This window comes from Mesorhizobium marinum (assembly GCF_040813675.1).
GTDB classification, from domain to species: Bacteria; Pseudomonadota; Alphaproteobacteria; order Rhizobiales; family Rhizobiaceae; genus Mesorhizobium_K; species Mesorhizobium_K marinum.
The window spans coordinates 1-112292 of sequence record NZ_JBFOCI010000006.1; the positions used below are offsets into that span (position 1 = coordinate 1).

Annotated in this window: 110 protein-coding genes, 1 tRNA gene and 2 pseudogenes (1 of these 113 running past the window's edge); 71 read left to right on the top strand and 42 right to left on the bottom strand. The window is 65.0% G+C overall.

Annotated features, from left to right (window positions below):
* From ABUE31_RS17800 to ABUE31_RS17830, 7 genes are all read right to left on the bottom strand, one after another.
* The coding region (locus ABUE31_RS17800) for a DUF2092 domain-containing protein (protein ID WP_367725047.1) at nucleotides 1-429 on the bottom strand (429 nt) is incomplete at its 3' end.
* Between the two features lie 140 nt (nucleotides 430-569).
* Nucleotides 570-2165, bottom strand: coding sequence for an arylsulfatase (locus ABUE31_RS17805; protein ID WP_367725050.1), 1596 nt, complete (start codon nucleotides 2163-2165; stop codon nucleotides 570-572).
* 277 nt (nucleotides 2166-2442) lie between these two features.
* Nucleotides 2443-2799: a hypothetical protein gene (locus ABUE31_RS17810; RefSeq protein WP_367725051.1), complete on the bottom strand. Its 357-nt coding sequence runs from the start codon at nucleotides 2797-2799 to the stop codon at nucleotides 2443-2445.
* Nucleotides 2800-2854: 55 nt separating this feature from the next.
* The gene (locus ABUE31_RS17815) at nucleotides 2855-3199 is read right to left on the bottom strand and encodes a hypothetical protein (protein WP_367725052.1); all 345 of its coding nucleotides are present in this window, start codon (nucleotides 3197-3199) and stop codon (nucleotides 2855-2857) included.
* Between the two features lie 51 nt (nucleotides 3200-3250).
* On the bottom strand, nucleotides 3251-3676 hold the full coding sequence (locus tag ABUE31_RS17820; protein WP_367725053.1) for a hypothetical protein: 426 nt from the start codon (nucleotides 3674-3676) through the stop codon (nucleotides 3251-3253).
* A gap of 10 nt (nucleotides 3677-3686) precedes the next feature.
* Nucleotides 3687-3983: a hypothetical protein gene (locus tag ABUE31_RS17825; RefSeq protein WP_367725054.1), complete on the bottom strand. Its 297-nt coding sequence runs from the start codon at nucleotides 3981-3983 to the stop codon at nucleotides 3687-3689.
* A gap of 337 nt (nucleotides 3984-4320) precedes the next feature.
* Complete coding sequence (locus ABUE31_RS17830; protein WP_367725055.1) at nucleotides 4321-5901, bottom strand: arylsulfatase; 1581 nt, start codon at nucleotides 5899-5901, stop codon at nucleotides 4321-4323.
* A 387-nt stretch (nucleotides 5902-6288) separates the two neighbouring features.
* Between ABUE31_RS17830 and ABUE31_RS17835 the strand changes: the two genes are divergently transcribed.
* Complete coding sequence (locus tag ABUE31_RS17835; protein ID WP_367725056.1) at nucleotides 6289-6414, top strand: hypothetical protein; 126 nt, start codon at nucleotides 6289-6291, stop codon at nucleotides 6412-6414.
* A gap of 58 nt (nucleotides 6415-6472) precedes the next feature.
* On the opposite strand, the gene ABUE31_RS17840 is transcribed toward ABUE31_RS17835, so the two are convergent.
* The 3 genes from ABUE31_RS17840 to ABUE31_RS17850 all read right to left on the bottom strand — a co-directional run bounded on the left by ABUE31_RS17840 (nucleotide 6473) and on the right by ABUE31_RS17850 (nucleotide 9277).
* The gene (locus ABUE31_RS17840) at nucleotides 6473-7336 is read right to left on the bottom strand and encodes a hypothetical protein (protein ID WP_367725057.1); all 864 of its coding nucleotides are present in this window, start codon (nucleotides 7334-7336) and stop codon (nucleotides 6473-6475) included.
* Complete coding sequence (locus ABUE31_RS17845) at nucleotides 7336-8091, bottom strand: sulfotransferase family 2 domain-containing protein (RefSeq protein WP_367725058.1); 756 nt, start codon at nucleotides 8089-8091, stop codon at nucleotides 7336-7338. The genes ABUE31_RS17840 and ABUE31_RS17845 overlap by 1 nt, the downstream gene beginning before the upstream one ends.
* Nucleotides 8092-8299: 208 nt before the next feature.
* On the bottom strand, nucleotides 8300-9277 hold the full coding sequence (locus ABUE31_RS17850; RefSeq protein WP_367725059.1) for a LysR family transcriptional regulator: 978 nt from the start codon (nucleotides 9275-9277) through the stop codon (nucleotides 8300-8302).
* 281 nt (nucleotides 9278-9558) lie between these two features.
* Here ABUE31_RS17850 and chvE point away from each other — a divergent pair, with 281 nt between their 5' ends.
* From chvE to ABUE31_RS17890, 8 genes and pseudogenes are all read left to right on the top strand, one after another.
* Nucleotides 9559-10629 carry a multiple monosaccharide ABC transporter substrate-binding protein gene (gene chvE, locus ABUE31_RS17855; RefSeq protein ID WP_367725060.1) on the top strand — a complete coding sequence of 357 codons (1071 nt, stop codon included), beginning with the start codon at nucleotides 9559-9561 and terminating at the stop codon, nucleotides 10627-10629.
* 131 nt (nucleotides 10630-10760) lie between these two features.
* Nucleotides 10761-12320: a multiple monosaccharide ABC transporter ATP-binding protein gene (mmsA, locus tag ABUE31_RS17860; RefSeq protein WP_367725061.1), complete on the top strand. Its 1560-nt coding sequence runs from the start codon at nucleotides 10761-10763 to the stop codon at nucleotides 12318-12320.
* A complete protein-coding gene (mmsB, locus tag ABUE31_RS17865; RefSeq protein ID WP_367725062.1) occupies nucleotides 12317-13531 on the top strand; it encodes a multiple monosaccharide ABC transporter permease in 1215 nt (404 codons plus the stop codon). The genes mmsA and mmsB overlap by 4 nt, the downstream gene beginning before the upstream one ends.
* A 127-nt stretch (nucleotides 13532-13658) precedes the next feature.
* Complete coding sequence (gene araD1, locus ABUE31_RS17870; RefSeq protein ID WP_367725063.1) at nucleotides 13659-14651, top strand: AraD1 family protein; 993 nt, start codon at nucleotides 13659-13661, stop codon at nucleotides 14649-14651.
* 102 nt (nucleotides 14652-14753) lie between these two features.
* The gene (locus ABUE31_RS17875) at nucleotides 14754-15500 is read left to right on the top strand and encodes a cytochrome c biogenesis CcdA family protein (protein ID WP_367725064.1); all 747 of its coding nucleotides are present in this window, start codon (nucleotides 14754-14756) and stop codon (nucleotides 15498-15500) included.
* 111 nt (nucleotides 15501-15611) lie between these two features.
* A complete protein-coding gene (glmU, locus tag ABUE31_RS17880; protein ID WP_367725065.1) occupies nucleotides 15612-16976 on the top strand; it encodes a bifunctional UDP-N-acetylglucosamine diphosphorylase/glucosamine-1-phosphate N-acetyltransferase GlmU in 1365 nt (454 codons plus the stop codon).
* Between the two features lie 173 nt (nucleotides 16977-17149).
* The gene (gene glmS / locus ABUE31_RS17885; protein WP_367725066.1) at nucleotides 17150-18973 is read left to right on the top strand and encodes a glutamine--fructose-6-phosphate transaminase (isomerizing); all 1824 of its coding nucleotides are present in this window, start codon (nucleotides 17150-17152) and stop codon (nucleotides 18971-18973) included.
* A 68-nt stretch (nucleotides 18974-19041) separates the two neighbouring features.
* Nucleotides 19042-19832 (top strand): annotated as a pseudogene (locus tag ABUE31_RS17890) (DUF502 domain-containing protein).
* Here ABUE31_RS17890 and recG read toward each other — a convergent pair.
* Nucleotides 19784-21892 carry an ATP-dependent DNA helicase RecG gene (gene recG, locus ABUE31_RS17895; RefSeq protein ID WP_367725067.1) on the bottom strand — a complete coding sequence of 703 codons (2109 nt, stop codon included), beginning with the start codon at nucleotides 21890-21892 and terminating at the stop codon, nucleotides 19784-19786. The pseudogene ABUE31_RS17890 and the gene recG overlap by 49 nt on opposite strands.
* 92 nt (nucleotides 21893-21984) lie before the next feature.
* Between recG and ABUE31_RS17900 the strand changes: the two genes are divergently transcribed.
* From ABUE31_RS17900 to blaOXA, 8 genes are all read left to right on the top strand, one after another.
* On the top strand, nucleotides 21985-22263 hold the full coding sequence (locus ABUE31_RS17900) for an FAD assembly factor SdhE (RefSeq protein WP_367725068.1): 279 nt from the start codon (nucleotides 21985-21987) through the stop codon (nucleotides 22261-22263).
* Nucleotides 22264-22274: 11 nt separating this feature from the next.
* On the top strand, nucleotides 22275-25772 hold the full coding sequence (gene mfd, locus ABUE31_RS17905) for a transcription-repair coupling factor (protein WP_367725069.1): 3498 nt from the start codon (nucleotides 22275-22277) through the stop codon (nucleotides 25770-25772).
* A 4-nt stretch (nucleotides 25773-25776) separates the two neighbouring features.
* Nucleotides 25777-26184: an ACT domain-containing protein gene (locus tag ABUE31_RS17910; protein WP_367725070.1), complete on the top strand. Its 408-nt coding sequence runs from the start codon at nucleotides 25777-25779 to the stop codon at nucleotides 26182-26184.
* An 88-nt stretch (nucleotides 26185-26272) separates the two neighbouring features.
* Entirely contained in the window at nucleotides 26273-27772 is a 1500-nt protein-coding gene (gatB, locus tag ABUE31_RS17915; protein WP_367725071.1) for an Asp-tRNA(Asn)/Glu-tRNA(Gln) amidotransferase subunit GatB, read from the top strand.
* Nucleotides 27773-27775: 3 nt separating this feature from the next.
* Entirely contained in the window at nucleotides 27776-28267 is a 492-nt protein-coding gene (locus ABUE31_RS17920) for a GNAT family N-acetyltransferase (protein ID WP_367725072.1), read from the top strand.
* A gap of 131 nt (nucleotides 28268-28398) precedes the next feature.
* Entirely contained in the window at nucleotides 28399-28797 is a 399-nt protein-coding gene (locus ABUE31_RS17925; protein WP_367725073.1) for an NADH:ubiquinone oxidoreductase subunit NDUFA12, read from the top strand.
* Between the two features lie 121 nt (nucleotides 28798-28918).
* Nucleotides 28919-29344, top strand: coding sequence for a DUF2155 domain-containing protein (locus ABUE31_RS17930; protein ID WP_367725074.1), 426 nt, complete (start codon nucleotides 28919-28921; stop codon nucleotides 29342-29344).
* Between the two features lie 5 nt (nucleotides 29345-29349).
* Complete coding sequence (gene blaOXA, locus ABUE31_RS17935) at nucleotides 29350-30192, top strand: class D beta-lactamase (RefSeq protein WP_367725075.1); 843 nt, start codon at nucleotides 29350-29352, stop codon at nucleotides 30190-30192.
* Here blaOXA and aat read toward each other — a convergent pair.
* From aat to ABUE31_RS17960, 5 genes are all read right to left on the bottom strand, one after another.
* Nucleotides 30189-30818, bottom strand: a complete 630-nt coding sequence (aat, locus tag ABUE31_RS17940) for a leucyl/phenylalanyl-tRNA--protein transferase (RefSeq protein WP_367725076.1) — start codon at nucleotides 30816-30818, stop codon at nucleotides 30189-30191. The two genes, blaOXA and aat, sit on opposite strands and share 4 nt — an antisense overlap.
* A gap of 15 nt (nucleotides 30819-30833) precedes the next feature.
* The gene (gene accC / locus ABUE31_RS17945; RefSeq protein ID WP_367725077.1) at nucleotides 30834-32180 is read right to left on the bottom strand and encodes an acetyl-CoA carboxylase biotin carboxylase subunit; all 1347 of its coding nucleotides are present in this window, start codon (nucleotides 32178-32180) and stop codon (nucleotides 30834-30836) included.
* Between the two features lie 20 nt (nucleotides 32181-32200).
* Complete coding sequence (gene accB / locus ABUE31_RS17950) at nucleotides 32201-32677, bottom strand: acetyl-CoA carboxylase biotin carboxyl carrier protein (protein WP_367725078.1); 477 nt, start codon at nucleotides 32675-32677, stop codon at nucleotides 32201-32203.
* A gap of 27 nt (nucleotides 32678-32704) precedes the next feature.
* Complete coding sequence (gene aroQ, locus ABUE31_RS17955; protein WP_367725079.1) at nucleotides 32705-33139, bottom strand: type II 3-dehydroquinate dehydratase; 435 nt, start codon at nucleotides 33137-33139, stop codon at nucleotides 32705-32707.
* A 125-nt stretch (nucleotides 33140-33264) separates the two neighbouring features.
* On the bottom strand, nucleotides 33265-34239 hold the full coding sequence (locus tag ABUE31_RS17960; RefSeq protein ID WP_367725080.1) for a phosphotriesterase family protein: 975 nt from the start codon (nucleotides 34237-34239) through the stop codon (nucleotides 33265-33267).
* Between the two features lie 160 nt (nucleotides 34240-34399).
* On the opposite strand from ABUE31_RS17960, the gene ABUE31_RS17965 reads away from it, so the two are divergent.
* The 9 genes from ABUE31_RS17965 to ABUE31_RS18005 all read left to right on the top strand — a co-directional run bounded on the left by ABUE31_RS17965 (nucleotide 34400) and on the right by ABUE31_RS18005 (nucleotide 44712).
* Nucleotides 34400-35314: a phosphotriesterase family protein gene (locus ABUE31_RS17965; protein WP_367725081.1), complete on the top strand. Its 915-nt coding sequence runs from the start codon at nucleotides 34400-34402 to the stop codon at nucleotides 35312-35314.
* Nucleotides 35315-35347: 33 nt separating this feature from the next.
* Nucleotides 35348-36076 (top strand): creatininase family protein, encoded by a 729-nt coding sequence (locus ABUE31_RS17970; protein ID WP_367725082.1) that lies wholly within the window; start codon nucleotides 35348-35350, stop codon nucleotides 36074-36076.
* Nucleotides 36077-36123: 47 nt separating this feature from the next.
* Complete coding sequence (locus ABUE31_RS17975; RefSeq protein ID WP_367725083.1) at nucleotides 36124-36990, top strand: MurR/RpiR family transcriptional regulator; 867 nt, start codon at nucleotides 36124-36126, stop codon at nucleotides 36988-36990.
* A 177-nt stretch (nucleotides 36991-37167) separates the two neighbouring features.
* Complete coding sequence (locus ABUE31_RS17980) at nucleotides 37168-38244, top strand: ABC transporter substrate-binding protein (RefSeq protein WP_367725084.1); 1077 nt, start codon at nucleotides 37168-37170, stop codon at nucleotides 38242-38244.
* Between the two features lie 137 nt (nucleotides 38245-38381).
* Nucleotides 38382-39842, top strand: coding sequence for a sugar ABC transporter ATP-binding protein (locus ABUE31_RS17985; RefSeq protein WP_367725085.1), 1461 nt, complete (start codon nucleotides 38382-38384; stop codon nucleotides 39840-39842).
* Nucleotides 39843-39844: 2 nt separating this feature from the next.
* Nucleotides 39845-40816: an ABC transporter permease gene (locus ABUE31_RS17990; RefSeq protein ID WP_367725086.1), complete on the top strand. Its 972-nt coding sequence runs from the start codon at nucleotides 39845-39847 to the stop codon at nucleotides 40814-40816.
* Complete coding sequence (locus ABUE31_RS17995) at nucleotides 40813-41739, top strand: ABC transporter permease (RefSeq protein ID WP_367725087.1); 927 nt, start codon at nucleotides 40813-40815, stop codon at nucleotides 41737-41739. The genes ABUE31_RS17990 and ABUE31_RS17995 overlap by 4 nt, the downstream gene beginning before the upstream one ends.
* Entirely contained in the window at nucleotides 41732-43198 is a 1467-nt protein-coding gene (locus ABUE31_RS18000; RefSeq protein ID WP_367725088.1) for a xylulokinase, read from the top strand. The genes ABUE31_RS17995 and ABUE31_RS18000 overlap by 8 nt, the downstream gene beginning before the upstream one ends.
* Entirely contained in the window at nucleotides 43198-44712 is a 1515-nt protein-coding gene (locus tag ABUE31_RS18005; RefSeq protein ID WP_367725089.1) for an FGGY-family carbohydrate kinase, read from the top strand. Before ABUE31_RS18000 ends, ABUE31_RS18005 begins: the two co-directional genes overlap by 1 nt.
* Before the next feature lie 97 nt (nucleotides 44713-44809).
* Here the strand turns inward: ABUE31_RS18005 and ABUE31_RS18010 are convergent, their stop codons facing one another.
* The 6 genes from ABUE31_RS18010 to ABUE31_RS18035 form a co-directional block, all read right to left on the bottom strand.
* A complete protein-coding gene (locus ABUE31_RS18010; RefSeq protein WP_367725090.1) occupies nucleotides 44810-45205 on the bottom strand; it encodes a (R)-mandelonitrile lyase in 396 nt (131 codons plus the stop codon).
* Between the two features lie 12 nt (nucleotides 45206-45217).
* Complete coding sequence (locus ABUE31_RS18015) at nucleotides 45218-45649, bottom strand: cyclophilin-like fold protein (protein WP_367725091.1); 432 nt, start codon at nucleotides 45647-45649, stop codon at nucleotides 45218-45220.
* Nucleotides 45650-45756: 107 nt separating this feature from the next.
* The gene (locus ABUE31_RS18020; RefSeq protein WP_367725092.1) at nucleotides 45757-46620 is read right to left on the bottom strand and encodes an aldo/keto reductase; all 864 of its coding nucleotides are present in this window, start codon (nucleotides 46618-46620) and stop codon (nucleotides 45757-45759) included.
* A gap of 210 nt (nucleotides 46621-46830) precedes the next feature.
* Complete coding sequence (locus tag ABUE31_RS18025) at nucleotides 46831-47739, bottom strand: LysR family transcriptional regulator (protein ID WP_367725093.1); 909 nt, start codon at nucleotides 47737-47739, stop codon at nucleotides 46831-46833.
* Nucleotides 47740-47842: 103 nt separating this feature from the next.
* Nucleotides 47843-48241, bottom strand: a complete 399-nt coding sequence (locus ABUE31_RS18030) for an MAPEG family protein (protein WP_367725094.1) — start codon at nucleotides 48239-48241, stop codon at nucleotides 47843-47845.
* A gap of 1 nt (nucleotide 48242) precedes the next feature.
* Nucleotides 48243-48587, bottom strand: a complete 345-nt coding sequence (locus tag ABUE31_RS18035) for a VOC family protein (RefSeq protein WP_367725095.1) — start codon at nucleotides 48585-48587, stop codon at nucleotides 48243-48245.
* Between the two features lie 81 nt (nucleotides 48588-48668).
* Here ABUE31_RS18035 and ABUE31_RS18040 point away from each other — a divergent pair, with 81 nt between their 5' ends.
* Entirely contained in the window at nucleotides 48669-49049 is a 381-nt protein-coding gene (locus ABUE31_RS18040; protein ID WP_367725096.1) for a winged helix-turn-helix transcriptional regulator, read from the top strand.
* Nucleotides 49050-49359: 310 nt separating this feature from the next.
* Here ABUE31_RS18040 and ABUE31_RS18045 read toward each other — a convergent pair whose 3' ends face one another.
* The 6 genes from ABUE31_RS18045 to ABUE31_RS18070 all read right to left on the bottom strand — a co-directional run bounded on the left by ABUE31_RS18045 (nucleotide 49360) and on the right by ABUE31_RS18070 (nucleotide 56671).
* On the bottom strand, nucleotides 49360-49770 hold the full coding sequence (locus tag ABUE31_RS18045; RefSeq protein WP_367725097.1) for a carboxymuconolactone decarboxylase family protein: 411 nt from the start codon (nucleotides 49768-49770) through the stop codon (nucleotides 49360-49362).
* Between the two features lie 22 nt (nucleotides 49771-49792).
* The gene (locus ABUE31_RS18050; RefSeq protein WP_367725098.1) at nucleotides 49793-51307 is read right to left on the bottom strand and encodes a sugar ABC transporter ATP-binding protein; all 1515 of its coding nucleotides are present in this window, start codon (nucleotides 51305-51307) and stop codon (nucleotides 49793-49795) included.
* A gap of 2 nt (nucleotides 51308-51309) precedes the next feature.
* A complete protein-coding gene (locus ABUE31_RS18055; protein WP_367725099.1) occupies nucleotides 51310-52356 on the bottom strand; it encodes an NHL repeat-containing protein in 1047 nt (348 codons plus the stop codon).
* On the bottom strand, nucleotides 52353-54476 hold the full coding sequence (locus ABUE31_RS18060) for an ABC transporter permease (protein WP_367725100.1): 2124 nt from the start codon (nucleotides 54474-54476) through the stop codon (nucleotides 52353-52355). Before ABUE31_RS18060 ends, ABUE31_RS18055 begins: the two co-directional genes overlap by 4 nt.
* A gap of 141 nt (nucleotides 54477-54617) precedes the next feature.
* The gene (locus tag ABUE31_RS18065; protein WP_367725315.1) at nucleotides 54618-55589 is read right to left on the bottom strand and encodes a sugar ABC transporter substrate-binding protein; all 972 of its coding nucleotides are present in this window, start codon (nucleotides 55587-55589) and stop codon (nucleotides 54618-54620) included.
* 98 nt (nucleotides 55590-55687) lie between these two features.
* Complete coding sequence (locus ABUE31_RS18070) at nucleotides 55688-56671, bottom strand: ABC transporter permease (protein WP_367725101.1); 984 nt, start codon at nucleotides 56669-56671, stop codon at nucleotides 55688-55690.
* Nucleotides 56672-56925: 254 nt separating this feature from the next.
* Here ABUE31_RS18070 and ABUE31_RS18075 point away from each other — a divergent pair, with 254 nt between their 5' ends.
* The 4 genes and pseudogenes from ABUE31_RS18075 to ABUE31_RS18090 all read left to right on the top strand — a co-directional run bounded on the left by ABUE31_RS18075 (nucleotide 56926) and on the right by ABUE31_RS18090 (nucleotide 60609).
* Nucleotides 56926-57885: a MurR/RpiR family transcriptional regulator gene (locus tag ABUE31_RS18075; RefSeq protein ID WP_367725102.1), complete on the top strand. Its 960-nt coding sequence runs from the start codon at nucleotides 56926-56928 to the stop codon at nucleotides 57883-57885.
* Nucleotides 57882-58529, top strand: coding sequence for a cysteine hydrolase family protein (locus ABUE31_RS18080; RefSeq protein WP_367725103.1), 648 nt, complete (start codon nucleotides 57882-57884; stop codon nucleotides 58527-58529). Before ABUE31_RS18075 ends, ABUE31_RS18080 begins: the two co-directional genes overlap by 4 nt.
* A pseudogene (locus ABUE31_RS18085) lies at nucleotides 58526-59848 on the top strand (type I glutamate--ammonia ligase). The gene ABUE31_RS18080 and the pseudogene ABUE31_RS18085 overlap by 4 nt, the downstream one beginning before the upstream one ends.
* The gene (locus ABUE31_RS18090; protein WP_367725104.1) at nucleotides 59845-60609 is read left to right on the top strand and encodes an N-formylglutamate amidohydrolase; all 765 of its coding nucleotides are present in this window, start codon (nucleotides 59845-59847) and stop codon (nucleotides 60607-60609) included. The pseudogene ABUE31_RS18085 and the gene ABUE31_RS18090 overlap by 4 nt, the downstream one beginning before the upstream one ends.
* A gap of 280 nt (nucleotides 60610-60889) precedes the next feature.
* Here the strand turns inward: ABUE31_RS18090 and ABUE31_RS18095 are convergent, their stop codons facing one another.
* The gene (locus tag ABUE31_RS18095) at nucleotides 60890-61741 is read right to left on the bottom strand and encodes a beta-keto acid cleavage family enzyme (protein WP_367725105.1); all 852 of its coding nucleotides are present in this window, start codon (nucleotides 61739-61741) and stop codon (nucleotides 60890-60892) included.
* A gap of 74 nt (nucleotides 61742-61815) precedes the next feature.
* Here ABUE31_RS18095 and ABUE31_RS18100 point away from each other — a divergent pair, with 74 nt between their 5' ends.
* The 7 genes from ABUE31_RS18100 to ABUE31_RS18130 all read left to right on the top strand — a co-directional run bounded on the left by ABUE31_RS18100 (nucleotide 61816) and on the right by ABUE31_RS18130 (nucleotide 67992).
* Nucleotides 61816-62700 carry a MurR/RpiR family transcriptional regulator gene (locus ABUE31_RS18100; protein ID WP_367725106.1) on the top strand — a complete coding sequence of 295 codons (885 nt, stop codon included), beginning with the start codon at nucleotides 61816-61818 and terminating at the stop codon, nucleotides 62698-62700.
* Nucleotides 62697-64031: an aspartate aminotransferase family protein gene (locus tag ABUE31_RS18105; protein ID WP_367725107.1), complete on the top strand. Its 1335-nt coding sequence runs from the start codon at nucleotides 62697-62699 to the stop codon at nucleotides 64029-64031. Before ABUE31_RS18100 ends, ABUE31_RS18105 begins: the two co-directional genes overlap by 4 nt.
* Nucleotides 64032-64082: 51 nt before the next feature.
* Nucleotides 64083-64823, top strand: coding sequence for a glutamine ABC transporter substrate-binding protein GlnH (glnH, locus tag ABUE31_RS18110; RefSeq protein ID WP_367725109.1), 741 nt, complete (start codon nucleotides 64083-64085; stop codon nucleotides 64821-64823).
* Between the two features lie 57 nt (nucleotides 64824-64880).
* Nucleotides 64881-65537: a glutamine ABC transporter permease GlnP gene (gene glnP / locus ABUE31_RS18115; protein WP_367725110.1), complete on the top strand. Its 657-nt coding sequence runs from the start codon at nucleotides 64881-64883 to the stop codon at nucleotides 65535-65537.
* A complete protein-coding gene (glnQ, locus tag ABUE31_RS18120) occupies nucleotides 65534-66262 on the top strand; it encodes a glutamine ABC transporter ATP-binding protein GlnQ (protein WP_367725111.1) in 729 nt (242 codons plus the stop codon). Before glnP ends, glnQ begins: the two co-directional genes overlap by 4 nt.
* Nucleotides 66252-67325, top strand: a complete 1074-nt coding sequence (locus ABUE31_RS18125; RefSeq protein ID WP_367725112.1) for a C45 family autoproteolytic acyltransferase/hydrolase — start codon at nucleotides 66252-66254, stop codon at nucleotides 67323-67325. The genes glnQ and ABUE31_RS18125 overlap by 11 nt, the downstream gene beginning before the upstream one ends.
* 433 nt (nucleotides 67326-67758) lie before the next feature.
* On the top strand, nucleotides 67759-67992 hold the full coding sequence (locus tag ABUE31_RS18130) for an SGNH/GDSL hydrolase family protein (RefSeq protein WP_367725113.1): 234 nt from the start codon (nucleotides 67759-67761) through the stop codon (nucleotides 67990-67992).
* Between the two features lie 13 nt (nucleotides 67993-68005).
* Here the strand turns inward: ABUE31_RS18130 and ABUE31_RS18135 are convergent, their stop codons facing one another.
* Nucleotides 68006-68830 (bottom strand): helix-turn-helix domain-containing protein, encoded by an 825-nt coding sequence (locus tag ABUE31_RS18135; protein WP_367725114.1) that lies wholly within the window; start codon nucleotides 68828-68830, stop codon nucleotides 68006-68008.
* Between the two features lie 222 nt (nucleotides 68831-69052).
* Between ABUE31_RS18135 and ABUE31_RS18140 the strand changes: the two genes are divergently transcribed.
* Genes ABUE31_RS18140 through ABUE31_RS18160 form a run of 5 tightly spaced genes read left to right on the top strand, consistent with a single transcriptional unit; the run spans nucleotide 69053 to nucleotide 74273 of the window.
* Nucleotides 69053-70096 carry a TRAP transporter substrate-binding protein gene (locus ABUE31_RS18140; RefSeq protein ID WP_367725115.1) on the top strand — a complete coding sequence of 348 codons (1044 nt, stop codon included), beginning with the start codon at nucleotides 69053-69055 and terminating at the stop codon, nucleotides 70094-70096.
* Entirely contained in the window at nucleotides 70093-70659 is a 567-nt protein-coding gene (locus tag ABUE31_RS18145; protein WP_367725116.1) for a TRAP transporter small permease, read from the top strand. The genes ABUE31_RS18140 and ABUE31_RS18145 overlap by 4 nt, the downstream gene beginning before the upstream one ends.
* The gene (locus ABUE31_RS18150; RefSeq protein ID WP_367725117.1) at nucleotides 70656-71978 is read left to right on the top strand and encodes a TRAP transporter large permease; all 1323 of its coding nucleotides are present in this window, start codon (nucleotides 70656-70658) and stop codon (nucleotides 71976-71978) included. The genes ABUE31_RS18145 and ABUE31_RS18150 overlap by 4 nt, the downstream gene beginning before the upstream one ends.
* Nucleotides 71979-72012: 34 nt before the next feature.
* Nucleotides 72013-73710 carry a thiamine pyrophosphate-requiring protein gene (locus tag ABUE31_RS18155; protein ID WP_367725118.1) on the top strand — a complete coding sequence of 566 codons (1698 nt, stop codon included), beginning with the start codon at nucleotides 72013-72015 and terminating at the stop codon, nucleotides 73708-73710.
* A gap of 29 nt (nucleotides 73711-73739) precedes the next feature.
* Entirely contained in the window at nucleotides 73740-74273 is a 534-nt protein-coding gene (locus ABUE31_RS18160; RefSeq protein WP_367725119.1) for a 2,4'-dihydroxyacetophenone dioxygenase family protein, read from the top strand.
* Between the two features lie 22 nt (nucleotides 74274-74295).
* Here ABUE31_RS18160 and ABUE31_RS18165 read toward each other — a convergent pair whose 3' ends face one another.
* The 8 genes from ABUE31_RS18165 to pcaQ form a co-directional block, all read right to left on the bottom strand.
* A complete protein-coding gene (locus ABUE31_RS18165) occupies nucleotides 74296-75054 on the bottom strand; it encodes an SDR family NAD(P)-dependent oxidoreductase (protein WP_367725120.1) in 759 nt (252 codons plus the stop codon).
* 10 nt (nucleotides 75055-75064) lie between these two features.
* Nucleotides 75065-76522, bottom strand: coding sequence for an aldehyde dehydrogenase (locus ABUE31_RS18170; protein ID WP_437344147.1), 1458 nt, complete (start codon nucleotides 76520-76522; stop codon nucleotides 75065-75067).
* Between the two features lie 9 nt (nucleotides 76523-76531).
* Nucleotides 76532-77251, bottom strand: coding sequence for an ABC transporter ATP-binding protein (locus ABUE31_RS18175; protein ID WP_367725121.1), 720 nt, complete (start codon nucleotides 77249-77251; stop codon nucleotides 76532-76534).
* A complete protein-coding gene (locus tag ABUE31_RS18180; RefSeq protein WP_367725122.1) occupies nucleotides 77244-77972 on the bottom strand; it encodes an ABC transporter ATP-binding protein in 729 nt (242 codons plus the stop codon). Before ABUE31_RS18180 ends, ABUE31_RS18175 begins: the two co-directional genes overlap by 8 nt.
* Nucleotides 77969-78949: a branched-chain amino acid ABC transporter permease gene (locus tag ABUE31_RS18185; RefSeq protein ID WP_367725123.1), complete on the bottom strand. Its 981-nt coding sequence runs from the start codon at nucleotides 78947-78949 to the stop codon at nucleotides 77969-77971. Before ABUE31_RS18185 ends, ABUE31_RS18180 begins: the two co-directional genes overlap by 4 nt.
* Nucleotides 78946-79815, bottom strand: a complete 870-nt coding sequence (locus tag ABUE31_RS18190; protein WP_367725124.1) for a branched-chain amino acid ABC transporter permease — start codon at nucleotides 79813-79815, stop codon at nucleotides 78946-78948. Before ABUE31_RS18190 ends, ABUE31_RS18185 begins: the two co-directional genes overlap by 4 nt.
* Before the next feature lie 31 nt (nucleotides 79816-79846).
* A complete protein-coding gene (locus ABUE31_RS18195; RefSeq protein WP_367725125.1) occupies nucleotides 79847-81070 on the bottom strand; it encodes an amino acid ABC transporter substrate-binding protein in 1224 nt (407 codons plus the stop codon).
* Between the two features lie 173 nt (nucleotides 81071-81243).
* Nucleotides 81244-82161 carry a pca operon transcription factor PcaQ gene (gene pcaQ / locus ABUE31_RS18200; RefSeq protein WP_367725126.1) on the bottom strand — a complete coding sequence of 306 codons (918 nt, stop codon included), beginning with the start codon at nucleotides 82159-82161 and terminating at the stop codon, nucleotides 81244-81246.
* A gap of 88 nt (nucleotides 82162-82249) precedes the next feature.
* On the opposite strand from pcaQ, the gene pcaD reads away from it, so the two are divergent.
* The 8 genes from pcaD to ABUE31_RS18240 are packed head-to-tail and all read left to right on the top strand — an operon-like array spanning nucleotide 82250 to nucleotide 88730.
* Entirely contained in the window at nucleotides 82250-83047 is a 798-nt protein-coding gene (gene pcaD / locus ABUE31_RS18205) for a 3-oxoadipate enol-lactonase (protein ID WP_367725128.1), read from the top strand.
* A complete protein-coding gene (gene pcaC / locus ABUE31_RS18210) occupies nucleotides 83044-83451 on the top strand; it encodes a 4-carboxymuconolactone decarboxylase (protein ID WP_367725129.1) in 408 nt (135 codons plus the stop codon). Before pcaD ends, pcaC begins: the two co-directional genes overlap by 4 nt.
* The gene (gene pcaH / locus ABUE31_RS18215; protein WP_367725130.1) at nucleotides 83441-84196 is read left to right on the top strand and encodes a protocatechuate 3,4-dioxygenase subunit beta; all 756 of its coding nucleotides are present in this window, start codon (nucleotides 83441-83443) and stop codon (nucleotides 84194-84196) included. Before pcaC ends, pcaH begins: the two co-directional genes overlap by 11 nt.
* Nucleotides 84196-84810, top strand: a complete 615-nt coding sequence (pcaG, locus tag ABUE31_RS18220) for a protocatechuate 3,4-dioxygenase subunit alpha (protein ID WP_367725131.1) — start codon at nucleotides 84196-84198, stop codon at nucleotides 84808-84810. The genes pcaH and pcaG overlap by 1 nt, the downstream gene beginning before the upstream one ends.
* A 9-nt stretch (nucleotides 84811-84819) precedes the next feature.
* Nucleotides 84820-85869, top strand: coding sequence for a 3-carboxy-cis,cis-muconate cycloisomerase (locus ABUE31_RS18225; protein WP_367725132.1), 1050 nt, complete (start codon nucleotides 84820-84822; stop codon nucleotides 85867-85869).
* Nucleotides 85869-87038: a 4-hydroxybenzoate 3-monooxygenase gene (gene pobA, locus ABUE31_RS18230; RefSeq protein ID WP_367725133.1), complete on the top strand. Its 1170-nt coding sequence runs from the start codon at nucleotides 85869-85871 to the stop codon at nucleotides 87036-87038. The genes ABUE31_RS18225 and pobA overlap by 1 nt, the downstream gene beginning before the upstream one ends.
* 55 nt (nucleotides 87039-87093) lie before the next feature.
* Nucleotides 87094-87951, top strand: a complete 858-nt coding sequence (locus ABUE31_RS18235; protein ID WP_367725134.1) for a CoA transferase subunit A — start codon at nucleotides 87094-87096, stop codon at nucleotides 87949-87951.
* On the top strand, nucleotides 87948-88730 hold the full coding sequence (locus ABUE31_RS18240; protein ID WP_367725135.1) for a CoA-transferase subunit beta: 783 nt from the start codon (nucleotides 87948-87950) through the stop codon (nucleotides 88728-88730). The genes ABUE31_RS18235 and ABUE31_RS18240 overlap by 4 nt, the downstream gene beginning before the upstream one ends.
* A 92-nt stretch (nucleotides 88731-88822) precedes the next feature.
* Here the strand turns inward: ABUE31_RS18240 and ABUE31_RS18245 are convergent, their stop codons facing one another.
* Nucleotides 88823-89773 carry a LysR family transcriptional regulator gene (locus ABUE31_RS18245; protein ID WP_367725136.1) on the bottom strand — a complete coding sequence of 317 codons (951 nt, stop codon included), beginning with the start codon at nucleotides 89771-89773 and terminating at the stop codon, nucleotides 88823-88825.
* 78 nt (nucleotides 89774-89851) lie between these two features.
* Here ABUE31_RS18245 and ABUE31_RS18250 point away from each other — a divergent pair, with 78 nt between their 5' ends.
* The 4 genes from ABUE31_RS18250 to ABUE31_RS18265 are packed head-to-tail and all read left to right on the top strand — an operon-like array spanning nucleotide 89852 to nucleotide 94441.
* Nucleotides 89852-90709, top strand: coding sequence for a dioxygenase family protein (locus ABUE31_RS18250; protein WP_367725137.1), 858 nt, complete (start codon nucleotides 89852-89854; stop codon nucleotides 90707-90709).
* Complete coding sequence (locus ABUE31_RS18255) at nucleotides 90706-91767, top strand: maleylacetate reductase (protein WP_367725139.1); 1062 nt, start codon at nucleotides 90706-90708, stop codon at nucleotides 91765-91767. Before ABUE31_RS18250 ends, ABUE31_RS18255 begins: the two co-directional genes overlap by 4 nt.
* A 33-nt stretch (nucleotides 91768-91800) precedes the next feature.
* On the top strand, nucleotides 91801-93555 hold the full coding sequence (locus ABUE31_RS18260; protein ID WP_367725140.1) for an FAD-dependent monooxygenase: 1755 nt from the start codon (nucleotides 91801-91803) through the stop codon (nucleotides 93553-93555).
* A gap of 7 nt (nucleotides 93556-93562) precedes the next feature.
* Nucleotides 93563-94441: an intradiol ring-cleavage dioxygenase gene (locus ABUE31_RS18265; RefSeq protein ID WP_367725141.1), complete on the top strand. Its 879-nt coding sequence runs from the start codon at nucleotides 93563-93565 to the stop codon at nucleotides 94439-94441.
* Nucleotides 94442-94454: 13 nt separating this feature from the next.
* Here the strand turns inward: ABUE31_RS18265 and ABUE31_RS18270 are convergent, their stop codons facing one another.
* Nucleotides 94455-95213: an IclR family transcriptional regulator gene (locus tag ABUE31_RS18270; RefSeq protein WP_367725142.1), complete on the bottom strand. Its 759-nt coding sequence runs from the start codon at nucleotides 95211-95213 to the stop codon at nucleotides 94455-94457.
* Between the two features lie 187 nt (nucleotides 95214-95400).
* On the opposite strand from ABUE31_RS18270, the gene ABUE31_RS18275 reads away from it, so the two are divergent.
* The 10 genes from ABUE31_RS18275 to kce all read left to right on the top strand — a co-directional run bounded on the left by ABUE31_RS18275 (nucleotide 95401) and on the right by kce (nucleotide 103991).
* Nucleotides 95401-96240 carry a cyclase family protein gene (locus ABUE31_RS18275; RefSeq protein ID WP_367725143.1) on the top strand — a complete coding sequence of 280 codons (840 nt, stop codon included), beginning with the start codon at nucleotides 95401-95403 and terminating at the stop codon, nucleotides 96238-96240.
* Entirely contained in the window at nucleotides 96240-96590 is a 351-nt protein-coding gene (locus tag ABUE31_RS18280) for a cupin domain-containing protein (RefSeq protein ID WP_367725144.1), read from the top strand. The genes ABUE31_RS18275 and ABUE31_RS18280 overlap by 1 nt, the downstream gene beginning before the upstream one ends.
* On the top strand, nucleotides 96587-97378 hold the full coding sequence (locus ABUE31_RS18285) for an SDR family NAD(P)-dependent oxidoreductase (RefSeq protein WP_367725145.1): 792 nt from the start codon (nucleotides 96587-96589) through the stop codon (nucleotides 97376-97378). The genes ABUE31_RS18280 and ABUE31_RS18285 overlap by 4 nt, the downstream gene beginning before the upstream one ends.
* On the top strand, nucleotides 97379-98305 hold the full coding sequence (locus ABUE31_RS18290) for a 3-hydroxyacyl-CoA dehydrogenase family protein (protein WP_367725146.1): 927 nt from the start codon (nucleotides 97379-97381) through the stop codon (nucleotides 98303-98305).
* Between the two features lie 37 nt (nucleotides 98306-98342).
* A complete protein-coding gene (locus ABUE31_RS18295) occupies nucleotides 98343-99638 on the top strand; it encodes an ABC transporter substrate-binding protein (RefSeq protein WP_367725147.1) in 1296 nt (431 codons plus the stop codon).
* Between the two features lie 69 nt (nucleotides 99639-99707).
* Nucleotides 99708-100436, top strand: coding sequence for an ABC transporter ATP-binding protein (locus ABUE31_RS18300; RefSeq protein WP_367725148.1), 729 nt, complete (start codon nucleotides 99708-99710; stop codon nucleotides 100434-100436).
* Nucleotides 100429-101154: an ABC transporter ATP-binding protein gene (locus tag ABUE31_RS18305; RefSeq protein WP_367725149.1), complete on the top strand. Its 726-nt coding sequence runs from the start codon at nucleotides 100429-100431 to the stop codon at nucleotides 101152-101154. The genes ABUE31_RS18300 and ABUE31_RS18305 overlap by 8 nt, the downstream gene beginning before the upstream one ends.
* Nucleotides 101154-102017: a branched-chain amino acid ABC transporter permease gene (locus tag ABUE31_RS18310; protein ID WP_367725150.1), complete on the top strand. Its 864-nt coding sequence runs from the start codon at nucleotides 101154-101156 to the stop codon at nucleotides 102015-102017. Before ABUE31_RS18305 ends, ABUE31_RS18310 begins: the two co-directional genes overlap by 1 nt.
* Nucleotides 102018-102019: 2 nt before the next feature.
* Nucleotides 102020-103033 (top strand): branched-chain amino acid ABC transporter permease, encoded by a 1014-nt coding sequence (locus ABUE31_RS18315; RefSeq protein ID WP_367725151.1) that lies wholly within the window; start codon nucleotides 102020-102022, stop codon nucleotides 103031-103033.
* 19 nt (nucleotides 103034-103052) lie between these two features.
* Nucleotides 103053-103991: a 3,5-dioxohexanoate:acetyl-CoA acetone transferase gene (gene kce, locus ABUE31_RS18320; protein WP_367725152.1), complete on the top strand. Its 939-nt coding sequence runs from the start codon at nucleotides 103053-103055 to the stop codon at nucleotides 103989-103991.
* Between the two features lie 414 nt (nucleotides 103992-104405).
* On the opposite strand, the gene ABUE31_RS18325 is transcribed toward kce, so the two are convergent.
* A tRNA-Ser gene (locus tag ABUE31_RS18325) sits at nucleotides 104406-104495 on the bottom strand.
* 411 nt (nucleotides 104496-104906) lie between these two features.
* Nucleotides 104907-105569, bottom strand: coding sequence for an alpha/beta hydrolase family protein (locus ABUE31_RS18330; RefSeq protein ID WP_367725153.1), 663 nt, complete (start codon nucleotides 105567-105569; stop codon nucleotides 104907-104909).
* Nucleotides 105570-105800: 231 nt separating this feature from the next.
* Between ABUE31_RS18330 and ABUE31_RS18335 the strand changes: the two genes are divergently transcribed.
* The 6 genes from ABUE31_RS18335 to ABUE31_RS18360 all read left to right on the top strand — a co-directional run.
* Complete coding sequence (locus tag ABUE31_RS18335) at nucleotides 105801-107006, top strand: septal ring lytic transglycosylase RlpA family protein (RefSeq protein WP_367725154.1); 1206 nt, start codon at nucleotides 105801-105803, stop codon at nucleotides 107004-107006.
* Nucleotides 107007-107128: 122 nt separating this feature from the next.
* A complete protein-coding gene (locus ABUE31_RS18340; protein ID WP_437344148.1) occupies nucleotides 107129-108304 on the top strand; it encodes a D-alanyl-D-alanine carboxypeptidase family protein in 1176 nt (391 codons plus the stop codon).
* Between the two features lie 117 nt (nucleotides 108305-108421).
* The gene (gene tmk, locus ABUE31_RS18345) at nucleotides 108422-109084 is read left to right on the top strand and encodes a dTMP kinase (protein ID WP_367725318.1); all 663 of its coding nucleotides are present in this window, start codon (nucleotides 108422-108424) and stop codon (nucleotides 109082-109084) included.
* 4 nt (nucleotides 109085-109088) lie between these two features.
* Entirely contained in the window at nucleotides 109089-110141 is a 1053-nt protein-coding gene (locus ABUE31_RS18350; protein WP_367725155.1) for a DNA polymerase III subunit delta', read from the top strand.
* 90 nt (nucleotides 110142-110231) lie between these two features.
* Nucleotides 110232-111782, top strand: a complete 1551-nt coding sequence (gene metG, locus ABUE31_RS18355) for a methionine--tRNA ligase (RefSeq protein ID WP_367725156.1) — start codon at nucleotides 110232-110234, stop codon at nucleotides 111780-111782.
* 7 nt (nucleotides 111783-111789) lie between these two features.
* Nucleotides 111790-112292, top strand: the 5' portion of a protein-coding gene (locus ABUE31_RS18360) for a TatD family hydrolase (RefSeq protein WP_367725157.1). 292 nt of this gene lie beyond the right edge of the window; only the first 503 of its 795 coding nucleotides appear in the window; its start codon is at nucleotides 111790-111792; its stop codon lies beyond the right edge, outside the window.

A 112292-nucleotide genomic window follows, 5' to 3' on the forward strand; every position in this document is an offset into this window, starting at 1 on the left:
TTTCTCGTCGGCTTCGTCGAGCATGTCGGCGATCGTCGCGGGCGCCTCGAACACGGAATAGAGGTCGAGGCCGGGCGCGTATTGCGTCACCGTCTTGCCGTCATAGACATAGGTCCGCGTCTGCCGGTCGGAGCGCAATTCGAGCCTCAGCCGGTCCGGTGGGCGCACATAATAGGTGCTGACGCCGGCGGTCTGGATCTTCTGGCCGTCCTCGGTGACCTCGTCGACCGTGAAGTCGGCGGTCAGTTGGAACTGCGACAAGGTTCGGAGATAGGCCGCCATGCGATCGAGCGCTTCGATCGCCTCGGGCTGAACCGCAACGTCGGCGTCGTCTTCCGAGGGCATCGTGTCGTCCTGCGCCCAGGCCGCGCCCGACATGACGATCGGCGCCAACAGCATGCCGACCAGCAATCTGTTCGTTCGTGTCATGATCTTCGCCTTCCAGTTGTCCGGTTGCGATGGCGGCTTCGGCGCATCTGCCTAGGGAACCGGTGCTTTTCCGGGTCGGCGCGCCCGTATCACGACGGGCGCGCCAATCTGCTCAGCGTATGAAGCGAAAGGTCTCGTCTTCAGTTCGCAGGACCGGACGATAGCTTGTTGAATGCCTCCGATAGCTTGAACTCGTCACTCGGCTGCGATGGAGGATAGTCCTTCAGCGACTCGATGAATTCTCCAATCACCTTGGCAGCGGCACTCGTCATGAATCCCCGCTGTTCCTGCCATTCACCATAGCCTCTTGTCTTTTGCATCCGCTCGAATGGATCCAGTTTCAGATTGGTAATGATCGGCGTCGACAGGGCGAGCTGTGGCGCCTGGAACCAGTCTTCCTGGTCGACAAACATGAATTTCCAGTCGCCATATCGCACTGCATGGAAAGTTGTTTCGGTGAAGTAGAAGAACTCCTTGCGCACTGACTTTCCATTCTTCAGGACAATTTCGCTCTGGTCGTAACCGTCCAGATGATTCTTGAAAGTCTTGTCGCCGACGCTCTTGCCTTTCAAGAGATCCGATTTCAGGTTCTTGTCGCCGACGGCCATCGACAAGAGCGTTGGCATCCAGTCCTCCATCGCCATGAATTCGCCGGTGCTCACGTTTTCTGGAATGTGATTCTTCCATTTGATGATCACCGGAACCCTGAATGCCCCCTCCCAGCCGCCGGCTCCTTTCTCTCCGTGGAATGGCTGGTTTCCACCGTCCGGCCATGAGTTGGTCGCCGCACCGTTGTCCGTCGCGAACATGATGAAGGTGTTGTCGGCAACGCCCAGTTCTTCCAAGTACTTGGTGAGTTCCCCGACGTTGTGGTCCATTTCGGCCATCCCATCGGCATATACTCCGTATCCGGTCTTGTCCTTCCATTCCGCGGACTGATGCGTCGGGTAATGCATCCGGATGAAGTTGTGCCAGACGAAGAATGGCTTGCCGGCGTCGACCGCCTCCTTCATGAATCGCTTGGATTCCTTGACGACGTCTTCATCCAGGTGCCTTTGAACTTCCGTTCCCCAAGGGCCCAGATCCTCTACTGTTTGCCCTCCCTTGCCATCCGACTTTGAGTGGATGATTCCGCGAACGGTGAATCCCCATTTCTCCGCCTCTTCCTTGGAAGGGTAGTCGTATTGCTCGACGTACTGGGCGGCGTTCAAGTGGTACAGAATTCCGTAGAATTCGTCGAACCCGTGCATGGTCGGCAGGTATTCGTCACGGTCACCAAAATGGTTCTTGCCGAATTGGCCCGTGGCGTAGCCATAAGGCTTCAGTAACTCCGCAATGGTCGGGTCTGAAGCCTGGATTCCCTGCTTGGCGCCCGGGATCCCGACCGTCAGCAGGCCCGTCCTCATCGGCTGCTGTCCAAGCAGGAATGAAGCCCTTCCGGCCGTGCAGGACGCCTGAGCGTAATGGTCCATGAACATCATCCCTTCCTTGGCGAGGGAGTCGATGTTCGGCGTCGTTCCTCCCATCATTCCTCGATGATAGGCACTGATGTTCCACATGCCGACGTCGTCGCCCCAGATCACGAGGATGTTAGGACGGTTCTGTTCCTGCGCCTGGGCCTGTGTCACGAGCGCAGGCAGGGCGCCGACCTGTCCGAGCGCCTGGGCAGCGCCGACCAGCGCTGCCAGCGCGACGGCGCGGGTAACTTTGCCGGATAAACCGCATAACAAGTCCATTGTGAATCTCCTCTACCTGGTTTTTCCCCCAGAACGGGAATGTAGCGAATCAATACGACCAGGCAAAGATGATCAGGGACGACCCATATGACAGAAAGTCGGGGCCGGCCGGTCAAACGGTCGCCCGCCTGTCGCGCAGCGCCGGCGGTTTCGTCGAACGCTGCGCACGCACGCGCGCACCGGCAAATCACGACGGGTGGACGGGCAAGATCGGACAAAAAAAGCCCCGGCGGCCAAGAGCCGGCGGGGCGCGTTGAAGCAGTGTCGGCTGGCGCGGTCAGGCGATGTGCAGCTTGCGCCTGATGGCTTTCATCATCATCGAGCGGACGACCGCGCGAACTCGGTCGCGGCCCTTGATCCGCTCGGCGACGAATGGCCCGTGCCTGAGATAGGCGGAGCGGAACCAGGCCGGCGCATCCTCGAGCAGCCATGCGCGGAAGATCAACCAGCGAAAATCCTGCTCGCCGAAGGCCGCGCGGGCGACCCAGCAGGTGCCCGGCGCGGTGGGATCGGTATAGTCAACGCTGCTTGGCAAGGGCGCAGCAGTGACAGCCGCTAGTTTCGGGCCCTTCACGAAGGTCGGCTTGGTGTAGCCGTGCCGCCCTGTGGCGAGGGCCGGTGATTTGGTCTGCATGCACTACTCCTATGTTGATGGTCAGGGGATCAAAGCAGGTTCGCTCACGAGGAGTCTAGCAATCCGGATACATGTAGCGGTCGGCCTCGCTGACATCCGGCGGGCAGCCTTTTGGAGCCGAATGCGTCCAGTGGACGACCTTGGTGCCGGCCTTGTTGAAGCTGCACTGGAAGGTCCGCCCGTCCGTCGTCGAACCGTTCACAGGATGCGTCCCGTCCGTGCGGGTACCCTCATATTTCAGGTCGGCGATGTCGCTGGTCGACAGGTGCAGGTGATGGGCGGCATAGGTGTTGCACATCGACATCATCTGGGCTTCGTCGGCCGCGTATGCGGGCGCTGTCGTGCCTGCGGACGCGACGCAGGCGGCCACGACCGCGACGGCAATTCTTGACTTGAACATCTTGCTCTCCTCGATTTGCCGCCGACGCTTGCCGTGCGGCCTGTTCTGCGCCTAGCGAATTGATATGTCGACCGTGTATGCCACGCTCCTGCCGGCGTCGCGGTCGTTGCCCATGAGGTACACGCGAAGCTTGTAGTCGCCGGCTTCGGGCAGCTTGACCTTGGCAGTCAGGTCGACAGCCATCGATCCGACGAAGATGGCAACGTCATTGCTCCCGGGGGGAAGGACGTTGAAATAGACCGAGCCGTCGCCGTTGGTCTCCGTTATCTGGAGCGAAGCCGACATCGTCTGGCCGGCATTGGCGCCGAGCACGTAGTCGAAATAGGCGTGCCCGGTGATGGACCCGCTGACGGTGGTTCCGTCGCTGCCCGCGGGGAAGTGGACCGTGGCGCTCTCCTGCGCCAGAGCCGGATGTGCGACGGCTGCCGCCAGAACAGCCGTCAGGCCGATCTGTCTGCAAGAACTGAGAAGCGCCATGGCTCGGTCGTCAGCAGTCGCCCGAGGGAAGCATGGTGACCGACGAATAGCGTCCGTTCGACGTCACGATCTGGGCGCAGGCGCCTGTCGAACGGTTGAACCACCATGTGGTCAGGCCCTGGGTCCGGACCGCCTCATAGCCGAGGTTCTGGATGCCCATCTCGGCCTGGCCGGCGCGGGCGCCCTGGAACTGCGAAAGGTCGCTGGCGCTTCCGACCGCCGGCGCCGAAGTGCTCCCACCGCCGTCATCCGAAACGCAGCCTGCCAGCATGGCAAGCAACAGCAAAGCGCCCGTCGACTTCTTCATACCCGTCTCCTTCGATTGCGGCCATGCACCCCGTCCAGGCGAGCCGTCGCGCCGACGATAACAAGCGACCCGGCGCATGTCATATGAAAGCTCCTCAAGGACATGGTCGCGGATTCATGAATTGAGGCGGCCATTCGCGTCGATCGCGGCCGACATTTCGAGATGATTTCGTTCGACTGCCTGCCTGACTATTGCCGGTGCGGCGGCCAGGACTTCGCAGGATTGCGCAGCGGAACAATGGAGGCGCCGGCGGTACAGTTCGCAAACAAAAAGGACCGGGCGTCATCTGACGCCCGGTCCGAAAGGAAGTCGGTCCCGCGCACCGTCGGCAAGGCGCCTATTGCTGCGCCTTGTCCATGAACTCCTGGACGACGTTGGACATGTCGAACGACGCGCCGCCCTGCACCGGCGGATATTCGGCCAGCGTCTGCAGATGCTGCTGCATGAGCACGCCCATCGGCTGCATCAGCCAGGAGACCTTCTGCATCAGGTGGCCGTAGGCGTCGGGGCTGCTGTAGCTCTCGAAGGGGTCCATCCTGATGTTGAAGACGAGCGGAGCCGTCCGGGGCACAAGGTTGTCGTAGTAGTCCTCCTTGGTCGAGAAATGGAACTTCCACGGTCCCATCCTCGCGGCGGTCAGCTTGCTCTCGTAGTAGTGGAAGATGTGCGTTCGCCCGGATTCCTCCGACTCGCCCTTCCAGTAGGCGAGGTTGTTAATCCCGTCGATATATTGCTTCTTCTCTTCCATGACCTTGGCGTTGACGTCGTCCACGCCGGCAGCCGCGGCCAGAGTCGTGAACATGTCCTGGTGCGCCTGGATGCCGGTCAGCGTCTTGCCCTTCGGAAGCATCGCCGGCCAACGCACCATGGAGAGCACGCGCACGCCGCCTTCATAGGTCGTCATCTTCTCGCCGCGGAACGGCGTGGTGCCGCCATGCGGCCAACTCAGATGCTCGGGTCCGTTGTCGGTCGAGTACCAGATGACGGTATTGTCGGCGAGGCCCTGGGCATCCAGCCAATCGAGCACCAGGCCGACATCATGGTCGTGCTGCAGCATGCCGGACCCATAGAAGTCCGCCTCCGAGGTGTACTCCTCGGCGGCATAGCGCCACTTCTCGTTGAGCCGGGTGTACAGGTGCATGCGGCTGGTGTTCAGCCAGACGAAGAACGGCTCGTTGGCCTCCTTGGCTGCCCCCATGAAGTCGATCGCCTTCGGAATGACTTCGCCCTCGTCGAAGTTCTTCATCCGCTCCTGCGTCAGCGGACCGGTGTCCTCGATGGTCTGCTTGCCGACGCGGCCGAAGCGGGGATCCTCGGTCGGGTCGTCGGTCTCGGTCGCCTTGCAATGCAGCACGCCACGGGTGCCGAAACGCTTCTCGTAGTCCTCGAGGCTGCCCGAGAACTCTTCGCCGAAGCGCTGGTAGTCGCGCTGCTCGGCCTCTTCCTGCGTGTTCAGGTGATAGAGGTTGCCGTAGAACTCATCGAAGCCATGCACGGTCGGCAGGTGTTCGTTGCGGTCGCCGAGATGGTTCTTGCCGAACTGGCCGGTGCGGTAGCCCGCAGCTTTCATCACCTCCGCAAGGCATGGCGAGGCCGCCTGGAGCCCTAGCGCCGCGCCCGGCTGGCCGACCGTGGTCATGCCGGAACGGATCGGATACTGGCCCGTGATGAAGGCTGCGCGACCGGCGGTGCAGCTCGGCTGCGCATAGTGGTCGGTGAAGCGGAGCCCCTCGTTGCCCACCCGGTCGATGTTCGGCGTGGTGTAGCCCATCGTCCCCATGCCGTATGCGGAAACGTTCTGCCACCCGATGTCGTCGCCCCAGATCACCAGGATGTTGGGACGCTTCCCGTCGCCCGATGCCTGCGCCTTGGCCTGATGCGTGGCCGAAAGCGTCGGCAGCGCCGTGGCCGCGGCCAAGAGGCTCGAGGTCAGAAGCAGGTTCCGACGCGTCAGGCCGGTCGATGATGCAGTCTCAACGCCACACTTTGAATCTACGTCGCTACTATTGGACATGCTGGCATCCTCCGATCATTACTCGGCCATGTTAGGCCGACTGCAGAGTTTGGCAAGGCTGCAAAGTGCATTTCTGGTAATAGTACTTAGCCGGTTTGGAATGACGACTGTCGAGGCCGCTGCGTGATCGCACCGCTTACATGCCACTGCGGCGGTGTGTGGGCGGGCAGGGCTGTCGCCGCCGGAAGCGCGCCCGATAACCTCTTTGTGCTTTGCGTGGAGCGCCTTGTCCGTGCTGACTGGCCTGGCTGGGCAGCCGAGAGGATTGAGATGTTGCGAATTCCACGGACGATGATTGCGATGATTTTCGCCGCCGGCGCCGCAAGCGTGCTGGCTGGCTGCCAGACCACATCCGACGCCGGCTCCTACAAGCCCGCCAACTGCGCCATGGTCGGCTCGAGGTGCTCGCACGGCTAAGGGCTTGGTGAGGAACACCAGTCGCAACTCAACCAGCAACCGATGTCTCTGTCGGCCGTCAGCCCGACCGCGGCCGTAGCGATTTCAAAGCATGCGCCCAGGCGGTTCCGTCCGCCATTTCCTCAAGCGACCATTGGCGCCACGCCATGTCGTGGCACCATTTCGTGCGGTCCGGCCTGGCGAGCGGTTCGGCAACGTCGTGCGAAGCCATCGGGTAGGCCGGCGATCCAATGTCGTGGATGACAGTCGGTATTCCTGCGAGGATGGCCTCGACGGCCGTCGTCGAATTGAAGGTGACGACCCGGTCGGCATTCGCGAAATCCTCTTCCAGCGTGCCGAATGAGAGTTCGGCTCCCCTGGGGCATGGCGTCGTAGAGAGAGGGTGAGGACGATAGCGGACGCGGTGGCCGAGGGCGACGAGCTTGTCGGTCGTCTGCTGGGCCCACGCGACGATGTTGGTTCCCCGCAGCGAAGCGTCCTGAGGAACCTGCCCGATCAGGAGGGCGTAGTCTCCACCGTCGCCCCGCCAAGGCCTGAGATGGTGGGCGAACAGGCGATCCCAGCGCTCACCCCCATCGCTCGCCGGCGCGCACAGGCCGCGTCCGTTGAAGCCGTCGACAGTCAGACTGCACCATTCGAAGCGCGGTTGGATGAAGCCGCGCTCCATGACCAGGACGTGGCGGTCCGAGGCAAGGATGTCCTGCAGGATGAGGGGGTGCTTCCAGGACCAGACGACCACGATGTCGGCCGTGCTCCGCTTCAGTTTTCGGCCGACGCGAGTCTTCGCGCCATGCTTGCGCATACCCGCCCGCAGGCTGTTGCTCCAATCGAAGCGGTAGGTGAATTTCGGCCTGACGCGATTGATCCAGGACAGGGGCGAGTACGGCCAGTGCCTTGGGTAGGTGTGAAAGGAAATATACACTATGAATTCTTACTCTTACTTGCAGTGCTTACATCAAGTGGATAGGAGAACTGTCGGAAATCGCCCGCGTAGATTCGCCGGATCAGGGACGCCGATCTGTCGTTGATGAGGCTTTGCCACGGGGTTTCGGCGGCGGTTCGGTTCCTTCGTTCGAGCGGTTGCAGCCTGACGCCGCTTGCCTTCTCGATGCCCTCGACGATCTTCGGCCAGTCGGCTTGGAGCGCTTCCACCCGGAAGACCCTGAGGTTCGGTAGTTGTAGGGGGTGCGAGAGCAGTCGCGCCTGCGGCATGACATGGTCGTTGAGCGCGGCTGTCGGCCAAAGTCGGATCATCCGAAGGAAGCGCTCGAAACTGTCCGACTTTCGAATCCCCATCGACTTCAGCGCGTTGAACGGCAGCTCGCGCGAGACGACCTTGTCCAGATAGGCTGACGCGGCCCGGGAGTAGGGGTTGCGGACAACTGTGAAGACGAACCAGTCCGGCGTGAGAAGGTGCCGGCAGTTCAGGAACTGCTGCTTGTCGAAGCCGTCGAACTGCTGGACGTGCCCGATCATCTCTGGTTTCTCGCCTATCAGCCTCAGGAGTTCTGCGCGAATCGAGGAATTCGCGGCCTTCGGGATGGGGACGTAGGCGATCCGGTGCTGCGGAAAAAGCAGAGTCCAAGTATCGAATTTCGGTTGGCCAAATGCCGCAATCTGGCGCCTGTAGGCCCGGCCGATACGCTTTGCATCGCTGAAGCGGAAGTCTTGCAACATTCAGACTCGACCCGGTTCCATCCCTTCACATCCTGCCACTGAGGCATGCCCGTCACTAACCAATGACCGCGACTCGTTCCACCCCGATCGAGCTGTTTCGGAGCCTTTTCCGATGCGGCGTTTCACCGCCGCTTCGGCTTGCGCGATCGGCTATCGCCTGCCCGGGAACGGGAAAGAACGGCCGTGTGCCGATGGAAGGCAGGCAGTGCTACCTGATCTCCTCCAGAATGTGGTCGTAGAGCATACGCGCGGCGGGCGACAATCCGCGGTTGCGCGCCGTGATGATGCTGTAGGGCTGGACGTCTATGTCGAAGGACGTCGGCAGGATCTCGATGCCTCCGCCGAGCCCGTCGCTGGCGTTGATGAACTTCGCCATGTCGAGCGCGACCGGCGCGATGGCATCCGACTGCGCGACCATCACCAGGGTAAGCAGCAGGGACGTGGTGTTGAGGATGCGTTCGGGCAGCGGCACGTTGCGGCTCATGAAGATCGTCTCGATGGTGCGCCGGAGCAGCGAGCCGCCGGGCTGGAACACCCAGTCGTAGTCGGTCAGGCTTTCGAGTTCGACGGTTCGCCCGTCGGCCAGGGGGTGGCCGCGCCTGACGATCAGGCATGCCTTCTCGATGCCGATCACGCGAGCGTCGAACAGCCTCGGATTGAGGTCGTCGGGGATGCGCGCGATGATGAAGTCGTGCCGCGAGGCGAGCAGTTCCCTGGCCAGGACGCCGCTGGTGTCGATCTGCATGCTGATCTCGATGCGCGGAAAGCTGGCGCGGATGCGCCGGATTGCGGGAACGGCAAGGCCGATCGCCGGCGCCGTCACGGCGCCCATGAACACCGCGCCGCCCTTGCCGGACTTCAAGTCGGCGATCTCGCGGTCGGTCTCGCGCAGTTCGAGCAGCAGCGTCCTGGCGCGGCGCGCGAGCGTCGCGCCATAGGGCGTCAGTTCCACGCCGCGCGGCAGCCGCCGGCAGAGCGGCACGCCGAGCATGTCCTCCATCTCGGCGATCATGCGCGAGGCGCCCGGCTGCGAAATGTTGAGCATCTGCGCGGCCGCGCTGACCTGCCCGCTGTCATCGAGCGCGACGATCATGCGCATGTGGCTGACTTTCAGCGCGCTGCGGACAAGACCGTCCGCGTCGTCGACGATCGGTTCGGGATTTGAGCTGTAGCCGCGTTTGTCCATTGGGTTCCCCTTCTGCGTCCGCCTTTGGCCGCACCCGAATTGATATACCAAAATCTTATGCCGCGCGTTTGAATTCGCATTTGACAGTTATATCGGTTGTCGCCAGTTTCCGCCTTACCGACGTGTTCGGGGGCCTTCGACCAGACTTCGGACCGGTTGCAGGTCGTCGTTCAGGCGGCGTGGGAGGACCACCCAGAGAATGAATTGGCTCGCTGGAGCCGGCACCGTTGCGGGCGGCGCACTGCGCTCCCGCGCGCAGTCATCACCAAGGGAGAGACATCGTGAAAATCATCAAGGCATTGGTCGGCGCGCTCGCGCTTGGCCTGGCGACGGTCAGCTACAGCGCATACGCGCAGGACAAGGGCACTGTCGGCATCGCAATGCCCACCAAGTCTTCGCTGCGCTGGATCAGCGACGGCAACGAACTGAAGGCGGCGCTCGAGGCCAAGGGCTATGCCGTCGACCTCCAGTATGCCGAGGACGACATCCCCAACCAACTCGCGCAGATCGAGAACATGGTCACCAAGGGTTCCAAGGCCCTGGTCATCGCCTCGATCGACGGCACCACGCTGTCGGCCGTGCTGCAGCAGGCCGCCGACCAGGGCATCAAGGTCGTTGCCTATGACCGACTGATCCGCGACAGCGCCAACGTCGACTATTACACCACCTTCGACAACTTCAAGGTCGGCGTGCTGCAGGCGGAATCCCTGGTGGCCGGCCTCAAGGAGCGCTTCCCGGACGTGAAGCCGTGGAACGTCGAACTGTTCGGCGGCTCGCCCGACGACAACAACGCCTTCTTCTTCTACGATGGCGCGATGTCGGTCCTGCAGCCGATGATCGACAGCGGCGACATCGTCATCAAGTCCGGCCAGATGGGCATGGAGAAGGTCGGCACGCTGCGCTGGGACGGCGCCGTGGCGCAGGCCCGCATGGACAACATCCTGTCGGCCAACTACTCCGACGGTTCGGTGGTGCATGGCGTGCTCGCCCCGTATGACGGCCTGTCGCGCGGCATCATCTCGTCGCTTCGCGGCGTCGGCTACGGCTCGGCCGACCAGCCGTGGCCGATCGTGACCGGCCAGGACGCCGAGACCCCCTCGGTCAAGGGCATCATCGCCGGCGAGCAGTATTCGACCGTATTCAAGGACACGCGCGAACTGGCCAAGGTGACGGCGAACCTCGTCGATGCGGCGCTCTCCGGCGGCACGCCCGAGATCAACGACACCAAGACCTACAACAACGGCGTCAAGGTCGTGCCGTCCTACCTGCTGACCCCGTATTCCGTCGACAAGGCGAACTACGAGGAACTCGTGGTCAAGTCCGGCTACATCAAGGCCGAAGACCTCCAGTAGGCGAGGCACAGTCCGGCCGGAACGGTTTCCGCGGCGCTGCGGCGCCGCGGAATTCCCTGCGCCGCCACGGCGTTTTGTCCCGGCCGACGAATGCCTTATCCTGCGCCAGAGTCCAAGGCAGGCACTTCGACATGACCGAAACCATTCTCGAGATGCGCGGCATCACCAAGACGTTTCCCGGCGTCAAGGCGCTGCAGGACGTCAACCTGACGGTGAGGGCGGGCGAGATCCACGCCGTGGTCGGCGAGAACGGCGCCGGCAAGTCCACCCTGATGAAGGTGCTGTCGGGCGTCTATCCGTACGGGACCTACGAAGGCTCCATCCATTTCCTCGGCAAGGAATGCCGCTTCTCGGGCATCCACGATTCCGAGCGAGAAGGGATCGTCATCATCCACCAGGAACTCGCGCTGGTTCCGCTGCTGTCGATCGCCGAGAACATCTTTCTCGGCAACGAGCAGGCCAGGTTCGGCGTGATCGACTGGAATCTTGCCCGCCGCCGCGCGGGCGAACTCCTGCGCAAGGTCGGCCTCGCCGAGGATCCCGACACGCTCATCACCAATATCGGCGTCGGAAAGCAGCAGCTGGTCGAGATCGCCAAGGCGCTCGCCAAGGAGGTGAAGCTGCTGATCCTCGACGAGCCGACCGCGTCCCTCTCCGAGAAGGACAGCGATGCGCTGCTCAATCTTCTCGTCGAATTCCGCGAGCACGGCATCGCGTGCATCCTGATCTCGCACAAGCTGAACGAGGTCGGCAAGGTCGCGGACCGCATCACGGTCTTGCGCGACGGGCGCACCATCGAGACGATGGAGAAGGAACAGATCAGCGAGGACCGTATCATCACGTCGATGGTGGGCCGGCCGCTGGACGACCGTTTCCCGCCGCGCCAACCAAAGATCGGCGATGTCATCTTCGAGGTGCGGAACTGGCTCGTCCACGATCCGGTCCATCCCGACCGCGTCGCCATCAGGAACGTCAATCTCAACGTGCGGCGCGGCGAGGTGGTCGGTATCGCCGGGTTGATGGGCTCGGGGCGTACGGAGTTCGCCATGAGCGTGTTCGGCCGCGCCTGGGGAACCGGTGTTTCCGGCGAGGTGCTGCTGCACGGAAAGCCGGTCGACGTCTCGACCGTCGGCCGCGCGGTCGACCGCGGCGTCGCCTATGCGACCGAGGACCGCAAGACCTACGGCCTCAACCTCATCGACCACATCAAGCACAACATCAGCGCGGCCAACCTGAAGGGCGTGTCGACCGCGGGCGTGATCGACGACATCAGGGAACTGAACGTCGCAAACGACTACCGCAAGCAGACCAACATCCGCTCGTCGAGCGTCTACCAGGTGACCGGCAACCTGTCCGGCGGCAACCAGCAGAAGGTGGTGCTGTCCAAGTGGCTGTTCGCCGATCCCGAGGTGCTGATCCTCGACGAGCCGACGCGCGGCATCGACGTCGGCGCCAAATACGAGATCTACACCATCATCAACAGGTTGGCAGAGCAGGGCAAGGCGATCCTGATGATCTCGTCGGAAATGCCGGAACTGCTTGGCGTGTGCGACCGCATCTACGTCATGAACGAAGGCAGGATCGTCGGCGAGATGCCGGCGAGCGAGGCGAGCCAGGAGAAGATCATGCGCATGATCGTGCGCGGCGACGCCAGGGAAGAGGAAGAGCAGAAGGTGAGGGCGGCATCATGAGCACGGAAACCGCGGTAACCGCGCCGACTCCGGCGCGCGACAGCGCACAGTCGGCGATCAAGCAGAACCTTCGCGAATACGGTCTGGTGCTCGCCCTGATCGCGATCATGATCTTCTTCCAGTGGCAGACGGGCGGTGTCCTGTTCAAGCCGGTGAACCTGACGAACCTCGTCCTGCAGAACTCCTACATCATCATCATGGCGCTCGGCATGCTGCTGGTCATCGTCGGCGGCCATATCGACCTGTCGGTCGGGTCGGTGTCGGGTTTCGTCGGCGCGGTGGCCGCCGTCCTTATGGTGCAGTACAAGTTCGACCCGGTGCTGACGACGCTGATCTGCCTCGTCGTCGGCGGACTGATCGGAGCGAGCCAGGGCTACTGGATCGCCTACATGAAGATCCCGTCCTTCATCGTCACGCTGGCCGGCATGCTGGTGTTCAAGGGGCTGGCGCTCTGGCTTCTGGGGGGCATGTCGGTCGGGCCGTTCCCGCGCGAATTCCAGTTGCTCTCTGCAGGCTTCATCCCCGACTTCTTCGGCCCGTGGACCGTCTTCGGTACGCCGTTGCACGCCACCACGCTGGTGATCGGCCTGGTCATCGTGGCCGCAATGCTGTGGTTTGCCCTGCGCAGTCGGCGGGCCCGCGAGAGCCACGGCTATTCCGCGGAACCATTCAGCCTCTTCGTGATCAAGAATGCCGTCATCTCGGCAATGGTCCTGTTCCTGATCTACATGATGGCGTCCTACAAGGGACTGCCCAACGTGCTGATCGTGATGGGTGTCCTGATCGCGCTGTTCGTCTTCGTGACCAAGCGCATGACGATCGGCCGCCGGATCTACGCCATGGGCGGCAACGTCAAGGCGGCGGCACTGTCCGGCATCAAGACCGAGCGCCTGACCTTCTTCGTGTTCGTCAACATGGGCGTCTTGGCGGCGCTGGCCGGCCTGATCTTCGCGGCGCGGCTCAACACCGCGACGCCGAAGGCGGGCCTCGGCTTCGAGCTCGACGTGATCGCCGCGGTCTTCATCGGCGGCGCGTCGATGGCCGGCGGCGTCGGCCAGGTGGCGGGCGCCGTCATCGGCGCCTTCATCATGGGGGTGATGAACAACGGCATGTCGATCATGGGCGTCAACATCGACTGGCAGCAGGTGATCAAGGGTCTCGTGCTGCTCGGTGCGGTGGTGTTCGACGTCTACAACAAGAACAAGGCTTAGGGAGCGGTTCGCGAACAAGCAGAAACGAGGCGGCACCCGCCTCTATCCGCATCCCGGGAACCGGGGCGGACAGAGGCGGCGCCGGCCCGCGGGGGCGGTCGCGCGGCGCGCAAGGAGGTAGTCCGAAATGCTGATCTCTCAGATCGTCGATGGATCGGACATGATCCAGGTCGTGGCGCGCACGAACGGTTCGACGCGCATCGTGAACGGCGCCAAGAGCGTCTATGCGCTGGCGCTGGAGGCCGCCCGCAGCGGCGTCGGCCTTGCTGCCCTGATCGAGCGCAAGGGCTTCGGCAAGACCGTCGACCTCGACGCCGCCTACCGCCAAGGCCGGCTGATCGCGCCGATCAATCATCCCGACGCCGCGCATCTGCACCTGACCGGCACCGGCCTCACGCATCTCGGCTCCGCGTCGACGCGCGATTCCATGCACAAGAAGCTGGCCGCCGACGGCAAGGAGACGCTCACCGATTCCATGAAGATGTTCCGCATGGGGCTTGAGGCGGGCAAGCCGAAGGCGGGCGAGATGGGCGTACAGCCCGAATGGTTTTACAAGGGCAACGGCACCATGGCGGTCGCGCCCGGCGCGCCGCTTCTGTCGCCGGCGTTCGCCGCGGATGGCGGCGAGGAGCCCGAGATCGCGGGCATCTACGTGATCGGCGACGATGGCACGCCGTTCCGCGTCGGCTTCGCGCTGTCCAACGAGTTCTCCGACCATGTCACCGAGCGGGTCAACTACCTCTACCTTGCGCATTCCAAGCTCAGGAACGCCTCCTACGGTCCCGAGATCCTGGTCGGCGACCTGCCCGAGGATATTCGCGGCACGTCGAAGATCCTGCGCGGCGGCAAGGCGTTGTGGGAAAAGCCCTTCCTGTCCGGCGAGGCGAACATGTCGCACACCATCGCCAACCTCGAGCACCACCACTTCAAGTACACGGTGTTCCGCCAGCCAGGCGACGTGCACATCCACATGTTCGGCACGGCGACGCTGTCCTTCGCCGACGGCATCATGCCCGAGGCCGGTGACGTCTTCGAGATATCGGCGCCCGATTTCGGGCTTCCGCTGCGCAATCCGCTGAAGATCGAGAAGGCGCAGGCGGTAACGGTCAGGGCGCTTTAGCCGGCAAGCGCGCGCAAGCGACCACATGCCACGCAGTCGTTACTGGAGCCCGGCGTCCCGGCCCCCTATAAGCTCCCGGCGATCAACGCAGAGGCATGTGGAATGGCGCTGGATGTCGGTTATGTGAGCGCGCTCGGGGCAGGCGCCTTGTCGTTCCTGTCGCCCTGCGTCCTCCCCCTGGTCCCGCCCTACCTCTGCTACATGGCCGGCGTCTCGGTCGACGATTTCCGCGCCGAGGCCGCCTCGACCGCGCGATCCGGTGCACGCGCGGCGCTGCTTTTCTCGTCGCTCGCCTTCGTGCTCGGCTTCTCCACGGTGTTCGTGGCGCTCGGCGCGGGCGCGTCTACCATCGGCCGCCTGCTCAGGGTCTGGCAGGAGCCGCTCGCGATGGCCGCTGGTGTGCTGATCATCCTGATGGGGCTGAACTTCCTCGGCGTGATCCGCATCCCGCTGTTGTCGCGCGAAGCGCGCTTCCAGTCGCAGGGCAAGCCCGCCAGCGCGATTGCCGCCTATGTCATGGGCCTCGCCTTCGCCTTCGGCTGGACGCCGTGCATCGGCCCGGTGCTGGGGCCGATCCTGACGCTGGCCGGCGGGCGCGAGACGGTGGGCGAGGGGGCTGGGCTGCTCGCCGCCTATTCGCTCGGGCTCGGCATTCCCTTCCTGGTCGCGGCGCTGTTCTCCGGCGCCTTCATGCGGTTCCTGCAGCGCTTCCGGGTGCATCTGGGACGTGTCGAAAAGGTCATCGGCGGCCTGCTGGTCGTTGCCGGGCTGCTGTTCCTGACCGGCGGCATCCAGACCGCCTCCTACTGGCTGCTGGAGACGTTCCCGGCACTAGGACGGCTGGGATAGGCTGGCGCCCAGTTCGTCAAACCGCGCGCCTCACCCGATTTTAACCCCATTGGCGGAGCATCGCAGCGGTATATGCTCGCCGACCACGATTCCCGCCGCACGGTGCCATCCATGACTGAGAGAAGCTGCCTGTCGATCATCCTCGCCGCCGGCGAGGGCACCCGCATGAAGAGCGCCAGACCCAAGGTCCTGCACGAAATCGCCGGACTGGCGATGGTCGCGCATGTGGCGGCCGCCGCGAAGGCCGCGGGCGGCGGCGATGTCGCTCTTGTTGTCGGGCACGGCGGCGACGAGGTGCGCAAGGCGGCCGCCCGGCTCGATCCCGCGCCCGAAATATTCGTGCAGGAGGAGCGGCTCGGCACCGCCCACGCGGTGCTCGCCGCGCGCGCGGCCATCGCGCGCGGCCATGACGACATCCTCGTCATGTTTGGCGACACGCCGCTCATCGAGGCCGACGTTCTGCTCTATGCGCGAAGAAAGCTTGCCGGAGGAGCCGCGGTGGTCGTCGTCGGCTTCCGCCCGCAAAACCCCGCCGGCTACGGGCGGCTGATCGAGAAAGACGGCAGGCTGGTGGCGATCCGCGAACACAAGGATGCGTCGGAGGCCGAGCGGAAGATCGGCTTCTGCAACGGCGGCCTGATGGCGATCGGTGGCAGCCATGCGCTGGCGCTGCTGGACGCGGTCGGCAACGCCAACGCCAACCAGGAATTCTACTTGACCGACATCGTCGAAATCGCCGCCGCGCGGGGCCTCGACGTCGTCGCCGTCGAAGCAAGCGCCGAAAGCGTGCTCGGCATCAACAACCGCGCTGAACTGGCCGAGGCCGAGGGCATCTGGCAGCGTCGCCGCCGCCGCGAGGCGATGCTGGCCGGCGTCACTCTGATCGCGCCCGAGACCGTGCATTTTTCGCACGATACGCAGATCGGGCAGGACACACTGGTGGAGCCGAACGTCTGGTTCGGCCCCGGCGTACGCATTGCCGCCGGGGCGACCATCCACGCGTTCTCGCACATCGAGGGCGCGACCATCGCGACCGGCTCGCAGGTCGGTCCCTTCGCCCGGCTGCGTCCCGGCGCGGACCTGCACGAGAAGGCCAAGGTCGGCAATTTCTGCGAAGTGAAGAAGGCGACCGTCGAGAAGGGCGCAAAGGTCAACCATCTTACCTACATCGGCGATGCGCGGGTGGGGGAAGGAGCCAACATCGGCGCCGGAACCGTCACCTGCAACTATGACGGCTATTCGAAGTTCCACACTGACATCGGGGCCGGTGCATTCGTCGGCTCGAACTCGTCGCTGGTCGCGCCGGTTTCACTCGGCGACGGCGCCTATGTCGCTTCGGGCAGCGTCATCACCGAAGACGTCGAGGCCGACGCGCTTGCCTTCGGCCGCGCCCGTCAGAAGCAGATTCCCGGCAAGGCCCGGGAACTGCGCGAGCGGTTCGCCGCAGCCGCCGCCGCGAAGAAGAAGGCGGGCTGATCCGGCCTGCCGTCCGGCCTACGCGAAGTTTCCGGTTTCAGGTAACGCCATCTCAACGCGGCCATGCGATGCGGTCGTCCTGAAATGGAACGAAATGCAAATTGAATTCCGCCGCGTCAGGCCTCTCCGTAAATAGCCGCTGAGAGTCCAAGGCAGGAATCGGGGCAAGCGCAATGTGTGGTATCGTTGGAATCGTCGGCAGTCAGCCGGTCGCCCCGCTGATCGTCGATGCGCTCAAGCGCCTCGAGTATCGCGGCTATGATTCCGCCGGCGTCGCCACCATCGAGAAGGGCGAGCTTGCCCGCCGCAGGGCGGAAGGCAAGCTGGTCAACCTCGAGCGCCTGGTCGGCGCCGAGCCGCTCGCCGGCACCATCGGCATCGGCCACACGCGCTGGGCGACGCACGGCGTGCCCAACGAGACCAACGCCCATCCGCACTTCTCCAACGGCGTGGCCATCGTCCACAACGGCATCATCGAGAATTTCGCCGAGCTGCGCGACGAACTGCGCGCCGACGGCTACGAATTCGCCTCGCAGACCGACACGGAGGTGGTTGCGCACCTCGTGGCGCGCGAGCTGGCGCATGGCGCCAAGCCCGTCGAAGCCGCGCACAACGCGCTGAAACGCCTGCAGGGCGCCTTCGCGCTCGCCATCATGTTCAAGGGCGATGATGACCTGATCGTTGGTGCCCGCAACGGGCCGCCGCTTGCCGTCGGCCACGGCGAAGGCGAAATGTTCCTCGGCTCGGACGCCATTGCGCTCGCGCCGTTCACCAACGCGATTACCTATCTGGAGGACGGCGACTGGGCGGTCGTGCGCCGCTCCGGGATAGCGATCTTCGACATGAACGGCGACGCCGTCGAGCGCAAGCGCCAGCAGTCGCTCGGCACGTCGTTCATGGTCGACAAGGGCAATCACCGGCATTTCATGGAGAAGGAGATCCATGAGCAGCCGGAAGTGATCGGCCACACGCTGGCGCACTATCTCGACTTCACGAGCAGCCGGGCCAAGCCGCTCGACCTGCCGTTCGACTTCGCCAAGCTCGACCGCATCGCGATCTCGGCCTGCGGCACGGCCTACCTCGCCGGCCTGATCGGCAAATACTGGTTCGAGCGCTATGCGCGGCTGCCGGTCGACATCGATATCGCCTCGGAGTTCCGCTACCGCGAGATGCCGATCCTGAAGGGCAGCGCGGCGTTCTTCGTTTCGCAATCCGGCGAGACAGCCGACACGCTGGCGTCGCTGCGCTACTGCCGTCAGGCCGGCGTGCCGATCGGCGCGATCGTCAACGTCCGCGAGTCGACCATCGCTCGCGAATCCGACGTCATCCTGCCGACGCTTGCGGGACCGGAAATCGGGGTCGCCTCCACCAAGGCCTTCACCTGCCAGCTTTCAGTCCTGGCCGCGCTTGCCGTGCGCGCCGCAGCAGCGCGCGGCGCTGTCTCCGCCGACGACGAGAAGGCGATGGTGCGCAGCCTGTCGGAAGCGCCGCGCTACGCCACCCAGGTGCTCAAGCTCGAAAGCCAGATCGAGAAGGTCGCGCGTGAGCTGTCACACTACCGGCATGTCCTCTATCTCGGCCGCGACACCAACTATCCGCTCGCCATGGAAGGCGCGTTGAAGCTGAAGGAAATCAGCTACATACACGCGGAAGGTTATGCGGCGGGCGAGCTCAAGCACGGACCGATCGCGCTGATCGACGAGAAGATGCCGGTCATCGTCATCGCCCCGCACGACCGCATCTTCGAAAAGACCGTGTCGAACATGCAGGAGGTTGCGGCGCGCGGCGGCAAGATCATCCTGATCACCGACCAGAAGGGCGCGGCCAGCGCCAGCGTCGACACGCTCGAGACGATCGTGCTGCCCGACGTGCCGGAGTTCATCGCGCCGATCGTCTACGCCCTGCCGATCCAGCTTCTCGCCTACTACACGGCGGTCTTCATGGGCACCGACGTCGACCAGCCGCGCAACCTCGCGAAGTCGGTAACGGTCGAGTAGTCCCATTTTCCCTGTTTAAATGCCATCGCCGCTTCATTATCTTCGGCGTCCAGCAAGGCAGCCGCAAAATGTCCGAAACCCCAGGCGTGATTTCCGGCATGACTCGTCTCAGGAACTACTTCCTGACGGGCTTCATCGTCGCCGCGCCGCTGGCGATCACCGTCTACATCGTGTGGTCGTTCATCGGCTGGATCGATTCCTGGGTTAAGCCGTACATCCCGGCCGCCTACAGCCCAGACACCTACCTGCCGTTCGCCGTCCCCGGCTTCGGTCTTCTGGTGGCAATCATCGTCATCACGCTGATCGGTTTCCTGGCCGCCAACATCGTGGGACGGTCGATCGTCTCGGTCGGCGAGCGCCTGCTCGGCCGCATGCCCCTGGTGCGCGGCGTCTACAAGGCGCTGAAGCAGATCTTCGAGACCGTGCTCTCCAACAAGAACGACATGTTCCGGCAGGTCGGGCTTGTGGAGTATCCCCGCAAGGGCGTGTGGTCGCTGGTCTTCGTGTCCAACGAGAAGGAAACGGAGATCAACATCAAGCTCGACAAGCAGGGCGACCCGCTGGTCGCGGTCTTCATGCCGTGCACACCGAACCCGACCACCGGCTTCCTGATGTATGTCTACCGCTCCGAGATCGTCCTTCTGGACATGTCGATCGAGGACGGCGCCAAGCTGATCGTCTCGGCCGGCCTCGTCGCGCCGGAATACAAGCGCAAGGTCGTCACCAAGGACGGCGCGCCGATCGAGGTCGGCCTCGCAAATCCGGCGATGGAGAAGGTCTCGAACGTCCGGTTCAAGTGAGGGCGACGGTTCACCCCGCCCTGAGTAGCCGCACCGCCTCGTCGCGCCCGAACAGGTAGAGCAGCAATCTGAGCGCCTGGCCGCGCTCGGATTTCAGATCCGGATCGCGCGACAGGATCAGCCGCGCATCGTCGCGCGCAACCTCCAGCAGGTCCGCGTGGAACTCGATGCGCGCCACCTGGAAGCCGGGCGTACCGGACTGCCGCGTACCCAGCAGTTCGCCTTCGCCGCGCAGCTTCAGATCTTCCTCGGAGATGACGAAGCCGTCCTCGGTTTCGCGCATCACCGACAGGCGGCGCTTGGCAGTCTCGCCGAGCGGGTCCTTGTAGAGCAGGACGCAAGATGACGCCTTGGCGCCGCGCCCGACGCGCCCGCGCAACTGGTGCAGCTGCGCCAGGCCGAAGCGCTCCGCGTGTTCGATCACGATGATCGTGGCGTCCGGTACGTCGACGCCGACCTCGATCACCGTCGTCGCGACGAGTATCCTGGTTTCGCCCTCCTTGAAGGCGCGCATCGCCTCGTCCTTTTCCGCGCCCTTCATGCGTCCGTGCACCAGCCCGACAACGTCGCCGAACTCATGCTTCAGCGTCGCAAAACGCTCCTCCGCGGAGGTCACCTTGATCTCGTCGGAGTCCTCGACCAACGGGCATATCCAGTAGACTTTCTGGCCGTCAGCGATGGCCTCGGAGATGCGACCGACCAGCTGATCCATACGCTCGAGCGGGAGCGTGACCGTCTTGATCGGCTGACGGCCGGCGGGCTTCTCCGTCAACCTGGAGACATCCATGTCGCCGAAGGCGGTCAGCACCAGCGTGCGCGGGATGGGCGTCGCCGTCATCACCAGCATGTCCGGCGCGTCGCCCTTTGCGGTGATCGCAAGCCGCTGGTGCACGCCGAACCGATGCTGCTCGTCGACCACGGCGAGCACGAGGTCGCGGAAGACGACCTGTTCCTGGAACAGGGCGTGCGTGCCAACCACGATGTCGATCGAGCCGTCGGCGAGCCCCGCGAGGGTGGATGAACGGTCTCGGCCCTTCTCGCGGCCGGTCAGGATTGCGGCCTTGAGGCCCGCGCGTTCCGCCAGTGGGGCGATGGTGGCGAGATGCTGGCGCGCCAGGATTTCAGTCGGCGCCATCAGCGCGGCCTGTCCGCCCGCCTCGACCGCACGGGCCATCGCGAGCAGCGCCACCACCGTCTTGCCTGACCCGACGTCGCCCTGGAGAAGCCGCAGCATGCGCTCCGGTTCGGCGAGGTCGGCATTGATCTCGGCCAGAGCGAATTCCTGCGAACCGGTCAGCGAGTAGGGCAGGGCTTTGCGGATCGCGTCCTCTATCTTTCCGTCTCCGGTCAGCGGGCGGCCCGAAAGCCGCTTCACGTTGGCCCGTACCAGCGCCAGCGACAGTTGCCCGGCCAGGAACTCGTCATAGGCGAGCCGGCGCCAGGCGGACGCTTCCGGCGAGACGTCGAGCGGCGCCTGCGGGTCGTGCAATTTCCTCAGTGCATCGGGGAAGGACGGAAAGCCCTGCTTCCTCGCCACGGCAGCGTCGAGCCAGTCGGGCAGGCTGGGAATCCGCTCGACGGCCTGGCCGATTACACGCCTGAGCACCTTGCCGGACAGGCCCGCCGTCAGCGGATAGACCGGCTCGACCAGCGGCAGGCTGTCGGCTCCAGACAGAGGCGCGATATGGTCAGGGTGCACCATGGAGGGACGGCCGTTGAACCACTCCATGCGCCCGGACACGACGACATGTTCGCCGACCGGCATCTGCTTTTCCAGATAGGCGGCATGGGCATGGAAGAAGGTCAGCGCGATCTCTCCGGTGTCGTCATGCGCAAAGACGCGGTAGGGCACCGATCGGTTGCCGCGAGGCGGCGGCTGGTGGCGGTCGATCCTGAGTTCCAGCGTCACGATCGCCCCTTGCGCCGCCCCCGCGATACCTGGACGATTGCGTCGGTCGATCACCTGGTGCGGCAGCGTGAACAACAGGTCGCCGACCCGCGCGCGGCGTTCGCCTAGGTCAGCCGGAACCACCTTCTCGATCAACGCGGCGACCTTCGGCCCCACGCCTTCGAGCGACGTGATCGGCGCAAACAGCGGATCGAGGAGCGAAGGGCGCATGACGGGAACTTAGGCAGGAATGCGACCGGCGCAAAGCTGACAAGGCGGTCTATCCACGCTATACGCGCGCACCTGACAGGCTGGGAACGACGATGAGCGGAAGCGGACGATCGAGCGAGGGGCTGGACGCGCGGCGGCGCAAGTTGCTGTTCCGCTCCTGGCATCGTGGCATCCGCGAGATGGATCTCGTCCTCGGCGGTTTTGCCGACTCGGCCATCGGCTCCTTGACCGACGCCGAATTGCACCAATATGAACATCTTCTCGAGGTGCAGGACGCCGACCTGCTCGCCTGGGTCACCGGGCAAAATCCCGTCCCCGCCGATTTCGATACCCCCTTGCTGCGGAAGATCATGGCCTTCCGCGCCGCCTGAAGAACGAATTCATGAGCCTGCTTGAAAAAATCAGCCTGCCGCATGGCCGGACCGGCCAGTTCATCGTCGATGGCGTCGCCGACGGCTTTGAGGCGTTCGCGCTGGCTTCGGCCGCCAGGGAGGCAGCACCCGACCGGCCGCTGCTGTTCGTGGCTCGCGACGGCCAGCGCCTGCCGGCGATCACCGAGGCGCTGGCCTTCGTCGCACCAGAACTGCCGGTTCTCGAATTCCCGGCCTGGGACTGCCTGCCCTACGACCGCGTGTCGCCCGGCTCGGATGCCGCGGCACGCCGGCTCGACGCACTGTCCGCGATGGCTGCGCTGCGCCGGGAGCCGCATCGCGCCATCGTCCTGACGACGGCCAACGCGCTTCTGCAGCGCATACCGCCGGCCGAGATCATCGAGGCCCAGGCCTTTCGCGCCAGGCCGGGCGGAAACGTCAACATGAACGCGTTGATCTCGCGGCTCGAGAAATCGGGTTTCGAGCGTGTGCCCACCGTGCGCGACGTCGGCGAGTTCGCGGTCCGCGGCGGCATCCTCGATCTCTATGCCCCCGGCGCCGATGAGGCGCTGCGCCTCGACTTCTTCGGCGACACGCTCGAGACGGTGCGCGCCTTCGACGTGGCGACGCAGCGCACGAGCGGCACGCGCGCGCAGGTTTCCCTTCAGCCGATGACCGAGGTGACGCTGACGCCGGAGACGATCGAGCGGTTTCGCCGGAACTACATCGAGACGTTCGGCGCGCCGTCGCGCGACGACGCGCTCTACACGGCGATCAGCGAGGGCAGGCGTTTCGCCGGCATGGAGCACTGGCTGCCGTTTTACTACGAACGGCTGGACACGTTGTTCGATTACCTGCCGGGGGCGCCGGTGATCTTCGACCATCTCGCCCACGAGGCCATCGACGAGCGGCACAAGCTGATTGCCGACTACTACGAGGCGCGGCGCCAGCAGTCCGGTGCGGCGCTCAAGGAAGCGGTTCCCTATCAGCCGACGCCGCCCGGCCTGCTCTACCTGACGCCCGACGACGTTGCCGCGGCGATGGGCGACCGTCTTGCCGTGGAACTGACGCCATTCGAGACGCCGGACGCGGGCCCGCGCGCGGTGCTGCACGGCGGATCTCGCCCCGGCCAGACGTTTGCCGAGCAACGCGCGGATCCCAACGCCAACGTCTTCGACGCCGCGGTCAGGCACATCGGCGAGGTCAGGGCTGCGGGCCGGCGGGTCGTCATCGCCGGCTGGACCGAAGGGTCGCTCGACCGGCTGAACCAGATTCTGTCCGAACACCAGCTTGGCAACGTCAAGCCGGTCGCGACATTGGCCGAGGTGGAAAAACTCGGCCCCGGCCAGGCCGGGGCGGCGGTGCTGCCGCTGGAAGCCGGTTTCGAGACCGACCGGCTGACGATCATCGCCGAACAGGACATTCTCGGCGACCGTCTCGTCCGCCGATCCAAGAAGCGGAAAAAGTCCTCCGACTTCATCGCCGAGGCGGCCGCTCTTTCGGCCGGAGACATCGTCGTCCATGCGGACCACGGCATCGGGCGTTTCATCGGGCTGAAGACGATCGAGGCCGCCGGCGCGCCGCACGACTGCCTGGAGATCCACTACGCCGGCGACGGCCGGCTCTACCTTCCCGTCGAGAACATCGAACTGCTGTCGCGCTACGGCTCCGATGCCGCCGAGGCCCAGCTCGACCGCCTCGGCGGCGGCGCCTGGCAGTCGCGCAAGGCCAAGCTGAAGAAGCGCCTTCTCGAGATGGCCGGGCAGCTCATCCGCATCGCCGCCGAGCGCAAGATGCGCGTCGCCAAGGCGTTCAACCCGCCCGACGGGCTGTACGGCGAATTCTCGGCAAGGTTCCCCTACGAAGAAACGGAGGACCAGCAGAACGCGATCGACGCGGTGCTTGACGATCTCTCCGCCGGCCGGCCGATGGACCGGCTGGTATGCGGCGACGTCGGATTCGGCAAGACCGAGGTGGCGCTGCGCGCCGCCTTCGTGGCCGCGATGGAAGGCGTCCAGGTCGCCGTCGTCGTGCCGACGACGCTTTTGGCGCGCCAGCACTTCAAGACGTTTTCCCAGCGCTTCGCCGGATTGCCGATGACCGTGCGGCAGGCTTCGCGACTGGTCGGCGCGAAGGAACTGGCCGAAACCAAGAAGGGCATCGCCGATGGCACGGTCGATGTCGTCGTCGGTACCCATGCGCTGCTCGGCAGCGCCATTTCGTTCCGGAACCTCGGCCTGCTGATCGTTGACGAGGAGCAGCATTTCGGGGTCAAGCACAAGGAGCGGCTGAAGGAGCTGAAGAGCGACGTGCACGTGCTGACGCTGTCGGCCACGCCCATTCCGCGTACGCTCCAGCTCGCCATGACCGGCGTGCGCGAACTGTCTCTGATCGCGACGCCGCCCGTGGACCGCATGGCGGTTCGCACCTTCATCTCGCCGTTCGACCCTCTAGTCATCCGCGAGACGCTGCTTCGCGAACGCTACCGCGGCGGCCACAGCTTCTATGTCGTCCCGCGCATCAGCGACCTCCAGGAAATCCGCGACTTCCTCCAGCAGTCGGTTCCCGAGCTCAAGGTCGCGACCGCCCACGGTCAGATGCCGCCTGGCGAACTCGACGACATCATGAACGCCTTCTACGACGGGCAGTACGACGTCCTGCTATCGACAACGATCGTCGAATCCGGCCTCGACATCCCGACTGCCAACACGCTGATCGTGCATCGCGCCGACATGTTCGGCCTGGCCCAGCTTTACCAGCTGAGGGGCCGCGTCGGGCGCTCGAAGCTGCGCGCCTATGCGCTGTTCACCCTGCCGGCCAAGCGCAAGCTCACCGACACGGCCGACAGGCGCCTGAAAGTCCTGCAGTCGCTGGATACGCTCGGCGCCGGCTTCCAGCTTGCCAGCCACGACCTCGACATCCGCGGTGCCGGCAATCTTCTCGGCGAGGAACAGTCCGGGCACATCAAGGAAGTGGGCTTCGAGCTCTACCAGCAGATGCTGGAGGAAGCCGTGGCCGAGATCCGCGATACCGGCGAAGCGGTCGACGGCGGCTGGTCGCCGCAGATTACCGTCGGCACCGCCGTCATGATCCCCGAAGGCTACGTGCCCGATCTACAGCTTCGCCTCGCGCTCTACCGCCGCCTCGGCGATCTCGAGACGCCGGAGGAGATCGACGCCTTCGGCGCGGAACTCATCGATCGCTTCGGGCCGCTTCCCGACGAAGTGCAGCACCTCCTGAAGATCGTCTTCATCAAGGCGCTCTGCCGCAAGGCCAATGTCGAGAAGCTCGACGCGGGACCGAAGGGGGTCGTCATCCATTTCCGCGAAAAGACCTTCCCGAACCCGGCCGGCCTCGTCCGCTACATCGGCGAGCAGGGAGCGCTGGCGAAGATCAGGCCGGACCACAGCATCGTCTTCATGCGCGACTGGCCGAACTCAGAAAAGCGTCTTGCCGGCTCGGCGGTCGTCATGACACAGCTTGCCCGCATGGCCACGAACGCAGGATAGACCGATGTCTGGCGGAACCGACCTGCAGGAACTGCTCGCCTCGATGTCGCCGGAACTCCTGCCCGGCGTCCTGGTGTTCGCCACGCTGCCGCCCGGCGCGTCGCGCCCTGACGGCATCGATCCCGTCATGACTTTTCGCGAACGAGAGGGCGAGACCCTGATCCTGGCCGAAGAGCAGGCGATGGCGGCCGGACTTGCGTCCATCTTCCGCAGCCGGATGATCACGCTGAACGTCCATTCCTCCCTCGATGCGGTCGGCTTCATCGCGGCGGTCGCAACCCGCCTCACCGAAGCGGGCCTCGGCGTGAACCCGGTTTCGGCCTATTTCCACGACCACCTGTTCGTGCCGGCGGAGCGGGCGGACGAGGCTATGGCCATACTGCGGGCGCTGGCGGCCGAAACCCGGGTTTGAGCCGGTCGGCCGGTTCGGGCCCCAAACCCTTGCCACCCACGGCGGTTTGCACTAGCGAAGTCCAAACCCGTTCAAAGCACAGGCCGCCATGTCCATCATCGATACCCGCACGCCCGACGCCAAGCGCCTCATTCCGGGAGCGACCGGCGACTGGGAGGTCATCATCGGGCTCGAGGTTCACGCCCAGGTGACGTCGGAGGCGAAACTCTTTTCCGGCGCGTCGACGGCCTTCGGCGCAGCGCCCAATGCCAATGTCAGCCTGGTCGACGCGGCCATGCCCGGCATGCTGCCCGTCATCAACGAGGAATGCGTGCGCCAGGCGATCCGCACCGGTCTCGGGCTCAAGGCGCGCATCAATCACAAGTCGGTCTTCGACCGGAAGAACTATTTCTACCCCGACCTGCCGCAGGGCTACCAGATCTCGCAGTTCAAGCAGCCGATCGTCGGCGAAGGCACGGTGACCATTTCGGTCGGCCCCGACCGCGAGGGCAAGTTCGAGGACATCGAGGTTGGAATCGAGCGCCTGCATCTCGAACAGGATGCCGGCAAGTCGATGCACGACCAGCACCCGACCATGTCCTATGTCGACCTCAACCGGTCAGGCGTGGCGCTGATGGAGATCGTGTCGAAGCCCGACATGCGCTCGGCCGACGAGGCGAAGGCCTACGTCACCAAGCTCAGGACCATCGTGCGCTACCTCGGGACGTGCGACGGCAACATGGACGAGGGTTCGATGCGAGCCGACGTCAACGTTTCCGTGCGCAGGCCGGGCGGCGACTTCGGAACGCGCTGCGAGATCAAGAACGTCAACTCGATCCGCTTCATCGGCCAGGCCATCGACTATGAGGCGCGCCGGCAGATCGCGATCATCGAGGACGGCGGGACAATCGACCAGGAAACCCGGCTTTTCGATCCCGGCAAGGGCGAGACGCGCTCGATGCGCTCCAAGGAAGAAGCGCACGACTACCGTTACTTTCCCGATCCCGACCTGTTGCCGCTCGAGTTCGACCAAGCCTATGTCGATGCGCTGGCGAAGGACCTTCCGGAACTGCCCGACGTCAAGAAGGACCGGCTGGTCAACAGCCTGGGGCTTTCCGTCTACGACGCCTCGATTCTCGTCTCGGAAAAGGCGGTGGCCGACTATTTCGAGAGGGTCGCGGCCGGGCGCGACGGCAAGACGGCTGCCAACTGGGTCATCAACGACCTTCTAGGCGCCTTGAACAAGGCCGGAAAAGATATTGAAAACGCTCCGGTTTCGCCCGATCAGATCGGCGCGATCATCGACCTGATCAAGGAAGGCACGATCTCCGGCAAGATCGCCAAGGACCTGTTCGAGATCGTCTGGAACGAAGGCGGCGACCCGCGCCAGATCGTCGAAAGCCGCGGCATGAAGCAGGTCACCGACACCGGCGCGATCGAGAAGGCGGTGGACGAGATCATCGCCGCCAACCCAGACAAGGTCGAGCAGGCCAAGGCCAAGCCGACGCTCGCCGGCTGGTTCGTCGGCCAGGTCATGAAGGCGACCGGCGGCAAGGCCAACCCGCAGGCCGTCAACGACCTCGTCAAGGCCAAGCTCGGGATCGAGTAGGCGATGTTCGTCCGGACCGCTGGGGAACGCGACCTCGCGGCGGTCCGCGACCTGCTGGTCGAGACCTGGCACGCGACCTACGACGACCTCTACGGCGCAGAGCGTGTCACCGGGATCACCGACGACTGGCACTCCCTGCAGGCGCTCAGGCGCCGCCTCGAAATGCCGAACGGCGAGTTCCTCGTCGCCGACGATGGCAACCGGATCGGCGGCATGGCCTTTGCCGACGCCGCTTCCGACGGCAAGTCCGTCACGCTGCGCCAGCTGTACGTACGCCCGGCATTCCAGGGACGCGGCGTTGGCGGCATGCTGCTGGACGAGATCATCGAGAGCTTTCCGGAGGCAATGCTGTTCCGGCTCGAAGTCGAGGAAGCGAACGCCGGCGCCATCGGTTTCTACCGGTCGCAGGGTTTCGAACAGGCAGGCCGGACCGCCAATTGCGGTGCTGCCGATTCGGGCATTCCGGCGCTGGTGTTCGAACGCGTTCGCGGCTAGGGCTTAACCTCGCCTGAAGCAATGCCCGGAATCTGCCTTCGCGTCGGCCGGACGCGGGACAAACGCTTGCCTTCCGCACAAGCCGACGCCATAAGCGGGAGAACACGACGCCTTGAGGCGACGAGGGACAGATGAAGACCTTTTTGACGCAGTTTTTCACCTGGTGGAACAGCCAGACGCTCGGCACCCGGTTCCATACCTGGCGCTTCGGCAAGCGTGTCGGCGAGGACGCGGCCGGCAACGTCTACTATGAAGGCGGCACGAACTCCGATGGCCAGACCCGCCGCTGGGTGATCTACAAGGGCTACTCGGAAGGCTCGGCGGTACCGCCGGGCTGGCATGGCTGGCTCCACCACAGGACCGACACGCCGCCGTCCTCCGAGGACTACCAGGCGCGGTCGTGGCAGAAGCCGCATCTGCCCAACCTTACCGGTTCGCCGGATGCGTACCGTCCGAAGGGATCGGTGCTGAGCGGGACGCACAGGCCGCAGGTCACCGGCGACTACGACGCCTGGACGCCGGGTGCCTGACCGTGGGTGCGGCGGGACGGGTCATTTGTCGCCACAATTGCCGGCTAGGTGCGTGACCAGTTTCCCGATCACTGAACGCCCCCAGCGTCCACGGCCGGACGCATCTTCCGGTGACCCCGCAATGCCCAGCTACCGCCGTTCAGCACTGGCCAGACTTGGATGGACCGCCCTTGCGGCCGTCGCCATCGGCGCATCGACGCCGGCGCTGGCCGAGCGCATCAGCAATCCGGTCGCCGAATTCACCGGCGTCGACAAGATCACCGGTCGCATCATCACCTTCGACGTCTACATCGACGAGACGGTCCAGTTCGGCGCTCTTCAGGTTACCCCGCGGGTCTGCTACTCGCGCCCGATCACCGAGGAACCGAAGACCGATTCGTTCGTCGAGGTCGACGAGATCACGCTCGACCGCAAGATCCGCCGAATCTTCACAGGCTGGATGTTTGCCGAAAGCCCAGGCCTCAACGCCGTCGAGCACGCCGTCTATGACGTCTGGCTGAAGAGCTGCAAGCAATCGTCGGACGTGCCGGCCCCCGAAACGAACTGATACCCATGGCAGACTTGTCGGGGCTCGCGGGACGGACCGGAACGGCATTGGGATGCCTTGCGACCGCCGTCGTCCTCGCATTCGCCGGCAGCGCGCGGGCAGACACCATCTGCACGGTGCTTGCCGATCCCGCCTCGGGAAAGGTGCTCTCGCAGGACGGCGAATGCGACCGACGCGTTCCGCCTGCGTCCACCTTCAAGATACCGATCAGCCTGATGGGCTATGACGCCGGCTTCCTGCAGGACGCGACGGCGCCGCGGCTGCCCTTCAAGCAGGGCTATCCGGACTGGCGCGAATCCTGGCGGACCGACATCGATCCGACTTCCTGGATGCGCGAATCGGTGGTCTGGTATTCGCAGCAGTTCACGCAGGCGCTCGGCAAGGAGGCCTTCGCGCGCTATGTCGAGGCGTTCGACTACGGCAACCACGACGTTTCGGGCGATCGGGGCAAGGACAACGGCTTGACCCGTTCCTGGCTGAGTTCGTCGCTGCGCATTTCCCCTCTGGAACAGGTCGGCTTTCTCGCCCGGGTGACCGGCAGGACGCTTCCGCTCGAGGCTCGCGCCTACGAGATGACCGAGGCAATCCTCGGCAGGCACGATCTGGCCAATGGCTGGACCGTGCGCGGCAAGACCGGCGCCGGCTTTTCAGTCAAACCGGACGGAACACCCGACCGGCAGCGCCCGTTCGGCTGGTATGTTGGCTGGGCGAGCAGGGACGGCCGGACAATCGTGTTTGCGCGGCTGGTCGAGCGATCGGCGCCGCAGAAGATGAGCCCGGGCCTCGGCGCACGCGACGCCATGCTGGAGGAACTTCCGAGCCTTCTGGACGCCGCCTCAGGCGACTAGACCAATGCTTCAGGGTTGAAGGTCGCGCTGCCCTTCAAGGCTTCCTGCAGCATCTTTTCGTAGCGCCCGCGCGGCACGTCGACCGCGCCGAAACGTTTCAGGTGCTCCGTGGTGAATTGCGTGTCCAGAAGCACGAAGCCGCGCTGGCGCAGGCGCTCGACCAGATGCGCCAGGCACACTTTCGATGCGTCGGTCTCGCGCGAAAACATGCTTTCGCCGAAGAAGGCCCGGCCGAGGCTGACCCCGTACAAACCACCGACCAGCTGCATCTCGCGCCAAGCCTCGACCGAATGGCAATGGCCGCGGTCGAAGAGCCCGATATAGGCTTCCCGGATTGGCGCGTTGATCCATGTCGACCTGCGCTCTTCGCGCTCTTCCGCGCAGGCGTCGATGACACCCGAGAAATCCGTGTCGAACCGGATGTGGAACCGTTTCTGCCTGATCACCTTTTTCAGGCTCTTAGGCAGGTGGAAAGCGTCGAGCGGGATGATGCCGCGCGACTCCGGCCGGACCCAGAAGACTTCCGGGTCATCGGCGCTCTCCGCCATGGGGAATACGCCGGACGCGTAGGCCTTGAGCAGAAGGTCGGTCGGTATCCGGTATCCGGGCGCGTAGGGGCGCGTCATGGCCGCGCCCGTTCCCTAGTCCGACGGGGCCGCGAGGTATTTTTCGAGCCAGTGGATGTCGTAGTCGCCATTGGCGATGTCCGGGTTGCCGACGAGGTCGCGGAATAGCGGCAGCGTCGTCTTGATACCGTCTACGACGAATTCGTCGAGAGCGCGGCGAAGCCGCATCATGCACTCCACCCGGTTGCGGCCGTGCACGATCAGCTTGCCGATCAGGCTGTCGTAGTAGGGCGGTATCCGGTAGCCCGAATAGACGCCTGAATCCACGCGGATGCCGAGGCCGCCTGGCGTGTGGAAGTGGGTGATGGTGCCGGGCGAGGGCGCGAATGTGCGCGGGTCCTCGGCGTTGATGCGGCATTCAATCGCGTGGCCGTGGAACCGGATGTCTTCCTGCCTGACCGACAGTCCGCCGCCCGAGGCGACGCGGATCTGCTCGTGGACGAGGTCGATGCCGGTGATCGCCTCGGTGACCGGGTGCTCGACCTGAAGGCGGGTGTTCATCTCGATGAAGTAGAACTCGCCGTCCTCATAGAGGAACTCGATCGTGCCGGCGCCCGAATAGCCGAGGCCGGCCACGGCATTGGCGCAGATGTTGCCGATGCGCGCCCGTTCCTCCGCGTTCAGGGCAGGGGAGTTGGCCTCTTCCCACACCTTCTGGTGACGACGCTGCAGCGAGCAGTCCCGTTCGCCCAGGTGAATGCCCGATCCCATGCCGTCGCCGAACACCTGGATTTCGATGTGGCGCGGCTTCTCGAGGTACTTCTCGATGTACACGGCGTCGTCGCCGAAGGCGGCGCCGGCTTCCGACTTGGCCGTTGCCAGCGCGACGTCGAGGTCGGCTTCGTTGCGCGCGACCTTCATGCCGCGTCCGCCGCCGCCGGCGGATGCCTTGATGATGACCGGATAGCCGATCTCGGCGGCGACCCGCCTGGCTTCCTTCTCGTCCGAGATGGCGCCTTCGGAGCCGGGCACGACGGGGATGCCGAGGCGCTTGGCGGTGCGCTTGGCCTCGATCTTGTCGCCCATGACGCGGATATGGTCGCCGGACGGGCCGATGAAGGTGATGTTGTGGGCCGCCAAAATGTCGGCGAACTTGGCGTTTTCCGACAGGAAGCCGTAGCCCGGATGCACAGCGTCCGCGCCGGTGATCTCGCAGGCGGCGACGATCTGGTGGACGTTGAGGTAGCTGTCGCGCGACGGCGGCGGACCGATGCACACGCTTTCGTCGGCAAGGCGGACATGCATCGCGTCGGCGTCGGCGGTCGAATGTACCACCACCGTCTGGATGCCGAGTTCCTTGCAGGCGCGCAGGACCCGGAGGGCGATTTCGCCGCGATTGGCTATGAGGATCTTCTGGAACATGAGCGCCAAACCTGCCGGCGCTATTCGACGACGACGAGCGGCATGCCGTATTCCACCGGCTGGGAATCCTCGACGAGGATCGCCTTCACCGTGCCGGCGCGCGGCGACGGAATCTGGTTCATCGTCTTCATCGCCTCGATGATCAGCAGCGTTTCGCCTTCCTTGACCGTCTGGCCGATCTCGATGAAGGGTTTGGCGTCCGGGGCAGGGGCGAGATAGACCGTGCCGACCATCGGCGAAGGCACCGCGTTCTTGGACGTCTCCGCCGGCGCGGCGGCGGCAGCGGCGGGCTGAGCCGCGGCATGCGGAGCCGCGACAGCCGCCGGAGCGACGTAGGCGGGCGGCGGCGCAACGGCGTGAACGGTCGCTGCCTGGCGCGAGACCCTGACCTTGAAATCGTCGAGTTCGACTTCGATCTCGGTCAGGTTGGTGTCGTTCAGGATGCCCGCGAGGTCGCGGATAAGCTGCTGGTCGATGCCGGTTTTTTTGGTCGTCATTTCAAAGCCTTCTTATTGTCCGGTCAGTCAGATGCGCGCCGCGAGCGCCTGAAGCGCAAGCGTGTATCCAAGTGGCCCGAAGCCGCAGATCATACCTACAGCATGCGGCGCGACCTTGGAAACGTGCCGGAAGGGCTCGCGCGCGTGAATGTTCGAGAGATGCACCTCCACGACCGGCAGCGGCGCCGCGGCGCGGATGGCGTCGTGGATGGCGATGGACGTGTGCGTGTACGCGCCGGCATTGAGCACGATGCCCGCGGCCTTTTGCGATGCCTCCTGGATCCAGTCGACCAGCACGCCCTCGTGGTTGGATTGGCGAAAATCCACCGCGAGCGAGAGGCCTTCCGCCGCGCTGCGGCAGTCGGCTGCGATGTCGTCGAGCGTCCCGGTGCCATAGATCCCCGGCTCGCGCTTGCCGAGCATGTTGAGATTAGGGCCGTTCAGGACGAAGATCGTTTTCAAGCAAGAGACCTTTGTTGGTGTCGGCGCCCCGGCGCCGCAACCTCTATAGTTGTCTTATCCGGCCGGGAAAAGAGCACAAGGGACTAGTTTTCCTCGGCTCGCGGCCTGCCTGGTGCGCTGGGCCGTCACCCAGAGAAGGCGAAGGCGCGCTGCGGGTTCTCGACCATGAACTTGCGGATCAGCTTCTTACCGTCGAAGCCCGCCTCGCCGGCCTCCTCGATGAAGCGCGGCACCCATTTCTCCAGGATGAAACCCATGCCGAGCCCGCCTTCGCCGTAGCTGGCGAACATGGTGCGACGGGCGATGTCGCCGCCGACCATCACCTGGTCCTCATGTCCCCAGCGAACGAGATCGAGAATGCAGCGGGTCCGCACGTCCTCCGGATAGTATTTGACGCGCGTGATGCCGTCGAAGGAGAAGAACGCGCCGGTCTCCGCAACCTTTCGGTGAAGCCACCGATCGGGGTTGCGGTCGAGATGCGCGATGGTGAGTCGGGCGGGATCCACGCCCTCCTGGCGCAGAAGATCGAGCTGTTCCAGCGCCATGGTGCCGAGTTCGGTATGGGAATGGACCGGCGCACCGGTCTCCTTGTGGGCATCGAGCACGGCGAGCAGCACCTTCACCTCAGATTCCGTCATCGTGTTGTAGCCGGTGCCGAACTTGACGACGCCGCCCCTGATATCTGTCCCGTCCATGCCTTCGGTGACCTCGGCGACGACGTGGTCTGCGAGTGCCCGACGGCTCTGCGCGGCGATCCAGTTGGCAAACGTAGCGCCCTTCGCGGCAAAGGTGCCCGGCCACATGATGGCCTTGTTGAAGCCGGCCGTCGCAATGACCTGAACGCCGGCCGCTTCCGCGATGCGCTTCACGACCCCGACGTCGCGGCCGTAGTCGATCGCCGTGGCGTCATAGATCGTGCGACCCCCGGCCTTCGCGAACAGCTCCAATTCGGCCTGCGAGGCCTCGGGGCTGTCGAGCAGGAGATCGACGTCGCCTTTCTGTTTCCAGAGCTGCGGGACGCAGTAGATATGATCGTGCGCATAGGTGACACCCATGGCGCCTGGATCGATGTCGCCGCTCACGGTTCGGACGAAGGCCATGTCAGAGCTCCAAAATGAAAATGATTTTCATGTCGATTGTGCCAGCAAAATTGGCTTTGTGTAGACATCAAAGTTCATTACGAAAATAATTGCAATGACCGGTACATTTGCTAGGCTGCGCGCACGGCGTCCCCGTTCGGCGCAGCAAAGCGAGAGGCATATGGCCAAGATTCGAACCGTGCTCAACGACGTCGGCCCCGAGGGCCTTGGTCTGATCTACACGCACGAGCACCTCATCACCTATCCTCCGGCGGTCCAGAAAGATCGCGACCTGGAACTCTCAAGCTATGAGTGCTCGCTGCGGGAACTGAAGATATTCAAGGAATGCGGCGGCACGCTGCTGGTAGAGGCGACGACGCTCGACTACGGGCGCGACCCTTCCGCGATGGCGCGGATGTCAAAGGAAGCGGGCGTGCCCGTGGTCGCCGTGAGCGGCTTCAACAAGGCTGCCTATTTTCCGCTGTGGGTCGACACGACGCCGCTCAACGGCATCGCCGACAAACTCGTCCGCGACGTTGTCGACGGCATGGATGGCGGCCCCTACAAAGCCGGTCACCTGAAGTCAGGCGGGTCCTACAACTTCATCCATCCGCTGGAGGAAAAGACGACGCGTGCCGTGGCGCGGGCCCACAAGGAAACGGGAGCGCCGATCTGGCTGCACACCGAGGCCGGCACGATGGGCCTGGAAATGCTCGACATCCTGGAGAGCGAAGGCGTCGACCTCGAAGCCGTCGTCGTCGGGCACAGCGACCGCAATCCGGATCCGTGGTACCATGCGTCGATCGCAAGGCGCGGCGCCACCGTGCAGTTCGACGGCGTTTCGAAGGTCAAGTACCACCCCGATTCGGCGCGGATCGCCTGCGTCAAGGCGCTGGTCGAGGCCGGCCATGCGGAGCGCCTGATGATCTCGGGCGACATGGGGCGCGCCTCCTACCTTGCCGGCTACGGCGGCGGCCCGGGCTTTGCGTTCATCGCCACGAAATTTATCCCGCGCATGCGTGACGAGGGGATCGCGGCCGAACTCATAGACACGATCTTCAAGGCGAACCCGGTCCGCTGGCTGGCCCGGTTCTGACACTTTCCTGCATTTTTCCTAGCGCGAGACCCAATGACCGTCGAAGCGAAATACCTCAGCCGCGATGCCTTTGCCGAGCGCATCGCCCGATTTCCAGCCGTCATCCTGCCGCTCGGCGCCACCGAGCAGCACGGCTACCACCTGCCGCTCGGCGTCGACATCATCCTGGCCGAGGCGCTGGCGGTCCGCGTGGCCGAAGCGACCGGGGCGACGGTGATGCCGGCGATGCCGTTCGGCTATTCCTGGGTCTGGCGCGATGCGCCGGGGTCGGTCACCGTCGAATCGCGCACGCTCGAGGACGTCATCGTCCAGATCGCCGAGAGTTTGGCGCGGCAAGGTGTTCGCCATGTCTTCCTGGTCAACGGGCACGAGGCGAACGGCGCGACGATGAAATATGCCTCGCGCCGCCTTTGGGACCATGCGGGCGTCAAGGTCTGGCGGCTGTTCTATCCCGATCTCGGCGCGGTCATGGCCAAGCATTGCGAAAGCCCGACTTGGCACGGCATCGTGCATGCCTGCGAGTTCGAGACATCGCTCATGCTGGCCGTCGCGCCTCACCTCGTCGACATGTCCAAGGCGGTGCGCGAGTATCCTGAGCGCGACCGCGGATACTTCCAGGGCGGGCGCCCGATGGGAGACCTGAGCAAGAGCGGCGTGTTCGGCGACGCGACGCTCGCGACAGCCGAAAAGGGCGAGGCGATGCTGTCGATCTTCACGGAAAGCATGTCGCGCGCCCTGCGCGAGATTTGCGCGGAAGGCTGACGTGATCCATACCGACCCGATCACCACCCAGGAGGTCCGGGCCGGCCATGAATGACGTCTTCAGCCGAATCACCAAGATCTACCCGACACTGAAGAAGGCGGAGCGGCGAATTGCCGATCTCGTTCTCGCCGATGCCGACTTCTTCCTGCGCGGATCGATCACCGAGGTAGCGGAAGCCGCCGGCGTCTCGGCATCTTCGCTGACGCGCTTCAGTCGACTCCTGGAAGTCGAGGGCTTTCGTGAACTCAAACTGTCGGTCGCACAGGCCAAGAGCGCGCAGAGCCCATACTACCACCAGTCGGTGCAGGCGCTGGGCGAAATGGACATCGCCGAGGGCCGACTGGAATATCTCTACCTCCAGCAGGTCATCGCCTCGCTGAACTCGACGTTCACCCGGCTCGACGCCGAGGCGCTGGTCGATGCGATCCGCGCGATCCGGTCGGCGCGCCGCATACGGACATTCGGCGTCGCGGTATCCGGACTGATCGCGCAGGAAACCGCGATGCGCTTCATGCGGCTGGGGCTCGAGGCGACATATGTCGCGGATTCACATTTCATGCGGATCGCTTCGAGCCTGCTCGGCCAGGGCGATGTCGCCATCTGCATTTCCCATACGGGTCGCTCGCAGGAAGTGCTGGACGCCGCCGACATGGCGCACAGGCAAGGCGCTACCGTCGTCGGGCTGACCGCGCCACACACGCCGCTTTCGCGCAAGGCAGACATCCTCATCGAGATGTCGGTGTTCGAGGAGATCGACATCTACACGCCGTCCATCTCGCATTTCGCCTACCACTACGTCATCGGCCTGCTGTCGTTTCACATCGGCCAGTCGGCCGACCTCGACCGCGACGGCCTGCTGTCGAAGATCAAGACAGGGCTCGCCCGAGGACAAACCGCCGAACTTTCCCAATGAAAATATTTGCAGGAAATTTCCTGCAACAAAAACAATGCGTTACGCCTATGCACTTCAATGACGAAAATCTTTACATTTTTTTTCGGAATGCTAGAGTTTTGCGGGATTGAAGCCACCTGGTGACCGGCCCTGAAGGACCGGACAGCAAAACCCGCACACGCAAAAAGGGGAATGACAATGAAGTTTTTCGGCATAAGCACCGCGCTCGCAGCCCTGCTCATGGCTTCGGCTGCCAAGGCAGAGAGCACGGTCTCGCTGCATCCGGGTCTCGGACCCGCCGATGGCGCGACGGTGGTCGACGCCTCGCGCTATGAAGCGCGGCGCGACGGCAAGTACACCATCGGCTTTTCCAACGTCTTCACCGGCAACAGTTGGGTCGTGCAGCTTCTCGAGGAAGCCCAGTGGCGCGCCGACCAGTTCCCCGAAATCGAGCGCTACATTGTCACCGACGCCAATTTCGATCCTTCCAAGCAGGTCGCCGACGTCGAGGACATGCTGGCGCAGGGCGTCGACGCCATCGTCATCAATCCGACCTCGCCGGTCGCGGTCGTGCCGGTCCTCGAAAAAGCCTATGACGCGGGCGTCGCGGTGATCATCGTCGCTGCCGATGCGCAGACCGAGAAGGCGACCGTGCGCATCCTGGCCGACCAGGTGAAATTCGGGCGCGACGGCGGCAAGTTCCTCGCCGAGGCGATGGGCGGCAAGGGCAAGGTGATTGCGCTGCGCGGTATCGCCGGCATTTCGGTCGATACGGATCGCTGGGATGGCGCTGCCGAAGTGTTCGCGCAGCATCCCGGCATCGAAGTCGTCGGGGAAGTCTATGCCCAGTGGGCCTACGACCAGGGTCGCCAGGCCTGCGAAAGCCTCGCGCTCGCGCATCCGCAGATCGATGGCGTGTGGTCGTCGGGCGGCGCGATGACGCAGGCCTGCATCGAGGTTTTCAATGAACTGGGGCGCGATCTCGTGCCGATGACCGGCGAGGCCAATAACGGCTTTTTCGGCGCCTGGAAGAAGAACCAGGCGGCTGGCTTCGATTCCATCGCCCCGCAGAACCCGACCTGGATGGTCGCGGAAGGCGTTGCCGCGGCGGTTGCCGTTCTCAACGGCCAGGACGTCTACACCGAGTACAAGGTCATCGCCGAGCCCTTCACCGCGGCCGATCTCGACAAGCTCTACCGTCCCGACCTGAACGACTCCTACTGGGTCGGCTCGATCCTGCCAGACGACAAGCTCAAGGCTCTCTACGGGAACTGATCGGTATTGCGCGACGCTGCGCCCGCCAGTCTACTGGCGGGCCGGCGCTACCCGCCGCGCCCGAGAGGCGCGGCATCGCTGCATGAACGGATATGATGGCAGCCCAACCACCCCAAATCGCAGTCGATGACCTCAGCATGTCGTTCGGGGCCGTACAGGCGCTGAAGGCGATGCAACTCGTCGGGCATGCCGGCAAGGTTCACGCCGTGATGGGCGAGAACGGGGCCGGGAAGTCGACCCTGATGAAGCTGCTGTCCGGCGTGTACCGCCCGGATTCCGGCACGATCCGACTCAACGGCGAAGTCATGTCCTTCGATCATCCGCGCGACGCGCAGGATGCGGGCATCTCCACGATCTTCCAGGAATTCTCGTTGCTGCCGAACCTGTCGGTGGCCGAGAACCTGTTTCTCGGCCGCGAGGTCGAGAATGGCCGGACGCTGTCGGCGGGCGCGATGCGGCGGCGCACGGTCGAGGCGCTTGCCGAACTTGACCTGCGGATCGATCCCGATCGCCGCGTCGGCTCGCTCAGTGTCGGCCAGCAGCAGATGGTCGAGATCGCCAAGGGCGTCGTGGCCGATGCATCGGTCTTCATCTTCGACGAGCCGACGGCCGCGCTCGCATCGCACGAGGTGGAGACCCTGTTCGCGTTGATCCGACGGCTGACGGCGCGGGGCAAGTGCGTTTTCTACATTTCGCACCGGTTGAGCGAGGTGTTCGCGATCTGCGACGATGTCACCATCATGAAGGACGGCGCTTTCGTGCTTCGCGTGCCGACCGCCGAAACGACGGTGGACGAGGTCATCCGCGGCATGGTGGGCCGCCCCATCGAGGAACTGTTCGAGTCACGCGCCGAGGCGCTCGGGCCGATCCTGCTCGCCTCGGAGGCGCTTGTCGGCGAACGTGCGCCGGCGCCTCTGTCGCTGCGGATCCACGAGGGCGAGATCGTTGGCATCGCCGGCCTCGAGGGGCAGGGCCAGCAGCAATTGATGCGCCTGATCGCCGGATTCGATCCGGTCAGGTCGGGCACGCTGGAGCTTGCAGGCCGGCCGATCGGCGGCCGCACGGCGCGGCAGCGCATGGCGGCGGGAATCGGCTTCGTGCCGGAGAGCCGCAAGGACGACGGGCTGTTCCTGTCGCTAGACATCGGCGCAAACATGACGACCGCGGCAATCGCACGGCGGCCGCTCCTGTCGTGGGTGCCGCATCTGGGCGCGCGGATCGCGGACGTGATGAAGCGGTTGGCCGTGAAGGCGCCCGACGCGAAAACGCCCGTTGTCGACCTGTCCGGCGGCAACCAGCAGAAGGTGGTGCTCGGCCGCTGGCTCCTGGCCGGCGCCAGGGTGCTTCTCTGCGAGGAGCCGACGCGCGGCGTCGATGTCGGCGCGAAGCGGGAAATCTATCGGCAACTGCGCGAGTTCACCCGCGAGGGCAGGGGCATTCTCGTCACTTCTCGCGAACTGCCTGAACTGATCGGCCTCTGCGACCGCTTGCTCGTCATCCGCAACGGCGCAATTGTTGCGGAGATGGACGCGCGCGACGCAACCGAGGACGAACTGCTGCGTTCGGCCCTTCCGGCCGTCGAAAGCGAGGCGGCGTGAGCGTGGAATCCAAGACCCGACGCCGGGGCATCGCCGTTCGCATTCTGGAAGACGCGTTCTGGTTTCGCCAGCGCGGGGCGGCCCTGTCCTACGCGATCCTCGCCGCGATGCTGCTGATCCTGGCGATCGTCGTGCCGCAGACGTTCTATTCCGCCACCAACCTGTCGAATCTGGCCAGCCAGCTCGCGCCGCTTTTCCTGGTGTCGCTCGGACAGACCTTCGTGCTTCTGGGGGCCGGATTCGACCTTTCGGTCGGCGCGGTCATCTCGCTGTCCTCGGCGATCCTGACCCTCGATCTCGCCGATCCCGTGAAAATTCCGCTGGCCTTTGCGGCTGCGGGCTCGGTCGGTCTCGTCAACGGCTGGGGCTGCGTCTACTTGCGTGTGCATCCCATCATCATGACGCTCGCGACCAGTTCCGTCGTGCAGGGCGTCGCGCTGCTCCTGCTGCCGACGCCCGGCGGCATCGCGCCGCGCATCCTGGTGCAGATGGCGTCCGGCACCTTTCTCGGACTGCCGGTCGGCTTCTACTGGATCGTAGGGGCCAGCGCAGCGGCGATCTGGCTGGTGCACGGTGCGACATACGGCATCCGGCTCTACGCGACGGGCCAGAACCCGCAGGCGGCTTGGATGAGCGGCATCCGCGCGCCGCGCATCCGCGTATCGACCTATGTCATCTCGGCGCTGATGGCGGCGCTGGCCGGCGCCTACCTCACCGGCCGGCTGGCCTCGGGCGATCCCAATGTCGGCAGCGCGCTCGGCCTGGACAGCGTGCTCGGCGCAGCGCTCGGCGGAACATTGCTTTCGGGCGGCGTCGGCGGGCCGATCGGCACCGTCGCGGGCGTCCTGATCATCGGTATCCTCAACAACGGGCTCAATCTCGCGGGCGTATCGCCCTACTACCAGTTCATCGTGAAGGGTTCGATGCTCGTGCTGGCCGTCAGCCTGTTCAGGCGCAAGGAGGCCGGCCTGTGAAGCGCTTCCTGCTGTCCCTGCCGCCGGCCTTCTGGGGGCTCATCGCCGTCTGCGTGTTCGCGGCCTTCACGCAGCCCCAGTTCCTGTCGCTGCCCTTCCTGATGATCCTGCTGCGGCAGGCCGCGCCGCTCGGCATCGTCGCGCTCGGGCAGACCTTCGTCGTCGCCAACCGGTCGCTGGACCTGTCGGTCGGCGCAACCATCGCCTTCGTCAACCTGATTGTCGCGCATGCGATGTGGAACGGCTATCCGCCGGCCTTCGTCATCGCGGTGGCGCTCTGCGTGGGTCTGGTGATCGGCCTCGTCAACGGGCTTCTGGTCACCGTGCTACGCGCATCCGCCGTGGTGGTCACGCTCGGTACCGCTGCCGTCATCACCGGCATCGGCTTCCTCTACTCCGGCGGCGCGCCTGGCAGCTCGATGGCCGAACTCGTAAAATGGCTCGGCCGCGGGCGCATCGGGGTAGTGCCGGTTTCGGGCCTTGCCTGCCTGGCCTTCGGCATACTCGCCTGGATCCTGCTGCGCCGGCTGACGCTTGGTCGCTACATCTTCGCGGCCGGCGACAACCCTTCGGCCGCCTCCTATTCCGGCATCCCGGTCAACACGACCCTGCTGCTTTCGCATCTGCTCAGCGGCTTGTTCGCCGCAAGCGGCGGCGTCCTTCTGTCGGGCCTCGTCGGTGTCGGCTCGTTGAACCTCGGCGCCGACTATGTGCTGAGTTCGATCGCGGCCGTCATTCTCGGCGGCGCCGTGTTCGGTGGCGGGGCCGGCAGCGCGGTCGGCACGATGCTCGGCACGGCACTGCTGGTCATGGTGCTCAACCTGCTCACCGTGTTCGGGGTCGACCAGCCCGGCAAGCTGATCGTTCAGGGTCTGGTGATCGCCGTCGCGGCCATCATCTACCAGCAGGGCCGACGTGGCTGACGACCTGACGCTCGGCATCGACTTCGGCACCTCGGCGGTAAAGGTCGTCGCTCTGGCGGCCGATGGAACCGTGGCCGCGCAGGCATCACGTCCCTACGCAACCTACAAACCCGCCGCCGACCGCGCCGAGCAGGAACCGCAGGACTGGTGGGACGCGCTTTGCGCGGCGACGCATGAGATGATGGCCGCGCTAGATCCGGCCTGCGTCGTGGCCGCTGGGCTTTCCGGCCAGCTGAACGGCGTCGTGCTCGTCGATGCCAACGGCGTCGTGCTGGGGCGCAGCCATATCTGGCTCGACCAGCGCTGTGCGCGGGAGACGGCCGAGCTTCGGCAGTTTCACGCGGATGCGCTTGCGGTCACGTCGTCGCCCATTTCGCCGATCGCCGTGCTGCCGAAGCTGCAGTGGCTGAAGCGCCACGAGCCAGAGCGGATCGCCGCCGCGAGCCGCGTGTTCCAGGTGAAGGACTACATCCTGTGGCGCCTGACCGGGGCGCTCGCCACCGATGCGAACGAAGCGTCGGCGACCTCGCTCATGGACCTTGGCCGGCGAGCCTGGGACGACCGGCTGGTGGAGCTTGCCGGCATCGATGCCGCGCAGCTGTGCCCCATACTGCCGGCGTCGCGTATGGCCGGTCGGGTGACGCCGGCGGCCGCGAGCCAGACCGGCTTGCCGGTCGGGCTCGGCGTCGCCCCCGGTGCTGGCGACACCGGCGCGCTGGGCGTCGGCTGCGGCGCCTTTGCGACCGGAACGGTCGCGGTCACCCTGGGGACCGCCGGCCATGTCGTCGCTTCCGTGCCAAACCGGCCGCAGGGGATCGCCCCGGGCCTGTGGCGCATGGCGCATGTCGCGCCCGACCGCGAGTTGTGGCTCGGGCTCATTCCGGCCGGCGGCCTCTCGATCGCCTGGCTTCGCAGGATAGGCCGGGGTTTTGGCGGCCGCGACCTCGATTTCTCCGACCTGGAACGACTGGCGCAGGACGTGCCGCCCGGTTCCGACGGCGCGGTCTTCCTGCCGTTCCTCGAAGGCGCCGGAACGCCGTGGAACGATCCGGCGCGCCTTGCCGGCTACGGCGGGCTGAGCGTGGCGCACGAAGCCGGACACCTCGTGCGCGCGGTCTATGAAGGTGTCGCCTTCAACGTCCGGGCGTGCCTTGAACGTTTCGAGCAGGAAGGCGTGGTGCTGGATCGGGTTCATCTGGCCGAGGGGGGAGCCCAGTCGCCGCTCTGGTGCCAGATCATCGCCGATGCACTCGGCCGCGACGTCCATGTCGTCGCCGAACGCGACACGTCGGCCATCGGCGCCGCGATACTCGCGCGGGCCGCGACAGGCACGGACGACCTGGACAGCGTCATCGCCCGCTCGGTCAGGATCGCACGCGTGCACCGACCCGACCCTGCCGCGAGGGACGCGATACAGGCGTCCCTGGCGCTTTTCGCCCGGCAGGCGGGGGCATTCTGATGAGTGGTCCCTTCTTCCTGGGCCTCGATGCCGGCACCTCGCAGACCAAGGCTGCCCTGTTCGACCTTGCAGGGCGGGAGATCGCCGTCGCCGAGATCGCGACCTCGATCAGCCGCCCCCATCCGGGCTGGAGCGAGATCGATCCCGATGTCGCGCTCGCCGCGGCCACGGGCGTACTCGGACGCGTGGTGCGCGAGAGCGGGGTCGACGCCGGGTCTATCGCCGGGCTCGGCATCTCGGCTGCGATGGTCGGGGCCTGGGTGCTCGATGCCGCCGGCCACCCGCTGCGCCCGGCGATTACCTGGGAAGACGGCCGCACGAAGGACCTGATCGACGCGCACGTGGCCGATATGCCGGACTTCATGAGCCGGATTTTCGCGTCCTCCGGGTCGGTTATGCAGCGGGGCTGCACGCTGCCGGTCATGGCGTGGCTGGCGCGGCACGAACCGCATCTTCTATCGAAGGCTGCGCATGTCGTGTCGTTCAAGGACTATCTGCGTTTCTGCTTCACTGGCACAATCGGCACGGACCGCAGCGAAGCGGCGGTATTGCCGGGTTCCGCCGCGGCGCGCGACCGGTCCAACGACGTGATCTCGCTCTTCGGCCTCGAGCCTTATCGGCACCTGCTTCCGCCGGTCGAGGACAGTGAAGCCCTGGGCGGAAACATGCGCGCCGACGTCGCTGCTGCGATTGGCGTGAGGGCCGGTCTGCCTGTCGCCGTCGGGGCAGGTGACGTCGCGGCCACCGTGCTCGGAACCGGGGTGCTTGAGCCGGGGACAGCGGCAGCGGTTCTCGGAACCGCCTGCATGGTCGGCGTCATCGATGACCGCCCCGTCTTCGACCCGCCCGATGTCGGCCTGCTTTTCACCCTGCCTGCCGACCGCTGGTACCGGGCGATGCTCAACGTGGCCGGCACGCTCAATCTCGATTGGGCATTCAACACGCTTGCCCCCGACCTTGCACGGCGGGCCGACCGGTTTGCCGTTCTCGACTCGATGCTGGACGCGACGCCGCCCGGCGCGCACGGCCTGACTTATCTGCCGTATCTGTCGCAGAGCGGAATCATTGCGCCGGTCGTGGATCCGGCCGCGCGCGCCCAGTTCAGCGGACTTGTGCCGCGCCACGATCGGGCCTGCATGTTCAGGGCGGTTCTCGAAGGCGTGGCGTTCGCCATGGCCGACCTGCTCGACGTGCTTTCCTTTCAGGGCGACCGTCTCGTCCTCGTCGGCGGCGGTGCGCGAAACGACCGGTGGTCCCGGATGATCGCCGACATCGTCGGCCGTCGGGTTGTCGTGCCGGAAGGCACGCAGTTCGGCGCGCGCGGCGCGGCATGGCTTGCGGCGGCCGCCACCGGCCATCTCGCCGACATCGTGAAGGCCGGAAAAGTCAGCGCCGGTGACCGAATCTTCGAGCCATCCTCTGCGGGCGCCTGCGCTCCCGCCTACAAAACCGCGCTCGCCGCCTATCGCACCGCCAAGCTGCGGATGCTCGGACCGGCCGCCAGCCGGAGCTGAGGGCAGGGCAAGGCCGTCATCTCATCTGACCGTACCGAAACGTCTGCGGCAAACAAAGATTGCGTTGTTGCGACCGCACAACGCGCCGACCGGCAGGTTAGCCGGCATAGTCGGCGTCCGTTACATGCTCCAGCCAATCGACGACCTTGCCGTCTTGCACTTCCTGAAGTGCGATATGGGTCATGGCCGTCTTGGCGCTGGCACCATGCCAATGACGTTCACCCGGGGCGAACCAGACAACATCACCCGGACGGACCTCTTCGACCGGGCCACCGTCGCGCTGCACCCGGCCGCGACCTGCGGTGACGATCAGGGTCTGGCCCAGCGGATGCGTGTGCCATGCGGTCCGGGCGCCTGGTTCAAAGGTAACCGTCGCGCCCTGCACCCGGTCAGGAGCGGCAGTGTTGAACAAGGGGTCTATACGCACCTGACCAGTGAACCAGTCGGCGGGGCCTCTTGCGGATGGCGCACTTCCTGCGCGGAAGATTTCCATGGTCGTCTCCTTTCAGGACATAAGGTCTAGGCGGAGAGGGTGCCTACCCTTGACCAGCAGTGGCTCCACCCCGCCCTGGAGTTTGCCGAGCAGGATCAGGTCATCCCGATAGGCATAATCGGAATGGAAGAAGGCGAGATTGCCCCAGCCCCGGAAGTAGCAGAGATCGCCAGGCGCCTCGGCCGTGATCGGCTGCCGCCCGGTCTCGTCCAGGCGACGCGGCAGGTGGGCAAGCTTCTCGTTGTTCGAGAAGTCTTCGATCGTCAGCTCCAAAGGCAGCTGCGAAATCAGGTCGCGCGTGGTGGCGTTGTCCACCAACTCGTAGCTGAAATCCTGATCGGCAAACCGGCAGCGCAGATGCATCGTGCCCCCTTGCGCGGCAGCGCTGCCTGTCGGCGCGGCAATCGCGGCTGATACCCCCACCATGAAGTTGCGCCTGTTCATCGGGTTACTCGTGTTCGAGATTGATCGGCATTGAACCCGCCCAGCGGCGCTTCCCGCCGCCGAGCGCGGCCGCCATCGGCCATTCCGCCGGCAGCGACCGACCATTCTCAGAGCTTGCCGCCGTAGACCGGGAACATGCTCGCGTCCCCGTAGTCCTTGATCGGCTCGATGGTCTTGAGCGTCTCCATGTCTTCCCCGGAGATCTCGAAGTTGAGCTCGGCGTTCGTCTTCATGTGCGCCGGGGTCTTGGTCTTGGGAAGTGCGACCATGCCCAACTGCAGCACGTAGCGAATACAAACCTGCGCGACCGACACGCCATACTTTTTCGCCATCGCGGCGATGACAGGATTGTCGAGGATCTTGCCGTGCGCGATCGGCGAATAGGCTTCGACCAGGATGCCATTGCCTGTCGTGTAGTCGATCAGTTCGAAAGGGGTGTTGCTGATGTGCGCCAGGATCTGATTGACCATCGGCTTGATGCGGGCGTTTGCCAGCAAATTGGCAAGATCTTCCTTCTGGAAATTGGAAACGCCGATGGCGCGAAGCTTGCCAGCCTCGTAGGCTTCTTCCATCGCCTTCCATGCGGCGAGGTTGCCCTCGAAGAAACGGTCCCCGCCGGCGAACTGCCTCCAGGGCTGGGGGCTATGGATGATGAAGAGGTCGACATAGTCGACACCGAGCGTCTTCAGCGATCCTTCGATGGCAGCTTTGGCGCCTTCGTAGTCCTTCACTTCGGCGGCGAGCTTCGTCTGGAGGAAGATATCTTCGCGAGCGACGCCGCTCTGACGGATGCCTTCGCCGACACCATGTTCATTGCCATAGGCCTGCGCGGTGTCGATGTGGCGATAGCCGAGACCGATTGCAGCCTTGACGGCCTCGGCAACGATGCCGTCCTCGATCATCCAGGTGCCAAGGCCTAGCCTCGGTATGCTGACGCCGTTCGCGAGAGTAAGCGTCTCTTGCGTGATCATGTTCTTTGTCCTTCTCAGTTCGCCACCAGACCCCGGCAACCTGCTGGTCCGAGGTCCGGGCCGGATGCTTGGCCAAACATCTAGGGCGTCGGCGCAGAGCTGATAACCATGGGCAAGCTGAAAGGACCCATGAATGCAGTGCATCAATGAGCACGGCATTCTGGTCTCTGGGATGTCGACGCATCTTTGAGAATCGCAGCGTATCGGAATTCACTCTCGATAGCGGAGTGCATCGAGCACAAGGGCGAAGGCCGGCGATGCATGGCGGCGACTGGGGTAGAAGACGTGCAGGCCGGAGAACGGCTCCGACCAGTCCTCCAGCACCGCTACCAGCTCGCCCGTTTCCAAATATGGGGCAACATAGAAGTCCGGCAGCATGCAGATGGCATTGCCGTCCAGAACAGCGGCCAGCATCGGTCCGATGGAGTTGAACACCAACTGCCCCGGCACACGCAGACGGGTCTCGCGCCCGTTCCGTTCAAACTCCCATGCCCAGAGCCCGCCGTGCGAAGGCAGACGAACATTGACGCAATTGTGCGACATCAGGTCCTGTGGGACCTGTGGCCGGCCCCGGCTCTCGAAATATTCGGGGGTGCCTACACACAGCAGCCTGACGTCGGGACCAATGCGCATGGCGATCATGCCGTCCGAGACCCGGTCGCCATATCTGACGCCGGCATCGAATTGATCGGCGGCGATGTCAGCTAGGGCGTAGTCCACCACGATCTCCAGCTTGACGTCCGGATAGGCGCGCAGCATCGGGGCGAGTTTTGGCCAGAGCAGCCCTTCCACCGCAAAATCAGGCGCCGTGAGACGGATCGTGCCGGCCGGCGTATCGCGCAGCGAAGCGATGGCCTTCAACTCCGCCTCGATGTCGGCCAGGCGTGGGGCAAGCGCGGCCAGCAACCGCTCGCCCGCGACAGTGGGAGCGACGCTTCGGGTGGTGCGCGTCAAAAGGCGGAGTCCCAGTCGCTCCTCCAACGCACGGATCGCATGGCTGAGGGCCGATTGGGAGATGCCAAGCTGGCCGGCGGCCCGCGTAAAGCTGCGTTCCCGCGCCACGATCGAGAAGGCAAGAAGATCGTTGATGTTCTCACGCAGGAGGTTGCCCTGTGACATCACTTTCCTCAGAACGGAGCCGGCTGCATCCTATGTCTCAGTTTCATCAATCAGGATGTCATGGCGGCGGCGACTAGAACACCCTGGACTTGCCGGTCGTGATCTAACGCGTCGATATCGCCGTGCCGGACCAGAGACACCAGCCACCAAAGGCGAGCATTGCAAGGAATGTCAGTCCCATCCCCGACGATCGCCCAAGCCCCCATCCGGTGCTGAGTATCTGGGCCGCGTGTACAGCACGTCCGGCGACAAGCGTTGTCCCGAACAACCACAATGCCCAAACAGGCATGCCGTTGATCTCCGCCAGTGCCATTGCAATCAAGGTGGACGGCACGGTTTCTGTGAAATTGCCATGCGTACGCATGCGCCGGATCAATGTCTCGTCGCCACCGTCCAGAAATCGGATATCGGTTTTCAGACGCCGGTAGCCGACAAGAAGCGTTAGGGGAATTTGGGCGAGGACTAGGATACCGGCGATGACCGGTGTTACGATCATCGACATTTCACAATTCCTTCCTGGGTGCGCACCAGAACGCCGCGAGCACCCCACCGGGATCCTGTGCGACCAGGTAGTCGCCGGCGGGTCCCTTGGTTCTTTCCTGGACGATCGTACCTCCGCCCTGCACCGCCTGCTCTCCTGCCCTGTCGAGGTCCTCAACCTCGAAGTAGGGGAGCCATGTCGATGGCGCTTCCGTCGGGAGCAGACCCGCGAACGGCTTGTCTCCGACGGCGAGCATGGCGAATCCAGGCCCGGGTTGAAGGGTATACCCAAGGACATGAGTGAAGAAATTGGCGGTCGCATCCGGCGAAGTCGTGCGGATATCGAGCCAGACAACAGGTGTCGACATGAGATCTCCATACTTGCGTTATGCAAGTGACCATTGTCATAGGCGCTTGCTTTTCGCAAGCAAATAGGGTCGCTTGTCGCGATGAAGATGCCCGATGATTCCTGGTGTGGTTGTCCCATACGCTTTTCGGCCGCCGAGATCGGCGACCGATGGAAGCTTCTGATCCTGCGCGACCTGGCTTTTAAAAAGGCTAGCCGTTTCCGCGATTTTGCGCGGGAGGAGGGTATCTCCACCAACATCCTGACGCGAAAACTTGGCGAGCTGGCGAAAGCAGGGATCATCGAGATCGAGATCGACGACGGTCGTCCCAATCGGCCATCCTACCGACTGACCGCAAAGGGCAGGGGGTTGATCCCGGCACTCATCGAACTGATCGAATGGGCGGCGAAATGGGACGCTGCTACCGAAGTGACGCCGCAAGCGATTGCGCACCTCCGCAAGACTTGGGCTCGGCTATCCTGATGGATCCGGCAGAGCACAAGGTGCATGTTGCCGCGGCGCGCGGTCGTTTCGAGTACCCTTCTCAGGCGATCGGTATCAAACCGCGGGTAACAGTTCGCTGAGATCGAGTGTAGCCGCAACGTATGCTGTTGGGTGCGCCTTTAGAATCCACCAGAATAGCGTTTGCCGCCCGGTGGTCCGCTGCTTGGCCAGTGAGCGGAAAGCCCCTTAAGACGGCATCAATTCGCCGCGCCGTCCGACTGCCAAAAGTCTGGCACATTGGCTGGCCCGCGCGAACTTCGTGCCTAGGTCGGCATTTGTCCGTGGCTGGTCAGCCTCCCACCAGGAACGCCTCGTCCACCGGTATCTGCATGGCGGTCACGAGGTGGTTGGTCTGGCCCGCCATTCCGATCACGGCGAGCAGTTCGGCATGCTGTGCGTCGTTCATGCCGCGCGCCCGCGCGGCGGCGGTGTGGGAATGGATGCAGTAGGAGCAGCTGTTGGCGGTCGAGACGGCGATGTAGATCATCTCGCGGGTCAACGGGTCGAGCGCGCCGTCCACCATCATCACCGCCTTCAGCGATTCCCAGGTGCGCTTGAGGAGCGGCGGGTCGTTGGCGAGCCCGCGCCAGAAATTGTTGACGAAGTCGGATTTCCGGGTCGCGCGGATGTCGTCGAAGACGGCCTTCACCGCCGGAGCGGCATCGACTTCCGCGTCGGTCCAGAGCTTCACCGTGGCCATGATTTCCTCCTTCATACGCCCGTCAGTGGACGGCGGCGTACATGATCTTTTCTTCGGTCGACTCGGTCGGCGAGAATTCCTCGACGATGCGCCCCTGGCGGCAGACGAGGATGCGGTCCGAGAGGTTCATGATCTCCGGCAGATAAGACGAGATGACGACGACCGCCAGCCCCTCGTCGGCAAGCCGGTTGATGAGCTGGTGTATCTCGGCGATAGCGCCGACATCGACTCCGCGCGTCGGCTCGTCGAAGATGACGACGCGCGGCTTCTGCACCAGCCCCTTGCCGATGACCACCTTCTGCTGGTTGCCGCCCGACAGCTCGACAACGCGGGCATTGTCGTTGATTGCGCGGATGGAGAGGTTCTTCGTCCATTCGGCCGACAGCGCGCGCATCTCCTTCAGCCTGATCACGCGGCTCTTCTCCCGCCCCGCGGCCAGCAGGCCGGAGAACAGGTTCTCCGCGATCGACATCGTTTCGAAGAAGCCTTCGCTCTTGCGGTCCTCGGTGACGTATACGACGCCGTCCTTCACCGCCTCGCGCGGCACGTAATAGCGCACCGGCCTGTCGTCGAGCTCGATCGTGCCGCCGCGCAGGAAATCTCGCTTGTAGATGCCGGAGACGACCTTGAAGGTCTCGGTGCGGCCCGAGCCGATCAGACCGAAGACGCCGGTGATCTGGCCCTCGAAGATCGAGAAGGAATTGTTGCGCACGACATTGCTCATCGAGATGTCCTGGACGGACAGCACTTTCTTGCCGGGCCTGCGCAGCTTGGTCTCGTCGCGCTGGCGATAGAGCTCGGCCGAGAGCGTGCGGCCGACCATGGCGGCGATGATCTTCTCGCGGTTGAACCCGGCTGTCGGGCCGGTTGCCACCAGCTCACCGTCGCGCAGCACGGTGATGCGGTCGGAGAGCATCAAGGCCTCCTCCAGCGCGTGGCTGATGAAGACGATGGAGACGCCCCGCGCCTTCAGGCGGCGCACAAGTGCGAAGAAGTGGCGCTTCTCCTCGGGCGTCAAGGTCGCCGTCGGCTCGTCGAAGATGATGATCTCGGCATTGTGGTGGACGGCGTGCGCGATCTCCACCATCTGGCGCTTGGCTGCCCCCAGCGTCTCGACCATCGCGGTTGGGTCGACTGGAAAATTCAGTGACTGCAGGAACTGCTGGGCCGAAATATAGATGCCTCGCAGGCGGTTGAGAAAATTCTCCGAGCCGAGGTAGAGGTTCTGCGCCACCGTCATCGACGGCACAAGGCTGGTCTCCTGGAACACCATGGCAATACCGGCCTGCAGCGCGTCATACGGGGTCGCATAGACAATTTCCCTGTCGCGGTGGAACATCCTGCCAGAGGTCATGTCGACCACGCCGGCGATGATCTTGGTCAGCGTCGACTTGCCGGCACCGTTCTCGCCGAGCAGGGCGTGGATCTCGCCCCGGCGCAGGTCGAAGTTTACGTTCCTCACCGCCGGAACGCCTCGATAGGCTTTGGTAACGCCCTCCAGCCTTACAATTAGATCGTTGTCGCGATTGTCCGCCATGGTCATCGTCCTCCCGCATCAAGGACGAGTACGCAGTCGCCACCCTTCGAGGCGACGAACAGGTCGCCGCCGAGTTCCACCGCGCTGCAGGTGCCGTGGCGCATGCCATTGGCGCGGCTGTGGAGGCTGAAGAGCGGCTGCAAGCTGGCGTCGAGCCGCACCGCCATGCCGTAGGAGCGGCTAGGCGACCAGGGCTTGTGCACACCCATCGTCTTGATACCGCCGCACTGCAGCGGCTCCAGGAAGCTGCGGCCCGAGGAGAGCGAAGGCGCGATCCAGAACTGGCTCGGCACCGTGTCGATCATCTCTTGCCGGTATTGCGTTTCCTGCAGCACAAATTCGATCAGCCGGTTGCGCGGCGCGAAGACTGCAAGCCATGCGCCGCCGTCGGCAGTCGGTGAGAGCCGCGCCGGATAGCCCGGCAGATGGCCAATGACCGTGGAGACGTTACCGGCCGCGTCGATCCGCGCCAGCCGGTGCCGCCAGCTCTCGCTAACGACAATGCCGCCCTCGGAGGGCAGCAGCCCGTAGGGGAAGGCCAGTCCGCCCGCGACCTGCCGCAAGCTCCGGCCGCCAGGCTCGCGCTTCCATACGCTGCCTGAGGAGCCATGACGCATCAGGTCCAACGCCCAATCAGAAGGCGCATGCGCAGACGAGCCGTTGGCAAGCCACAGCGCGCCGTCCGGCCCATAGGCGAGTGCCGTGATGCAGTGGACGGTGGTGGGCAGCGAGGCCTCTGCCTCTCCGAGGAAGAGCCGACCGCTCTCCAGCCCGACGGCGATCTCGCCCCCGGGGGAGACGGCGAGCGTCGTCACCGGGGCGGCGTAGCTCTTCACCGGCGCCGGATCGCTGCCAGGCTTGAGCGCAAACACCGTGTTGCCGCTGCTCGCCAAGAGTTCACCCCTGCTCGCAACAAGATTGTCGGCCTCGGCGAGCTCGGCGAAAAGCCTGGCGTCGTCCAGCCGCGTGTTGGGGCGGAAGGCGCCGTCCAGCGGCGGAATGGTGATCGCCTTGCCACGGAAGATATCGAGGATCGGATCGAGGATCACGCGCTGCCCCCCCAGTAGGAGGACGGCCCGGTCCAGTTCTCGTTCGCGCCGGGAATGCGGTAGCGGCCGACGCGGTTGTTCAGGATGCCGCCGACAAAGAGAAAACCCTTGTGCTCGCGCATCGACGTCACCATCGGATGCGCGGTGCCGGAGAGGTCGCCGAGCGCCTCGACGATGCGACCGGTCTCGTCGAACTTCACCACGCCGCCGGTGTTGATGTTGGGGAACAGCCATTCGTCCTGCGGCAGCCGGCGCGTCATGCGCTTGCGCATGGCGGGGTGGCGGAGCGAGAGGTCGAAGCTCGGCGTGCGCATGCCGAGCCAGGCCATCCAGTAGGTGCCGTCCGAAGCGCGGTTGATGTTGTCGGGATAACCTGGCATGTCCTTGATGACACATTCGGCGCTGCCCGCCTTCGGCCCCTCCATCCAGTAGCGGTGAACGCGGCATGCCCAGCTCTCGGCGACGAACAGCGACTTGCCGTCGTGGGCGATGCAGACGCCGTTGAGATAGCGGTAGCCGTCGAGCAGCGTCTTCGTCGAACCGTCCTTCGGGTCGTAGACAAGCAGACGGCCGGTGGCACGGTTCTCGATCGAATCCAGCGCCCAGTCGTGCGCGTCGTAGCGCTTGGTGGAATCGGTGAAGTAGATGCGGCCGTCCGGCGCGATGTCGCAGTCGTTGGGGTCGCGCAGCCTGGCATCGTCAACTACGGAGGTCCAGGAGCGAGAGGTCTCGTCCGACAGCTTCTTCACCTCGCGCTCCGGCGAAATGGAATAGAGGCCCATCGCGCCGACGCAGCTAATCAGGTTGCCGTCCCTGTCAAAGGCCAGCCCGAGCGGGAAGCCGCCGACATGGGCGAAGACTTCCGAGCGCCGGTAATCAGGTCCGAAGAAGCGAACGATCTCGCCGTGCCGCGTGCCGCAGTACAGATTGTCCGCTCGGTCGAGGATAACGTCTTCCGGCCCTTCGAGCTCGCCGAGGCCGATATGATCCGCCTCCGCCAGCCGGTTGTCGAGCTCGTAGGGCGTAGATGAGCCCGGAACGGCTGACTGTGCCTCGCCCATTTTCAGATACACCGGGGCGACATAGACCTCGTTCAGAACCTTGTGCCTATTCTTCAGCCAGCGGATGTCGATGGTAACGGCGATGGCGAGCATTAGGCCGAGCACCATCTGATTGGTGCCGGTTCCGTAGCCGAGGCGGATCAGCCCGTTGGTCATGACCAGCACGATGATCGCACCCATGATGCCTTTGGCGACTGAGCCGCGCCCACCACCCAGGCTGTTGCCGCCGACGACGGCAGCCGTCAGCGCCAGGATCTCCAGGTTGAGGCCGGTCCCGGGCCCCGCCCCGCTGAGTCGGCAGGCGATCAGGAAGCCGGCAAGGGACGCGCAGAAGCCCGAGAATACGTAGGTGAAGAAGACCGTGCGTCGCACCTGGATGCCTGCATTGTGCGACGAGCGGCGCGACCCGCCGACGGCGAGCACGTGCCAGCCCGGACGCGAGCGCGTCAGCGCGATATGCGTCATGAGGGCGACCACGACCGCCGTGATGACCGGCACCGAGAAGCCGTGGACGCTGCCGTCGCCGATGAAGTCCCAGACGTCGGATGAGGCCATCGAGGTCTGGATGTCGGCGCCGTAGTTCACCACCAGTATGTCGAAGACCGCGCGGCCGATGATGAAGGTGACGAGCGTCGTCAGGAATGCGCGCAGGCGCAGGAAGCCGACGAGATAGCCGTTGATCGCGCCGCAGAAGACGCCGGTGGCGAGCGCCGCAAGGAGCGCCATCCACACCGGCTGCTCGAAGATGAAGAAGACCGAAACCGCGGCGAAGCAGGAAAGCGCGAAGATCGAGCCGACGGAAAGATCGATGCCACCGCCGAGCATGACGACGGTGAGGCCCGTGACCACGATCGAAAATTCGCCGAGCTGCCGCGTCGATTCCTGCAGAGAATAGGGCTTGAAGAAGCCGGGGATCGCCGAGCCGAACGACGCCACCGTGATCACCAGCACCAGGAACGGAATGGCATTGTCCGTCCAGCGCTTGGTCAGTATCTCGCCAACGAGGTGATCGGGAATGAAGTTGTAGCGCCAGGCTTGCAGGCGTTCGCGAAAGGACATCAATCGGAATTCCGTCGGCTGTGCCATCGAACGTGGACCGCGAGGGACCGCCCGATGAAGGACGCAAGGCAGAGGGCGTCCGCACGGCCGCCCGACTCATGCAACGGAGATCCGGCCGAGCAGGGCCCGGCCGGAAGCTGCTTACTTGGCGGCGGCCTCAGCCTGCAGCGCCTTCAGGTCCCAGCAGCTGTCGGGCCTGAGGTTCTCCTTCGTCGTCGCCTTCATCAGCGTGTAGATGTAGGGCGAGGCCGTGCCCGGCGCCTGGCCGCTCTGCAACAGGTACTTGATGATGGCGACCATGTTGTGGGTTTCCTGCGCGAGTTCGGTCATCACAACCGCTCCGTAGGTGCCGTCGGCGATGCGGTCGCAATCGGCCGTCTTTTCGCCGCCGCCGGTGGTGACGAGGAAGACCTGGTCCTGCTTGCCGGCGTCGCGGATCGCAGCGGCGGCGCCGGTCGCATCACCATCCCAGAAGTCGATGATGCCGCAGATGTCAGGGTTCTGCTGCAGCATGGTTGTAGTCACGTTGCGCGACGTGGTGGCGTCCCAGTTGGAATCCGGCTTGGCGACAACCTGGAAATCAGGATTCTTGGCCAGCACTTCCATGATGCCGGCATATTGGTAGAGGCTGGTGGCGTTGACCTGGTCGCCCTGCACGAGCCCGATCTTCTTGGAGGAATTTGGGCCGCATCCCTTGACCACCGCCTCGGCTTCGAGGCGTCCGAGATGGGTCCAGTCGCTGCCGACGTAGGCATCGGCGGCGAAATTGGCGGGGTTGTCGATCAGGATCACGTAGATGCCTTCGGACTGCGCCCGCTTCATCAGCTTGGAGTAGGAATTGAGGTCGGGAGACATTACGATCAGCACGTTCGGCTTGGTGTCCGACGAGATCACTTCGGTGATCGCCTGCGCGCCGGCTTCGACGCTCCAGTTCGGGTCACGGGTCTCGAAGACGCCGCCGAAGGCGTCGACCTCGCGCTGCAGGATCGCGGCCCATCCCTGTGCGAGGTCGAAGCCCATCGCCATCGGCACCAGCACGATGCGTTTGTCCTTGAGCGCGGCGGCATAGGTGGCGGGAGCTGGATCCTCGGCGGCCTGCGGCGCGGTCGCCATTAGTGAAACGCCAAGTGCAGCGCCCGCCGTAAGCAGGACTCTCCAATATCTTTTCATGTCGTTCCTTCTCCTTTGTGCATACCGAATGGCGGCAGTCGTCAGATGTCCCCCTGCTGCGCCGTCTGCTCGTCGCGTGGGTTGAGCAGCCCATCGATGATGATGGCTGCCAGCAGGATCGTCGACTTGATCAGGTTCTGATAGATCAGCGGAATGTCGATGATGGTCATGGCGTTCAGCATGATGCCGATCAGCGCCGCGCCGAACAGCACGTTGCTTACGCCCCCCTTGCCACCCGAAAGGCCAATGCCGCCAATCACGGCGACCAGCACGATATCGTAGAGCAGCGTCGAATTGACCACGCGGGTGTTGATGGAATGAAGGCTCGCGGCCGTCAGCAACCCGGCCGTGAACGCGATCAGCGCCGAGATCACGTAGCGCAGCACCAGCATCGGTCTGACCGGCATGCCGACATTGCGCGCTGCAACCGGGTTGTCGCCGGCGAAGTACACGTAGCGGCCCCATTTCGTGTAGCGCAGGAACAGGAATATCACGAAAGCAAGAGCGCCGAAGATGAACACCTCGACTGGGATATCGAAATAGCGCACACCACCGAACAGCTCGACCCAATGACCATTGGGAACGGGCACGGCGTCCTGTGAGATGAGCTGCGAGCGCACGTAGCCAAAGACGAAGGAGCCGCTCGCCAGCGTCACGAAAATCGCCGGCACTTCGGCGTAGGCGACCAGGAACCCGTTGAGCAGCCCGATCATTAGCACCCCGGCGAGTACAAGGGACAGCGCCGCGGCATCGGCCATCCCGTCGTTCAGGAGTTGCAAATACCAGGCGACCGACATCGCCATGATCGCGACCGCCGACAGGTCTATGCCGCGGCCGATAATGACGATCGCCATGCCGAGAGCCAGAATGCCCAAAACCGAGACCGAACGGATGATGGAGACGATGTTGTCAGGGGTGAAGAAGCCGGGAAGTGTGGCGGAGGCTACGGCGAAGATCAGCACCGCGATGGCGAGCACGATGTGCTCCTGGCTGAGATTGCCTAACCTCAAACTCCCCAAGGCCATGCCGAACGCACCCCTTCCGACTGAAGCCTACCGCGGGCCAACGCGCAGTCGAAGCCGGTCGTTGCACCGAGCAAACCCCGAACGCACCGTTCGCATGTTCGAACGGTGAAAACCGGAAACGACATTTCCAGTCCGTCTCTTCTGCTGTTCCCCGCAGTCTATGCTGCATTGCAGGAAAGTTAAGTCTGGATGCCGGAGCCTGTCAATGCGCCTTCACAATTGACGTCGAAGCGCTTGTTTGTAAATTTCTCTTCATGTCTCTCGATATTCGGACCCAAGGCAAGGCCGCCAGCCTCAGGACGCTACTCCTGAAAAGCGGCCTCGCGCTCACGCCATCGGAGGAGCGGATCGTGCAGGTGCTGCTCGCCGACTACCCGACGGCCGGGCTTGGCACCGCTACCGGGCTCGCCAAGCGCGCCGGGGTCAGCGACCCGACCGTCGGGCGGTTGGCGGTCAAGCTCGGCTTCGACGGCTATCCGGCGATGCAGGCAAGACTGCTGGCCGAGGTTGAGACGCGGCTGCATTCGCCGCTCCTGATGATGGAGGCAAAGCTGCATGGCGACCTCGCAGAGAGCAGCGAGCCAGCGGCAAGCTATATGCGCTCGGTGATCGCCTGCCTCGACAAGGCGACGCTGACGACACCCGCCGCCACCTACGAGCGGGCAATCCAGCTGGTCGCCAATCCGAGATCGCCGCTTACGCTTGTCGGCGGCCGCTTCAGCCGGCACCTTGCAGGCATGCTGGCGGGCTATCTCACGCAGCTTCGCCCCGGCGTGCGTGATCTCGGCGTGCTTTCGCCGCAGTCCTTCGACGTTTTGATCGACATGGACCGACGCGACGTGCTGATCGTGTTCGACTACCGGCGCTACCAGAACGACGTGATGAACTTTGCCGAGCAAGCGGCGGCCCGTGGAGCGCGCATCCTGCTCTTTACCGACCCCTGGCTTTCGCCGGTCGCCGAGCATGCGGAGGTCACTATCGTCAGCCCGGTGGAAGCGGCCTCGCCCTATGACACGCTGGCCCCGGCGCTTGCGCAAATGGAAGCGTTCGTCGCCCATTTGCTCGCCGCTACCAGCAAGACCACGCGCGCCCGCATCGAGCGGCTTGAGGAGGTGCGCAGCCACAACGCCGTCACCCTCGACCACGACCGGCAGCAACAGGCGAGGCGCAATTTTCCCGGCCCGAAGGCCGGCAATCAGGAGCAGGATACATGAATGCAAAGACGATGAGTCGCGACGCCGCCTACCAGCTTGGCGAGACGGCCCTTCTGCTCGTGGACATGCAGCGCGTCTGGCTGGAGCCGGGCCTCGACCCGGACCATCCCGAACGCGCACCCGATCACTATTTCTACCGTCAGACTGCCTCAGTGACGGTTCCCAACAATGAGCGCCTTCTTGAGGCCGCTCGCGCCGCCGGCATCGAGGTCGTCCATACGATCATTCAGAGCCTGACGGAGGATGGCCGCGACCGCTCGCTCGACCACAAGCTGACGCCGATCCACATCGCACCAAGCCGCCCTGAAGGTCTTCCGCCCAAAAGCCTGGCGCCCGTCGGCGACGAGATCCTGATCCCCAAGACGTCGTCGGGCGTGTTCAATTCAACCAACATCGACTACCTGCTGAAGAATCTCGGCATCCGCTATCTCATCATCACCGGCATCATGACCGACCAGTGCGTGGACATGGCGGTACGCGACGCGGCCGACCGCGGTTACCTCGTGACCTGCGTGACCGACGCCTGCGCCACTGCTTCGCCTGAACGTCACGAGACGGCGCTGAAGGCCTTCGGCGGCTATTGCTGGCTGGCCGACACCGATGCAGTGATCGCGCGCCTGTCGCGCATGAAGGAGGCCGCATGAGCGGTGCTCACCAGAACCTGACGGGCATCGTCACCACGGACATCGCCGCCGTGACGCGAGGGCGCTTTGTCGCCGCCGACCGGTTCGAGAAGTCGCTGGCGACCGGCGTCGGCTGGCTGCAGGCCAACGTTTCGCTGACGCCGTTCAACGTGATCGCCGGCCCCAATCCCTGGGGCTCGTCCGGCGACCTGCGCCTCATCCCGGACGGCGCGAACCGCTTCCGCACTGAGAAGACCGGCGGTGTCACGCCCTTCGACATGGCGCCCGGAAACCTCGTCGAACTCGACGGCTCGCCCTGGTCCTGCTGCACGCGTACGATGCTTTCCGACGCGCTCGCCGCGCTAAAGGCGCGGACCGGGCTTTCGCTGGTCGCCGCATTCGAGCACGAATTCCGGCTGTTCGGCGCGGAACTGCCGCCTTCGCACGTTATGTCCTTCGCCGGGTTGCGGCGGGCGGAAGGGTTCGCCTCGCAGTTGATGGCGGCGCTCGACGAGGCCGGCATCCAGCCAGAGGTCATCATCGCCGAATACGGCATCGACCAGTTCGAGGTGACGCATGCGCCAGCCGAAGGGATCGCCGCCGCCGACCGTGCCGTCGCCGTTCGCGAGATCACTCGCGAACTGGCCCGCAACCTCGGCTGGAGCGCGAGCTTCGCTCCCAAGACCGCCCCGGACGCCGTCGGCAACGGCGTGCATATCCATTTCAGCCTGGTCGGCGCGGACGGCAAGCCGGCGACCTACGACAAGGCCGGGCCAGCTGGTCTGTCGCCGCCCGCAGCGTCCTTCTGCGCCGGAGTGCTGCGTCATTTGACGGCGCTGACCGCGCTGACGGCTTCGAGCGTCTCGTCCTACTACAGACTGAAGCCGCACAGCTGGAGTTCATCCTATACCTGGCTCGGCGACAAGGACCGCGAGGCGACGCTGCGCATATGCCCTACGGTGTCCATCGGCGGACGCGATCCGGCGCCGGGCTTCAACATCGAGTACCGCGCCGCCGACGCCACGGCCAACCCGTACCTGGCGCTCGCGGCGATTGTCCGTGCCGGTCTCGCCGGCATCGAGGGAGGCTTGCCTTGCCCGCCGATCGTCTAGGGCGACCCCTCCGTCATGAGCGACGAGGAACGCCGCCACAACGGCCTCGTTCGCCTGCCGGAGACACTTCCCGCGGCGCTCGATGCGTTGCTGGCGGATCGAGTCGTGACGGGATGGTTCGCGCCGATCTTCATCGAGACCTTTGCCGGCATGAAGGCCGCCGAGATGAAGCATCTCGCCGGCCTCGACGAAACGGCAATCTGCGACCGCTACAGGGCCGCCTATTGAGCCCGGCCGTCCATTCGCAGCCGGAGGCCGACTGGCCGCCCCCGGTCGAGATTCTCAATGAGAGCGGGGCGTCGGATATCGTGCTCATCTGCGAACATGCCTCGAACCATATTCCCGCATCTTTCGAGCGACTCGGATTGGCACCGTCCGAACTCCAACGTCACATAGCGTGGGACATAGGCGCGGCCGAGGTGGCTCGCGAACTGAGCCGGCAGCTCGATGCCATCTGTTTCCTGGGCACCTATTCGCGCCTCATCATCGACCTCAACCGCCCTCTCGACAGCACGACAAGCATTCCCGTCCGCTCGGAGAGCACAGACGTGCCTGGCAATATTGGCATTGCGCCAGAAGACCGGGACCGGCGCGTGTCGCTGATCTTCAACCCGTTCCAGGACCACGTCGCCCGGCATCTGGACGCCCGAACCAGTCAGGGACGGAAGACAAGGCTTGTCGCCATTCATTCCTTCACGCCGGTGTTTCTCGGCGCAAGACGGCCATGGCACGCTGGCGTGCTGTTCAACCGTTCACGGGAATTCGCCCAGAATTTGATCCAGGGCCTGGGCCGGGAAGCGGGGCTTATCGTCGGCGCCAACGTGCCCTACGTCATCGACCGGCAGGAGGACTATGCGGTGCCGGTGCATGGCGAGGATCGCGGGCTGCCCGCGATCCTGATCGAGATCAGGCAGGACTTGATCTCGCCTGACGTTCTCGAGGGCCACAGCCTCTGGGCAACCCGGCTCGCAAGGGCCTTGCGCTCATGATGTTGAACATGTCGCGGGACTAGCTCGCAGGAGCGAACCGCCCTACGCATCAAACCCAGTCACCGTGCGGCAGGCTTCTGCCTGATGCGGACATTGGCAGCCCCGGTAGGCGCTCTCCTCGGCGGCACGACCTTTCGTCGATTGCACGCGCGAAGGCTGCGGGCGACGGACGTCGCCCGCCCGCTGCTGGCCCCGAGCATGTGGCACGGGACGCGCCATCCACGGCAGTTCCTCTCACGCGGTACGTTTCTGTGGTCGACCGGACGGGGAGGCTCGCTCTTCAACCCTGCATCATGGCCGCATGCGCACAGCGTACCGCTGAGGCGGCGTTTATTCCGAGGCCGAGCGCGCGGACGCTCTTGCTGACTGTTGCCACAAGCGCCGCGTTCGAGGGGGCCAGGCTGCCATCGGGCAGGAACAGGTTGTTCTCGAAGCCGACCCGCACGTGGCCACCGAGCAGGGCGCCTGCCGTCACGCAAGCCGCTTCGGCCTTGCCGAAGGCACAGACAGTCCAGTGGCCGAAGCGCGGCATATCCGGCGCGAGGAAGGGCAGAAGGTCGGCCGGCTCAGAGGTCTGGCCGACCGTGTAGCGCCCGAGCACGTAGAGAACCGGAACATCCCGCCGTGGCACGACGCCGCGTTCCATCATGTCCTTGAGGCGCACTGCTTCGGACGGTTCGTAGAGGATGATCTGCGGCAGCACGTTCTCGCGGTCCATCCAGCGCAGCAGGGCGCCAAACTCCGCTTCCGACTTGTCGTCCGGGGCCAACTCGCGCAGGGCGAGCGATGCGGCCTCGGGCCGGACCGCCTTGAGGACGGCTGACTGCTCCTCCGGGCGATAAAGACCCAGCGATTCAGTCGTGATCTGGATGATGAGGCTGTCCGCAACCTCGGCGCGGATGGCTGCCGTCACGGAGCGGTAGGCGTCGGCATCAAGGAGATGGCGGCCGTTTCCGTCGCGCACGTGGACATGGATCATGCTGGCCCCGGCATCGAGGCACTCGGCGGCCGTGCGCGCCATCGCCGCAGCGGTCATCGGGATCGCGGGATGGTCGGCGCGGGTGCGGCGGCCGCCGTTCGGGGCGACGGCGATCGCGACCTGGTGCGAAGCGGTGGTCTTGGATGCAGTCATGATCCATTTAGATCATACATCGCCACAATAAAACAAGTGTTGCAATCGAGCCTGGAAGCTCCTACGAATACCGCATGCAGGCGACCCCGCTCTCCGACCAGATCGTCCAGGTGTTCGACACCCTGTCCGGCCAGTTGCAACTCGCCGCCCGCTATGTGCTCGAACATCCGAGCGACGTCGCCCTGCTGTCGATGCGCGAGCAGGCGCGGCAGGCCAATGTCCAGCCGGCCACCATGACCCGGCTGGCGAAGCAGCTCGGGTTTTCCGGCTACGACGACGTGAAGCAGCTCTACGCCGATGCCATGCGCGACGGGGGGACGGGCTTTGCCGGAAAGGTCGGCGCGCAGGCCGCGACCCAGAAGCGCCGGGGCGACCACTCCCTTGCGGCCGACATGGCGGGCTTGATCGGCGGCCAGATCGCCGGGCTGGCGCAGCCGGCGGCGCTCGACGGGTTGGTCGAGGCGGCGCGGCATATCGGCGACGCGCGCCGCATCTATTGCCTCGGCCTGCGTTCGAGCTATTCGGCGGCCTGGCATCTCCATTACATCCTGTCGCTCTCGGGCAAGCAGTCGACCATGCTCGACGCGACCGGCGGGATCGGTGCCGATCCTCTCGGCAGCGCCAGCGCGGACGACGTCCTCGTCGCGGTCAGCGTCCTGCCCTACACGCGCCAGACCGTCGAGATCACCGAATATGCGCAGGCGGGCGGCGTGCGCGTGGTTGCCATCACCGACAGTCCGGTCGCCCCGCTGGCTCAGCGCGCGGCGTGCACCCTGATCGTGCCCACCGAAAGCCCGTCCTTCCTGCACACGATGTCGTCCGCCTTCGTCGTCGCCGAGATTCTCGGCGCGCTGGTGGCGGGACGTGCCGGCGAGGCGGCGCGCGACGCGCTTGCGCGGCTCGACCGCCAGTCGGCGGCGCTCGACACCCACTACCAGGCGAGAAACAGGCGTCCATGACCCGCATCCTCCATCGCGCCATCCGCACCGCGCTGCCCGTCGCCGTCGGTGGCCGGGGCGTCGAACTCTTCGATGCCGATGGCAACGCCTATATCGACGCCTCGGGCGGGGCCGCGGTCTCATGCCTGGGCCACGGGCATCCCGACGTGCTGGCCTCCATGCACGCCCAGATCGACCGACTGGCTTATGCCCATACCGGCTTTTTCACCTCGGAGGCGGCGGAGGAACTGGCCGACCGGCTGATCGCCGAGGCGCCGGCAGGCCTCAGTCACGCCTATCTCGTGTGCGGCGGCTCCGAGGCGATCGAAGCGGCGCTGAAGATGGCGCGGCAGTATTTCGTCGAGAAGGGCGAGCCGCAGCGGCGCCACATCATCGCGCGCCGGCAGAGCTATCACGGCAACACGCTGGGGGCGCTGGCCGCCGGTGGCAACGAATGGCGGCGGGCCCAGTTCAAGCCTCTGCTGATCGAGACGCACCATATCGACCCCTGCTATGCCTATCGCCTGCAGGACGGGAGCGAGAGCGACGAGGCCTATGCTGCGCGTGCCGCGCAGCAACTGGAGGACAAGATCCTCGAACTCGGCGCCGGCGAGGTCATCGCCTTCGTCGCCGAGACGGTTGTGGGCGCGACGTCTGGCGCCGTGCCGCCCGTCGCGGACTATTTCAAGCGCATCCGCGCGATCTGCGATCGCTATGGCGTGCTGCTCATCCTGGACGAGGTCATGTGCGGCATGGGCCGCACCGGCACGCTGCATGCGTGCGAACAGGAAGGCGTCGCCCCCGACATCATGACGCTCGCCAAGGGGCTGGGCGGCGGCTACCAGCCGATCGGCGCGGTGCTCCTGTCTCGGAACATCTTCGAGGCCTTCGCCAACGGCTCCGGCTTCTTCCAGCATGGCCACACCTATATGGGCCATCCGATGGCCGCCGCCGCGGCGCTTGCAGTCCAGGAGGTCGTCCGCCGGGACAATCTGCTGGGGAATGTCGTCGCGATGGGCGACCTGCTGGAGCACCGGCTGCTCGACCGCTTCGGCAACCACCACCATGTCGGAGATATCCGGGGCAGAGGCCTGTTCCGCGGTATCGAACTGGTCGCCGACCGCGCCACCAAGCAGCCGTTCGGTCCGGACCTGAAACTCAACGCGCGCATCAAGAAGGAAACCATGGCCCGGGGCCTGATGGTCTACCCGATGGGGGGCACGATCGACGGTCGTCTCGGCGACCACGTCCTGCTGGCGCCGCCGTTCATCGTCGAACGAGAAGACATTGACCGCATCGTCGATCGGCTCGGCGCCGCAATCGATGCGGCCATTGACGGCATCCCGGCCTGATCCAGAGCCAACGGATAGCATGACAACCGATCAAAACAGGGGAACCAAATCATGAAATTGCGCAGTCTCGTCATCGCCGCCTTCGCGACCACGGTCGCGCTTGCCCAGCCCTCCCGCGCCGAAGATCTGATCGTGGCGACGGACACGGCCTTCGTGCCCTTCGAGTTCAAGGAGGGCGACAAATATGTCGGTTTCGACATCGATATGTGGGACGCCATCGCCAAGGAGATCGGCGTGACCTACACGCTGCAGCCCATGGACTTCAACGGCATCATCCCGGCGCTGCAGACAAAGCAGGTCGACGTTGCGCTTGCTGGCATCACCATCAAGGACGAGCGCAAGAAGGTGATCGACTTCTCGGACGGCTACTACGACAGCGGCTTCCTGCTGATGGTACCGGCCGACAGCACGGTCGAGAGCGCCGACGACCTGAAGGGCAAGGTTCTTGCGGTCAAAACCGGCACCTCGGCGACCGACTATGCCAAGGAGCACTTCAAGGAGACCGAACTGCGCCAGTTTCCCAACATCGACAATGCCTATCTCGAGCTGCAGACGGGCCGTGTCGACGCCGCCATGCACGATACGCCCAACGTGCTCTACTATGTGGCCACCGCAGGCGGCGGCAAGGTCAAGGCCGTCGGCGAGCAGATGATGGCGCACGAATACGGCATCGGCTTCCCGAAGGGCAGCGAGTTCGTCGCCCAGGTCAACGCGGCGCTGGCCAACATGAAGCAGGACGGCCGCTACGCCGCGATCTACAAGAAGTGGTTCGGCACCGAGCCGCAGGACTGATCTGACGCGCGGGCGCGGCGGGTATCCGCCGCGCCCTTCCAGCCTGCGGAGGCCACCATGGAATTCGACTGGTCAGTCATCGCGGACGCGATGCCGGCCCTCCTCGGGGGCGCACGGCTGACGATCCTCATCACCCTGGCAGGCCTTGCCGGCGGGCTCGCCGTCGGTTTCGTCGCCGGCCTGATGCGCGCCTACGGCAACTGGCTGCTCAACGCCATCGCCTTCACCTATGTCGAACTGATCCGCGGCACACCCATCGTCGTGCAGGTGATGTTCATCTACTTCGCGCTGCCGGTTCTGGCCGACATCCGGGTCAACCCAATGACCGCCGCCGTCACCGCGATCGTCGTCAACGCCGGCGCCTACATCGCCGAGATCGTGCGCGGCTCGTTCCTCTCGGTGCACAAGGGGCTTAAGGAGGCGGGGCTCGCCCTTGGCCTGCCGATGTGGAAGGTGCTCGTCTACATCATCGGTCCGGTGGCGTTCCGCCGCATGATACCGCCGCTCGGCAACCAGTTCATCGTCAGCCTCAAGGACACGTCGCTGTTCATCGTCATCGGCGTGGGCGAACTGACGCGGCAGGGCCAGGAGATCATGGCCGCCAACTTCCGCGCGGTCGAGATCTGGAGCGCTGTGGCGATCCTCTACCTGCTCATGACCGGTACGCTGACGCTGATCCTGCGCATAACGGAGAAGAGGATGCGGATCCTATGAGCATCGTCGAGTTCAAACAGGTCACCAAGACGTTCGGACCGGTGGTGGTGTTGCGCGACGTCGACCTGGCGATCGACGCGGGCGAGGTCGTGGTTCTGATCGGCCCGTCGGGTTCGGGAAAGTCGACGCTGCTGCGCTGCATCAACGCGCTGGAGGAGATCAACGGCGGCGATCTGATCGTCGACGGCATCAGCGTCCGGGCGGGCCGGTCGCAGGTTCGCCAGATCCGGCAGGAAGCCGGCATGGTCTTCCAGCAGTTCAACCTGTTTCCGCAGATGACCGCGCTCGACAACGTCGCCTTCGGGCCAAGGCGCGTGCGCGGCGTCGGCAAGTCCGAAGCGACAGCACAGGCGCGGGACCTGCTGGCGAAGGTTGGGCTGGCCGATCGCGGCCACCACTTCCCATCCGAACTTTCGGGCGGTCAGCAGCAGCGCGTCGCCATCGCCCGGGCGCTAGCAGTCAAGCCGAAGCTGATGCTGTTCGACGAGCCGACATCGGCGCTCGACCCGGAACTACGCCACGAGGTTCTGCAGGTGATGCGCAGGCTCGCGGAAGAAGGCATGACGATGATCGTCGTCACCCACGAGATGGCGTTTGCCCGGCAGGTGGGAACACGCCTGATCTTCATGGAGGACGGTAAGATCGCTGTTGACGGCAATCCTTCCGACCTGCTGGCCAATCCTCAGAACTCCCGCCTGAAGGACTTTCTCCAGCATGTCCACTGACGCGGGCCACATCGCCCATTTCGAGGCCAGCGGAACGCCTTATGACGTCGGCGCGCAACTGGGCCGGTTCGGGGCAGCGATCGCCCACGCGCACCTGATCCGGTCGGCGGCGTGGCAGACGGTGACCGCGTTCCGCGCGGATTCGCGCGTGGTCGCGATGCGACAACTGGTCGAGGAGCGGTACCCTGCTATCTGGCAGGAATTGCGCGGCCTCGCGTACGGCCTCGACCTGCCGCTAGACGACGTCTTCGCATGGAACTGCCGAGGCGACGTCTGGGCCATGGCGCCGGACGGGTGCACGACCGTGATGGTGCCTGGACGGGAACCAACCGTCGCTCACAACGAGGACGGCGATCCCGGGCTGCGCGGCCATTGCGCCATAGTGCGCATCGAGGCTGGCGACGGCGCCTTCGTGTCTTTCGTCTATCCCGGTTCCATCCCCGGCCACACCTTCGCCGTCACCGAAACCGGACTCGTTCAGACGGTCAACAACATCCGCTCGCGCGCTGCCGGCGCAGGGTTGCCGCGCATGGTTCTGGGGCGCGCCGTGCTCGATTGCGCGACGCTCGACGATGCGATCCGCACGATCGAAACCTCGGCCAGGGCCGGCGCCTTCCACTTCACGCTCGCGCAGCGCGGAGATCGTCGTCTGGTCAGTGTCGAATTCACGCACGCACGCGCCTCGACTGCGATCGTCGAGCATCCCGGCTGTCATGCGAACCATCTGATCCACGGCGGAATGACACTCGAGCCCCAGGTCGTCACCGGTTCGTCTGCGGCACGCCAGAACCGGGGCGATGAACTCCTTCGGCAGTGCGGGGTAGGCCTACCGGACCCCCTTTCCATCCTCGGGGATAGACACGACACCGCCTTGCCTATCCTCAGGGAGCAGGCCGAGGATCCGGACGATGAGAACACGCTTGCCACGGCACTCATCCGCGTCGGTATCGACAAGGTGGATTGGCAGGTCCATGAACGCGCGGACACGTCTTCCAGATACCGGCTGACCGACACGAGGCTCGTGCAATTCAGTGACGACGAGCATCTCAGCACGGCAAATTGAGAAGCGCATCCGCCGAAAGACTCCGAAGACCTGTCCGTCCGGCAAAAAAGAACGGCGAGACGGGACCAGCGGTGGATTGAATGGCAGCGCGGAGATCCGGTTGTCTAGCGGCGGCTGTCTGCTTGCCTGTCGCCAACACCAGACAATCCGCTGGTCGCCCGAGAGTAGGCATCAATCTCAGGGGATGGCGGCAAGCCTTGGTGAAGGCTACCACATAGATGAGGAGCGCCTAGGCGCCCGCACCACCACCGCAGACGACCCAAACGACCCGCGCCTACCTACGGTCGGCGATTGCCACCATTTGGCGCTCGACCCGCCGCCGGAGGCCCGGTCGTTGGCCCCCCGTCGTTGATGCCGATGCCAAATCCGACTTCCAGGGCGTGATTGATGGCGGCCATAAAAGGGCGCCCAACTCGGCCGCCAGTACAGGGACATGGCCGATTTCATGAAGGTGGACTTCCTTGACGCCGGCGAGTTCATTGCAACCGACGGCTGTGATGGCATTCACTTCACCGGCCAGAACAATCTGGACCTGGGCAAGGCGATCGCCGCCAAGGTCAAGGAGTTATTCCAGCGCGGCCGGCGAGCAGCGGTACAGCCGACCCGCTGGTCTGCAACCGCCCATCCGGCAGATCGTTCAGGGCCACTCTATGGTCTCGCGAAATAGCGCGCCGATGGCGCTACGGCCAGGCCGCGAACGAACCACGGCCGCTGATGCGCAGCATCTCGCGGCGTTGGCGGTTCGGGGGCTGGCCGGAGAGGCGTTTGTAGAAGCGGCTGAAGTAGGCGGGATCGGAGAAGCCGAGTTCTTCCGCGATCTCCGCGATCTGTAGGCTGGAACTTTCGAGAAGCGCATCGGCCTCGTGGATGAACCGTGCGTGGATCAGCGAGAGCGGTGACCGTCCGGTGGTGCGCCGGACCGTGGCGTTGAGGCGGTCCGCCGTGACGCCGACCTCCTGGGCGTAGCGTCCGATGGTCCAGTGGTCCCGGAAATGCAGGTCGACCGCATGCAGGAAGCTCTGGACGATCGTCCGCGGCAGCGGCTTGGTTTCGCGCAGCACGGGCCCCGAAAGGCGCCAGGTCGCGATGAAGAAGAGAGCAAGCAGGTGCCGTCTCGCTTCCTGCGCGGCGGGAAGGTCGGGATTACTTTCCTCGCCTATCGCGGAGAGCGTGTCCTGCAGCCGCCTCGCATAGCGCGGCTCCAGCCTGGCGTGGATCATCGGCTGCGCGAGCGCCGCTCGCATCTGGCCTGCGAACGGGCCGCCCGATATCGCGCCGGCGAGCCCCACCTCGTTCACGGCAAGCGAGACGCCGCGCGAACCGGCGTTGAGCAGCAGCCGTGCCTGCGCGTTCGCGGGAAGCCAGATGAGGCAGGGCGATGCGAAGGCAATGTCGCCTTCGGGAACCTTGACCTGCCCGCTGCCCGACTCCAGCACGAAGCCGCGGTGTCGCCCATCGCCGGACGTCCACTCCCATGCCGTCAACTCGCCGCGCACGCCCGACACTTCCGCGTCCGGCTGGGCGTGCAGGGCCGATCGTCGGTCGGTAGAAGCATGGGGTGCAGGATTTGATGGCATTCTGAAAAGTACAATTCTTGCCGGAAATTGTCTATTCCGGCATCGACCCATCCTGTTATGCTCGACGTCGCCGGAAGCCGTCGGGAGGAATTTGGCGGTCGGTGTACGCGCCGTGCCGAAACGACATCGGCGCGCAACGGGAGGAACATCATGATTGGACGACGGCAATTTCTTGCCGCGACGGCCGGTGCCGTCGCGTTGCCAGCCTATCTGCGGCGCGCATGGGCCCAGACGCCCGAAGTCGAGCTGAAGCTTCACCACTTCCTTGGTCCGAAAGCGCCGGCACACTCCAAGATGCTGGAACCCTGGGCCAAGGCGATCCAGGACGATTCCGGCGGGCGGGTGAAGATCGAGCTCTTTCCAGCCATGTCGCTCGGCGGCGCGCCGCCCCAGTTGTTCCGACAGGTCGCCGATGGCGTTGTCGACATCGTCTGGACCGTCAACGGCTATACGCCCGGCCTCTTTCCCCGCTCCGAGGTCTTCGAACTGCCGACCGTCTTCACCAACGACATTGCGGCGACCAATCTCGCGATGCGCGACCTGTTCGACAGCCATCTCGCGCAAGACTTTGCCGACGTGCACGTGCTGTTCCTGCATGTGCATGCCGGCCAGGCGCTGCAGATGGCGAGCAAACTGGTCAGGACCCCCGACGACACGAAAGGCCTCAAGCTGAGGGTGCCCGGGCCGACGGGCAACGCGGTTGTCGAGGCGATGGGCGCCACGCCGGTGACGATGCCGGTTCCGGACCTGCCGCAGGCGCTGTCGACCAACGCCGTCGATGGCGCGCTGATCCCTTGGGAGATCATTCCGGCGCTGCAACTCTTCGAATCGACGCAGTACCAGATCGAAGGTCCGGCCAACAATCGCTTCGGCACGACGACCTTCCAGGTCTCCATGAACAAGGCGCGCTGGGAAGCGCTTCCCGACGATCTCAAGGAGATCTTCACCAAGCACAGCGGTGAAGACTGGCTGCGCGAGGTGGCGTCGATCTGGCGCTCTGCCGACGACTTCGGCATCAACATGGCGGTCGAGAAGGGCAACGAGCACATCGTCCTGACCGATGCGGAGATGGGCGCCTTCAACACCGTGCTGGCTCCTGTGGTGGATCGCTGGGTCGAGGAGCAGCAGGGCAAGTTCGATGCCGCCGCGCTGGTCGAAGCGGCGCGCGGGGCGCTGGCGGCGCGCAAGTCTTGACCGCTGCGGACTTGCGGGAAGGAGGCGGCTCGCCTCCTTCCCCAACGATCGAGACGGGCTTCGGCTCGCTGGTCGCCAGGATCGTCCGCTGGTGGGCGCTCGCCGGTGGCCTGCTGACACTTGCCCTCGCGCTGATGGCCGCCGCAAGCGCCGTCTCGAACCTCGCGACGGGCCGTCCTTTCGCAGCCGACTACGAACTGGTCAAGCACGTGACCGCCATCGCGGTCTTCATGTTTCTCCCCTACTGCCAGATCACCGGCTCCAACGTGACGGTCGACATCTTCACGGAAGGCATGGGCAAGCGCGGCAAGCACCTGATGAGCGCCTTCTCGTCGCTTTTCGCCATCGCCTTCTCGCTCCTGCTTCTTGTGCAGATGTCGTCGGGCTTCCGCAGCTACATCCGCTATTCGGAGGTGACCCCGGTTCTGAAGCTGCCGTTGTGGACAGCCTTTCCGCCGATCCTGGCCTCGCTGGCGCTGCTTCTGCTCGCCTCGATCGTGACGCTGTCGCAAGACTGGCGCGCGATGAGGAACATCGACTCGGGAGGCGGACGCGCCCCATGACCGGCAGTTTCATCATGGGTCTGGCCGGGCTGTCCGGCCTGCTTCTTCTGATCGCCGCGCGCGTGCCCATCGCTTACGCGATGATCCTCGTTGGCGTCGGCGGCATTTCGCTGCAGTCCGGCCCATGGATCGTTCTGAACCAGCTCAAGGACCTCGCCTACGCGCAGTTCTCCAACTACGACCTGTCGGTGCTGCCGATGTTCATCCTGATGGGAGGGCTTGCCACGCGCTGCGGCCTTTCGGCGGACATTTTCCGGGGCGCGAATGCTTGGCTCGGACGTTTTCGCGGCGGCGTCGCCATGGCGGCGATCGCCGCCTGCGCCGGTTTCGGTGCCGTCTGCGGGTCGTCGACGGCCACCGCCTCGACCATGGGCCAGGTCGCGCTTCCGGAACTGCGGAAGTACCGGTATTCCGGCTCGCTGGCGACCGGAACGATCGCCGCGGGGGGTACGCTTGGCATCCTTATCCCGCCGTCTGTGGTGCTGATCGTCTATGCGATCATCGTCGAGGTGAACATCGTGACGCTGTTTGCCGCGGCTCTCGTTCCGGGGTTGCTGGCGATCATCATGTTCATCGCGACCGTCGGCCTGTACGTCTATTTCGTGCCAGGGTCCGGCCCGGCCGGGGCCAAGGTGGCGAGGGCCGAGCTGGCGGCGGCGACGCTAGCGACCGTCCCGGTCCTGGTCATCTTCGGCGTCGTTATAGGCGGCATCTATGCCGGCATCTACAATCCGACGGCGGCGGCCGCGATCGGCGTCGCGATGGTGGTGGCCTATGGCTTGGCCCGCCGCCGGCTGTCGCTGGCTGGACTTCGCGACGGGCTTCTGGAGACGGCCCGGACCAGCGGAATGATCTTCCTTATCCTGCTCGGCGCCGAACTTCTCAAGATCTTCATGTCGCGCGCCGGCGTGCCGCAGGCGGCCGCGGAAATGCTCCAGACCAGCGGGCTCGCCCCCATGACGATCATGGTGCTTATCATCGTCGTCTTCCTGATCCTCGGCTGCCTGATGGACAGCCTGTCGATGGTCATCCTGGCGATCCCCTTCTTCTGGCCTGTTGTCGCGGGCCTCGATTTCGGGCTCGGACCGGACGGGACCAAGATCTGGTTCGGCATCATCATCCTCGTCGTCGTCGAACTGGGGCTGATCACGCCGCCTGTCGGCCTCAACGTCTTCATCATCAACGCGCAGGCCCGGGATGTTCCGATGCGGGAAACCTTCAAGGGGGTGATGCCGTTCTTCGCCAGCGAAGTGGTACGCATCACGCTGCTGGTGCTTTTCCCCGCCATCTCGCTGACCCTGCCCAGGCTGCTGCAATAGGTTCGTGATGGATACTGCGCCCACCGACCCACAGATGACGACCCTTACGGCGGGCGGCGCCCTTCTGGTGCGGCTGAAGGCGATCGGCGTCGACTACGTGTTCTGCAATTCCGGCACCGACTTCCCTCCGATCATCGAAGGCTTGGCAGAGGCGGCCGCCAAGGGCATCGCTCTGCCAACGGCGGTCGTCATCCCGCATGAATCGGCGGCGATGGGCATGGCGCACGGCTACTACCTCGCCACCGGACGTTCCCAGGCCGTCATCGCCCACACCAATGTCGGGCTGGCCAACTGCGCGATCGGTGCAATAAACGCCGCCGTTGAACGCGTCCCGGTGCTGCTTTTCTCCGGCCGCACGCCGACGACCGAGAAGGACCGTTTCGGTACGCGGACTGTCCCGATCGGCTGGGGCCAGGAGATGCGCGACCAGACGGCCCTGGTGCGCGAAGCTGCCAAATGGGACTACGAACTGCGCTTCCCGGAACAGGCGGCGGAGATCGTCGACCGGGCATGGGCGATCGCCAATTCGACTCCACGCGGACCGGTCTATGTCAGCCTGCCTCGCGAAGTCTTGTGCGAGCCCGCGCCGGCAGACGACCTCGACGCACCGCCTCGCATGCAACCATCCGTCACCCATCCCAACCCAAAGCTGGTCGCCGAGGCCGCACGGTTGCTTGCCGAGGCCGAGAATCCGGTCATCTTCGCCCAGCACGGGACGGGTGACGCCGGCGCCTTCGAAGCGCTCTCGGCGCTCGCCGATGATTGGGGCATTCCGGTCTGCCAATACTGGGCCGTCGCGCTTGCCATGCCGACCGACCATCCAATGGCCGCCGAGGCGAATCCGGCAAAGCTCATCGAGCGCGCGGATGCCATCCTGGTCCTCGACGCGCTGGCGCCCTGGTCGCCGCAACTGCATCGCCCCAAGGCCGACTGCACCATCGTCCAGATCGGGCAGGACCCTCTCTCTGCCCGCACGCCGGTGCGCAATTTCCGCTCGGACCTCTCCATCGCCTGCGATGTCGCAGATGGGATCAGGGCGCTGAAGGCCGAGATGGACGCGCTCCGCCTCGGGCGGGCCGACCGGGTGGCGCTACGGCGCGAAGCAGTCGCAGCCGAAAACGCCAAGGCGCGCGAGACGATGCTTGCAACGGCCGAAGCCGGGCAGTCCGGCATGATGACCAAGGATTGGGTCAGTCTTTGCCTTTCACGTGCGCTGCAGGGCATCGACGCCACGGTGCTTTCCGAACTCGGCTGTCCGATGGCGCCGATGTCGCTCGATCACCATCGCGCCTGGTATCAGGAGCCGCATGCCGGCGGACTGGGCTGGTCCTTTCCGGCCGCACTCGGGATGCAGCTTGCCGACCGCGACCGGCTGATCGTCGCCACGATGGGCGATGGTTCATACATGTTCTCAAATCCGGTCGCCTGCCACCAGGTCGCAGAGGCGCTCGAACTTCCTGTCCTCGTGGTCGTCGTCAACAATGCGGAATGGGGCGCGGTGCGCCAGTCCGTTCTCGGCGTCTATCCCGGCGGCTACGCGGCGCGGAGCAACGCCATGCCGCTCACCCAGCTGTCACCGGTGCCGGACTTCGTGAAAGTGGCCGAAGCGAGCCGCGCCTGGGCGAGGCGGGTGGAAGACGGACCGGCGCTCGGCGCCGCGCTCGCGGAAGCGCTCGACCATGTTCGCAACAAGCGGGGCCTCGCGCTCCTCGACGTTCGCGTGCGGCCGTAATTGCAGACAGGCAACCGCAGGAGATCCCGATGCCCGATACCGCAACGACCGAATTCTGGCGCGACCTGAAGCCAATTTCGAAGGTCTTCCAGCCGGATGCACGCCCCGAGGTCTATCTCAAGAATGCGCCGACCGACGATGAACGCTACTACGTCCCGTTCACCGAAACCGTCTCGTCGCGACCCCTCTGGATTTCCCCGACCCAGAACAAGTGGTGCGACATCCTGATGGCCAAGAAGGCGGGCCTCGTGAACCGCCACTATCATCCGCACGAAGTGTTTGCGTACACGATCTCGGGCCGATGGGGATACCTGGAGCACGACTGGACCGCGACCGCGGGCGACTTTGTCTACGAGACGCCGGGCGAGGGCCATACGCTCGTCGCCTATGACAGCGGCGAGCCGATGCGCGTGTTCTTCCAGGTCAAGGGGCCGCTGATCTGGCTCGACGAATCCGGCGAGCCGGACGGTTTCTTCGACGTTCACAACTACATCGCCCTATGCCGCGCCCACTACGACAAGGTGGGAATTGGCGCCGACTACGTCGATTCGCTGTTCCGCTGACGGTGGGCCGCCAGGCGCGCGCTCACACGCTCATGCCGCCATCCACCATCAGCGTGGCGCCGGTGACGAAGCTGGAGTCGTCGCTTGCAAGGTAGAGCACCGAGCGAGCTATCTCATCGGCCGAGCCATGCCGCCCAAGCGGGATCAGGCCGTTGAAATAGGCGGTCCCGTCGAGGCCCATGGCGTCGCCGAGTCCGCGTTCGACGGCCAGCTGAAATGCGTTGTCGATCGGACCTGGATGGATGGAGTTGACCCGAATGCCGCGAGGGGCAAGTTCCTTGGCGAGGCAGCGCATCAGGCCGACCTGTGCGTGCTTGGCGGTTATGTAGGCGTAGACACCGGCATCGCCACGCATGCCGGCGACGCTCGACGTGATGATGATCGAACCGCCCTCGCGCATGTGCGGCGAGGCATGCTTGGCGGCCAGGTAGGCGCCTTTGACATGCACGGCCATCACATGGTCGAAAGTGCTGTCGGGGTAGTCGGCTATCGGCGCCACCGTGCCGAAATTGCCGGCGTTCGAGAACAGCACGTCGAGGCCGCCGAAGCGCTCGATCGTGGCTGCGACATATGCCGATGTCGCAGCCGCGTCGGAGACATCCGCCGCCATGCCAGCCGCCCGTCCGGGCGGTAGAGCTTGCAGGACGCGGTCCAGCGCGTCCGCGTCGCGGTCGACCAGCATCACCGAAGCGCCATGCTCGACGAAAAGCCGCGCGGCGGCCGCGCCGAGGCTGCCGGCGCCCCCGGTCACGATGCAGCTCTTCTGGTGCAGCCGCTTCATCGGCACGGCCTCAGAAGGGGTAGTGAATCGGCCCGTCCTGGACCGTGATCCAACGGAGGTCCGTGAACTCGGCGATGCCGGCCTTGCCGCCGAAGCGCCCGTATCCGGAGGCCTTCACGCCGCCGAACGGCATCTGCGCCTCGTCATGGACGGTCGGTCCGTTGACATGGCAGATGCCGGATTCGATGCGTCGCGCGACGGAAAGCGCACGCGTCACGTCGCGTCCGAAGACGGCCGATGACAGGCCATATTCGGTGTCGTTGGCGACGCGGACAGCCTCGTCGACGCTGCCGACACGCACGATGGTCACCACAGGACCGAACGACTCCTCCGAATAGATGCGCATCGAGGGGGTGACCCGGTCGAGTACCGTCGCCTGGATAACCGTGCCGTCAATCGCACCGCCCGCGGCAAGCACCGCGCCCTTGGCTACGGCGTCCTTGATGAGCTGGCCGATGCGGCCCGCAGCGCCCGCGTCGACGACGCAGCCGAGCGGCGTCTTGCCTTCGGTGGGGTCGCCGGCCTTCAACGCCTTGGCCTTCGCGGCGAGCGCGGCGACGAAGTCGTCGGCAATTTTCTCGTCGACGACGATGCGTTCGGTCGACATGCAGATCTGGCCCTGGTTCATGAAGGCGCCGAAGGCCGATGCCGCGACGGCCGCGTCGATGTCGGCGTCGTCGAGCACCACCAGCGGCGCCTTGCCGCCGAGTTCGAGCAGCGCCGCCTTGAGGTGCCTGCCGGCGATCTCGGCGATGATCCGCCCAACACGGGTCGAGCCAGTAAAGTTCACCCGACGCACGGCCGGCTGTGCGATCAGCGCCTCGACGATCCCCGGCGCGTCGTCGGGGGCGTTGGACACGGCATTGAGCACGCCCTTCGGAAGCCCCGCCTCGTTGAGCGTATCGACGATGAGGCGATGTGTCCTCGGGCATATCTCCGAGGTCTTCATGACGACCGTGTTGCCGCATGCGAGCGGGGTGGCAAGCGAGCGCACGCCGAGAATGACCGGCGCGTTCCACGGCGCCATCGACAATACCACACCGGCGGGCTGGCGCATGGCCATGGCGAGTGATCCCTTCCGGTTGGAAGGGATCACTTCGCCGGCGATCTGCGTCGTCAGCGCCGCGGCTTCGCGCAACATGTCGGAGGCCAGAAGCACGTTGAAATGCGCCCAGCCGGCGGTAGCCCCGACCTCGTCGGCCATCGCCTTGATGAACTCCGGCTCCTTGGCCGACAGGATGTCCGCCGCCTTGGAAAGGATGGTCCGGCGCTCGCGCGGCGAGGAGGTCGACCATTCCGGGAATGCCGCCGCCGCGGCGTCGACAGCCGCGATCGCGTCGTCGATCGTGGCCGCCGCGGCTCTCGTGGCCACAGCGCCGGAAATCGGATTGCGGCGCTCGAAAGTAGCCCCGTCGGACGCCTCGGCTTCTTCGCTTCCGATCATCAATCGCAAAACGTCCACGTTCATCTCCTTCTCTCAGGCCTCCGCCGATGCACCCATGAATGCATGCTGCACGGCAGGATCGTTGATAAGTCTGGTCGCAGGACCTTCGCCGACCATGCGGCCGGCTTCGAGCAGGTACCCCCGCCCGGCGATGGACAGGCTGGCGCGTACATTCTGCTCGACGATGAGCAGCGAGACGCCGCGACGGCCGATCTCGGCCAGCGTCGCGAAAAGCTCGCCGACGAGCACCGGCGCAAGTCCGAGGCTTGGCTCGTCGAGCATCAGCAGCCGCGGCGCCGACATCAGAGCGCGGCCGATCGCCACCATCTGTTGTTCGCCGCCCGACATTGTCGATACCGTCTGGCGCCGCCGCTCGACGAGCCGCGGGAACAGGTCGTGCACCATGGCGAGGTTGGCGGCTTCGTCCTTGCGGGCCCGATGCGCATGCGCGCCAAGCCGCAGGTTCTCCGAGACGGTGAGGTCGGGGAACAGGCCGCGTCCTTCGGGCACCAGCGCTATCCCGGCCTCCAGGATTTCATGTCCGGGACGGCCTGCGATGCGTTGTCCCGCGAAGTCGATCACAGAGCCGGGTCGCGGCCGCACGAGGCCCGCGACCGCCTTCAGCAGGGTCGACTTGCCGGCGCCGTTGGCTCCGAGGATGACAACCGTCTCGGCTTCGGCGACGGTGAGCCCGACGCCATGCAGCGCGGCATGTTTGCCGTAGTCCACGGCGAGTCCGCTCACCTCAAGCATTGCCGGTCCCCAGGTAGGCGCGCACGACTTCGGGATCCGCGAGCACTCCCGCGGTGTCGCCGTCGGCGATCTTGCTACCAGCGTTCATGACCACGCAACGCGCGCAGAGCGACCGGACCGCCTCCATCACATGCTCCACCAGGAGGATCGTGATGCCGGTGTCGCGAAGCGAGGCGATCAGGCCGATGCCGGTCCGCAACTCAGTCGGATTGAGGCCGGCGAGCCATTCGTCGAGGAGCAGCAGGGCGGGCCTCGCGGCGAGGGCGCGGGCAAGCTCGACGCGCTTCTGATCGATGTAGGTCAACTGTTCGGCAGCCTCGCCGCCCCGACCGCCGAGGCCAACGCGGTGCAGCAGTTCGTCGGCTTCGCGGCGCGCCGCATCGCCCCAGAGCGGCTCGCCCCGGAAGGCAAGCGCGGCGACCACGTTTTCATCGACGGTGAGCGACGGCAGCACGCGCACGAGCTGAAACGTTCGCGCGATACCCTTGCGTGCGATCCGGTGTGAACTCACGCCGCCGATCTGCTCGCCGCGCAGCTGGATCTCGCCGCCGCTGGGTTTCATGGCGCCGGAGATCATGTTGAGCGCGGTCGTCTTGCCGGAGCCGTTGGGACCGAGCAGGCCGACCACCTCGCCCTCGGCGATGTCGAAGCTGACCCCGTTGACGGCCATCAGCCCGCCAAAGCGCCGCGTCAGCCGGGAAACCGAGAGCAGGGGGGTCATGGGCGCGACTCCCTGCCGGCAGCCAGCGTTGGAGACGCGACTTCGCCGGAGGAGGCTTTTGCCTCGCCCGTCCGGCGCCGGACCAGCGTCTCCAGGAGGCCGGCCACGCCACGCGGCAGCAGAAACACGATCACGATGAACAGCAGGCCGAGCAGGATCGAGTAGTGGTTGGGGAAGTTGGCCGACAGCCATTCGAACAGCAGGAAAAGCGGGATGGCGCCCAGCGCGGGGCCCCAAAGCCGCGAGGCGCCGCCAAGCAACGCCATGATGAGCGTCAGGAAGGAAACGGTGGGATTGAAGACGATTGCAGGCTCGACATAGGTCCAGCGCGGAGCCTGGATCGCTCCCACCAGCGTGATGATGACGGCGCTTGCCGCAAACAGGGCGAGCTTCGTGCGGGCGATGTCGATGCCGATGTGCGAGGCCACCACTTCGTCGTCGGCGATGACCTTGAGGGCGAGGCCGAGCCGGGACCGGTCTATCCACCAGGTGAACAGCAGGGTGACGGCGCAAAGCACCAGAAGCTGCCAGTAGATCTGCTCCGGCGTGATGGGCAGGAAGATGTAGCGGCCGAGGGTGCCGGTCACCGCCGTTTCGTACCAGGTGACGAGCTGGCGGATGAGTTCCGCGAGGCCGAAGGTGAAGATGACGAAATAGACGCCGGCAAGCCGGAGCGTCGACAGTCCAACCAGCAGCGCCACGGCGAGGCCCACCATCGCCGCCACGAGCAGCACAGCCGGATAGGGCATCGTCTCGCTGAGCGCGGCGACCGCATAGGCCCCGATGCCGAAGAACGCGACGGTGGCCAGCGAAACGTAGCCTGTTCGGCCGGAGAACAGCCCCCAGGCAGAGGCCAGCGTGACATAGCCCATGAGGCCGATCATCAAGCCGACCCCATAAGGGCCGAGAAAGAAGGGCGCCGCCGCGAGCACCGCGAAGACAGCTGCCGCTGCGGCCAGGATGAGCGTCGTTTTCATCGCCGTGCCTTGCCGAACAGTCCGGCGGGGCGCCAGAGCAGCGTCGCCAGGAAGATCAGATAGACGGCCGCCAGCGTCAGGCCCGGGCTGACATAGGTTGCGACAAAGGTCTCCACCAGGCCGAGAATCAGCCCGGCGCTCAGCGCGCCGGCAAGGTTGCCGACGCCTCCCATGATGACGACGATCAGCGCCTTCATGGTGAAGACGACGCCGGATGATGCGGTGAACGTCTGGTACATCGACACGACGACGCCGCCGCAGGCTGCAAGCGCGCCGCCCAGCGCGAAACCGAACCGCGCCGCCCGGTCGGCGTCGATGCCGACGAGCGGCGCCGATGCCGGCGCGACCGCCACCGCCCTCAGCGCCGTACCCCATCTGGTACGGGTCAGAAGCAAATAGAGGCCGCCGCCGATCGCCACCGCCATGACCAGTGCGAGTAGCCGGTTCATGGCGACGCTCGCGCCGAGGATATCGACGCCGAAGTTCAGGTAGCTGTAGCTGATGTAGTTGCCGCCGAATCCGACCTGCATGACGCCCTGGATCACGAAGAGCAGGCCGAAGGTCGCAAGGATGGTGTCGATCTCCAGCGCCGCGCCGCCCTTCGACCGCCTGACCAGCGGCCGCATCAGCAGGCCGTAGACGACCCAACCGAAGGCGAAGCCCGCGGGAGCGATCAGCGCCAGTCCGAGGATCGGACTGACGCCGAGCACTTCGTGCACCAGGTAGGCGCCGAAGGCGGCGGCGATGATCGTTTCGCCATAGGCGAGGTTCATCGTCCGCGCGATGCCATACTGGATCGTCAGGCCAAGCGCGACCAGCGCGTAGGTTCCGCCCAGCACCAGCCCCGCAACCAGGGTCGTCAGCATTGCGCCACTCCTAGGCGAAGCCGGAGCCCGGCTACTGCCAGGCCGGCTTCGGCAGGATTGCCGCGGCCGCGCCTTCGCGGTCGACCGGCGCCACGGCGACGAACTGGCCGTTCTGCCACTGGCCGCCCAGCCAGAGCTTGCGCAACTGGTTGTCCTCGAGCTTCACCTCGCCGAGGACGGTCTGGAACGTGCCGTTGGACAGTTCGTCCGCAACCGCATCGCGGTCAAGGCCGCGCCGCTTGATCGCCTCCTGCAGCATCTGGAGGCTGTTGTAGGTGACGACGGACCCCCACAGGTCGGGCGCGTTGCCGATGACCTCCTCGTGGCGCTTGCGATAGGCTGCGTTGGCCTCGTTCTTCGGGTCGATGCCACCGAGGCTCATGATCCCTTCCGCGTTGGCGCCATTCTTCGCGCCGTAGGCCGGGAAACCCGTGCCGACACCAAGGTAGAGAACCTTCGGATTGAACTTCGCGACCTGCGCCTGCTCGGTGAGGGCGAAGGTTTCAGGCGGATAGGAGAAGGCGACGAAGGTGTCGGCGCCGCTCGCCGCGGCCTCGTTGATCATCGGCGTGAAGTCGGTCGTGCCTGCCGGGTAGGTGACGTCGAAGACCACTTCGAAACCGGCGTCGGCCAAGGAAGGGCGCGCCGCGGTGACCAGGTCGATGCCGAAGCCGTCGGCGACCGAGATCATCGCGACCTTCTTGTTGATGGTACCGGCGTCGGCAGCCTTCGACAGCAGGCCGGCAAGCGCGTTGGTGTAGTCGTGGCCGCCGCCAAGCAGCCAGAAGCTCTTCTTCCAGCGTTTTACGAATTCCGGGGCTTTGTCGGTAACTGCCGAGACAGCGAGTTGCGGATAGCCGAAACGATCGAAGAGCGGCGCCACGGCGAGGTTGAAGCCGGTGCCCCAGGGCGGCAGGATGAAATCGACCTTGTCCTGCGTGGCGAGGCGCTCGATGTTGCGCACGACCTCCTCGGCCGAGGAGCGGTCGTCATACTCGATCACTTCGATGGGGAGCTTCGTACCGTCGGGCAGTTCGAGCCCGCCGGCATCGTTCACGTCCTTCACCCAGAGCAGGTAGTTGGGCAGGGTCGTGATGCCCGCACCGCCCGAATTCGGCCCGGTCTTGGATATTGCGTAGCCGATCTTCACCGAAGTCCGGTCCTGCGCGGTCGCGGGCAGGGCGCCGAGCACGGTGGCCAGCGCGATGGACATGCCGAAAGATCGCAGGACTCGCCTGCGCGAAAGCGTCGTCATTGATGATCCCTCCCGTTGCAGACGCCCGATTGGGGCGCTCGCCGGATCAGCCCGAACTCCTCCCGGTTCTGTCCGACCGGTCAAGGCTAGGGGCAGTCGTTCTCCGCAGGAATAGACATTTTCGGGCAAGAATTGGATTTTTGCTGGTGTCGCCTATTTTGGGTCGGCCAGCCCTACTGCTGGCGGGCCGCGGCCTCCCTCAGCGTATGCAGCAGGATCGAGAAGGCCGCGGACGGCGTGGCGTCAGTGCGCATGGTCAGGCCGACCGGTCCCTTGGTGTCCCCGGTATTGAGGGGCAACGCGGCGAAAGCGCCGCCGGAAAGTTCGTCGGCGACCACCCCGGCCGAGATGACCCAAACGGCATCGCTCTGCCGCAGGAACGCTCGGCCGAAGGAATCCGATACCGTATCGATCACGGTTGGGGGCAGGGCAATGCCGTTGGCCATGAAGAAGCGGTCGACAAACGGCCGGATCACGGATTCGCGTGTCGGCATCAGGACCGGAAATTCGCCAACCCTGGCGACGATGTCCTCGCCCTTGGCCAGCAGCGGGTGTCCGGTCCGAACCACGAACAGAACCTGCTCCGAATAGAGATGCTCGAAGAAGAAGCCCGTCATCTTCTCCGGGGCGGCCAGCCGGCCGACGACGAGATCGAGTGCGCCCGATCTCAACTGGTCGAGCAGTACCGCGTTCTCGCCCGTCACGATCTTGATCGCGGCGCCGGTTTCTTCCCTGAGGAACAGCGAGATCGCGCTGGGCATGATCCGCGTCGACACGGTCGGCAGCGCGCCGATTCGAATGGGCATGCCGGCCGCGCTGTCACGGCGCGCGGACTCCACCCCGTCGTTGAGTGCGGCGACCGCGGTCCCGGCGTAGCGCAGGAAGATCTCGCCGGTCCGGGTGACGCGTATGCCCCGGCCGTGCCGTTCGACGACCGGGGACCCGAGCGCCTCGTCCAGTTCGCGCAGCGTCCGGGTGACCGCGGGCTGGCTGACGTTGAGCACCTCTGCGGCGCGCGCCACGCTGCGTTGCCGCGACACTTCGAGAAAGGTCCTCAAATGGCGGAAGCGCACGCGGTTGATCGATGACATCCATAACCTCAGGATTATCGAAAGCCCCGCGATTATCATTTTACCGAACCAAATGCTTGTGCAAAAATCTCCGGTGGAGGATTTTGGCATGCCTTTCGTCGATATCGGCGGCGTATCGATGCACTATCGCCACCGCCACGGCGATGGTCCCGTGCTTGTATTTATCAATTCGCTCGGCACCGACTTCCGCATCTGGGACGACATGATCGCAGCGCTCGACCCGAGCGCCGGGCTGCTCGTCTACGACAAGCGCGGGCATGGCCTCTCCGGGCTTGGCGCCGGTGTCCGCTCGATCGACGATCACGCGAACGACCTTGCCGCCCTCCTCGACCGCCTGGACATCGACGGAACGGTCCTGTGCGGGCTGTCTATCGGCGGCCTCATCGCGCAACGGCTGCTGATGATCAGGCCGCAGCCTGTGCGGGCCATGGTGCTCTGCGACACGGCAGCAAGGATCGGCACTACGGCCTCGTGGGACAAGCGCATCGAAACAGTCACACGCGAGGGCATCGAGGCGATCGCGGACCCGATCATGGAGACGTGGTTCACGCCCGCCTTCCACCGAAACAGGCCAGCCGACCTAGCCGGCTACCGCAACATGCTGGTTCGGCAGTCGGTCGCAGGCTACCTCGGAAGTTGCGCGGCGCTTCGCGAGGCGGACTACAGGGAGGCGGCCGGCAGCATATCGGTGCCGACGCTCTGGGTCGTCGGCGACCAAGATGGTTCAACGCCCCCTGAACTCGTCAGGCAGACCGCCGATCTCGTTCCGGGCGCGCGCTTCGAGGTGATCGCCGGAGCCGGCCACATACCATGCATCGAGAAAGCGGCAGCGCTCGCCGCGCTCATCAGCGGCTTCGTCGCCGCCCTGCCAGGGAGAAAGCCATGAACGAGCCGTCTGGCGAACATGACCGCTACGCCGCCGGACTCGAGGTTCGTCGTTCCGTGCTCGGCGCCGGTCACGTCGAGCGGGCGAGCAAGGCCACGACGGACTTCGACCGCCCGTTTCAGGAATTGATCACGGAGGCGGCATGGGGCACCGTCTGGTCGCGTCCGCACTGGACGAAGCGGGAGCGATCTATGGTTACGCTTGCCCTGCTCGCGGCTCTCGGCCACGACGAGGAGGTCGCCATGCATGTCCGCGCGACGGCCAACACCGGCGCCACGCGCGAGGATATCTGCGAGGCGTTACTGCATGTCGCGATCTATGCCGGGGTGCCCGCCGCCAACCGTGCGTTCCGGATCTCCAAGCGGGTCTTTGCCGAGATGGACGGGCGGGCCGATGGCCAGTGACCGGCTTTCCAATCGGCCCGTCGAGACTGGCCCATTCTTCCAGCGCGACCGCAACTGGCACCCGCCGGCGCTGACGCCAGGCTACAAGACATCCGTGCTGAGGTCTCCGCAGCGGGCGCTGATCTCCTTCGACAATACCCTCTCCGAGACGGCGGGTCCGGTTTTCGGGCACGCCATGCTCGGCGAAGGGGACAACGACCTGATCCACAATTTTGCGTCGCCGGGCGAAGCCGCCCTCGGCGAGCGCATCATCGTCTATGGGCGCGTGATCGACGAGCGTGGTGTGGGGGTGCCCGGCGCCCTTCTGGAATTCTGGCAGGCAAATGCCGGCGGCCGCTATCGTCACAAGAAGGACGGCTACCTGGCGCCGCTGGACCCGAATTTCGGCGGCTGCGGGCGCACCATAACCGGGGGGGACGGCGGCTATGCGTTCCGTAGCATCAAGCCCGGGCCGTACCCCTGGCCGAACGGCCCAAACGACTGGCGTCCCTCGCACATCCACTTCTCGGTGTTCGGGCACGGCTTCGCGCAGCGGCTGATAACGCAGATGTATTTCGAGGGCGACCCGCTGATCTGGCGATGTCCGATCGTCCGGGGCATCCCCGACCGGGCGGCGATCGAACAGCTGATCGCCGCGGTCGACATGGAGGCGACGATCCCGATGGATGCGCGAGCCTTCAAGTTCGACATCGTGCTGCGCGGTCGTCGGTCGACGATGTTCGAGAACAGGCTGGAGGGCAACTGATGGCGCAATCGCTCGATCGTCAGAAGGAAACGCCATCGCAGACGGCAGGACCCTATGTGCATATCGGCCTGACACCGAATGTCGTCGGCATCGCCGGCGTCTATCGCGAGGATCTCGGCTCGTCCATGGTCGAGGATGGGACCCGTGGCGAGAGAATCACGCTGATCGTCACCGTGTTCGACGGGGCAGGGGCGCCTCTGCGGGACGCGCTGGTCGAAATCTGGCAGGCCGATGCCGAGGGCTTCTACCCTTCGCCGGCCGAGCGGCGCGGGCGAGCCGACCCGCACTTCTCCGGCTGGGGGCGATCGGCCGCCGACATGGAGACAGGCGCCTGTCTATTCCACACCATCAAGCCGGGTCGCGTTCCTATGGCCGACGGCCGCCTGATGGCCCCGCACATCAGCATCTGGATCGTTGCGCGCGGTATCAATCTCGGCCTTCACACGCGCATCTACTTTCCCGAGGAAGAGGAGGCGAACGTCTCGGATCCTATCCTGGCGCGCATCGAGCACCGCGCGCGCGTGGCGACGCTGATCGCCCGCAGGGGGGCGGATGCATACGTCTTCGACGTTCATCTGCAGGGCGACAACGAAACGGTCTTTTTCGACAGCTGACATCGGAACATGACGATTTCGCCCTTCGATCATCCGCTGCTCACCGCCTTGCTTGGCGACGAGGACGCGAGCGTCCACTTCTCGGCGGCGGCAGAACTCGCCGCGATGCTCGATTTCGAGCGCGCCCTGGCCGAGGTCGAGGCCGGGCTCGGGGTCATCCCGGCTGACGCCGGCAATGCCATCGTGACGACCATCGAGCGGTTCTCGCCGGATACCGCTGCCTTGCGCAAGGCGGCGGCGCAAGACGGCCTCGTCGTGCCGGAACTGGTGCGCCAATTGCGCGACGCGGTTGGTGAGCCGCATGCGCGGTTCGTGCATTTCGGCGCCACAAGCCAGGATGTCGTCGACACGGGCCTGGTGCTTCGCCTGAAGCCCATCCTGGCGATACTGGAAGACAGGCTAGTCGGGCTCGCCGAAGGCCTCGCGGGGCTCGAAGGCCGCTTCGGCTCCGTCCGCCTGATCGCCGTGACGCGCATGCAGCCTGCGGTCCCTATATCCGTGGCCGCCCGGATCGGAAACTGGCGGAAGCCGCTGGAGCGGCATCTGGTGCGCCTGCGGGGAAGACGGCCCGACTTGCTGGCTGTCCAGTTGGGCGGCGCAGCCGGCACGCTGGATGTCCTGGAAGCGGCCGGCCCGACCGTGCGCGCCGCCTTGGCGGCGCGCCTCGGCTTGGCCGACACACCGCAATGGCATAGCCAGCGAGACGCAATTGCCGATTTCGCGAGTTCGCTCTCGCTCATCACGGCAAGCCTGGGGAAGCTCGGCCAGGACGTCGCGCTGATGGCGCTGGGCGGCACAATTGCGCTTGCGGACGGGGGGCGCTCGTCCGCCATGCCTCACAAGCAAAATCCGGTGAAGGCCGAGGTACTGGAAGCGCTCGCGCGCTTTAACGCGGCGCAGGTCGCTGCGATGCACGAGGCGGCGATCCATCCCGTCGAACGCTCCGGCTCGGCGTGGATGCTGGAATGGCTCGTCCTGCCCTCAATGGTCGTGGCGACGGCGGCAGCGCTGCGCCAGGCCGGCGACATGGTCGGCGCCATCGAGCGTATGGGGGCGTGATGAGAACCCAGGTCGCCATCATAGGGTCGGGGCCGTCCGGGCTTCTGCTCGGGCGCCTGCTGGCGGGAATCGGCGTAGACACCGTGATCCTCGAACGGGTGACCCGCGAGCATGTCCTGGGGCGCGTGCGCGCCGGCGTTCTCGAGCAAGGCACCGTCGACCTGCTCGACCATGCCGGTGTCGGCGCTCGACTGCATGCGGAGGGGCTGGAGCATGGCGGTGTCTCGATCGCCTTCGATGGCCGCCTGCACCGGATCGACCTTGCCGGGCTGACGGGGAGGCATGTCACCGTATATGGCCAGACCGAGGTCACCCGCGACCTTATCGAGCGCCGCGAGGCGGATGGCCTGATCACGCACTATGAGGTTTCCGACGTCGCCCTGCACGCGATCGACAGCGATCGCCCCTTCGTGACCTTCCGAAACGGGGGCGAGGACCTGCGCCTCGATTGCGATTTCGTCGCCGGCTGCGACGGCTACCACGGTCCGAGTCGCGCCGCCATTCCGGCAACGGTGCTGAGAACCTTCGAAAAGGTCTACCCGTTGGGATGGCTGGGCGTCCTGGCCGATGTCCCGCCTGTCGATCACGAGCTCATCTACAGCCATCACAGCCGCGGCTTTGCGCTTTGCTCGATGCGCTCGCAGGCCAGGAGCCGCTACTACATTCAGTGCGCGGCCGACGAAAAGGTCGAGGACTGGCCGGACGACCGTTTCTGGGACGAGTTGCGGCGCCGGCTTCCCCGCGAGGTCGCGGAACGCGTGACGGCGGGGCCTTCGTTCGAGAAATCGATCGCGCTCTTGCGGTCTTTCGTCGCCGAACCGATGCGGTTCGGTCGCCTGTTTCTTGTCGGCGATGCGGCGCATATCGTCCCGCCGACGGGCGCCAAGGGGCTGAACCTCGCGGCGAGCGACGTCCACTATCTGTTTGCCGGGTTGCGGGAGTTTTACCGGGAGGGCAGCCGGAGCGGCCTCGATGCCTATTCCGACAAGGCGCTGGCGCGCGTCTGGAAGGCGGTGCGGTTTTCCTGGTGGATGACCAGAACGCTGCACCGCTTCGACGAGGAAGGCGCCTTCGGCCAGCGCATCCAGGAAGCCGAACTGGACTATCTGGTCCATTCTCGGGCTGCCGAGACGGCTCTCGCCGAAAACTATGTGGGTCTGCCGTTCTGAGTTTTGCCAAAGTGAAGCACCGAACATTCGTCTGCAACGCGAACCGGAGTCGCCGATGTCCAAATTTCTGCCGCTTGCGCAGGCGGTGTCGGAAAACCTGAAGACCGGCGATTCCGTCGCGTTCGAGGGCTTCACCCATCTCATCCCGACCGCTGCCGCTCACGAGGCGCTGCGCCAGGGGTTCACCGACCTTACGTTGATCCGCATGACGCCGGACCTGATCTACGACCAGATGGTCGGCATGGGCATGGCGAGGAAGATGGTCTTTTCCTATGCCGGCAATCCCGGCGTCGGTCTTCTGCGGCGCGTCCGCGACGCCGTGGAGAACGGCTGGCCGCGCAGCCTGGAACTCGAGGAACACAGTCACGCTGCGATGGCCAATGCGTACGAGGCGGGTGCCGCCGGGTTGCCTTTCGCAGTATTCCGCGGCTATCGCGGCGCCGAGCTTGCCAGTGTCACGCATACGATCAAGTCCGTGACCTGCCCCTTCACCGGTGAGGAACTGGCAGCGGTGCCGGCGGTCAGGCCGGACGTAACCTTCATCCATGCGCAGAAGGCCGATCGCAAGGGCAACGTGCTGGTGGAGGGCATCGTCGGCGTCCAGAAGGAGGCGGTGCTCGCGGCGAAGCGCGCAGTCGTGACGGTCGAGGAGGTCGTCGACGACTTCGACGACCTCCATCCCAATCTCTGCGTCCTGCCTGCCTGGACCGTCACGGCGATCTCCGTGGTGCCTGGCGGCGCGCACCCCTCCTACGTGCACGGCCGCTATGCGCGCGACAACGCCGCCTATGTCGAATGGGACGAGATCGCTGCAGACCGCGACCGCTTCCGCCGGTGGATGCAGGAGAACGTCATGGAAAAGACGCCCAACGATTTCGCCGGCCGCGTGGCGCATCTGAGGAATGCCGCATGAGCGAGCCCTTCACGCCCAACGAGATGATGACCATCGCGGCAAGCCGAGCGCTCGCAAACGACGACGTCTGCTTCGTCGGCATAGGAGCGCCGTCTGCTGCCTGCAACGTGGCGCGCCTCACCCACGCGCCCGACATCACCCTGATCTACGAGTCGGGGACCATCGGCACGGCTCCCGACGTCCTGCCACTGTCGATCGGCGACGGCGAGCTTTGCGATACTGCCGTCACCACCGTCGCCGTACCCGAGATGTTCCGCTACTGGCTGCAGGGCGGCCGCATCACCATCGGCTTCCTCGGCGCGGCGCAACTCGACAAGTACGGCAACATCAACACCACCGTGATCGGCGACTATGCGCATCCGAAGACGCGGCTGCCCGGGGGCGGCGGTGCGCCCGAGATCGCGACCAGCGCGAAGCAAATCTACATCACCATGGCGCAGTCGAAGCGCGGGATGGTGGAAAAGATCGACTTCTTCACCTCCTTCGGCCACGGCGATGGCGGCGACCACCGCAAGCGGCTTGGCATCGACACGGCCGGTCCTACGCTCCTCATCACTGACCTCGCCATCTGGAAGCCCGACCCGGCGACCAAGGAATTCACCGTCGTCTCGCTCCATCCGGGCGTCACGCGACAGATGGTGCAGGACACCTGCGGCTGGACCGTGACGTTTGCCGATCAGGTCGAGAGCACGCCGGCGCCGACCGCGCTGGAACTGACGACGCTGCGCGACCTGCAGGCGCGTACCAAGGCCGCGCATGCAGGGGCTGCAAAGCCATAGAAGTAAGCCTGGGAGGGCAAGGCTGCCGCGGGATGGCTTGCGCCGGCGCGTGCTGCAGTTGGATCATTCGAGTGCTAAGTGCCGCCGGCGGCCTATGCGCTCCAGACCACGGCCTGTTCGTGGCGTTTGATGAGGTGTTTGAGGTCGTCGAAGCTTTTCCTGACATGCGCCGCGAACGCGTCGATGGCAGGCGCTCGTCCCTGGTCGACGCGGCGCAGCAGGCCGAGTGCCCGCTCCGGGTGCGGGATGTTGACGGGCAGGGCGGTGATAGCCTTCTCGTTGCGGTATGCGAACACCACGCTGTGCGGCAGGATCGTGAGCGCGTCGCTCGCCTTCATGTAGTTGATCGCGCTTGTGAGCGAACCGCCTGAATAGCGGATCTTGATCTCGGTGGCGCCGAGCGAAAGGATGAGGCTGCGTAGGTCGGCGAGCAGCGGGCTGCCGGAAGGCGGGGCGATCCAGGGGTAGTCGAGCAGTTCCGACGCCTTCAGCTTCCGCTTCAGGAGCAACGGATGCGTCGATCGGCAGGCGACCACGTTGCGCCCGGGCAGAACCTCCTGGAAGCGCATGCCCGAACCCTCGTCCAGCACGTCGATCGGGCAGATCGCAAGGTCAATGCGGTCGGCATTGATCGCGGCACGAAGTTCGCGCAGGTAGCCGTAGCTCTGTTCGACGCGCACGTCGGGCGAGGCGTTCTGGAAACTGGCGACCATGCCGGAAATCAGGGCGTCCATGAAAAACGGCGTGCCGCCAACCCGGACTACGCCGGTGCTGCCCTGCCTGAATCCCTCGACGATGGCCGATGCCTTGCGCGATGCCGTCAGCATCGCCTGCCCATGGTCGGCAAGAGCGCGCCCGAGCGGCGTCGGCTGCAACGGCCGCCTGCTCCTGAAAAAAAGAGGCTCGCCGAGCCGCTTTTCCAGCATTGCGATAGTCCGCGATACGGCGGGTTGCGTCAGCCCCAACAGCGCCGCGCCCTCGGTGACGCCGCCCGCCTGGACGGCGGCAGCCAGTTGAACGAGGTGCCGTTCATCGAACTTCATAACGATATGCTATATTGATCGCACGAGAAGTCATCAAGCGCTACGGCAAGGCCTGCTAGCCTCCTTGCGGGAGGAAGAATGGCGGCTTCGTCGTTCACGGAAGGGAATTCGGCGGAGATCGTCGCCGAGCGGCTTGCCCGTTCCGACGGATCGCTGCCGCGCTTCCTGGCCGCGCTCGTCGAAGCCCTGCACCGTGTCGTGAAGGAGACGCGGCCGACTCCTTCCGACTGGCGCAAGGCCATTGCGTTCCTCACCGAAGTCGGCCATGCCAGCGACGACAGGCGGCAGGAGTGGGTACTGCTTTCGGATCTGCTGGGGATCACCGCGCTTGTCGAGGAAATCAATTCACGCCGGCCGAAAGGCGCCACGCCCAACACCGTGCGCGGCCCGTTCTATCGCGCCGACGCCCCGCGACTGCCGCTCGGCGCCGATATCTGCCTTGACGGGCGCGGCGAACCGCTGCAGGTGGCGGCCCGCGTTTCCGATCTGGACGGCAATCCCGTCGCCGGCGCTACCGTGGAAACATGGCAGGCGAATTCGGAGGGGCTCTACGAGAACCAGCAACCAGACCTGCAACCGGAATTCAACCTGCGCGGCAGGTTCACGACCGACGCGGGCGGCCAATTCCACTACCGGACGATCAGGCCGAAGGGGTATGCAGTGCCGTGCGACGGTCCGGTCGGGCAGATGCTCGGGGCGATCGGGTATCCGCTTCGACGCCCCGCCCATCTTCACTTCATCGTCAGGGCCGATGGCTTCGAGACGATCAGCACCCATGTCTATGACGCAGTTGACCCCGATCTCGCCGAGGACGCCCTCTTCGGCGTCAAACCGGAACTCGTGGGCGAGTTCCGCCGCACAGGCAAGCAGAAGAACTGGTCGCTCGACTTCACCTTCGTGATGGTCCGGGCGAGGAAGGATCGCCGCGCCGCATGACGCTTTCCTTCACCTACCAGGGCAGCGCCGCCCGTATCGTCTTCGCTCGCGGGGCAAGTGCACGCGCCGGCGAATGGATCGAAAAGCTCGATTGCCGGCGAGCGCTGGTCCTGTCGACGCGCGAGCAGGCCGATGCCGCCGAAGCCCTGTCGCACCGTCTCGGCGGGCTGTCGGCTGGCGTCTTCGCGAAGGCGGTGATGCATACCCCGGTGACAGTGACGGAGGACGCCGTCAACGTCGCGGCGAGGCTCGGCGCCGATTGCGTGGTGTCGCTCGGAGGCGGGTCGACGACCGGCCTTGGCAAGGCGATGGCCCTGCGCACAGACATTGCGCAGATCGTCATTCCAACAACCTATGCCGGCTCCGAAGTTACGCCGATCATCGGCCAGACCGAGGGCGGGGCCAAGACGACGATCCGCACGCAAAAGGTCGTTCCGGAAGTCGTCATCTACGATGCGGAACTCACGCTCGGCCTGCCGGTCGGCATGAGCGTCACCAGCGGGCTGAACGCAATAGCACATGCGGCCGAGGGACTTTACGCGGAAGACCGCAATCCGATTTCATCCCTGATGGCGGTCGACGGAATGCGTGCGCTGAAGGAAGCGCTGCCCGTCATCGTCGGCGACCCGCGCAACGTCGGAGCGCGAGAGAAGGCGCTCTATGGCGCCTGGCTCTGCGGTACCGTGCTTGGCCAAGTCGCGATGTCGCTGCATCACAAGATCTGCCACACGCTCGGCGGCAGCTTCGACACGCCGCACGCCGAGACGCATGCGGTGATGCTGCCGCATACGATCGGCTTCAATGCTGCGGCTGCGGGCGGCGAGCTCGGGCCGGTTTCCGAGATTTTCGGCGGCTCTCCCGGCCAGGCGCTCTACGATTTTGCGCGCTCGATCGGCTCTCCGATGCGGCTTAGGGCATTCGGCCTGACCGAGGCCGACCTCGACTGCGCCGCCGACCTCGCGGCGAAGAATCCCTATTCGAATCCACGGCCCATCGACCGTGCCTCGATCCGGTTCCTGCTCCAGGAGGCGTGGGAAGGCGCGCGGCCGTCCGTCTGAGTGGAACCGGCGAACAGATGAAGGAAACGCTGTATGGCTGACATCACGACCGACGTTCTGATCATCGGCACCGGTCCGGCGGGCGCCGCGACAGCCGCACTGCTCGCCAGCTATGGCGTCGAGAACATGCTGATCAACCGCTACCGCTGGCTCGCCAACACGCCGCGGGCGCACATCACCAACCAGCGCACGATGGAGGTGCTGCGCGACCTCGGCCGCGAGGTCGAGGACGAAGCCTACATGTTCGCCACGCAGCAGGATCTGATGGGCGAGAACGTGTTCTGCACCTCGCTTGCAGGCGAAGAGATCGGCCGCCTCAAGACATGGGGCAAGCATCCGCTGAGCCGCGCCGAGCATCAGCTCTCGTCGCCGTCGCACATGAACGACCTGCCGCAGACCTTCATGGAGCCGCTGCTCTTCAAGACAGCCTGTTCGCGCGGCACGCAGGCGCGGATGTCGACCGAATATCTCAGCCACAAGCAGGACAAGAGCGGGGTGACCACGACATGCCGGGACCGCCTGTCCGGCAAGGAGTTCACCGTCCGCTCCAAATATCTCGTCGGCGCGGACGGCGGCAATTCCAAGGTCGCGGAAGACGCGAAGTTGAAATTCGAGGGCAAGATGGGCGTCGGCGGTTCGATGAACATCCTCTTCAAGGCGGACCTTTCCAAGTACGTCGCCCACCGTCCATCGGTACTCTACTGGGTCGTGCAGCCCGGCGCCGATGTCGGCGGCATCGGCATGGGCCTCGTGCGGATGGTGCGCCCCTGGAACGAATGGCTGATCGTCTGGGGCTACGATATCAACCAGCCGGCGCCTGAAGTCGACGAGGCCTTCGCAACCAAGGTTGCCCGCGATCTCGTCGGCGATCCGGATCTCGAGATAGACATCCAGTCCGTCTCCACCTGGACGGTCAACAACATGTACGCAACCACCATGCAGAATGGCCGCGTCTTCTGTATGGGCGACGCGACGCATCGCCACCCGCCGTCCAACGGGCTCGGCTCCAACACGTCGATCCAGGATGCCTTCAACCTCGCTTGGAAGATCGCCTACGTGCTCAAAGGAGCGGCCGGAGAAGGGCTGCTCGACAGCTATCAGGTCGAGCGCGCGCCGATCGCCAGGCAGATCGTCACCCGCGCCAACAAGTCGATCGAGGAGTTCGGCCCGATCTTCAAGGCGCTCGGACTGCTGGATTCGATCGACCCGGTGAAGATGCAGCAGAACATGGATGCGCGCTGCGACGATACGCCGGCCGCCGAGGAACAGCGCCGCAGAATCCGCGAGACGATCGCCTTCAAGGTCTACGAGTTCGATGCTCATGGCGTCGAGATGAACCAGCGCTACAGGTCGAAGGCGGTCTTCGCCGACGGTCAGAGGGAACCGAAGTTCGAACGGGATGCCGAGCTTCACTACCAGCCGACGACCTGGCCCGGCGCCCGCCTGCCGCATGCCTGGGTGTTCGGCGGGAACGGCACCCGGGCTTCGACCCTCGACCTTTGCGGCAAAGGTCGCTTCACTGTCTTCACGGGCATCGGCGGCAAGGGCTGGATCGACGCCGCGAAGACCCTGTCGAAGGAACTCTGCATCGACATCAACGCCCATGTTGTCGGTCCGCGCCAGGAATGGCAGGACCTGACAGGCGACTGGGCCAATCTGCGCGGAGTGCGCGATGGCGGCATCGTTCTGACCCGCCCCGACCAGCATGTCTGCTGGCGCAAGGAGGCGATGGTGAAGGACCCGGTCGCGGCGTTGCGCAAGGCCCTGAAATCCGTACTGGCGCTGTGAGGCCGAAATGAACGCTCGCAACAAGGGGTTCTTCTCCGAAGAGACTTCCGTCGAGGTCGTCACCGCCCGCAATTCCGGCACGAAGGACGCACGATTGAAGCAGGTGATGGAGGTCATCACCCGAAAGCTTCACGAGGCGGTCAAGGAGATCGAGCCGACGCAGGACGAATGGTTCGATGCGATCATATTCCTGACGAAGACCGGCCACATGTGCACCGACTGGCGGCAGGAGTTCATCCTGCTTTCCGACGTGCTCGGCGTGTCGATGCTGGTCGACGCCATCAACAACCGCAAGCCATCAGGCGCCTCGGAAAGCACTGTCCTCGGGCCCTTCCATGTCGCCGATGCGCCGGAGTTGCCCATGGGCGCCAACATCTGCCTCGATCGCAAGGGCGAGGACATGGTGATCAGCGGGCGAATCCTGGACACTGAGGGCAAGCCGGTCGATGGCGCGGTGCTGGACGTCTGGCAGGCCAACGATGAAGGCTTCTACGACGTCCAGCAGAAGGGGATCCAGCCGGACTTCAACCTGCGCGGCGTGTTTCGCACCGGAGCGGACGGGCGCTACTGGTTCCGTGCGGTGAAGCCGAGATTCTATCCGATCCCCGACGACGGCCCAGTCGGCCAGTTGCTGGAGGCGCTCGACCGCGAACCGTATCGCCCGGCGCACCTCCATTTCATCCTCAAGGCCGACGGCTTCGCGACGCTGGTCACGCACATCTTCGATCCGGACGATCCCTACATCGATACGGACGCGGTGTTCGGCGTGAAGGAAAGCCTGCTTGCCGAGTTCAGGAAGATCAACGACCGGAAGCGGGCGAAGGAACTGGGTTTCGAGGACTGGTTCTGGGAGGTGGAGTATGACTTCGTGCTGGCCAGGAAGTAGCGCCCGGCGCCAGTTACTGCGCGATCGTCGCGGCGATTTCTCCGGCGAGCTTTCCGATGGCCGCGACGAGCCGCTCCTCCTGCCTGCCGAACCGGGTGGTGGGCGTCGGGATGGAGACGGCATAGATGTCGCCGTTCCAGTCGCGGAACGCGACGCCGACGGCGGAGATCCCCGGCGTATGCTCGTCGCGGTCGAAAGCGATCGAAGAGATACGGATGGACCGGATTTCCTCGAGAAGGTCGGCGATCTCTCCCTTCCGTCCCGTTGCGGCCCACTCGCCGCGGGCAATCAGGGTGATGGTTTCATCGTCGAGGAGGGACAGGCAGGCCTTGCCGTTTGCGGTCGTGGTCAGCGGAAAGGCATCGCCGACGGACGACACTGCCCGCAGCCGCTGCGTGCCGGGAATCTGATCGAGGAACACAACGACGTTGCCGCGCAGGGACGAAAGGTCGACCGTCTCTTCGGTCTCGGCGGACAAGCGCACCAGAAGCGGGCGAAGCACGTCGGCCACGCTGAACCTCGCCGATTCAGCCAGCGACTGAAGTTCCGGTCCCAGCCGAATGCCGCCGGAACTGTTGGAGGCGATGACCATGCGCTCGGCCTGCAGCGCGCCGACGATGCGTTGGACGGTGGAGCGCGGCAGATCGACCTGTTCGGCGATCTGCCCGAGGCTCATTCCGGAGCGCGCGCCTTTGAGCGCACGCAGCACGGATGCCGCACGGGCAATCACCTGTATGCCGCTGCGCGACTCCGCAGTGTCGGTCTCGCTCATCTGATTCCTCATCTATCGTCCGCGTCGCGGATAGCAGCATCGGGCCAAGCACTGGAAGCTTTCTACCTCAATTCGCATCTTGACTGCAATACGATACACTCGTATCAAATTGCGATACAGATGCTCGGGAGGAGCATCCGCAGGGATGTGAGCCGCCACCGAATGCGCGGCGCTGGAGGCTGATGATATGACGATCACGGTTCGCGGAATCGAGTTCCAATCCAATCTCGACAACCCGATGGGGATCGAGTTCTACAACCTCTCCCACCGCTTCGGCTTCCAGTGCCCGAACTGGCCCTACTTCCGTGACGTGCGCATCGAGCGCATGCACTACATGGCCAAGTCGGGCGTCTTGTCGCAGACGATCACGACGACCATGCACGTGACCACGCACATCGACGCCCCGGCGCATGTGGTCCAGGGCACGCCATTCATCGATGAAGTGCCGCTGCCTCACTTCTTCGGTACCGGCATCGTCGTCTCGCTGCCCAAGAAGAAGTGGGAATTCATCACTGGAGACGATCTGGAGGAGGCGTGCGGCAAGGCGATCCGCAAGGGCGACGTCCTGATCGTCAACACCGGCTGGCACAAGGTCTATGAGGACGGGGACTATTTTCCCTACTGCCCAGGCTTCGTGCCGTCCGCCGCCGACTGGATGATCGAGAAGGGCGTGAAGGTGGTCGGCCACGACACCCAGGCGAACGACCATCCGCTCGCCACAGCGATCGGCCCGCAGCGCAACGGCCCGCTGCTGCCGCACCTTGCCGACGAATACAAGGAATGGTCGGGCGGCCGCGACTGGAAGGACGATTTCCCCGAGTGGGAGCCGGTCCACCAGAAGATCTTCAAGGCCGGCATCCTCGGCATCGAGAATGTCGGCGGCGATCTCGACGCCGTAACCGGCAGGCGCTGCACCTTCGCCTTCTTCCCGATAAACTGGGATCGCGGCGACGGCTGCATCATCCGGCTCGTCGCCATGATCGACCGCAACCAGCAGTATCGCATCGAGAAAGGCGAGGCCTTCTGATGTTCGCCAAGCGGTTCGCCGACGCAAGACCCTACGAGGCGCCAAACCACCACGGCGTGGTCGGCCTGCGCCTGCAGGGGTTCGAGGACGGCGGCCCGACAAACCAGTGGGTCGGCCTATCGCAGTTTCTTCCGGGCGGGGGCGCCGGGCCGGACTCCACGCCGTTCGAGAAGGTCTATGTCGTCATCGATGGGGAAATGACGGTGATCGCCGGCGGCGTCGAGACCGTGCTTCGCAAGCTCGACTCCTGCACGATCGCGCCCGGCGAGGTGCGCGAGATCGTCAACCGCTCCAACCACGTCTGCACGATGCTGGTGGTGATCCCCTATCCACCGGGGTACCAGCCATGAGCGCTCTGGCCAATCCGCTTTCACTGTTCGACATCGGCGGCAAGGTGGCAATCGTCACGGGTGCCTCCGGCGCTTTCGGCGCGGTAGCCGCCCAGGTACTTGCCGGTGCGGGCGCGAAGCTTGCGCTGGTCGCCGGCAATGCGAAGGCGCTCGCCGAAACGGCAGAGGCCTGCGGCGAAGCCGAGGTGCTGACGATCAACGCGCGCCCTGCGGACGAAACGGCCTGCGACAAGATCGTGGCCGACACCGTCGCCCGCTTCGGCCGTGTCGACATCCTCGTTGTCGCGTCTGGCAAGAATGACGTCGCCAAGATCACCGAAATGGCGCCGGCGCGCTTCCTCGACGTGATGGACGCCAACGTCACGCAGTCGTGGCTGATGGCGCGGGCGGCCTCCAAGCAGATGCTGGCGCAGGGCGAGGGCGGCAAGGTCGTGCTGATGTCGTCGGCGCGGGGTCTGCTCGGCCACCCTGCCGGCTATACCGCCTACTGCGCCTCGAAATCCGCGGTCGATGGCATTACGAAGGCGCTCGGCTGCGAACTTGGCCCGACCGGGATCACCGTCAATGCGATCGCGCCGACGGTCTTTCGTTCGCCTCTGACCGCGTGGATGTTCGAGGACACCGAAAACGCCCAGACCGTGCGCAAGGGATTCCTGGCGCGGGTGCCGAAGGGGAGGCTCGGAGAACCGGAAGATCTCGCCGGACCGCTGCTCTTCCTCGCCTCGCGCGCGTCCGATTTCTACACCGGCCATATCCTTTACGCCGACGGCGGCTACACGGCGGGATAGATGGCTGAGCGCGCGACCATAGCCATCGTCGGCGCCGGCCTCATGGGGCACGGCATCGCCCAGGTGTTCGCGGTCGCGGGCCATGACCTTCGGGTCTACGACGCGCACGAGGGCGCGCTTCGGTCGCTGAAGGCACGCATCGCCCGGAACCTGGCCGACCTCGGCCAACCCGGCGGCGCCGAGGAGCGCGTTTCCGGCTATAGCGATCTCGGCGCAGCTGTAGCCGGCGCTTCCGTCATCATCGAGGCGGCGCCGGAGAAGCTCGAACTGAAGCGCCGGCTGTTCGCCGACCTCGTCAGGCTCGCCGATCCCGGCGCGTCGATCGCCTCCAACACATCGGTCATTCCGATAGGCGCCATCGCGGAAGGCCTGCCGACGCAGGAGCGCATCCTCGGGACGCACTGGTGGAATCCGCCCTTCCTGGTGCCGCTCGTCGAAGTTGTCGGTACGCCCTCGACCTCTGGCGACGTCGTCACGTCGATGATAGCGCTGCTGGAATCCGTGGGGAAAACGCCGGTCCACGTGAAGCGCGACGTTGCCGGATTCGTGGGCAACAGGCTGCAACACGCGTTGTGGCGCGAGGCGATTGCTATCGTCGCCGAAGGCATCGCCGACGCGGAGACCGTCGATACCGTGGTTAAATCCAGCTTCGGGCGCCGGCTCGCGGTGCTCGGGCCGCTCGAGAATGCCGATCTCGTCGGCACCGATCTCACGCTGGACATCCACAACGTGGTGCTGCGCGAACTCGAGCGCTCGCCGGAGCCGTCGCCCTACCTGCGCGCGCTCGTGGCCGACGGAAAGCTCGGCATGAAATCTGGAACCGGTTTTCGATCGTGGACACCAGAAAAGGAAGCTGAACTGAGGAGCAGGGTCTTTGGTCATCTGAAGGCAATGGCCGTCGATCCGGCTTCGGTGGAAACAGGTTAAGCGCTTGGGTTGAAAACGCATCTCTAGGGAGGAGATCATGGCAAGACGTACCCGCTCTACATCGCATGGACTGACGCGCCGCAGCTTCCTGAAGTCGACGGCCGCGACTGTGCTAGCGGCACCGGCGGTGCTGCATTTCACGCGCGCCTATGCCGAGACTCCGACGCTGAAGCTCGGCTATGTCAGCCCGAAGACCGGCCCGCTGGCAGGGTTTGCGGAAGCCGACGACTACGTGCTCGACGGTATCAGAAAGGCGTTCGCCGGCGGACTGCAGAACAACGGCAAGACCTGGAATGTCGAGATTTCCGTCCGCGACAGCCAGTCGAATCCGAACCGCGCCGCGGAAGTCGCCTCCCAGCTCATCCTGGAGGAAGAGGTCGACATCCTGCTTGGCGCCGCCACGCCGGATACGACCAATCCTGTCGCCGACCAGGCGGAAGTGAACGGAACGCCGTGCATTACCACCGACTGCCCGTGGCAGCCCTATTTCTTCGGGCGCGGAGGCGATCCGGCAAAAGGCTTCGAGAGCACCTACCACTTCTTCTGGGGACTAGAAGACGTCATCGCCAACTTCACGGCGCTCTGGAACAACCCAGGCGTCGCAAAGAATGTCGGCGGGCTCTTCCCCAATGATGCGGACGGCAATGCCTGGGGCGATCCCGAACTCGGCTTCCCGAAGCCTCTGGCCGCCGGCGGCTTCACCCTGACCGATCCGGGCCGATACCAGCCGCTGTCGGACGACTTTACGGCGCAGATCACCGACTTCAAATCGGCGGGCGCCGAAATCGTCACCGGCGTGATGATCCCGCCCGACTTCGGCACCTTCTGGGCGCAGGCCGCGCAGCAGGGGTTCAAGCCGAAGATCGTCACCATCGGCAAGGCGCTGCTCTTCCCGTCAGCAATCGAAGCGCTCGGCGAGCGCGGCAACGGCCTGTCGACCGAGATCTGGTGGTCGCCGAACCATCCGTTCGTATCGAGCCTCGACGGCACGACGGCCAAGGCGCTCGCCGACGGCTATGTCTCGGCGACCGGCAAGCCGTGGACGCAGCCGATCGGCTTCCGTCACGCTCTGTTCGAGGTCGTTGCCGACGTGGTGAAGCGCTCGGCCGACATGGAGGACCCGCAAGCCATCATTGCGGCGATCGCCGGTACCAGCCTGCCGACCATCGTCGGCACGGTCGACTGGTCGACGGGCCCCGTGAAGAACGTTTCCAAGACCCCGCTTGTCGGTGGGCAGTGGCAGAAGAAGGGGGACAAGTTCGAGCTGGTGATCACGACCAACACGCAAGCGCCGGAAATTCCGGTGGGCGGCGAACTCGTGCTCCTCAGCTGACCCACAGCGGCATGGCGGATGCGCCTCGCTGCGCCCGCCATGCCACTTTCGAAATTGCGGACCGCTGCATTGCCGATCCTTACCATCCAGAATCTGAGCAAGAGCTACGGTGCCTTGCAGGTCACCGATGACGTTTCGCTGGCGCTTCAGCCGGGCGAGGCGCTCGGGGTGATCGGGCCGAATGGCGCCGGGAAGACGACCCTTTTCAACCTGATCGCCGGAACCGTGCACCCAAATGCCGGCAGCATCGTCTTTGACGGGCTCGACGTCACCACGATGCCCGCTCGGTCGCGCTGTCATCTCGGCATCGGCCGATCATTCCAGATTCCGCATCCGTTCTCGGGCATGACCACCTACGAAAACGTCCTGGTCGGTGCGGCCTTCGGGCGCAACGCTTCCGAACGCGACAGCGAGCGGCGGGCGGTCGCGGTGCTCGAGATGACAGGCCTCCGGCGCAAGGCCAATACCTATGCCGGCCAGCTTACCCTGCTCGAGCGCAAGCGGCTCGAGATGGCCCGCGCCCTGGCGAGCGACCCCAAGCTCCTGCTGCTCGACGAAATCGCCGGCGGGCTGACGGAGCCGGAATGCGTGGAACTGGTCGAGGCCATCAAGACCGTGCGTTCTGAGGGCGTTTCCGTGATCTGGATCGAGCACGTGGTCCATGCGCTGCTCGCAGTCGTCGATCGAATCGCGGTTTTCGACTTCGGCAGGAAGATCGCGGATGGCGAGCCGCGCGAGGTCATGGCGAGCCTCGAGGTCGCCAACATATACATGGGCATCGAGGGCGCGCATGGCTGAGCCCATTCTTTCGCTGCGTGGCCTGAAGGCCGGCTATGGCGACTTCCAGGCCTTGTTCGGCATCGATCTCGATCTCGCCGAGGGCGAGGTACTGGCACTGATCGGTGCGAACGGGGCGGGCAAGTCCACCTTGCTCAGGGCCGTCACGGGGCTGGTGCGCTGCCAGCGCCAGATGGTTCTTTTTCGGGGTGACGGGATAGGCGGCGAGCGTCCGGACCTCATCGCCCGTCGCGGCATAGCGATGGTGCCTGAGGGGCGTCGCCTGTTCCGCTCGCTCAGCGTCGAGGAAAATCTCGTCATCGGCGGCGAGCGCGCTCCGAACGGCGAATGGACGCTCGAACGCATCTACTCGCTGTTCCCGATACTCATGGAAAAGCGGCTCAACCCGGGCACGGCCCTTTCGGGCGGGCAACAGCAGATGGTAGCGATCGGGCGTGCGCTGATGGCCAATCCGCGCATCCTGCTCTTCGACGAGATATCGCTCGGCCTGGCGCCGGTGGTGATCAAGGACATCTACGCAGCCTTTCCCGCGATCGTCGCGACCGGCGTTTCGGTCGTGCTGGTCGAGCAGGATGTGGCGCGCGCGCTGGCAGTGGCCGGACGTTTCGTCTGCCTGCAGGAGGGCAGGGTTTCGCTGGCGGGACGTCCCGACGAGCACGACCGCGCAGCCATAACGGCAGCCTATTTCGGCGCCGCCAACGTTCAGGGTGCACAGTGATGGATTGGGTCAACGCCATCGTGCAGGGTATCCTGCTGGGCGGCCTCTACGCCTTGTTCGCGGCCGGGCTGTCGCTGATCTTCGGCGTCATGCGGCTGGTCAACATCGCGCATGGCGACCTGATCGTCGCCGCCGCCTACCTCGCCCTCGTCGTCGTGCAGTTGACCGGGCTACACCCCCTGGTGTCCGCACTCGTCGTGGTGCCGCTGATGGCGCTGATCGGTTACGGCATGCAGAGGCTTTTGCTCAACCCCACCATCGGCAAGGATTTGCTCTCGCCGCTCCTGGTGACGTTCGGGATTTCGGTGATCCTGCAGAACGGCCTGCTCGCGGTCTTCACCGCCGACAGCCGGCGGCTGGCGGCGGGCAGCATCGAGACGGCCAGCATTCAGGTTCTGCCGGGGCTGCATGTCGGTGTGCTGCCTCTTTTGATGTTCGTCGCGGCGATCGTGATCATCTTCGGCCTGGAACGCATCTTTTCACGCACAAGCCTCGGTCGCGCCTTTCGCGCCACCTCGGACGATCCCGAGGTCGCGCAACTCATGATGCTCGACCGCGCGCATGTCTTCGGCATGGCTATGGCGCTGTCGGCGGCGGTCGTCGCGATCGCGGGCATCTTCCTCGCAATCCGCACCAATTTCGATCCCGCCTCGGGGCCGGCGCGACTGCTGTTCGGCTTCGAAGCGGTGATCATCGGCGGCCTTGGCAATCTCTGGGGCACGCTCGCCGGCGGCATCGTGCTTGGCGTGGCGCAGGCGATCGGCGCGCAAATCTCCCCGGGCTGGCAGATACTAGCCGGCCACCTGGTGTTTTTCCTGGTGCTGGCGATCCGGCCGCGCGGCCTGTTTCCGAGGATGGACTAGCCATGGTCGAGCCGCATTTCTCGATTCAGCGATCCACGCGGACGAGCCGCGCAACGGCTGCCGTCGCGCTGGCGGTGCTGGCCGGCCTCATTGCGGCGCCCTGGTGGGCTGGGCGGGCAGATATCCGGCTGCTTGGCGAAATCTATTCCTTCGTCGCCCTGGCGACCCTGTGGAACCTGCTTGCCGGCTATACGGGCCTCGTGTCCGTCGGACAGCAGGCCTATGTCGGGTTCGGCGGCTACGTGCTTTTCGCTCTGGCGATGTTCGCCGGCGTTCATCCGCTGGTCGCCATAGGTGTCGCCGGCATCGCGGGAGCGGTCATCGCGGTTCCGATCGCGCCGCTGTTGTTCCGCTTGCAGGGGGCGTATTTCGCCATCGGCACCTGGGTGCTGGCGGAAGTATTCAGACTTTCCTTCGCACAGGTGTCGGTGCTCGGCGGCGGCTCCGGCGCCAGCCTGCCCGCGGGCGTCGTGACCGGCATCGCATCGGACCGCTTTGTGCGCGAGGCCATGGTCTACTGGACGGCACTTGCGATTGCCGTCGCCGCGCTCGCATTCGTCATCCTGCTCCTGCGCTCCCGCACCGGCCTTGCGCTAACGGCCTTGCGGGACAGCGAAATCGCGTCCGAAAGCCTCGGCATCGGCATCTGGCGAACCAAGCTCATAGTCTATGTGTCGGTCGCAGGGCTGACGTCGATGACAGGCGCGTTCATCTTCCTGCAGAAGCTCCGCATCTCGCCCGATGCCGCCTTCAGCGTTAACGACTGGACCGCCTACGTGATCTTCATTGCCGTCATCGGCGGGATCGGGACGATCGAAGGCCCGATCATCGGGACGATCCTGTTCTTCCTCCTGCGCGAAACGCTTTCGGATCTCGGCACGACCTATCTCATGATCCTCGGCTCTGTCGCGATCCTCGTCATGCTGCGGGCGCCAAGAGGCGTGTGGGGCATCATAGCCGAGCGCACGGGCTGGACGCTCGTGCCGATCCGGCGCCGCGTGATTTTCCCGAACTGAACAGCTGTAGCGAGGCAAGATGGCCGACCTGTCGAAGAAAGTGATCATCACCTGTGCCGTCACGGGCGGAATCCATACGCCCACCATGTCGGATGCGTTGCCCTACAAGCCGGAAGACATCGCTCGGCAATCTATCGAGGCGGCGGAAGCCGGGGCGTCCATCCTGCATCTCCACGCACGCGACCCCAACGACGGAAGGCCGACGCCGGACCCGGCCGTATTCATGCAGTTCCTGCCGCGCATCAAGCAATCGACGGACGCCGTCATCAACGTGACCACCGGTGGCGGGCTCAACATGACGGTGGAGCAGCGGCTGGCGGCGCCTCTCGTCGCGAAGCCGGAAATGTGCTCGCTCAACATGGGGTCGATGAACTTCGGCATCTATCCGCTCGCCGACCGGTATTCATCCTGGAAGCACGACTGGGAGGAGCCTTATCTGCGCGGCACCGACGACTTCATTTTCCGCAACACCTTTCGCGACATCGAGCGCATCCTGAAGCTGCTCGGCGAGGAGCACGGCACGAAATTCGAGCACGAGTGCTACGATGTCGGCCATCTCTACAACCTCGCGCACTTCGTTGATCGCGGCCTGGTTAAGCCGCCTTTCTTCGTCCAGCTCATCTTCGGGATACTCGGCGGCATCGGCCCGGAAATGGAGAACCTGATGTTCATGAAGCAGAAGGCCGACAAGCTTTTCGGAGACGACTACCGCTGGTCGGTGCTGGCTGCCGGGCGGTTCCAGATGCCTTTCGCAACCCAGGCGGCCATGCTTGGCGGATCGGTACGGGTAGGACTGGAGGATTCGCTCTACATCGGTCGCGGAAAGCTCGCATCATCCAACGCCGAACAGGTGCGCAAGATCAGGACGATCCTGACCGAACTCGGCCACGACATCGCGACGCCGGCCGAGGCGCGCGCAATGCTCGGCCTGAAGGGCGGCGACCGCGTAGGATTTTGAGCATCCTGGAGTTTGTGTGTCGGCCGGTGCCGCGCGACTGCAGCGCGTCCTGGACGGTGCGGCAAAGCACCTCCTGGGCGTCCTCCACCCGGCAGGCGGGGTTCAGGCGGTCGTCGCTGCGCCAGTGGATCTCGTTGATGCGCCGGACCAGCGGCTCGACCGTGCCCAGGTGGTGCGAGGAAAGGCGGTCTGGTTGGGAGCCCGCATCAGCGAAGTCAGGATGAAATCGCACTGGCCCTGAGCGCCGCGCCCGCTTTGGTCTTGGTCGCGATGACCGCGGAATCGCGCCTCACTGAATAATGAGATGAATTGAGAAGATGAGTTCAAGCCGCGAACGCCAATGAAGCCCAGACCGTTATGAGAGGAAAATTGTAGGGAGAAGTATGAATTTAAACAACACATTAGTCGTCAGGATGGCGGAGGGAGTGGGATTCGAACCCACGGTGGCATCACTGCCACGCCGGTTTTCAAGACCGGTGCCTTAAACCGCTCGGCCATCCCTCCAGGCACTGAAACCGTTCGCACTCTTTCGCCCGGAGCCTCCTGGAGGCATCCGGAGCCGCACGGTCGCAACCATCTGGTCTCGGCTATGTGGCTTATATCTCTGCGCACCGTGCCGTCAACGTGCCCGACTGAACCTTCGGACGCCGTTGCACCGGAGGTGGCTTGTGTTTCGAAGCCGAACGGACAGAGGGGCGAGCCCGCCACCATATTGCGGCCGAACTCGGTATTGGATGTGGCGGATGGCGACGCCGGAAAGGTGAGGCGTTGATGCGCAGTCACATCAAACGAGAGACAGGGCACGACACGGACGCCTAACCGCGAATTTTCATGACCTGTGTCGTAAACCGGTCGGCACCAGCGTGCGATTCAACGGTGGACGACCGCCCGTAGCCCGCTCGAGACCGGCGGGTCTCAAAAGCCGCTGCTATCGCCCCTCCGCGAACCGTCGATGACGCGCCGGACCCAGTCCGACGCCGCGCGCGCCATCGTCGCCATGTGGTCGGCGGCGGAAAAGCCGGTGACGCTCTTGCGCGGCTTCAGGTCGTGGTCGCCGTCCTCCAGCCAGAGGAACTCGATCCTGTCCGACAGTGCGTAGCCCGACACCTCGTTTCGACTGCCGAATTCGTCGCGGCTGCCCTGGACGATCAGCGTCGGCGACCGGAGTTTCGTCAGGTGTGCGGTCCGCAACTGCGCTGGCTTTGCGGGCGGGTGGAACGGATAGCCTAGGCAGAGCAGCCCGACGATGCTGCCTGCGTTGTAGGCTTCGTCGGCCAGCATGCTGGCGACGCGTCCGCCCATCGACTTGCCGCCGATAACGAGCGGACCGCCGGCGCCGAGCGCTTCCATGGCGGCGCGGTATTCGGGGACCAGCGTCTCGGCCCTCGGCGGAGGCTTGCGCGCGCCCTCGCGCCGGGCGGCCATGTAGCCGAACTCGAAACGGGCGACGCGCAGGCCCGCCGACGCCAGGGCGTCGGCGGCGGATGTCATCGACGCCGAATCCATCGGCGCGCCGGCGCCATGGGCAAGTAGGATCGTCGCGGGGGCGTTTTCGGGGCCTTCGAGAATCATCGTCATCCGCATCTCCGTCCTGTCGCAGCCGAAGCATAGTGTCCGCCGCAGGAGGGGGCCAGCGCCCGCGGAAAGCAGCCGTCCCGCCGGATGGTCCGGCGATCGGCGCGATAGGCCGGATGTCGCCACATTGCTGCCCGGTTCCGGACATAGTCGCTTAACAGGACGCTAATTGTTCCCTTGCATATTGAGGGACCCGGGGACAGTGTGGCGGCGCACCGAGCGGCGCGAGAGGGGATGGTTTTGAAGGTTGATCGGCCGGCGCGCTCGCGTCTCGAAAGCGCAGCATCCATCGTCATCCTTGCCGCGACCGCCGGCCTTGTGGCGGCGTGCACGTCCACCCAGCCCCAGGCGGCGGTGGCGAACGCCAAGAAGGGGACCAAGGAGTATTTCGCGGAAGCGGAGTATGGCGTAAAGGCCAGCCCGCGCGTCTCCACCAAGGTGGCGAACCTGCCGCGCGGCGGTGGCCGCGACCAGATCGGCAAGCCCTACAAGGTGCGCGGCAAGATTTATTATCCGCAGGAAGATCCCGACTACAAGAAGGTCGGCCTTGCCTCCTGGTATGGCGATGCTTTCCACGGCCGCCTGACGGCGAACGGCGAAATCTACGACATGACGCACCTGACGGCTGCGCATCCGACGATGCCGCTGCCGAGCTATGCCCGCGTGACGAACCTGGCGAACGGCAGTTCGGTGATCGTGCGCGTCAACGACCGCGGCCCGTATTCGCACAACCGGCTGATCGACCTGTCGAAGCGCGCCGCCGAGATGCTCGACTATACGCATTCCGGCACCGCCAAGGTGAAGGTCGAATATGTCGGGCGCGCCCCTCTCGACGGGCAGGACGACCGATACCTGCTGGCCTCCTATCGCCCGGGCAACCGCGCTCCCGATCCTTCGGATGGGCTGCCGAGTGGGGTGATGATCGCCATGAACGGCCCGACCCCGTCAGCCGTTGTTGGGCCGGCCGGCTTTCCCGGCGGCCTCGACATGATCGCAACGGGTTCCGGCCGACTGCCGCTTCCCGCGACCGGGCCGATCGCGCCCGAAAGGCCGGCCTTCGAGGGCAGCGGCGGGGTGCAGGTGGCGATGGCGTCGCTCTCATATACCGAGGAGCGCGCGAGCGCGGCTTCCGCGGCGTTTTCCGCGTTCGGCGGACTGAGTGCCGATGCGGTCGTGCTGTCGTGGAAACGCATGAATGGCGGCGCAACCCCGGCGGTAGGCCCGTATGTCGCCGCCGCTTCCTTCACCGACCACGGCGAGGCCGAACGGTTGGCCGGGCGTCTCGCCGTCTACGGCAGGGCGGAGATCGAGCGTACCGAGATCGACGGCGCCATGTGGTACGGAGTGAACCTCAGGAGCGACGGGCGCACCTCTGTTGACGATCTCCTCGAAGCGGCGTGGTCGCATGGCGCGCCGGAGGCGATCGTCATCCGGGACTGAACCGCCCCGGCAGACAATTCTCGAACACATTTGCGCGAAGTTGTCTCGGCCCGGTTGATCGGGCTCTGGAAAAGCTGTTAGTTTTCAAAGTCTCAGCTGCAACACTTCAGGACCTCGCGCACATGGCAACACGCGCTTTATCCTTCATCATCGCGCTCGTCATGGTTCTTGCGCCGGCAGGCGTGGTGCCTGCCCGGGCCCAGCAGCAGTCGCAACTGTTCGAAACACGCGCCAAACAGGTGATGATGATCGACGCCGAGACCGGCACGATCCTCTACTCGAAGGACGCCGACAAGCTTATACCGCCGGCATCGCTCGCCAAGCTGATGACCATGGAGGTCGTCTTTCACGCCCTGAAGGTCGGCCGGCTGAAGATGGACGACAAGTTCGCGGTCAGCAAGAACGCCTGGACGAAGGGCGGCGCCAAGGCCGGCGGCTCGACGATGTTCGCGAAGGTGAAGTCGGAAATCCCGGTCGAGGATCTGATAAAGGGCGTGATCGTGCAGTCGGCCAATGACGGTTGCATCGTTCTCGCCGAAGGGCTCGCCGGAACCGAAGAGAACTTCGCCAAGATGATGACGGAGCGGGCGCGCCAGATCGGCATGCCCAAGTCGGTGTTCAAGAACTCCAACGGACTTCCGGCGGAAGGCCAGGTCGTGACCATGAACGAACTGGTCCATCTGGCGCGCCACATCTGGCAGGAGTACCCGGAATACTACCGCTTCTACGGCATCCGCGAGTTTACCTGGAACAAGATTACGCAGCCCAACCGCAACCCGCTCCTCGAGATGGAGATCGGTGCTGACGGCATGAAGACCGGATACACCGAGGCGTCCGGTTACGCGATCGTCGGCTCGGTGCAGCGCGGCGGCAACCGCGTCTTCGCGGCGATGAGCGGCATGTCGAGCGAGATGGAGCGCGCCGAAGAGTCGCGCAAGCTTCTGGAGTGGGGCCTGCGCGCCTTCGAGAAGACCAAGCTTTTCGACACGGGAGACATCATCGGCGATGCCCAGGTGTTCGGCGGCGCAAAGTCGTCGGTCGCGCTGAAGGCGGGCGGACCGATCAGCATCTTCATCCCGCTGACCAACACCGACCGGCTGGTGGCCCGCATCGTCTACAAGGGACCGCTGACCGCTCCCGTGAAGGAGGGAACGCCGGTTGGTGTCCTGAAAGTCTGGATCGGCGACAACATGAGCCAGGAAACGCCGCTCTATGCCGCGGAAACTGTCGAACTTGGGACGCTGCAGCAGCGCGCCCTCGACGCGGTCGGCGAACTGATGGTGGGCTGGCTGCGCTAGCCGCCGGCCGGCCATTTCGACCGGGCGCGCCGCAGAACCGATTTCATCGACGCGCGCATTGATCTAATACGGCTGTCGGGCCGCCCCTTGGGCATGGCCATGACACGGAACGGCAATCTGGTGCACGGTTTTTTCATCACGTTCGAAGGCGGGGAGGGCGCAGGCAAGTCGACGCAGATCGCGCGTCTCGCCGAGAAGCTGCGCGACAAGCGCTACCCGGTCGTGGTGACGCGCGAACCCGGCGGCTCGCCTGGCGCCGAGGCGATACGCCACGTCATCCTTTCCGGGGCGGCCGAGCCCTTCGGGCCGCAGATGGAAGCCCTTCTCTTCGCAGCGGCGCGTTCCGACCACATCGAGCAACTGATCCGGCCGTCGCTGCGTCGCGGCAAGATCGTGCTCTGCGACCGCTTCGTCGATTCGTCGCGCGTCTACCAGAGCAACGTCGACGCCAGCCTCCTGGATGAGATCGAACGCGTGTCGCTGAACGGGATCATGCCCGACATGACGCTGATCTTCGACATCGACCCGGAGGAGGGGCTTCGCCGAGCAGCGTCCCGGCGGGGCGAGGATCAGGTCGACCGGTTCGAAAAGGAAGAACTCGCCGTGCACAAGCGGCGGCGGCAGGCCTTTCTCGACATCGCCATCAAGGAGCCGAAGCGCTGCGTGGTCATCGACGCCGGGCTCGACGCCGACGCCGTCGAGAACGCCGTGACGGAGGCCGTCTTCGCCGCGCTTGACAAGCGCGCGGACGCCGACACGGACGCGGTTCAGGAGACCTGACGCCATGTTCGAACGGATCGCCACAGAACAGCACGACACCCTCGACGGCATTCCCGAGCCGGCGGAAACCCCCCGGCTTTTCGGGCACCACGAGGCGACATCGATGCTTGCCGGCGCTTATCGCGCAGGCAAGCTCCCGCACGCACTGCTGTTCGCCGGGCCGCTCGGCGTCGGCAAGGCGACGCTGGCCTTCCATTTCGCCTATCATCTGCTTTCCCATCCGAGGCATGAGGATGCGCCGTCCGACCTGGCGCCCCCCGATCCGCAATCCGCGCTGTTTCGCCAGATCGCCATCGGCGCGCATCCATCTGTGCTGCACCTCACGCGCCCTGCCAACGACAAGACCAAGGGCTTCAAGACCGTCGTCACGGTCGACGAGATTCGCCGGGTCAACCGCTTCCTGTCGATGACCTCGCATGACGGCGGCTACCGCGTGGTGATCGTCGATCCCGCGGACGACATGAACACCAACGCCGCCAACGCGCTCCTGAAGAACCTCGAGGAGCCGCCGACACGGACGGTCTTCATCCTGATCGCGCATTCGCCAGGCGGGCTCCTGCCGACGATCCGGTCGCGCTGCCAGACGATCCGGCTGCAGCCGCTCGGCCAGCGCGATCTGATGTCCGCGCTGTCCGCCTTCGACATCCCACCGCCCGCCGATGCGGCCGCACAGGCGGTTCTTGCCGAACGCTCGGGCGGCAGCGTGCGCATGGCCGTGCTGCTGACGCAGTATGGCGGTCTCGAGATCGCGGAGGCGACCGACAAGGTCGCGCTTTCGCCCAGCCTCGACATCGCCAGCGCCTATCGCGTGGCCGAAGCGGTGAGCGGGCGTGACCGGTCGGTGCAGTTCGACATCTTCAATCGGCACGTGCTCGACCTGTTCGCTACCGCGGCAAGCGCTGCGGCGATGGAGGGCGACGCCGGCCGGGCCGACCGTTGCTCGCGCCAGTGGCAGGACGCTCGGGTTGCGATCGAGGAGACCGAGACCTATAACCTCGACCGCAAGCAACACGCGCTGAGCATGATCGCACGCCTGCAAGACACGTTCCGAATGTGACGTCGCAGCATGGAGGCTGTGGGATGGCCTCGGCCGTCCCGATGCGCTATCTCCGCCCCAAAACCTGTCTCCGCTTTTGATTGGCGTCCCATGTCACGCGAAAAATTCTACATCACGACTGCTATTTCCTACCCGAACGGCAAGCCGCATATCGGCCACGCCTACGAAATGATCGCCACGGACGCGCTCGCCCGTTTCCAGCGTTGCGACGGCAAGGACGTGTTCTTCCTGACCGGCACCGACGAGCACGGCATCAAGATGCTGCAGACGGCGCGCAAGGAAGGCATCACGGCGCGCGAACTCGCCGACCGCAATGCGGCTGAATTCAAGCGCATGACGGGCGCGCTGAACGTATCCAACGACGACTTCATCCGCACGACCGAGGAACGTCACTACGCCGCCAGCCAGGCGATCTGGAAGGCGATGGCGGCGAGCGGCGACATCTACAAGGGCGGCTATGCCGGCTGGTACTCGGTGCGCGACGAAGCCTATTACGGCGAGGAGGAGACCGAACTCCGCGCCGACGGCGTCCGCTACGGGCCGCAGGGAACCCCGGTCGAGTGGGTCGAGGAGGAGAGCTATTTCTTCAGGCTCTCGGCCTACCAGGACAGGCTGCTGGCGCTATACGAGAGCCGGCCTGACTTCATCGGGCCAGCCGAGCGTCGCAACGAGGTGGCGAGCTTCGTCAAGTCGGGCCTGAAGGATCTTTCGATCTCGCGCACCACCTTCGACTGGGGCGTGCCTGTGCCCGGCGACGAGAAGCACGTCATGTATGTCTGGGTCGATGCCCTGACCAACTACATCACCGCGGCCGGCTATCCCGACGAGAATGCCGATCGCTGGCGCTACTGGCCGGCCGACGCGCACATAATCGGCAAGGATATCGTGCGCTTCCACGCGATCTACTGGCCCGCCTTCCTGTGGTCGGCTGGCATCGAACTGCCGAAGCGCGTTTTCGGGCACGGCTTCGTGTTCAACCGCGGCGAGAAGATGTCGAAGTCGGTCGGCAACGTGATCGACCCGTTCGCGCTGGTCGAGCATTACGGACTGGACCAGGTGCGCTACTTCCTGCTGCGCGAGGTTCCGTTCGGCCAGGACGGAAACTACAGCCACGAGGCGATCGTCAACCGGACCAATGCCGACCTCGCCAACGATCTCGGCAATCTGGCGCAGCGCTCGCTTTCGATGATCGCGAAGAACTGCGGCGGGGCCGTTCCGACGAAAGGTCCGCTCGCTGAAGCCGATGAAGCAATGCTGCGGCAGGCGTCCGAAGCGATTGCGACGGCGCGCAAGGCAATGGGCGAGCAGGCGATCCACCAGGCGCTGGCGGCCATCTTCGCCGTCGTTGCCGAGGCAAACCGCTACTTCGCCGGCCAGGAGCCCTGGGCGCTGAAGAAGACCGACCCGGCCCGCATGGAGACGGTGCTCTGGACGACGGCCGAGTTGCTCAGGCGTATCGGCATCATGTGCCAGCCCTTCGTGCCGGGGTCGGCGGCAAAGCTGCTCGACCTGCTCGGGGTGACAGAGCAGGAGCGCAGCTTCGCCGATCTCGGCGATGCCCGCTCGCTCGCTTCGGGTACGCCGTTGCCGGCGCCTTCGCCGGTCTTCCCGCGTTACGTCGAGACGGCCGAAGAGGCCTGAAGCGCCTATGCTGGTCGATAGCCACTGCCACCTGGACTTTCCCGACTTCGCCGAGGAGCGCGCGGCCGTCGTTGCACGCGCTCGCGAGGCTGGCGTCGGGCACATGGTGACGATCTGCACGCGCGTCAGGAAGTTCGCGCAGGTCCTTGCCATCGCGGAGGAATTCGAGAACGTCTTCTGTTCCGTTGGCACGCACCCGCACAACGCCGCCGAGGAACCCGACGTGACGGTCGAGGAACTGGTGCGGCTGGCGGCGAACCCCAGAGTCGTGGCGATCGGCGAGGCCGGGCTCGACTATCACTACGACAAGGCCCCGCGCGACGCGCAGATGCAGGGCTTCCGCACACACATCGATGCCGCGCGGCGAACCGGACTGCCTCTGGTCATCCATGCGCGCAGCGCCGACGCCGACATCGCCGCGACGCTTGAGGACGAGATGGGGAAGGGGGCCTTCCCTTTCGTACTGCATTGCTTCTCGTCGGGCGCGGAACTGGCGCGCACCGGCGTTAG

Excerpts from the sequence above, each read along its gene's own strand:
- ABUE31_RS18050 (WP_367725098.1), bottom strand. The coding sequence starts at position 51,307 with ATGGCGGACAATCGCGACAACGATCTAATTGTAAGGCTGGAGGGCGTT.
- mmsB (WP_367725062.1), top strand. The coding sequence starts at position 12,317 with ATGAGCACGGAAACCGCGGTAACCGCGCCGACTCCGGCGCGCGACAGC.
- ABUE31_RS18010 (WP_367725090.1), bottom strand. The coding sequence starts at position 45,205 with ATGGAAATCTTCCGCGCAGGAAGTGCGCCATCCGCAAGAGGCCCCGCC.
- ABUE31_RS18070 (WP_367725101.1), bottom strand. The coding sequence starts at position 56,671 with ATGGCCTTGGGGAGTTTGAGGTTAGGCAATCTCAGCCAGGAGCACATC.
- metG (WP_367725156.1), top strand. The coding sequence starts at position 110,232 with ATGTCACGCGAAAAATTCTACATCACGACTGCTATTTCCTACCCGAAC.
- ABUE31_RS17970 (WP_367725082.1), top strand. The coding sequence starts at position 35,348 with ATGACCGTCGAAGCGAAATACCTCAGCCGCGATGCCTTTGCCGAGCGC.
- ABUE31_RS17825 (WP_367725054.1), bottom strand. The coding sequence starts at position 3,983 with ATGAAGAAGTCGACGGGCGCTTTGCTGTTGCTTGCCATGCTGGCAGGC.
- ABUE31_RS18340 (WP_437344148.1), top strand. The coding sequence starts at position 107,129 with ATGGCAACACGCGCTTTATCCTTCATCATCGCGCTCGTCATGGTTCTT.
- pcaC (WP_367725129.1), top strand. The coding sequence starts at position 83,044 with ATGAACGAGCCGTCTGGCGAACATGACCGCTACGCCGCCGGACTCGAG.
- ABUE31_RS17845 (WP_367725058.1), bottom strand. The coding sequence starts at position 8,091 with ATGTTGCAAGACTTCCGCTTCAGCGATGCAAAGCGTATCGGCCGGGCC.
- kce (WP_367725152.1), top strand. The coding sequence starts at position 103,053 with ATGGCCGACCTGTCGAAGAAAGTGATCATCACCTGTGCCGTCACGGGC.
- ABUE31_RS17920 (WP_367725072.1), top strand. The coding sequence starts at position 27,776 with ATGTTCGTCCGGACCGCTGGGGAACGCGACCTCGCGGCGGTCCGCGAC.
- ABUE31_RS18330 (WP_367725153.1), bottom strand. The coding sequence starts at position 105,569 with ATGACGATGATTCTCGAAGGCCCCGAAAACGCCCCCGCGACGATCCTA.
- pobA (WP_367725133.1), top strand. The coding sequence starts at position 85,869 with ATGAGAACCCAGGTCGCCATCATAGGGTCGGGGCCGTCCGGGCTTCTG.
- ABUE31_RS17910 (WP_367725070.1), top strand. The coding sequence starts at position 25,777 with ATGTCTGGCGGAACCGACCTGCAGGAACTGCTCGCCTCGATGTCGCCG.
- ABUE31_RS18195 (WP_367725125.1), bottom strand. The coding sequence starts at position 81,070 with ATGACGACGCTTTCGCGCAGGCGAGTCCTGCGATCTTTCGGCATGTCC.
- ABUE31_RS18260 (WP_367725140.1), top strand. The coding sequence starts at position 91,801 with ATGGCTGACATCACGACCGACGTTCTGATCATCGGCACCGGTCCGGCG.
- ABUE31_RS18060 (WP_367725100.1), bottom strand. The coding sequence starts at position 54,476 with ATGTCCTTTCGCGAACGCCTGCAAGCCTGGCGCTACAACTTCATTCCC.
- ABUE31_RS17820 (WP_367725053.1), bottom strand. The coding sequence starts at position 3,676 with ATGGCGCTTCTCAGTTCTTGCAGACAGATCGGCCTGACGGCTGTTCTG.
- ABUE31_RS17875 (WP_367725064.1), top strand. The coding sequence starts at position 14,754 with ATGGCGCTGGATGTCGGTTATGTGAGCGCGCTCGGGGCAGGCGCCTTG.
- gatB (WP_367725071.1), top strand. The coding sequence starts at position 26,273 with ATGTCCATCATCGATACCCGCACGCCCGACGCCAAGCGCCTCATTCCG.
- ABUE31_RS17930 (WP_367725074.1), top strand. The coding sequence starts at position 28,919 with ATGCCCAGCTACCGCCGTTCAGCACTGGCCAGACTTGGATGGACCGCC.
- ABUE31_RS18335 (WP_367725154.1), top strand. The coding sequence starts at position 105,801 with ATGGTTTTGAAGGTTGATCGGCCGGCGCGCTCGCGTCTCGAAAGCGCA.
- ABUE31_RS17900 (WP_367725068.1), top strand. The coding sequence starts at position 21,985 with ATGAGCGGAAGCGGACGATCGAGCGAGGGGCTGGACGCGCGGCGGCGC.
- ABUE31_RS17985 (WP_367725085.1), top strand. The coding sequence starts at position 38,382 with ATGTCGTTCGGGGCCGTACAGGCGCTGAAGGCGATGCAACTCGTCGGG.
- ABUE31_RS18185 (WP_367725123.1), bottom strand. The coding sequence starts at position 78,949 with ATGAAAACGACGCTCATCCTGGCCGCAGCGGCAGCTGTCTTCGCGGTG.
- ABUE31_RS18165 (WP_367725120.1), bottom strand. The coding sequence starts at position 75,054 with ATGAAGCGGCTGCACCAGAAGAGCTGCATCGTGACCGGGGGCGCCGGC.
- ABUE31_RS18225 (WP_367725132.1), top strand. The coding sequence starts at position 84,820 with ATGACGATTTCGCCCTTCGATCATCCGCTGCTCACCGCCTTGCTTGGC.
- ABUE31_RS18030 (WP_367725094.1), bottom strand. The coding sequence starts at position 48,241 with ATGTCGATGATCGTAACACCGGTCATCGCCGGTATCCTAGTCCTCGCC.
- ABUE31_RS18305 (WP_367725149.1), top strand. The coding sequence starts at position 100,429 with ATGGCTGAGCCCATTCTTTCGCTGCGTGGCCTGAAGGCCGGCTATGGC.
- ABUE31_RS18310 (WP_367725150.1), top strand. The coding sequence starts at position 101,154 with ATGGATTGGGTCAACGCCATCGTGCAGGGTATCCTGCTGGGCGGCCTC.
- aat (WP_367725076.1), bottom strand. The coding sequence starts at position 30,818 with ATGACGCGCCCCTACGCGCCCGGATACCGGATACCGACCGACCTTCTG.
- ABUE31_RS18175 (WP_367725121.1), bottom strand. The coding sequence starts at position 77,251 with ATGCTTGAGGTGAGCGGACTCGCCGTGGACTACGGCAAACATGCCGCG.
- blaOXA (WP_367725075.1), top strand. The coding sequence starts at position 29,350 with ATGGCAGACTTGTCGGGGCTCGCGGGACGGACCGGAACGGCATTGGGA.
- recG (WP_367725067.1), bottom strand. The coding sequence starts at position 21,892 with ATGCGCCCTTCGCTCCTCGATCCGCTGTTTGCGCCGATCACGTCGCTC.
- glnH (WP_367725109.1), top strand. The coding sequence starts at position 64,083 with ATGAAATTGCGCAGTCTCGTCATCGCCGCCTTCGCGACCACGGTCGCG.
- glnQ (WP_367725111.1), top strand. The coding sequence starts at position 65,534 with ATGAGCATCGTCGAGTTCAAACAGGTCACCAAGACGTTCGGACCGGTG.
- ABUE31_RS17810 (WP_367725051.1), bottom strand. The coding sequence starts at position 2,799 with ATGCAGACCAAATCACCGGCCCTCGCCACAGGGCGGCACGGCTACACC.
- ABUE31_RS18315 (WP_367725151.1), top strand. The coding sequence starts at position 102,020 with ATGGTCGAGCCGCATTTCTCGATTCAGCGATCCACGCGGACGAGCCGC.
- ABUE31_RS17925 (WP_367725073.1), top strand. The coding sequence starts at position 28,399 with ATGAAGACCTTTTTGACGCAGTTTTTCACCTGGTGGAACAGCCAGACG.
- glmS (WP_367725066.1), top strand. The coding sequence starts at position 17,150 with ATGTGTGGTATCGTTGGAATCGTCGGCAGTCAGCCGGTCGCCCCGCTG.
- ABUE31_RS17965 (WP_367725081.1), top strand. The coding sequence starts at position 34,400 with ATGGCCAAGATTCGAACCGTGCTCAACGACGTCGGCCCCGAGGGCCTT.
- ABUE31_RS18275 (WP_367725143.1), top strand. The coding sequence starts at position 95,401 with ATGACGATCACGGTTCGCGGAATCGAGTTCCAATCCAATCTCGACAAC.
- ABUE31_RS18285 (WP_367725145.1), top strand. The coding sequence starts at position 96,587 with ATGAGCGCTCTGGCCAATCCGCTTTCACTGTTCGACATCGGCGGCAAG.
- ABUE31_RS18265 (WP_367725141.1), top strand. The coding sequence starts at position 93,563 with ATGAACGCTCGCAACAAGGGGTTCTTCTCCGAAGAGACTTCCGTCGAG.
- ABUE31_RS18290 (WP_367725146.1), top strand. The coding sequence starts at position 97,379 with ATGGCTGAGCGCGCGACCATAGCCATCGTCGGCGCCGGCCTCATGGGG.
- ABUE31_RS18170 (WP_437344147.1), bottom strand. The coding sequence starts at position 76,522 with ATGAACGTGGACGTTTTGCGATTGATGATCGGAAGCGAAGAAGCCGAG.
- ABUE31_RS17815 (WP_367725052.1), bottom strand. The coding sequence starts at position 3,199 with ATGTTCAAGTCAAGAATTGCCGTCGCGGTCGTGGCCGCCTGCGTCGCG.
- ABUE31_RS18155 (WP_367725118.1), top strand. The coding sequence starts at position 72,013 with ATGACGACCCTTACGGCGGGCGGCGCCCTTCTGGTGCGGCTGAAGGCG.
- ABUE31_RS18015 (WP_367725091.1), bottom strand. The coding sequence starts at position 45,649 with ATGAACAGGCGCAACTTCATGGTGGGGGTATCAGCCGCGATTGCCGCG.
- accB (WP_367725078.1), bottom strand. The coding sequence starts at position 32,677 with ATGACGACCAAAAAAACCGGCATCGACCAGCAGCTTATCCGCGACCTC.
- pcaD (WP_367725128.1), top strand. The coding sequence starts at position 82,250 with ATGCCTTTCGTCGATATCGGCGGCGTATCGATGCACTATCGCCACCGC.
- ABUE31_RS18235 (WP_367725134.1), top strand. The coding sequence starts at position 87,094 with ATGTCCAAATTTCTGCCGCTTGCGCAGGCGGTGTCGGAAAACCTGAAG.
- ABUE31_RS18240 (WP_367725135.1), top strand. The coding sequence starts at position 87,948 with ATGAGCGAGCCCTTCACGCCCAACGAGATGATGACCATCGCGGCAAGC.
- ABUE31_RS18245 (WP_367725136.1), bottom strand. The coding sequence starts at position 89,773 with ATGAAGTTCGATGAACGGCACCTCGTTCAACTGGCTGCCGCCGTCCAG.
- ABUE31_RS18250 (WP_367725137.1), top strand. The coding sequence starts at position 89,852 with ATGGCGGCTTCGTCGTTCACGGAAGGGAATTCGGCGGAGATCGTCGCC.
- ABUE31_RS18100 (WP_367725106.1), top strand. The coding sequence starts at position 61,816 with ATGCAGGCGACCCCGCTCTCCGACCAGATCGTCCAGGTGTTCGACACC.
- mmsA (WP_367725061.1), top strand. The coding sequence starts at position 10,761 with ATGACCGAAACCATTCTCGAGATGCGCGGCATCACCAAGACGTTTCCC.
- glmU (WP_367725065.1), top strand. The coding sequence starts at position 15,612 with ATGACTGAGAGAAGCTGCCTGTCGATCATCCTCGCCGCCGGCGAGGGC.
- ABUE31_RS17960 (WP_367725080.1), bottom strand. The coding sequence starts at position 34,239 with ATGGCCTTCGTCCGAACCGTGAGCGGCGACATCGATCCAGGCGCCATG.
- ABUE31_RS18125 (WP_367725112.1), top strand. The coding sequence starts at position 66,252 with ATGTCCACTGACGCGGGCCACATCGCCCATTTCGAGGCCAGCGGAACG.
- ABUE31_RS18080 (WP_367725103.1), top strand. The coding sequence starts at position 57,882 with ATGAATGCAAAGACGATGAGTCGCGACGCCGCCTACCAGCTTGGCGAG.
- ABUE31_RS17850 (WP_367725059.1), bottom strand. The coding sequence starts at position 9,277 with ATGGACAAACGCGGCTACAGCTCAAATCCCGAACCGATCGTCGACGAC.
- ABUE31_RS17980 (WP_367725084.1), top strand. The coding sequence starts at position 37,168 with ATGAAGTTTTTCGGCATAAGCACCGCGCTCGCAGCCCTGCTCATGGCT.
- ABUE31_RS18160 (WP_367725119.1), top strand. The coding sequence starts at position 73,740 with ATGCCCGATACCGCAACGACCGAATTCTGGCGCGACCTGAAGCCAATT.
- ABUE31_RS18270 (WP_367725142.1), bottom strand. The coding sequence starts at position 95,213 with ATGAGCGAGACCGACACTGCGGAGTCGCGCAGCGGCATACAGGTGATT.
- ABUE31_RS18150 (WP_367725117.1), top strand. The coding sequence starts at position 70,656 with ATGACCGGCAGTTTCATCATGGGTCTGGCCGGGCTGTCCGGCCTGCTT.
- ABUE31_RS18350 (WP_367725155.1), top strand. The coding sequence starts at position 109,089 with ATGTTCGAACGGATCGCCACAGAACAGCACGACACCCTCGACGGCATT.
- ABUE31_RS18025 (WP_367725093.1), bottom strand. The coding sequence starts at position 47,739 with ATGTCACAGGGCAACCTCCTGCGTGAGAACATCAACGATCTTCTTGCC.
- ABUE31_RS18065 (WP_367725315.1), bottom strand. The coding sequence starts at position 55,589 with ATGGCGACCGCGCCGCAGGCCGCCGAGGATCCAGCTCCCGCCACCTAT.
- ABUE31_RS18020 (WP_367725092.1), bottom strand. The coding sequence starts at position 46,620 with ATGATCACGCAAGAGACGCTTACTCTCGCGAACGGCGTCAGCATACCG.
- accC (WP_367725077.1), bottom strand. The coding sequence starts at position 32,180 with ATGTTCCAGAAGATCCTCATAGCCAATCGCGGCGAAATCGCCCTCCGG.
- pcaQ (WP_367725126.1), bottom strand. The coding sequence starts at position 82,161 with ATGTCATCGATCAACCGCGTGCGCTTCCGCCATTTGAGGACCTTTCTC.
- ABUE31_RS18105 (WP_367725107.1), top strand. The coding sequence starts at position 62,697 with ATGACCCGCATCCTCCATCGCGCCATCCGCACCGCGCTGCCCGTCGCC.
- ABUE31_RS17805 (WP_367725050.1), bottom strand. The coding sequence starts at position 2,165 with ATGGACTTGTTATGCGGTTTATCCGGCAAAGTTACCCGCGCCGTCGCG.
- pcaG (WP_367725131.1), top strand. The coding sequence starts at position 84,196 with ATGGCGCAATCGCTCGATCGTCAGAAGGAAACGCCATCGCAGACGGCA.
- ABUE31_RS17835 (WP_367725056.1), top strand. The coding sequence starts at position 6,289 with ATGATTGCGATGATTTTCGCCGCCGGCGCCGCAAGCGTGCTGGCTGGC.
- ABUE31_RS18040 (WP_367725096.1), top strand. The coding sequence starts at position 48,669 with ATGAAGATGCCCGATGATTCCTGGTGTGGTTGTCCCATACGCTTTTCG.
- ABUE31_RS18190 (WP_367725124.1), bottom strand. The coding sequence starts at position 79,815 with ATGCTGACGACCCTGGTTGCGGGGCTGGTGCTGGGCGGAACCTACGCG.
- mfd (WP_367725069.1), top strand. The coding sequence starts at position 22,275 with ATGAGCCTGCTTGAAAAAATCAGCCTGCCGCATGGCCGGACCGGCCAG.
- ABUE31_RS18280 (WP_367725144.1), top strand. The coding sequence starts at position 96,240 with ATGTTCGCCAAGCGGTTCGCCGACGCAAGACCCTACGAGGCGCCAAAC.
- ABUE31_RS18035 (WP_367725095.1), bottom strand. The coding sequence starts at position 48,587 with ATGTCGACACCTGTTGTCTGGCTCGATATCCGCACGACTTCGCCGGAT.
- ABUE31_RS18255 (WP_367725139.1), top strand. The coding sequence starts at position 90,706 with ATGACGCTTTCCTTCACCTACCAGGGCAGCGCCGCCCGTATCGTCTTC.
- pcaH (WP_367725130.1), top strand. The coding sequence starts at position 83,441 with ATGGCCAGTGACCGGCTTTCCAATCGGCCCGTCGAGACTGGCCCATTC.
- ABUE31_RS17975 (WP_367725083.1), top strand. The coding sequence starts at position 36,124 with ATGAATGACGTCTTCAGCCGAATCACCAAGATCTACCCGACACTGAAG.
- ABUE31_RS18130 (WP_367725113.1), top strand. The coding sequence starts at position 67,759 with ATGGCCGATTTCATGAAGGTGGACTTCCTTGACGCCGGCGAGTTCATT.
- glnP (WP_367725110.1), top strand. The coding sequence starts at position 64,881 with ATGGAATTCGACTGGTCAGTCATCGCGGACGCGATGCCGGCCCTCCTC.
- ABUE31_RS18005 (WP_367725089.1), top strand. The coding sequence starts at position 43,198 with ATGAGTGGTCCCTTCTTCCTGGGCCTCGATGCCGGCACCTCGCAGACC.
- ABUE31_RS18295 (WP_367725147.1), top strand. The coding sequence starts at position 98,343 with ATGGCAAGACGTACCCGCTCTACATCGCATGGACTGACGCGCCGCAGC.
- ABUE31_RS18095 (WP_367725105.1), bottom strand. The coding sequence starts at position 61,741 with ATGACTGCATCCAAGACCACCGCTTCGCACCAGGTCGCGATCGCCGTC.
- ABUE31_RS18075 (WP_367725102.1), top strand. The coding sequence starts at position 56,926 with ATGTCTCTCGATATTCGGACCCAAGGCAAGGCCGCCAGCCTCAGGACG.
- araD1 (WP_367725063.1), top strand. The coding sequence starts at position 13,659 with ATGCTGATCTCTCAGATCGTCGATGGATCGGACATGATCCAGGTCGTG.
- ABUE31_RS18180 (WP_367725122.1), bottom strand. The coding sequence starts at position 77,972 with ATGACCCCCCTGCTCTCGGTTTCCCGGCTGACGCGGCGCTTTGGCGGG.
- ABUE31_RS18045 (WP_367725097.1), bottom strand. The coding sequence starts at position 49,770 with ATGGCCACGGTGAAGCTCTGGACCGACGCGGAAGTCGATGCCGCTCCG.
- ABUE31_RS18140 (WP_367725115.1), top strand. The coding sequence starts at position 69,053 with ATGATTGGACGACGGCAATTTCTTGCCGCGACGGCCGGTGCCGTCGCG.